This window comes from Litorivicinus lipolyticus, assembly GCF_009650135.1.
Lineage (GTDB): Bacteria > Pseudomonadota > Gammaproteobacteria > Pseudomonadales > Litorivicinaceae > Litorivicinus > Litorivicinus lipolyticus.
Window position 1 is genome coordinate 1,752,645 of record NZ_CP045871.1, and the last position, 115,343, is coordinate 1,867,987.

At 60.0% G+C, this 115,343-nt stretch carries 115 protein-coding genes and 1 riboswitch (2 of these 116 cut by a window edge); of the genes, 40 read left to right on the forward strand and 75 right to left on the reverse strand.

The features are described 5' to 3' along the window. On the reverse strand, positions 1-933 hold the beginning of the coding sequence (gene alaS / locus GH975_RS08880) for an alanine--tRNA ligase (protein WP_153714178.1). Its footprint begins 1,659 nt before the window's first position; the window shows 933 of its 2,592 coding nt (coding positions 1-933); its start codon is at positions 931-933; the stop codon falls past the left edge of the window. 129 nt (positions 934-1,062) lie between these two features. Between alaS and GH975_RS08885 the strand changes: the two genes are divergently transcribed. Next, positions 1,063-1,989, forward strand: a complete 927-nt coding sequence (locus tag GH975_RS08885; protein WP_153714179.1) for an ArsR/SmtB family transcription factor — start codon at positions 1,063-1,065, stop codon at positions 1,987-1,989. On the opposite strand, the gene GH975_RS08890 is transcribed toward GH975_RS08885, so the two are convergent. Then, complete coding sequence (locus GH975_RS08890) at positions 1,986-2,783, reverse strand: hypothetical protein (protein WP_153714180.1); 798 nt, start codon at positions 2,781-2,783, stop codon at positions 1,986-1,988. The two genes, GH975_RS08885 and GH975_RS08890, sit on opposite strands and share 4 nt — an antisense overlap. A 115-nt stretch (positions 2,784-2,898) precedes the next feature. Here GH975_RS08890 and metH point away from each other — a divergent pair, with 115 nt between their 5' ends. Then, positions 2,899-6,522, forward strand: a complete 3,624-nt coding sequence (metH, locus tag GH975_RS08895) for a methionine synthase (RefSeq protein WP_153714181.1) — start codon at positions 2,899-2,901, stop codon at positions 6,520-6,522. 4 nt (positions 6,523-6,526) lie between these two features. Here metH and GH975_RS08900 read toward each other — a convergent pair whose 3' ends face one another. Next, complete coding sequence (locus GH975_RS08900; RefSeq protein ID WP_170272603.1) at positions 6,527-7,639, reverse strand: HupE/UreJ family protein; 1,113 nt, start codon at positions 7,637-7,639, stop codon at positions 6,527-6,529. A gap of 90 nt (positions 7,640-7,729) precedes the next feature. Here GH975_RS08900 and GH975_RS08905 point away from each other — a divergent pair, with 90 nt between their 5' ends. From GH975_RS08905 to GH975_RS08915, 3 genes are all read left to right on the forward strand, one after another. After that, positions 7,730-8,464 carry a DUF4198 domain-containing protein gene (locus tag GH975_RS08905; protein ID WP_170272604.1) on the forward strand — a complete coding sequence of 245 codons (735 nt, stop codon included), beginning with the start codon at positions 7,730-7,732 and terminating at the stop codon, positions 8,462-8,464. Positions 8,465-8,543: 79 nt separating this feature from the next. Further along, the gene (metF, locus tag GH975_RS08910; RefSeq protein WP_153714184.1) at positions 8,544-9,500 is read left to right on the forward strand and encodes a methylenetetrahydrofolate reductase [NAD(P)H]; all 957 of its coding nucleotides are present in this window, start codon (positions 8,544-8,546) and stop codon (positions 9,498-9,500) included. A gap of 188 nt (positions 9,501-9,688) precedes the next feature. Beyond that, a complete protein-coding gene (locus GH975_RS08915; protein ID WP_153714185.1) occupies positions 9,689-9,967 on the forward strand; it encodes a hypothetical protein in 279 nt (92 codons plus the stop codon). Here GH975_RS08915 and GH975_RS08920 read toward each other — a convergent pair. Genes GH975_RS08920 through GH975_RS08930 form a run of 3 tightly spaced genes read right to left on the reverse strand, consistent with a single transcriptional unit; the run spans position 9,964 to position 12,350 of the window. Then, positions 9,964-10,404: a regulatory protein RecX gene (locus GH975_RS08920; RefSeq protein WP_153714186.1), complete on the reverse strand. Its 441-nt coding sequence runs from the start codon at positions 10,402-10,404 to the stop codon at positions 9,964-9,966. The genes GH975_RS08915 and GH975_RS08920 overlap by 4 nt on opposite strands. Further along, a complete protein-coding gene (locus tag GH975_RS08925; RefSeq protein ID WP_153714187.1) occupies positions 10,404-11,267 on the reverse strand; it encodes an NAD(P)-dependent oxidoreductase in 864 nt (287 codons plus the stop codon). Before GH975_RS08925 ends, GH975_RS08920 begins: the two co-directional genes overlap by 1 nt. 15 nt (positions 11,268-11,282) lie before the next feature. Beyond that, positions 11,283-12,350 (reverse strand): 4-phosphoerythronate dehydrogenase, encoded by a 1,068-nt coding sequence (locus tag GH975_RS08930; protein WP_153714188.1) that lies wholly within the window; start codon positions 12,348-12,350, stop codon positions 11,283-11,285. Positions 12,351-12,441: 91 nt separating this feature from the next. Between GH975_RS08930 and mfd the strand changes: the two genes are divergently transcribed. Further along, on the forward strand, positions 12,442-15,852 hold the full coding sequence (gene mfd, locus GH975_RS08935; RefSeq protein ID WP_153714189.1) for a transcription-repair coupling factor: 3,411 nt from the start codon (positions 12,442-12,444) through the stop codon (positions 15,850-15,852). Then, positions 15,849-16,451: a CsiV family protein gene (locus GH975_RS08940; protein ID WP_153714190.1), complete on the forward strand. Its 603-nt coding sequence runs from the start codon at positions 15,849-15,851 to the stop codon at positions 16,449-16,451. The genes mfd and GH975_RS08940 overlap by 4 nt, the downstream gene beginning before the upstream one ends. A gap of 4 nt (positions 16,452-16,455) precedes the next feature. Here the strand turns inward: GH975_RS08940 and GH975_RS12060 are convergent, their stop codons facing one another. Next, complete coding sequence (locus GH975_RS12060) at positions 16,456-17,007, reverse strand: hypoxanthine-guanine phosphoribosyltransferase (RefSeq protein ID WP_153714191.1); 552 nt, start codon at positions 17,005-17,007, stop codon at positions 16,456-16,458. Beyond that, positions 17,008-18,102, reverse strand: a complete 1,095-nt coding sequence (locus GH975_RS12065) for a mechanosensitive ion channel family protein (protein ID WP_246164710.1) — start codon at positions 18,100-18,102, stop codon at positions 17,008-17,010. Positions 18,103-18,226: 124 nt separating this feature from the next. Between GH975_RS12065 and GH975_RS08955 the strand changes: the two genes are divergently transcribed. Continuing rightward, the gene (locus GH975_RS08955) at positions 18,227-19,219 is read left to right on the forward strand and encodes a zinc-binding dehydrogenase (RefSeq protein ID WP_153714192.1); all 993 of its coding nucleotides are present in this window, start codon (positions 18,227-18,229) and stop codon (positions 19,217-19,219) included. A 3-nt stretch (positions 19,220-19,222) separates the two neighbouring features. Here the strand turns inward: GH975_RS08955 and glcF are convergent, their stop codons facing one another. The 7 genes from glcF to thiB form a co-directional block, all read right to left on the reverse strand. Continuing rightward, positions 19,223-20,440, reverse strand: a complete 1,218-nt coding sequence (glcF, locus tag GH975_RS08960) for a glycolate oxidase subunit GlcF (RefSeq protein WP_153714193.1) — start codon at positions 20,438-20,440, stop codon at positions 19,223-19,225. A 2-nt stretch (positions 20,441-20,442) separates the two neighbouring features. Beyond that, positions 20,443-21,489, reverse strand: coding sequence for a glycolate oxidase subunit GlcE (gene glcE, locus GH975_RS08965; protein ID WP_153714194.1), 1,047 nt, complete (start codon positions 21,487-21,489; stop codon positions 20,443-20,445). Further along, positions 21,489-22,988 carry an FAD-linked oxidase C-terminal domain-containing protein gene (locus GH975_RS08970; protein ID WP_153714195.1) on the reverse strand — a complete coding sequence of 500 codons (1,500 nt, stop codon included), beginning with the start codon at positions 22,986-22,988 and terminating at the stop codon, positions 21,489-21,491. Before GH975_RS08970 ends, glcE begins: the two co-directional genes overlap by 1 nt. 95 nt (positions 22,989-23,083) lie before the next feature. Then, on the reverse strand, positions 23,084-23,425 hold the full coding sequence (locus tag GH975_RS08975; RefSeq protein WP_153714196.1) for a DUF805 domain-containing protein: 342 nt from the start codon (positions 23,423-23,425) through the stop codon (positions 23,084-23,086). Between the two features lie 57 nt (positions 23,426-23,482). Further along, positions 23,483-24,097 carry a thiamine ABC transporter ATP-binding protein gene (locus GH975_RS08980; protein WP_153714197.1) on the reverse strand — a complete coding sequence of 205 codons (615 nt, stop codon included), beginning with the start codon at positions 24,095-24,097 and terminating at the stop codon, positions 23,483-23,485. Beyond that, entirely contained in the window at positions 24,084-25,595 is a 1,512-nt protein-coding gene (locus GH975_RS08985) for an ABC transporter permease family protein (RefSeq protein WP_170272605.1), read from the reverse strand. The genes GH975_RS08980 and GH975_RS08985 overlap by 14 nt, the downstream gene beginning before the upstream one ends. 10 nt (positions 25,596-25,605) lie before the next feature. Then, positions 25,606-26,592 carry a thiamine ABC transporter substrate binding subunit gene (gene thiB, locus GH975_RS08990; protein ID WP_153714199.1) on the reverse strand — a complete coding sequence of 329 codons (987 nt, stop codon included), beginning with the start codon at positions 26,590-26,592 and terminating at the stop codon, positions 25,606-25,608. 48 nt (positions 26,593-26,640) lie between these two features. Next, positions 26,641-26,732: riboswitch (TPP riboswitch) on the reverse strand. Positions 26,733-26,759: 27 nt separating this feature from the next. Between thiB and GH975_RS08995 the strand changes: the two genes are divergently transcribed. Continuing rightward, a complete protein-coding gene (locus GH975_RS08995) occupies positions 26,760-27,365 on the forward strand; it encodes a thiamine diphosphokinase (RefSeq protein ID WP_170272606.1) in 606 nt (201 codons plus the stop codon). Here the strand turns inward: GH975_RS08995 and GH975_RS09000 are convergent. From GH975_RS09000 to GH975_RS09015, 4 genes are all read right to left on the reverse strand, one after another. Continuing rightward, on the reverse strand, positions 27,332-27,775 hold the full coding sequence (locus tag GH975_RS09000; RefSeq protein ID WP_153714201.1) for an NUDIX hydrolase: 444 nt from the start codon (positions 27,773-27,775) through the stop codon (positions 27,332-27,334). The genes GH975_RS08995 and GH975_RS09000 overlap by 34 nt on opposite strands. A 33-nt stretch (positions 27,776-27,808) precedes the next feature. Beyond that, on the reverse strand, positions 27,809-28,852 hold the full coding sequence (recA, locus tag GH975_RS09005) for a recombinase RecA (protein WP_153714202.1): 1,044 nt from the start codon (positions 28,850-28,852) through the stop codon (positions 27,809-27,811). 106 nt (positions 28,853-28,958) lie between these two features. Next, a complete protein-coding gene (locus tag GH975_RS09010; protein WP_170272607.1) occupies positions 28,959-29,630 on the reverse strand; it encodes an HdaA/DnaA family protein in 672 nt (223 codons plus the stop codon). Continuing rightward, the gene (locus GH975_RS09015) at positions 29,627-30,574 is read right to left on the reverse strand and encodes a DUF2066 domain-containing protein (RefSeq protein WP_153714204.1); all 948 of its coding nucleotides are present in this window, start codon (positions 30,572-30,574) and stop codon (positions 29,627-29,629) included. Before GH975_RS09015 ends, GH975_RS09010 begins: the two co-directional genes overlap by 4 nt. Positions 30,575-30,659: 85 nt before the next feature. Between GH975_RS09015 and purM the strand changes: the two genes are divergently transcribed. The 11 genes from purM (at position 30,660) to GH975_RS09070 (ending at position 39,220) form a co-directional block, all read left to right on the forward strand. Beyond that, complete coding sequence (purM, locus tag GH975_RS09020) at positions 30,660-31,685, forward strand: phosphoribosylformylglycinamidine cyclo-ligase (RefSeq protein ID WP_153714205.1); 1,026 nt, start codon at positions 30,660-30,662, stop codon at positions 31,683-31,685. Further along, positions 31,682-32,302: a phosphoribosylglycinamide formyltransferase gene (gene purN, locus GH975_RS09025; protein ID WP_153714206.1), complete on the forward strand. Its 621-nt coding sequence runs from the start codon at positions 31,682-31,684 to the stop codon at positions 32,300-32,302. Before purM ends, purN begins: the two co-directional genes overlap by 4 nt. A gap of 41 nt (positions 32,303-32,343) precedes the next feature. Next, positions 32,344-33,033 carry a DUF3108 domain-containing protein gene (locus tag GH975_RS09030; protein ID WP_153714207.1) on the forward strand — a complete coding sequence of 230 codons (690 nt, stop codon included), beginning with the start codon at positions 32,344-32,346 and terminating at the stop codon, positions 33,031-33,033. Further along, positions 33,030-34,151, forward strand: coding sequence for a GNAT family N-acetyltransferase (locus GH975_RS09035; RefSeq protein WP_153714208.1), 1,122 nt, complete (start codon positions 33,030-33,032; stop codon positions 34,149-34,151). Before GH975_RS09030 ends, GH975_RS09035 begins: the two co-directional genes overlap by 4 nt. A 42-nt stretch (positions 34,152-34,193) precedes the next feature. Continuing rightward, entirely contained in the window at positions 34,194-35,894 is a 1,701-nt protein-coding gene (locus tag GH975_RS09040) for a proline--tRNA ligase (protein WP_153714209.1), read from the forward strand. Next, positions 35,860-36,420 (forward strand): lytic transglycosylase domain-containing protein, encoded by a 561-nt coding sequence (locus tag GH975_RS09045; protein WP_153714210.1) that lies wholly within the window; start codon positions 35,860-35,862, stop codon positions 36,418-36,420. The genes GH975_RS09040 and GH975_RS09045 overlap by 35 nt, the downstream gene beginning before the upstream one ends. Positions 36,421-36,422: 2 nt before the next feature. Beyond that, a complete protein-coding gene (locus GH975_RS09050; RefSeq protein WP_153714211.1) occupies positions 36,423-36,974 on the forward strand; it encodes a flavodoxin family protein in 552 nt (183 codons plus the stop codon). Then, positions 36,971-37,324, forward strand: a complete 354-nt coding sequence (locus tag GH975_RS09055; protein WP_153714212.1) for a DUF2069 domain-containing protein — start codon at positions 36,971-36,973, stop codon at positions 37,322-37,324. Before GH975_RS09050 ends, GH975_RS09055 begins: the two co-directional genes overlap by 4 nt. Then, on the forward strand, positions 37,311-37,496 hold the full coding sequence (locus GH975_RS09060) for a CPXCG motif-containing cysteine-rich protein (protein ID WP_153714213.1): 186 nt from the start codon (positions 37,311-37,313) through the stop codon (positions 37,494-37,496). The genes GH975_RS09055 and GH975_RS09060 overlap by 14 nt, the downstream gene beginning before the upstream one ends. 86 nt (positions 37,497-37,582) lie before the next feature. Next, on the forward strand, positions 37,583-38,548 hold the full coding sequence (locus tag GH975_RS09065; protein WP_153714214.1) for a GGDEF domain-containing protein: 966 nt from the start codon (positions 37,583-37,585) through the stop codon (positions 38,546-38,548). Between the two features lie 12 nt (positions 38,549-38,560). Beyond that, entirely contained in the window at positions 38,561-39,220 is a 660-nt protein-coding gene (locus GH975_RS09070) for a response regulator transcription factor (RefSeq protein ID WP_153714215.1), read from the forward strand. Here GH975_RS09070 and GH975_RS09075 read toward each other — a convergent pair. Genes GH975_RS09075 through GH975_RS09085 form a run of 3 tightly spaced genes read right to left on the reverse strand, consistent with a single transcriptional unit; the run spans position 39,217 to position 41,619 of the window. Then, on the reverse strand, positions 39,217-39,762 hold the full coding sequence (locus GH975_RS09075) for a chalcone isomerase family protein (protein WP_170272608.1): 546 nt from the start codon (positions 39,760-39,762) through the stop codon (positions 39,217-39,219). The genes GH975_RS09070 and GH975_RS09075 overlap by 4 nt on opposite strands. After that, positions 39,710-40,999: an adenosylmethionine--8-amino-7-oxononanoate transaminase gene (locus tag GH975_RS09080; RefSeq protein ID WP_153714217.1), complete on the reverse strand. Its 1,290-nt coding sequence runs from the start codon at positions 40,997-40,999 to the stop codon at positions 39,710-39,712. The genes GH975_RS09075 and GH975_RS09080 overlap by 53 nt, the downstream gene beginning before the upstream one ends. Continuing rightward, complete coding sequence (locus GH975_RS09085; protein WP_153714218.1) at positions 40,996-41,619, reverse strand: LysE/ArgO family amino acid transporter; 624 nt, start codon at positions 41,617-41,619, stop codon at positions 40,996-40,998. Before GH975_RS09085 ends, GH975_RS09080 begins: the two co-directional genes overlap by 4 nt. A 233-nt stretch (positions 41,620-41,852) precedes the next feature. On the opposite strand from GH975_RS09085, the gene aceA reads away from it, so the two are divergent. After that, entirely contained in the window at positions 41,853-43,169 is a 1,317-nt protein-coding gene (gene aceA / locus GH975_RS09090) for an isocitrate lyase (RefSeq protein WP_153714219.1), read from the forward strand. 51 nt (positions 43,170-43,220) lie between these two features. Here aceA and GH975_RS09095 read toward each other — a convergent pair whose 3' ends face one another. The 7 genes from GH975_RS09095 to GH975_RS09125 form a co-directional block, all read right to left on the reverse strand. Then, the gene (locus GH975_RS09095; RefSeq protein ID WP_170272609.1) at positions 43,221-44,804 is read right to left on the reverse strand and encodes a potassium channel family protein; all 1,584 of its coding nucleotides are present in this window, start codon (positions 44,802-44,804) and stop codon (positions 43,221-43,223) included. Then, on the reverse strand, positions 44,794-45,735 hold the full coding sequence (locus GH975_RS09100) for a LysR substrate-binding domain-containing protein (RefSeq protein ID WP_153714221.1): 942 nt from the start codon (positions 45,733-45,735) through the stop codon (positions 44,794-44,796). Before GH975_RS09100 ends, GH975_RS09095 begins: the two co-directional genes overlap by 11 nt. Positions 45,736-45,930: 195 nt before the next feature. Continuing rightward, complete coding sequence (locus GH975_RS09105; RefSeq protein ID WP_153714222.1) at positions 45,931-46,281, reverse strand: hypothetical protein; 351 nt, start codon at positions 46,279-46,281, stop codon at positions 45,931-45,933. Between the two features lie 33 nt (positions 46,282-46,314). Further along, entirely contained in the window at positions 46,315-46,689 is a 375-nt protein-coding gene (locus tag GH975_RS09110; RefSeq protein WP_153714223.1) for a hypothetical protein, read from the reverse strand. Next, the gene (locus tag GH975_RS09115) at positions 46,689-47,405 is read right to left on the reverse strand and encodes a hypothetical protein (protein WP_153714224.1); all 717 of its coding nucleotides are present in this window, start codon (positions 47,403-47,405) and stop codon (positions 46,689-46,691) included. The genes GH975_RS09110 and GH975_RS09115 overlap by 1 nt, the downstream gene beginning before the upstream one ends. Before the next feature lie 126 nt (positions 47,406-47,531). Then, positions 47,532-48,554, reverse strand: coding sequence for a malate dehydrogenase (locus GH975_RS09120; protein ID WP_153714225.1), 1,023 nt, complete (start codon positions 48,552-48,554; stop codon positions 47,532-47,534). Positions 48,555-48,683: 129 nt separating this feature from the next. After that, entirely contained in the window at positions 48,684-49,328 is a 645-nt protein-coding gene (locus tag GH975_RS09125; protein WP_153714226.1) for an alpha/beta hydrolase, read from the reverse strand. Between the two features lie 55 nt (positions 49,329-49,383). Here GH975_RS09125 and GH975_RS09130 point away from each other — a divergent pair, with 55 nt between their 5' ends. Then, positions 49,384-50,253: an acetyltransferase gene (locus GH975_RS09130; protein WP_170272610.1), complete on the forward strand. Its 870-nt coding sequence runs from the start codon at positions 49,384-49,386 to the stop codon at positions 50,251-50,253. Positions 50,254-50,308: 55 nt separating this feature from the next. Here the strand turns inward: GH975_RS09130 and glyA are convergent, their stop codons facing one another. Further along, positions 50,309-51,559: a serine hydroxymethyltransferase gene (glyA, locus tag GH975_RS09135; protein WP_153714228.1), complete on the reverse strand. Its 1,251-nt coding sequence runs from the start codon at positions 51,557-51,559 to the stop codon at positions 50,309-50,311. Between the two features lie 159 nt (positions 51,560-51,718). On the opposite strand from glyA, the gene gcvH reads away from it, so the two are divergent. Together gcvH and lipA are read left to right on the forward strand one after the other, a co-directional pair. Further along, entirely contained in the window at positions 51,719-52,096 is a 378-nt protein-coding gene (gene gcvH / locus GH975_RS09140; RefSeq protein ID WP_153714229.1) for a glycine cleavage system protein GcvH, read from the forward strand. Positions 52,097-52,111: 15 nt separating this feature from the next. Beyond that, positions 52,112-53,122: a lipoyl synthase gene (lipA, locus tag GH975_RS09145; protein ID WP_407657223.1), complete on the forward strand. Its 1,011-nt coding sequence runs from the start codon at positions 52,112-52,114 to the stop codon at positions 53,120-53,122. 62 nt (positions 53,123-53,184) lie between these two features. Here the strand turns inward: lipA and GH975_RS09150 are convergent, their stop codons facing one another. The 14 genes from GH975_RS09150 to rpoE form a co-directional block, all read right to left on the reverse strand. Next, positions 53,185-55,329, reverse strand: coding sequence for a malate synthase G (locus tag GH975_RS09150; RefSeq protein WP_153714230.1), 2,145 nt, complete (start codon positions 55,327-55,329; stop codon positions 53,185-53,187). Between the two features lie 80 nt (positions 55,330-55,409). After that, a complete protein-coding gene (acpS, locus tag GH975_RS09155) occupies positions 55,410-55,781 on the reverse strand; it encodes a holo-ACP synthase (protein ID WP_153714231.1) in 372 nt (123 codons plus the stop codon). Further along, positions 55,778-56,500, reverse strand: a complete 723-nt coding sequence (locus GH975_RS09160) for a pyridoxine 5'-phosphate synthase (RefSeq protein WP_153714232.1) — start codon at positions 56,498-56,500, stop codon at positions 55,778-55,780. Before GH975_RS09160 ends, acpS begins: the two co-directional genes overlap by 4 nt. After that, positions 56,497-57,162, reverse strand: a complete 666-nt coding sequence (gene recO, locus GH975_RS09165; protein ID WP_153714233.1) for a DNA repair protein RecO — start codon at positions 57,160-57,162, stop codon at positions 56,497-56,499. Before recO ends, GH975_RS09160 begins: the two co-directional genes overlap by 4 nt. Beyond that, a complete protein-coding gene (era, locus tag GH975_RS09170; protein ID WP_153714234.1) occupies positions 57,163-58,050 on the reverse strand; it encodes a GTPase Era in 888 nt (295 codons plus the stop codon). Next, positions 58,047-58,712 (reverse strand): ribonuclease III, encoded by a 666-nt coding sequence (gene rnc, locus GH975_RS09175; RefSeq protein WP_153714235.1) that lies wholly within the window; start codon positions 58,710-58,712, stop codon positions 58,047-58,049. The genes era and rnc overlap by 4 nt, the downstream gene beginning before the upstream one ends. Further along, on the reverse strand, positions 58,709-59,080 hold the full coding sequence (locus tag GH975_RS09180) for a DUF4845 domain-containing protein (protein WP_153714236.1): 372 nt from the start codon (positions 59,078-59,080) through the stop codon (positions 58,709-58,711). Before GH975_RS09180 ends, rnc begins: the two co-directional genes overlap by 4 nt. A gap of 9 nt (positions 59,081-59,089) precedes the next feature. Next, positions 59,090-59,842 (reverse strand): signal peptidase I, encoded by a 753-nt coding sequence (gene lepB / locus GH975_RS09185; RefSeq protein WP_211365801.1) that lies wholly within the window; start codon positions 59,840-59,842, stop codon positions 59,090-59,092. Then, on the reverse strand, positions 59,843-61,645 hold the full coding sequence (gene lepA / locus GH975_RS09190) for a translation elongation factor 4 (protein ID WP_153714237.1): 1,803 nt from the start codon (positions 61,643-61,645) through the stop codon (positions 59,843-59,845). It abuts the gene before it with no gap. A 103-nt stretch (positions 61,646-61,748) separates the two neighbouring features. Continuing rightward, on the reverse strand, positions 61,749-63,134 hold the full coding sequence (locus GH975_RS09195; RefSeq protein WP_153714238.1) for a DegQ family serine endoprotease: 1,386 nt from the start codon (positions 63,132-63,134) through the stop codon (positions 61,749-61,751). 80 nt (positions 63,135-63,214) lie between these two features. After that, complete coding sequence (locus GH975_RS09200; RefSeq protein WP_153714239.1) at positions 63,215-63,634, reverse strand: SoxR reducing system RseC family protein; 420 nt, start codon at positions 63,632-63,634, stop codon at positions 63,215-63,217. After that, positions 63,631-64,551, reverse strand: coding sequence for a MucB/RseB C-terminal domain-containing protein (locus GH975_RS09205; protein ID WP_153714240.1), 921 nt, complete (start codon positions 64,549-64,551; stop codon positions 63,631-63,633). Before GH975_RS09205 ends, GH975_RS09200 begins: the two co-directional genes overlap by 4 nt. A 59-nt stretch (positions 64,552-64,610) precedes the next feature. Further along, positions 64,611-65,213, reverse strand: coding sequence for a sigma-E factor negative regulatory protein (locus tag GH975_RS09210; RefSeq protein ID WP_170272611.1), 603 nt, complete (start codon positions 65,211-65,213; stop codon positions 64,611-64,613). Positions 65,214-65,254: 41 nt separating this feature from the next. After that, the gene (rpoE, locus tag GH975_RS09215; protein WP_153714825.1) at positions 65,255-65,863 is read right to left on the reverse strand and encodes an RNA polymerase sigma factor RpoE; all 609 of its coding nucleotides are present in this window, start codon (positions 65,861-65,863) and stop codon (positions 65,255-65,257) included. 335 nt (positions 65,864-66,198) lie between these two features. Here rpoE and GH975_RS09220 point away from each other — a divergent pair, with 335 nt between their 5' ends. Together GH975_RS09220 and nadB are read left to right on the forward strand one after the other, a co-directional pair. After that, positions 66,199-66,660: a transporter substrate-binding domain-containing protein gene (locus tag GH975_RS09220; RefSeq protein ID WP_153714242.1), complete on the forward strand. Its 462-nt coding sequence runs from the start codon at positions 66,199-66,201 to the stop codon at positions 66,658-66,660. Between the two features lie 172 nt (positions 66,661-66,832). Continuing rightward, positions 66,833-68,425 (forward strand): L-aspartate oxidase, encoded by a 1,593-nt coding sequence (gene nadB / locus GH975_RS09225; RefSeq protein ID WP_153714243.1) that lies wholly within the window; start codon positions 66,833-66,835, stop codon positions 68,423-68,425. Here nadB and GH975_RS09230 read toward each other — a convergent pair. After that, positions 68,406-68,636: a hypothetical protein gene (locus GH975_RS09230; protein WP_153714244.1), complete on the reverse strand. Its 231-nt coding sequence runs from the start codon at positions 68,634-68,636 to the stop codon at positions 68,406-68,408. The two genes, nadB and GH975_RS09230, sit on opposite strands and share 20 nt — an antisense overlap. Continuing rightward, positions 68,633-68,896, reverse strand: a complete 264-nt coding sequence (locus GH975_RS09235; protein WP_153714245.1) for an FAD assembly factor SdhE — start codon at positions 68,894-68,896, stop codon at positions 68,633-68,635. The genes GH975_RS09230 and GH975_RS09235 overlap by 4 nt, the downstream gene beginning before the upstream one ends. A gap of 71 nt (positions 68,897-68,967) precedes the next feature. On the opposite strand from GH975_RS09235, the gene ygfZ reads away from it, so the two are divergent. Continuing rightward, positions 68,968-69,747, forward strand: coding sequence for a CAF17-like 4Fe-4S cluster assembly/insertion protein YgfZ (gene ygfZ, locus GH975_RS09240; protein WP_153714246.1), 780 nt, complete (start codon positions 68,968-68,970; stop codon positions 69,745-69,747). Here ygfZ and GH975_RS09245 read toward each other — a convergent pair. Then, positions 69,725-70,366, reverse strand: a complete 642-nt coding sequence (locus GH975_RS09245) for a uracil-DNA glycosylase (RefSeq protein WP_153714247.1) — start codon at positions 70,364-70,366, stop codon at positions 69,725-69,727. The two genes, ygfZ and GH975_RS09245, sit on opposite strands and share 23 nt — an antisense overlap. 57 nt (positions 70,367-70,423) lie before the next feature. On the opposite strand from GH975_RS09245, the gene GH975_RS09250 reads away from it, so the two are divergent. After that, positions 70,424-71,539, forward strand: a complete 1,116-nt coding sequence (locus GH975_RS09250; protein WP_153714248.1) for a 1-acyl-sn-glycerol-3-phosphate acyltransferase — start codon at positions 70,424-70,426, stop codon at positions 71,537-71,539. Here GH975_RS09250 and GH975_RS09255 read toward each other — a convergent pair. From GH975_RS09255 to GH975_RS09275, 5 genes are all read right to left on the reverse strand, one after another. Continuing rightward, positions 71,531-72,799, reverse strand: a complete 1,269-nt coding sequence (locus GH975_RS09255) for a TolC family outer membrane protein (RefSeq protein ID WP_153714249.1) — start codon at positions 72,797-72,799, stop codon at positions 71,531-71,533. The two genes, GH975_RS09250 and GH975_RS09255, sit on opposite strands and share 9 nt — an antisense overlap. 25 nt (positions 72,800-72,824) lie before the next feature. Further along, positions 72,825-77,768: a retention module-containing protein gene (locus GH975_RS09260; protein ID WP_170272612.1), complete on the reverse strand. Its 4,944-nt coding sequence runs from the start codon at positions 77,766-77,768 to the stop codon at positions 72,825-72,827. Between the two features lie 128 nt (positions 77,769-77,896). After that, a complete protein-coding gene (locus GH975_RS09265) occupies positions 77,897-78,553 on the reverse strand; it encodes a LuxR C-terminal-related transcriptional regulator (protein ID WP_153714251.1) in 657 nt (218 codons plus the stop codon). A 375-nt stretch (positions 78,554-78,928) separates the two neighbouring features. Next, complete coding sequence (locus GH975_RS09270; RefSeq protein ID WP_153714252.1) at positions 78,929-80,200, reverse strand: HlyD family type I secretion periplasmic adaptor subunit; 1,272 nt, start codon at positions 80,198-80,200, stop codon at positions 78,929-78,931. After that, positions 80,197-81,819, reverse strand: coding sequence for an ATP-binding cassette domain-containing protein (locus GH975_RS09275; protein ID WP_153714253.1), 1,623 nt, complete (start codon positions 81,817-81,819; stop codon positions 80,197-80,199). The genes GH975_RS09270 and GH975_RS09275 overlap by 4 nt, the downstream gene beginning before the upstream one ends. Positions 81,820-81,931: 112 nt before the next feature. Between GH975_RS09275 and GH975_RS09280 the strand changes: the two genes are divergently transcribed. Beyond that, on the forward strand, positions 81,932-82,294 hold the full coding sequence (locus GH975_RS09280) for a hypothetical protein (RefSeq protein WP_153714254.1): 363 nt from the start codon (positions 81,932-81,934) through the stop codon (positions 82,292-82,294). Here GH975_RS09280 and GH975_RS09285 read toward each other — a convergent pair. From GH975_RS09285 to GH975_RS09300, 4 genes are read right to left on the reverse strand one after another with little or no spacing between them, the layout of a single operon-like run. Further along, positions 82,286-82,870: an OmpA family protein gene (locus GH975_RS09285; RefSeq protein WP_170272613.1), complete on the reverse strand. Its 585-nt coding sequence runs from the start codon at positions 82,868-82,870 to the stop codon at positions 82,286-82,288. The genes GH975_RS09280 and GH975_RS09285 overlap by 9 nt on opposite strands. Before the next feature lie 31 nt (positions 82,871-82,901). Further along, entirely contained in the window at positions 82,902-84,785 is a 1,884-nt protein-coding gene (locus GH975_RS09290; RefSeq protein WP_170272614.1) for a bifunctional diguanylate cyclase/phosphodiesterase, read from the reverse strand. Next, positions 84,782-85,432, reverse strand: coding sequence for a transglutaminase-like cysteine peptidase (locus GH975_RS09295; protein ID WP_211365802.1), 651 nt, complete (start codon positions 85,430-85,432; stop codon positions 84,782-84,784). Before GH975_RS09295 ends, GH975_RS09290 begins: the two co-directional genes overlap by 4 nt. Continuing rightward, a complete protein-coding gene (locus tag GH975_RS09300; RefSeq protein ID WP_211365803.1) occupies positions 85,429-87,180 on the reverse strand; it encodes a cation:proton antiporter domain-containing protein in 1,752 nt (583 codons plus the stop codon). Before GH975_RS09300 ends, GH975_RS09295 begins: the two co-directional genes overlap by 4 nt. 60 nt (positions 87,181-87,240) lie before the next feature. On the opposite strand from GH975_RS09300, the gene GH975_RS09305 reads away from it, so the two are divergent. Beyond that, positions 87,241-87,840, forward strand: a complete 600-nt coding sequence (locus GH975_RS09305) for a YfbR-like 5'-deoxynucleotidase (RefSeq protein WP_153714257.1) — start codon at positions 87,241-87,243, stop codon at positions 87,838-87,840. Here GH975_RS09305 and GH975_RS09310 read toward each other — a convergent pair. From GH975_RS09310 to GH975_RS09320, 3 genes are all read right to left on the reverse strand, one after another. After that, positions 87,837-89,318, reverse strand: coding sequence for a methyl-accepting chemotaxis protein (locus GH975_RS09310; RefSeq protein WP_153714258.1), 1,482 nt, complete (start codon positions 89,316-89,318; stop codon positions 87,837-87,839). The two genes, GH975_RS09305 and GH975_RS09310, sit on opposite strands and share 4 nt — an antisense overlap. Before the next feature lie 70 nt (positions 89,319-89,388). Then, positions 89,389-90,069: a fumarylacetoacetate hydrolase family protein gene (locus GH975_RS09315; protein WP_153714259.1), complete on the reverse strand. Its 681-nt coding sequence runs from the start codon at positions 90,067-90,069 to the stop codon at positions 89,389-89,391. A 1-nt stretch (position 90,070) separates the two neighbouring features. Continuing rightward, positions 90,071-91,036, reverse strand: coding sequence for a 2Fe-2S iron-sulfur cluster-binding protein (locus tag GH975_RS09320; protein WP_170272615.1), 966 nt, complete (start codon positions 91,034-91,036; stop codon positions 90,071-90,073). 65 nt (positions 91,037-91,101) lie between these two features. Between GH975_RS09320 and GH975_RS09325 the strand changes: the two genes are divergently transcribed. Next, positions 91,102-91,539, forward strand: coding sequence for a 6-pyruvoyl trahydropterin synthase family protein (locus GH975_RS09325; RefSeq protein WP_211365804.1), 438 nt, complete (start codon positions 91,102-91,104; stop codon positions 91,537-91,539). Here GH975_RS09325 and GH975_RS09330 read toward each other — a convergent pair. Next, the gene (locus GH975_RS09330) at positions 91,527-92,657 is read right to left on the reverse strand and encodes an MFS transporter (RefSeq protein ID WP_153714262.1); all 1,131 of its coding nucleotides are present in this window, start codon (positions 92,655-92,657) and stop codon (positions 91,527-91,529) included. The two genes, GH975_RS09325 and GH975_RS09330, sit on opposite strands and share 13 nt — an antisense overlap. Positions 92,658-92,704: 47 nt before the next feature. Here GH975_RS09330 and GH975_RS09335 point away from each other — a divergent pair, with 47 nt between their 5' ends. Beyond that, positions 92,705-93,616 carry a DMT family transporter gene (locus GH975_RS09335; protein ID WP_153714263.1) on the forward strand — a complete coding sequence of 304 codons (912 nt, stop codon included), beginning with the start codon at positions 92,705-92,707 and terminating at the stop codon, positions 93,614-93,616. Here the strand turns inward: GH975_RS09335 and GH975_RS09340 are convergent. Continuing rightward, positions 93,598-94,719, reverse strand: a complete 1,122-nt coding sequence (locus GH975_RS09340; RefSeq protein WP_170272616.1) for a M14 family zinc carboxypeptidase — start codon at positions 94,717-94,719, stop codon at positions 93,598-93,600. The genes GH975_RS09335 and GH975_RS09340 overlap by 19 nt on opposite strands. 75 nt (positions 94,720-94,794) lie before the next feature. Here GH975_RS09340 and GH975_RS09345 point away from each other — a divergent pair, with 75 nt between their 5' ends. Next, complete coding sequence (locus GH975_RS09345) at positions 94,795-96,210, forward strand: efflux RND transporter periplasmic adaptor subunit (protein WP_170272617.1); 1,416 nt, start codon at positions 94,795-94,797, stop codon at positions 96,208-96,210. Between the two features lie 3 nt (positions 96,211-96,213). Continuing rightward, the gene (locus GH975_RS09350) at positions 96,214-99,354 is read left to right on the forward strand and encodes an efflux RND transporter permease subunit (protein WP_153714266.1); all 3,141 of its coding nucleotides are present in this window, start codon (positions 96,214-96,216) and stop codon (positions 99,352-99,354) included. On the opposite strand, the gene lysS is transcribed toward GH975_RS09350, so the two are convergent. Next, positions 99,351-100,865, reverse strand: a complete 1,515-nt coding sequence (lysS, locus tag GH975_RS09355; protein WP_153714267.1) for a lysine--tRNA ligase — start codon at positions 100,863-100,865, stop codon at positions 99,351-99,353. The two genes, GH975_RS09350 and lysS, sit on opposite strands and share 4 nt — an antisense overlap. Continuing rightward, positions 100,866-101,960, reverse strand: a complete 1,095-nt coding sequence (prfB, locus tag GH975_RS09360; protein ID WP_153714268.1) for a peptide chain release factor 2 — start codon at positions 101,958-101,960, stop codon at positions 100,866-100,868. Positions 101,961-102,071: 111 nt separating this feature from the next. Here prfB and GH975_RS09365 point away from each other — a divergent pair, with 111 nt between their 5' ends. Continuing rightward, complete coding sequence (locus GH975_RS09365; RefSeq protein WP_153714269.1) at positions 102,072-102,521, forward strand: GNAT family N-acetyltransferase; 450 nt, start codon at positions 102,072-102,074, stop codon at positions 102,519-102,521. Between the two features lie 7 nt (positions 102,522-102,528). On the opposite strand, the gene GH975_RS12260 is transcribed toward GH975_RS09365, so the two are convergent. Both GH975_RS12260 and GH975_RS09370 read right to left on the reverse strand, forming a co-directional pair. Next, positions 102,529-102,654: a hypothetical protein gene (locus GH975_RS12260; RefSeq protein WP_272482782.1), complete on the reverse strand. Its 126-nt coding sequence runs from the start codon at positions 102,652-102,654 to the stop codon at positions 102,529-102,531. Between the two features lie 69 nt (positions 102,655-102,723). Next, complete coding sequence (locus GH975_RS09370) at positions 102,724-103,350, reverse strand: DsbA family protein (protein ID WP_153714270.1); 627 nt, start codon at positions 103,348-103,350, stop codon at positions 102,724-102,726. 91 nt (positions 103,351-103,441) lie between these two features. On the opposite strand from GH975_RS09370, the gene GH975_RS12180 reads away from it, so the two are divergent. The 3 genes from GH975_RS12180 (at position 103,442) to GH975_RS09380 (ending at position 105,555) form a co-directional block, all read left to right on the forward strand. Then, positions 103,442-103,861, forward strand: a complete 420-nt coding sequence (locus GH975_RS12180; protein WP_246164712.1) for a sulfatase-like hydrolase/transferase — start codon at positions 103,442-103,444, stop codon at positions 103,859-103,861. A gap of 132 nt (positions 103,862-103,993) precedes the next feature. After that, positions 103,994-105,115, forward strand: a complete 1,122-nt coding sequence (locus GH975_RS09375; RefSeq protein WP_246164713.1) for a sulfatase-like hydrolase/transferase — start codon at positions 103,994-103,996, stop codon at positions 105,113-105,115. Then, on the forward strand, positions 105,112-105,555 hold the full coding sequence (locus tag GH975_RS09380; protein WP_153714271.1) for a VOC family protein: 444 nt from the start codon (positions 105,112-105,114) through the stop codon (positions 105,553-105,555). The genes GH975_RS09375 and GH975_RS09380 overlap by 4 nt, the downstream gene beginning before the upstream one ends. A 2-nt stretch (positions 105,556-105,557) precedes the next feature. Here GH975_RS09380 and pyrC read toward each other — a convergent pair whose 3' ends face one another. Genes pyrC through GH975_RS09405 form a run of 5 tightly spaced genes read right to left on the reverse strand, consistent with a single transcriptional unit; the run spans position 105,558 to position 108,692 of the window. Next, complete coding sequence (gene pyrC, locus GH975_RS09385) at positions 105,558-106,589, reverse strand: dihydroorotase (RefSeq protein ID WP_153714272.1); 1,032 nt, start codon at positions 106,587-106,589, stop codon at positions 105,558-105,560. Between the two features lies 1 nt (position 106,590). Beyond that, positions 106,591-107,304 (reverse strand): LrgB family protein, encoded by a 714-nt coding sequence (locus GH975_RS09390; RefSeq protein WP_153714273.1) that lies wholly within the window; start codon positions 107,302-107,304, stop codon positions 106,591-106,593. Next, a complete protein-coding gene (locus GH975_RS09395) occupies positions 107,297-107,671 on the reverse strand; it encodes a CidA/LrgA family protein (RefSeq protein ID WP_153714274.1) in 375 nt (124 codons plus the stop codon). The genes GH975_RS09390 and GH975_RS09395 overlap by 8 nt, the downstream gene beginning before the upstream one ends. A gap of 3 nt (positions 107,672-107,674) precedes the next feature. After that, on the reverse strand, positions 107,675-108,235 hold the full coding sequence (locus tag GH975_RS09400; RefSeq protein ID WP_153714275.1) for a phosphoribosyltransferase: 561 nt from the start codon (positions 108,233-108,235) through the stop codon (positions 107,675-107,677). A gap of 31 nt (positions 108,236-108,266) precedes the next feature. Continuing rightward, on the reverse strand, positions 108,267-108,692 hold the full coding sequence (locus tag GH975_RS09405) for a hypothetical protein (RefSeq protein ID WP_153714276.1): 426 nt from the start codon (positions 108,690-108,692) through the stop codon (positions 108,267-108,269). A gap of 78 nt (positions 108,693-108,770) precedes the next feature. On the opposite strand from GH975_RS09405, the gene GH975_RS12305 reads away from it, so the two are divergent. Next, on the forward strand, positions 108,771-111,038 hold the full coding sequence (locus GH975_RS12305) for an NADP-dependent malic enzyme (protein WP_153714277.1): 2,268 nt from the start codon (positions 108,771-108,773) through the stop codon (positions 111,036-111,038). A 15-nt stretch (positions 111,039-111,053) separates the two neighbouring features. On the opposite strand, the gene GH975_RS09415 is transcribed toward GH975_RS12305, so the two are convergent. Genes GH975_RS09415 through GH975_RS09425 form a run of 3 tightly spaced genes read right to left on the reverse strand, consistent with a single transcriptional unit; the run spans position 111,054 to position 113,479 of the window. Then, on the reverse strand, positions 111,054-111,464 hold the full coding sequence (locus tag GH975_RS09415; protein WP_153714278.1) for a VOC family protein: 411 nt from the start codon (positions 111,462-111,464) through the stop codon (positions 111,054-111,056). A gap of 17 nt (positions 111,465-111,481) precedes the next feature. Further along, positions 111,482-112,576 carry a tRNA-queuosine alpha-mannosyltransferase domain-containing protein gene (locus tag GH975_RS09420; RefSeq protein WP_153714279.1) on the reverse strand — a complete coding sequence of 365 codons (1,095 nt, stop codon included), beginning with the start codon at positions 112,574-112,576 and terminating at the stop codon, positions 111,482-111,484. A 3-nt stretch (positions 112,577-112,579) separates the two neighbouring features. Beyond that, on the reverse strand, positions 112,580-113,479 hold the full coding sequence (locus GH975_RS09425; RefSeq protein WP_170272618.1) for a LysR family transcriptional regulator: 900 nt from the start codon (positions 113,477-113,479) through the stop codon (positions 112,580-112,582). Between the two features lie 224 nt (positions 113,480-113,703). Here GH975_RS09425 and GH975_RS09430 point away from each other — a divergent pair, with 224 nt between their 5' ends. After that, positions 113,704-114,918, forward strand: a complete 1,215-nt coding sequence (locus GH975_RS09430; RefSeq protein ID WP_153714828.1) for an ammonium transporter — start codon at positions 113,704-113,706, stop codon at positions 114,916-114,918. On the opposite strand, the gene GH975_RS09435 is transcribed toward GH975_RS09430, so the two are convergent. Both GH975_RS09435 and GH975_RS09440 read right to left on the reverse strand, forming a co-directional pair. After that, complete coding sequence (locus GH975_RS09435) at positions 114,915-115,175, reverse strand: GIY-YIG nuclease family protein (RefSeq protein WP_246164714.1); 261 nt, start codon at positions 115,173-115,175, stop codon at positions 114,915-114,917. The two genes, GH975_RS09430 and GH975_RS09435, sit on opposite strands and share 4 nt — an antisense overlap. Then, positions 115,172-115,343, reverse strand: the 3' end of a protein-coding gene (locus tag GH975_RS09440) for an SDR family NAD(P)-dependent oxidoreductase (protein WP_153714282.1). It continues 515 nt past the right edge of the window; the window shows 172 of its 687 coding nt (coding positions 516-687); its start codon lies off the right edge, out of view; the stop codon is at positions 115,172-115,174. The genes GH975_RS09435 and GH975_RS09440 overlap by 4 nt, the downstream gene beginning before the upstream one ends.

Sequence of the window (115,343 nt, forward strand, 5' to 3'; positions counted from 1 at the left end):
ATTACCGTGGCGCACCGCGCGTCGAATGATCCGGCGCAGCACGTACCCGCGCCCTTCGTTGCTGGGCAACACCCCATCGACAATCATGAACGAGCACGACCGGATGTGATCCGCCAGCACTTGCAAACTGTGGCTTTCCTGAACGTCGGTGCCGGTCACGTCACGCGCCGACTTCAACAGCGCCTGGAACAAATCAATCTGATAGTTCGAGTGCACGCCCTGCATCACCGCCGCGATACGCTCCAATCCCATGCCAGTGTCGATGCTGGGGTTGGGCAACGGCGTGCGCGAGCCGTCCGGCTTTTGCTCGAACTGCATAAACACTAGGTTCCAGATCTCGATGTAGCGATCCAAGTCCTCGCCATCCGATCCTGGCGGACCACCGGGCACGTCTTCCCCGTGGTCATAGAAAATTTCAGAGCACGGCCCGCACGGACCGGTGTCGCCCATCATCCAAAAGTTGTCTTTGTCGCCCAGGCGGCTGAAACGTTCGGCGCTGACGCCCATCTCTTTCAGCCAAATATCCTCGGCTTCCTGGTCTTCGTGGTGCACCGTGATCCACAGCTTTTCCGCCGGCAACCCCATGCGCACGGTCAAAAACTCCCACGCAAACTTAATCGCGTCGCGTTTGAAGTAGTCGCCAAAGCTAAAATTGCCCAACATTTCGAAAAACGTGTGGTGGCGCGCGGTGTAACCGACGTTTTCCAAATCGTTGTGCTTGCCGCCGGCACGCACGCAGCGCTGGGACGTGGTCGCGCGGTTGTACGCACGCGTTTCCTGACCGGTAAAGGTGTCCTTGAACTGAACCATGCCGGCATTGGTAAACAGCAGCGTCGGGTCGTTACCCGGCACCAACGGGCTGGACTTCACCACCTCGTGGCCGTGCTCGCGGAAATACTCTAGGAAGGCGCTGCGGATGTCGGCGCTGGTCATGGAAAACCTCATTGGATGATTTTGTGCCGCGCGATAGTACCAGCGACCGCCATCCCTTGCACCCGTCCGGCGCTTGCAATAGCCGCCGCCGCGGCTGAACATAACCCTTTGTTTATAATAAGGCGCTGTATGTACCCGGACCTGATCGAACTGGTTGACGCCCTCAAGGCAATCGCCGAACCCACGCGGCTGCGCCTGACGCGGCTGCTGGCGCAGGGCGAACTGACCGTCAGCGAATTGGTCCGAATTTTGGGCCAAAGTCAGCCGCGCGTATCGCGCCACCTGAAACTGTTGTGCGACGCCGGTGTGCTTGAACGCTTTCGCGAACAACACCACGTCTACTATCGCGTGCCACTTAATGGCAGCGGCCACCGCTTGGCCAGCGCCGTAGCACCCTTTATGCCCAGCGACGACAGCGAATTGAACGCCGACGACACGCGCTTGGCCGAGGTCCGCCAGGCGCGCGCCAAACTGTCGCGCGACTACATCGAAGACGACGCCCCCGAGTGGCGCCACCTGCACGATTTGCACGGCGATGAACGCGCCTTTGCCGACGCCGTGGTCGACGACATGACCGGCGAACCGATTGGCGAATTGTTGGACGTGGCGACCGGAACCGGGCGCATGCTGTCGGTATTGGGGCCGCATTGCACACGCGGGACCGGCATCGATTTGTCACGCAAAATGGTCAGCGTGGCGCGCGCCAAACTGACTGAAATGGGGCTGTCGCACTGCACCATTCGTCAAGACGACATGTACCAAATGCGCTTTGCCGACAACAGCTTTGACACCGTCACCATCGATCAGGTGTTGTATCTGGCCGACCAGCCCGAGGCCGTGGTCGCCGAGGCGGCACGCGTATTGGCCCCCGGCGGACGCTTGATGATCGTGGCCTTCACCGACGGCACCGACCGCCCCGGGGTCAAGCTGGGCATTGAGCCGGCCAGTATCGACGCCTGGTGCCGTGCCGCCAAGTTAACGCCGGATCATCACCGCGAGTTGCCCGGCCAAGACGCGGACATCACCTTGTTGGTGGCGCGAAAACCCAGCCTTTAACGACCCAGCGGGCGGGCCAACCCGCGCGCGATTAATTCCGGCGCGGCCAGCCAAAACATGGCGCGCTGCCCGCGCTCAAACCCATAGCCGATGTATTCCGCCGGAAAGCCACCGGCCAACAACACCGCGTCGGCAATACGGCCGATACGCGCCAACTGCTTGGGGTTATCCTGGGCGCTGTCCAGCGCCGCAATACGGTGCACTCCAATCCGGGCATGCGGCGATACCGCGCGCTGGTCGGCGGCGAAAAATGCCAGCGTACAGGCCGACGCACAGATGCGCTGGACCTCGACGGTTAACCCACGCCCCTTAACCAAATCCGCCAACTCAAAGCCCGGCCCGACGATGCCACCCGGCGAATCGATCAGCAACCGCCGGTCCCCCGGCGCCAACAGTGATTTAACACGGGCGACACCGGCCGGCGAAATCGGCCCGACATAGCGCACGCCATCACCGGCACGTGACACGTCCCACGTTTCAAACCCGGCCAACTCTTTAAAGCGCAGCGACGGCCAGGCACCGGGCACGTTAAAGGTCACAAAGTACAGGCCACTGGAACACAGCAGCGCCAGCGTGCCCACCCAGAACGACGCACTGGCGGCGCCATCTGCGCGCCCACGCGCCAGTGCCGACAGGGTCTGAAAGCCAGCCCAACCCCACACCAGCACACCCAGCGCCGCGGCCGAATCCGTCAGCGCCGACGGCTCCAGCGTGCGCAATTCATAGGGCAGCATGACCCAGTAGCCAAACGCCACCGTCCACGCCCACGCCAGTGCCTGTGATGTCCAAAGCATGCCCACGTTCCACCTGAATAATACGAGCGCATTCGAATTCATATAAAGGAATCTTTATATTTACAAAGAATGCCGCTAATCTGCGTCCCTAACTGCCATCGACGGAACGATTTCCATGAGCCTACGCGACCTGATTCAACAACGTCTTGTCTTTTTGGACGGTGCCATGGGCACCATGATCCAAGCACACCAATTCAGCGAAGCCGACTACCGCGGCACACGCTTTAGCGATTGGCCGAGCGACCTTAAAGGCAACAACGACTTGTTGACGCTGACCCAGCCCGATGCCATCCGCGATATCCACCTGGCGTACCTGCGCGCGGGTGCCGACCTGATCGAGACCAACACCTTTAACGCCAACGACCCGTCCATGGCCGACTACGACATGCAAGCGTTGGTCCAGGAACTCAACCTTGAAGGCGCCCGTCTGGCCCGCCAGGCCGCCGACCAAGTCAGTGCTGAAAGCGGCCGCCCCTGTTACGTCGCCGGGGTCTTGGGACCGACCAACAAAACCGCATCGATCAGCCCGGACGTCAACGACCCAGGGTTCCGTGGCATCAGCTTTGACCAGTTGGCCGAGACCTATGCGCTGGCGACCCACGCCCTATTGGACGGCGGCGCAGATGTGATCTTGGTCGAAACTATTTTCGACACCCTAAACTGCCGTGCCGCGTTGTTTGCCATCGACCAGGTCAGCGCCGAACGCGGCCAGCCCATCGACATCATGATTTCCGGCACTATCACCGACGGCTCGGGTCGCACCCTGTCCGGCCAAACGGTCGAGGCCTTCGTCAACTCGATTCGCCATGCCAACCCGATTTCGGTCGGTTTGAACTGTGCCCTGGGCGCGGCCGAACTGCGCCCGTGGTTGCTGGAATTGCACAAGACCTGTGAATTCCCGATCAGCGCCCACCCCAACGCCGGACTCCCCAACCAGTTCGGTGAATACGATCAAAGCGCCTCGGAAATGGTCGACATCGTCAAAGAGTTCACCGACGCCGGTTGGCTCAACATCGTCGGCGGCTGCTGTGGCACCACACCGCGCCATATCCAAGAGCTGCACCGACGCCTCAGCGACGCCACACCGCGCGGGGCGGTGATTCTGGCGCCGGCACTACGATTGTCGGGACTGGAACCCATGACCCAAGGCGCAGGCGATCTGTTTATCAACGTCGGCGAGCGCACCAACGTCACCGGCTCTGCACGCTTTCGCAAGCTGATCCAAGCCGACGACTACGACACCGCCTTGGAAGTTGCGTTACAGCAAGTCGAAAGCGGCGCCCAAATTTTGGACATCAACATGGACGAGGGCATGTTGGATTCCGAGGCCGCCATGGTCCGCTTTTTGAACCTGATTGCCGCCGAACCTGACATCGCACGTATCCCGGTCATGCTGGACTCGTCAAAGTGGCACGTCATCGAAGCCGGCCTGAAATGCGTTCAGGGCAAAGCTGTGGTCAACAGCATCAGCCTTAAAGAAGGCGAAGCGCCCTTCCTTGAACAAGCACGGCTGTTGCGCCGCTATGGCGCCGCCTGTGTGGTCATGGCGTTTGACGAAACCGGCCAGGCCGACACCCGCGCCCGCAAGGTCGAAATTTGCCAACGCGCCTACGATTTGCTGGTCAACACCGTCGGCATGGACCCCAACGACATTATTTTTGACCCCAACATTTTCGCCGTCGCCACCGGCATTGCCGAGCACGACCGCTACGCGCTGGACTTCATCGAAGCGACCGCTGAAATCAAAGCCAGCTGCCCCGGCGCGCGTATTTCAGGCGGTGTCAGCAACGTCTCGTTCAGTTTTCGCGGCAACAACCCCGTGCGCGAAGCCATGCACAGCGTGTTCCTCTACCACGCCATCCAAAACGGCATGGACATGGGCATCGTCAACGCCGGCATGCTGTCGATCTATGACGACCTGGATGACGAGCTGCGCACCTTAGTCGAAGACGTCATTTTGAACCGTCGCGACGACGCCACCGAGCGGCTGGTCGACGCCGCGCCGCGTTTCGCCGGCACCGGCGAAGTCGCCGAAAAAGCCAGTCAAGCCTGGCGCGACCTGCCGGTCAACGAGCGCCTGGCGTATGCGCTGGTCAAGGGCATCGACGCCCACGTGGTCGAGGACGTTGAGCTGGCCCGGGTCGCCGCCGCCGAACAAGGCGAGCGCCCACTGCGAATTATCGAAGGACCGTTGATGACGGGCATGAACCAAGTCGGCGATCTGTTTGGCGCGGGCAAAATGTTCCTGCCTCAAGTCGTCAAATCGGCCCGGGTTATGAAAAAGGCCGTAGCTCATCTAATTCCCTTTATCGAGGCTGAAAAAGGCGACGGCCAGTCACGCAGCGCCGGCAAAATCATCATGGCCACGGTCAAAGGTGACGTTCACGATATCGGCAAAAACATCGTCGGCGTGGTCCTGCAATGCAATAACTTTGAAGTCATTGACCTCGGCGTCATGGTGTCAAGCGACGCCATTTTGACCGCCGCCCGGGAACACAATGCGGATCTGATCGGGTTGTCGGGGTTGATCACGCCGTCGCTGGATGAAATGGTCCATGTCGCCGCCGAAATGCAGCGCCAAGGCTTCGACACGCCGCTGATGATTGGCGGGGCGACCACCAGCCCGGCCCACACCGCAGTCAAAATCGATCCGGCCTACGCCAACACCGTGGTCTACGTCAAAGACGCCAGCCGTGCGGTCGGGGTCGCCCAGCGCCTGTTAAGCGACGGACGCGCGGACTATGCCGCCGAAATCAGCCAAGCCCACGAAAAAAAGCGCAGTGCCCACGCCGGTCGCGACAAGCAGCGCCTGCTCGAATTTGAAGACGCCCAAAGCAACGCCGGCCAGATAGATTTCAGCCGTAAAGTGGCGCCGGCCTGGCACGGCGTCAAAACCGTCGAGCCGTCCCTGGACGAGCTGGAAGCCTTTATCGATTGGATGCCCTTTTTCAACGCCTGGGAGTTCAGCGGCCGTTTCCCAGACCTACTGAACGACCCGGTCAAGGGTGTCGAAGCCAAAAAACTGTACGTCGATGCCCAGGCCATGCTGGCAAAAATGAAGGCCGAACGTTGGTTAACGCCGCGCGGTGTGGTCGGTATTTGGCCGGCACGACGTGACGGTGAGGCGCTGGACATCAATGGCACGCGGGTCGCGTGCTTGCGTCAACAAAAGCAAATGGCCGATGGCATTGCCAACCTGTCGCTGGTCGATTTTGTCGATACCCAAGACGACTGGGTCGGCGGATTTGCGGTCACCGCCGGTCACGGCATTGACCCCTACATCGCCGCCTTCGAAGCGGACCACGACGACTACTCGTCGATCATGCTGAAAGCCCTGGCGGATCGCTTTGCCGAAGCCTTTGCCGAATACCTGCACCACCAGGTGCGAACCGAATTGTGGGGTTATGCGGCTGATGAGGCGCTGACGAACACCGCCCTGATTCGCGAGGAATACCAGGGCATTCGGCCGGCACCGGGCTACCCGAGTTGTCCGGATCACCGCCAAAAAACCGAGCTGTTTGAGCTGTTGAATGCGACCGCGGCGACCGGCATTACCCTGACTGAAAGCCTGGCCATGTGGCCGACCGCATCGGTCAGCGGCTTTTATTTCGCCCACCCCGAATCGCGTTACTTTCAGTTGGGCAAAATCGGCCCGGACCAGGTCGAGCAGTACGCCGCGTTGCGCGACGAGCCGCTGGCCGAATCGGAGCGATGGTTGGCCCCAGTGCTGGGGTACTGAGGCGTTACGCCAGTAGCGTGCGCTCCAGCACCCAATAGGCGCCGACGGCGGCAATCGCCAACGACGCCGGCACCTGAACCGCGGCGCGGTACCAATCTTGACGCGCCGCCCAGGTTCCCAGCAACAGCGCCAGCGGCGCGATCACCAATAACTGGCCGATTTCGACGCCGACGTTGAAACTGATCAAGCTGAGCCCGAAGGCCCCGGCCTGCAAGCCAAATTCCGACAGCACCGAGGCAAAACCCAGTCCGTGCAACAAGCCAAAGGCGAACACCAACATCAGGCGACGGCTGAGCCCGGTTCGGCCACGCCGCAACAGGTTTTCAACACCGATATACACAATCGAGGCGGCGATCAGCGGCTCGACGATGGCCGGGCTGATACGCACGATCGCTAGGCTGGCCAACGCCAAGGTCAGCGTATGGGCGACCGTAAAGACACTGATTTGAGCGATCAGCGCGCCACGCCCCGCGCCAAAGAAATATAGCCCGGCGACGAACAAAATATGATCCAAACCCATGGGAATAATGTGCGCGACACCACTGACGATATAGGTCGACATCACATCCCACGTCGACAACGCAGCCTGGCCTGAACTGACCATGGCGCTCCACTCGCCGGGAGCCAAAAAGGCGTTATAGCCACCGTCGCGCTCGCGCACGACCAACTCGCCGTAGGACGGCGCCCACGCCAAACGCACCGACGACGCCGGCGACGCCGTTAAGGTCACCGTGGTAAAGCGCGGCAACTCCGGATCCGGCTGCGGCTCGACCGCCACGTCCACTAGGCTTAACGTCAGCGGCCCCGCGGGGCTTTGCAAGCGAACCCCAGTCAACCATGCCGGGTCATTGTTTAAACGCTCCGCCAGCGCTGCATCGGTCAACCCACGCAAGTCACCGTAGCGAGCCGCCGCATCCCCCTCCAGCGCGTCGGTGTCATTAATCTGTGTCACATCAACACCGGCCATAATGACTTCGGCGTTGACGCGAAGCGACAATTGCGTCCGTGCGGCGTCCAGCGCCAGCGTCGCAATACCCGGTTGCACGGTGTGCGCGTTCGCACTTACCGCCATCCACAACAAACAGGCTTTACACAGGACTAACAACGCACGGATCATCACGCCACTCATTACACAGTTAATTAAGGCCCACTAGTGTCCACAGCCCGCCACACAATTTCTAGTTTTTTAGCCCTCATCGCCCTGACCGTGACCACAGCCGGCGCCCACGAGTTTTGGATTGAACCGTCGCGCTATCACCTAACCGGCGGCGACTTCAGCGCTCAATTACGGGTCGGCCAATCCTTTGCAGGCGTCGCCATGCCCTATCTGACCCATGAAATCGCGCGTTCCGAAGTTCACCACAACGGCCAGGTCTCGCCCTTGACCGGCCAATACGGCGACATCCCGGCACTGAACACCCAGTTACGCGGTGACGGGCTGCACCTAATCGTCCACCAAACCCAAGACAACCGCGTCCGCTACCGCGACGACGCTACCTTCAACGCCTTTGCCGACGAAAAAGGCTACCCCGGACTATTGGCCCAGCACCGCGCGCGCTACCCCGACGGCCCGATCATCGAACGCTACTATCGCTACGCCAAATCCCTGGTCACGCTCAACCGCGTCGACGGCGACGACACCCGGGTCGGCTTGCCGATCGAGATCGTGTTGACTGAAAATCCCTACCAAAGTCGGCGTATCAGCGGCCGACTGTTTGGCCCCACGGGCCTCCTTGCCAATCACCGAGTGACTCGGTTTAGCAAACCCGGTGACGGCCTTGAACACACCCAAACCGATGCTAACGGACGCTTTGAATTTGCCTGGTCCGGCAGCACCCAGGTGCTGCTGGACGCCGTCATCATTCGGCCGCTGGCGGACAGCGGACCCAACCAACCGCGCTGGGAAAGCCTTTGGGCGTCGCTGACTTTTGGCGAGCAATAAACCCAAACAACTGGACATATAAAGAAATCCTTATATTATGGATATAACGCTATCTTTATATATCCACGGAGTGACTCATATGCATCTGCCTGCCCACGAACGCCGCAACCGCCTTGAACACCGTTTCGGCGCCCGCAAGCCCCCCAAGGTCAGCTTCGAGTTTTTCCCGCCCAAGTCTGAAAAAGCCGAAGCCAGCCTGTGGAAGACCGTGGACCGCCTGAAAGGCCTGTCACCTGAATTTGTCTCGGTAACCTATGGCGCCGACGGCAGCACGCGTGAACGAACCCACGATGTGGTCAAGCAACTGAGTGATAACAGCGGGCTTGCGACCATGCCGCATTTGACCTGTGTCGGCGCCGACCAAAGCGAAATTGACGACATCGCTGACGGCTACTGGGACATGGGTGTGCGCCGTATTATGGCGCTACGGGGTGACCCGGTCGGTGGCGCCGGCGAAAAATACCAACCGCACGCCGGCGGCTATCCCTATGCCGCTGAATTGGTCAGCGGATTGACCAAGCGCCACGACTTTGAAATCGCCGTCGCCGCCTACCCCGAAGCTCACCCCGAAGCCCCCAGCGCGCGCTTTGATTTGGACAACTTAAAACGCAAATTCGACAACGGCGCGTCGATGGCCGTCACCCAGTACTTCTTTGACACCGACGTGTACCTGCGTTTTCGTGATGCCTGTGTACTGGCTGGAATTGAAAAGCCCATCATTCCGGGCATTTTGCCCGTCACCAACTACGCCACCACCAAGCGGTTTAGCGATGCCTGTGGCACCAAAGTGCCGGACTGGATGGCGGATGCGTTTGACGGACTGGACAACGATGCCGAGACGCGCAACATGATCGCCGCCAACATCGCCATCGAGCAGGTACTGGCATTACAGGCCGAAGGCATTGATGAATTCCACTTCTACACCTTGAATCGCGCGGACCTGTGCTTTGCAGTGTGTCACGCACTCAAAGTTCGACCGGGCAAAACGGCACCGAATGATCCTGAGTCAACCAACTGGCGGCTGGCAGGCTACTAAGCCGCGACGTAACAAACTTCCAATCGCCAAAAATAAGTGTCATACTGCGCGCGAAATTTAGGCGCACCCCCTGACTTAGGACTTTGGTACGCCGTCCAGCAGACGGCGTTAGCCTGTGTTGACTAGACTTAAGGGGCTCAATAAAAATCAAATCGAGCTACCGCCAACTTGCCACAGGACGGTCACCTATGAATGCCACAGACCTGCACACGCACATCCTTCAACGCTACCAAAACCTGCTCCACGAACGGCTGGTATCGCGCCGCGCATCCGAAGACTACCTGTATTGGGTGCGTCGCTTTTTAAATGAACGCCATACACCGGACGCTATGCCCGACACCGGCGAAGTTGCGCGTTTCCTGCGCACCCTGAAAACCGACCGCCTCAGTTCCAGCGCCGAACGCCGCGCCGAGGTGGCATTGGAATTACTACAAGTCGAACTGATGGATCCGTCCGAAGTCGCCTAATCTTTGATCAGCGCATAGGCCATGCTTTGGGGATACCCCAGGGCAGCCAAAAACCGCAACCGGCGGGCCTGCTCTTTGGGCTCATCATCAACCGGTTGGTGACCGAACTTGCGCTCCAGCCTGTGCCGCGCCAACTCGAACCAATCAACGTCGGCTGCGTCCAGCGCGTCCCGAATCACCGGATCACTGATGCCCTTGGACTGTAAGTCCGCGCGAATTTTCAGCGGCCCTTGGCCCTTACGCACCCGCGACCGAATCAGGCTTTCAACGAAACGCTGGTCGCACTGCAAACCGTCGTCCGTCAGTCGCTGAACCACCGCCTCGGACTGCGGCCGCGTCAGTTCCAAGTCACGCATACCGCGCTCGACCAACTCGTCAAATCCGTATTCACGCCGGGCCAACCAGCCCATCATTCGGTCCCGAGGCGGTGCTTTCATTAGGGGCGCAGGGTGTTCAAGCGGGCCAACAAACTGGACGTGTCCCAGCGCGCACCACCAATGTTTTCAACTTCGCCATAAAACTGATCCACCAGCGACGCCACCGGCAAAGCGGCGCCGTTTTGACGGGCTTCACGCAAGCAATGGCCCAGATCTTTGCGCATCCACTCAACCGCGAAGCCAAAGTCATATTCACCGCGCGCCATGGTTTGGTAGCGATTTTCCATCTGCCACGACTGGGCCGCGCCTTTGCTGATAACTCCGATTACCGCCTCGACGTCCAGCCCGGCAGCCTGGGCGAAGTTGACGCCCTCGGCCAAGCCTTCGACCAGGCCGGCAATACAAATCTGGTTGACCATTTTGGTCAGCTGGCCGCACCCGGCCGGCCCCATCAAACGGTGCTGGCGGGCGAAGGCATCGATCGCCGGGGCAACCTGGTCGTAGGCCGCCTGATCGCCGCCGCACATGACCGTCAGCACGCCGTTTTCGGCCCCGGCTTGGCCACCCGATACCGGCGCGTCGATCCAGGACACGCCCTTTTGACGACAGGCCGCATCCATCTCGCGGGCCAGCTCGGCGCTGGTGGTGGTGTGATCGACAATGATCCGCGGGCAGTGTTCGGACGCCAACAACTGGCCGACCAGCGCACGCACATCCGGGTCATCACCGACGCACATAAACACCGCGTCGGCGCCCACACAGGCTTGGACCGGATCGGCGCTCCAGCGGCCGCCGGTGTCCCCGGCCCAGGCCTGTGCCTTAACCGTGGTGCGGTTGTAAACACAGGTCTCGTGGCCGGCGTCGTGTAAATGTTTAGCCATGGGGTAACCCATGACACCCAACCCTAAAAAAGCAACCTGCATAACGTTCCTTATAGTTCAGTCGTGTATTTCGCGGCGCTTGGGATAGCCGTCGCGCAATTGATCAAATGCGGCCGCCAAGGCAGCCCCGGTCAGGCCATCCAGCGCGGCCCGAAAACGCGCATCGTCCGCACGCACATCGTAAATTTGGTGGGCCCGCGTGATCCAGTCCAGCTCGCGGGCCTGGCGCGGTTTGGCCAACATCCCGGCGGCCACCTCGGATACGCTCGGCCCGCTGAACTCGACGCCCCAGTGCGCGGCCAATGACTGTGCCACCATCCAGGTACCGCGCAACTTGCCCTCCAGCGCGTGGCCAGCAATGTGCGGCGTCGCGATCCACGCCAGCGGCCACAGCTCGGGCATAATGTCCGGCTCGCCGTGCCACACATCCAGCGCTGCCCGCGGCGCATTGGGCTGTTGCAAGCGCGCGCGCAGGGCCGAATTATCAACCGCCCCGCCACGTCCGGCGCTGATCAGCAATTGATCCGCGCCCAACAAATCAAGCTCCGTTAGCCCCAGCAAATCGCGGGTCGGCGTCGGGCCTTGGGTAATCAGCGGCACGTGCACACTGATCACGTCGGCCTGGGCCAGGCAATCCGCCAGCGCCACGTGCTCGGGCAAGTCACCGGCGGCATGGCGCGGTGGATCGTTCAGCATCACCGTGCACCCCATGGCCGCAAGCCGCTGTGCGACGATACGGCCAATGCCGCCAACACCGATCACGGCGACGCGCAACGAATCCACCGCGCGGCCTTGGTCAGCGCACCAATGCGCCATCACCGACTCGACATAATCCGCCACCGCCAGCGCGTTACAGCCCGGCGCATTGGTCCAGCGAATGCCACGTTGCGCCATCAAATCGCGATCAATATGGTCAAAGCCAATCGTGGTGGTGCCAACAAAATCCGCCGACGTGTGCGCCATCAGCGCCGTATCGACCCGCGTCACCGAGCGAATCACCAGCGCGTCAACGTCCGCCAGCGCGGCCGGATCGGTGTGACGCCCCATCACCGGGACCAAGGTGCCCAAGGGTGCCAACCAGTGCTGGGCACCGAGTAATTTCGGATCAATCGCTATTCGTTTCATTCTAGGGTCTCGGTAATCAGCGCCCGGACCAGCCCACGGCGCCAAGCCGCTAAGGTATACTGCGCGCCTAAACACATCAAAGGCCGTTTCATTGAAGTTTCCGACTCCCGGTGACCGCCAAGCCTGGCAAGTTGCTGAATTTGCGTGGGCCTACGCCCTAGCCGAAGCCTGGCATCAAGCCCGTGGCCCGATCCTAGTCGTCACCCCAGACAGCGCCACCGCCCAGCGCTTGGAGCGCGAGGTCCCGTTCTTTGCGCCGGATGCGCCGATTATCACGTTGCCGGACTGGGAAACACTGCCGTACGACAGCTTTTCACCGCACGACGACATTGTTTCGGCGCGCTTGGGTGCGCTGGCGGAAATGCCCAACATCACCGAAGGCCTGATCTTTGTCCCCGCCCAGGTACTGGTCCAACGGCTGGTTCCAAAACACTGGTTGGACGGCGCCGCCTTTGCCATGCGCGTCGGCGAGTCGCTGGAAACCGAGAGCTTTAAAATACGCCTAGAACGGGCCGGTTATCGCCGCGTCGACACCGTCTATCAGCACGGCGAATACGCCATCCGTGGCAACTTACTGGATCTGTATCCGATGGGGTCGCCGCTGCCGTATCGGATTGACCTGTTTGATGACGAAATCGAAACCCTGCGCGCCTTTGATCCGGAAACCCAGCGCACGGTTAACCAGGTTGACCAAATCCGCTTGCTGCCCGCGCGCGAGGCGGCCTTGGACGAAGCCGGCATTCGCCGCTTTCGGATGAATTGGCACGACACCTTTGAGGACAACCCGCGCGATTGCCCGGTCTACAACGATGTCTCGGACGGGCTGCCGCCCAGCGGCGTCGAATACTACCTGCCGCTGTTTTTCGACGGACTCAGCACCCTATTTGACTACCTGCCCGCCGGCACCGTCAGCCTCAGCATCGGCGACATCGATTCCTCGGTTGACCGCTTCTGGAAAGACGTCGAGGCGCGCTACAACAACCTGCGCCATGACCGCTACCGTCCGTTACTAGAACCCAGTGCACTGTACGTCCGGGTCGAGGCGATCTACCAAAACCTAAACCAGATCGGCCGGTTGTTTGTCGGCCCGACGCCGCCCGGTAGCTGTGGCGTGTCGAAGTTGCCGGTCAAACCGCTGCCGGACGTGGCCCTGAATCCGCGCGCCCAGACCCCGATGGCGGCGCTGTATCAATTCGTCGACGGCTTCGACGGCCAGGTCCTGTTGGTCGCCGAGTCACCCGGTCGCCGAGCCTCGCTATTGGAACGCTTGGATGGCAACCACAAGCCGACCCAAGTGGATGACCTGGCCGGGGTCGCACGCGCCGCCCTAAATATGACATTGGGGGCGCTGGACCAGGGTTTTATCGTTGACGGTTTGGCGATCATCCCCGAAGCGGCCTTGCTGGGTACCCAAGTCCCCCAGCGCCGCCAGCGCAAAAAAACCGCGGTCAACAGCGACCTGCAACTGCGCGATCTGTCCGAACTCAACGAAGGCGATCCGGTGGTCCACGTCGAACACGGGATTGGCCGCTACAGTGGCCTTCAAACCCTGGACGTCGACAATCAGACCCTGGAATTCGTGACCCTTGAATACCGCGGCGGCAGCAAACTCTACGTGCCCGTGGTCGATTTGGATTTATTGGCCCGTTACTCCGGCGCCGACGTCGACAGCGCGCCGCACGACAAACTGGGCTCGGATCGGTGGAGCAAAGCGCGCAAAAAAGCCGCCGAGTCGGTCCGCGACAAAGCCGCAGAGTTGCTCGACATTTACGCCCGCCGTGCCGCGCGCCCCGGCCGTGCCCACGAGCTACACGAGCTGGAATACCAGCGCTTTGCCGACGAATTCCCGTTCGAAACCACGCCCGATCAACAGACCGCCATTGATGCGGTCATCGGCGATTTGCGGGCGCCGCACCCGATGGACCGATTGGTCTGTGGTGACGTTGGCTTTGGTAAAACCGAGGTCGCACTGCGCGCCGCCTTCGTCGCGGTCCAGGCCGGTTACCAGGTAGGCATCTTGGTGCCGACCACGCTGTTGGCCCAACAGCATTTCGAAAACTTCCGTGACCGCTTCAACGAGTTCCCGGTCAACATCGAACTATTGTCGCGCTTTCGCAGCAGCAAAGAGACCACCGCGGTGCTGGAAAAATCCGCCGCCGGTCAGGTCGACATTTTAGTCGGCACCCACAAGCTGCTGTCCCGGGACATGAAGTTCAAAAACCTGGGCCTGCTGATTATCGACGAAGAGCACCGCTTTGGGGTCAGCCAAAAAGAGGCGATGAAGTCACTGCGCTCCGAGGTCGATGTGTTGGCGATGACCGCCACGCCGATCCCGCGTACGTTGAATATGGCGATGTCTGGGCTGCGCGATTTGTCGATTATTGCGACCCCGCCGGCACGCCGCTTGAGCGTCAAAACCTTTGTCAAAAGCTTCGATTTGGCGCTGGTCAAAGAGGCCATGTTGCGCGAATTGTTGCGCGGCGGTCAGGTCTACTATTTGCACAACGACGTCAAAACCATCGAACGCACGGCCGAACGCCTGCGTGAACTGGTGCCCGAAGCCCGGGTCGTGGTCGGCCATGGCCAGATGCGCGAACGCGAACTGGAAAAAGTCATGAGCGACTTTTACCACAAGCGCTTCAACGTGCTGGTGTGCTCGACCATCATCGAGACCGGCATCGACGTGCCCAATGCCAACACCATTTTGATCGACCGCGCCGATAAATTCGGCCTGGCCCAGTTGCACCAGCTACGCGGCCGAGTCGGGCGCAGCCACCACCAAGCCTATGCGTATTTGCTGACACCTGACCCCAGCGCCCTGTCCGGCGACGCGGTCAAACGACTTGAAGCCATCAGCATGGCGACCGAACTGGGCGCAGGCTTTATGTTGGCCTCGCATGACTTGGAAATTCGCGGCGCCGGCGAGTTGCTAGGCGACCAACAATCCGGCCAGATGCAAACCATCGGCTTCAGTTTGTACATGGAAATGCTCGAGGAAGCCGTCAACGCGATCCGCGAAGGGCGCGAACCGGCCCTTGAAAAACCCCTGCGCAGCGGCGTCGAGGTCGACATTAAGGTGGCCGCCTTGATTCCCAACGACTGGCTGCCGGACGTGCCGGCGCGACTGGAGTTGTACAAGCGCATTGCCGCGGCCAAGTCCGCGGACGCGCTCGAGGACATTCGCATTGAAATGGTCGACCGCTTCGGCACCTTGCCCGACAGCGTGCACAACCTGCTGCGCCAAGGCCATTTGCGGGTCCGCGCCAAGCAGCTCGGCTTAAAACGCATCAGTGCCGGCGAAAAAGGTGGCAAGGTCGAGTTCGCGCCTAACACCCAAGTCCAACCTATGCACCTGATCAAACTGGTCCAAACCCTACCCATGCGGTACCGATTGGACGGTGCCGACGGGCTCAAAGTGGTGCAGGATTGTCCGACACCCGAAAGCCGCTTTGCGCTGCTGGAAGACCTGTTCGAAACCCTGAAACCGGAGTACGCCGCATGACCCCGATCATCCGCATCAGCGCCGCCCTACTCGCCCTGTCCGTGGCGCTAGTGGCCCAGGCCCAGGCGCGCTTTTACGAAGTAGAAATGCTGGTATTCAAACACCAAGACAGCCCGTTCGCGGTCGATGAAACCTTCGCCCGTGGCGACCTGCCCAGCGCACGCGCATCCCAGGTACTGGGCTTGGACGCGAGTTTGGTCGATGGCAACCTGACCTTGGTGCCCTACGGGCCGGGCGAGCGGACACTGTTGGCCGAAGCCGATCGACTTCAGGCCCAGGGCAAATCGGTGCTGTTTCACGAGCGCTGGTTGCATGGGCTGATGCCAAAAGGCCAAGACCGTCCAATCCGGATTACCGGCGGCCGTGATTTGGGGTTTGGGCGGGGCTTTGAATTAGACGGTTACGTCAATTTTTCGATTGCCAAGTTCATCGAATCCGAGGTCGATTTGGCCGTTCAGTACATCGTCGATGGCGCCGCCGAAGGGCCGGTGACGCCGCGCCTGACCGAAACCCGGCGCGCACGCTCCGGTGTCATCCATTACCTGGATCACCCGACCTTTGGGGTCTTGCTGACCTACGCGCGCACCGACATCGAGTAACCCGTTATTCGGGCATTGCGTAGATGCCCGGGGCGTTACGCCAAAAGCCTTTGTAGTCCATGCCGGCACCAAACAAGAAACGATCCGGGGTGTACAGGCCGGTGTAGTCGGCCTTGGTCAAACGGTCACTGCGACGGTCATGGATCTTGTCGACCAGCACCGCCGTTTTAACGCTGGCGGCACCCGCTTCCAGGCAGTGTGCCTTGATCGCAGCCAGTGTATGGCCTTCGTCCAAAATGTCATCAACCAGCAAAATCACCCGGCCTTTCAATTCGAACTGCGGCATCACCGACCATTCCAGTTCACCGCCACGGTCTTTATCACGGTATCGGCTGGCGTGGACGTAATCGACCTGCAGCGGAAAGGTCAATTTCGGCAGCAGACTGCCACAGGTCACAATACCGCCGCGCATCACGCACAAAATCAGCGGCATGGTGTCGCCCAGGCCTTTGGTGATGTTGGTGGCCATGCGATCCAAACAGGCGTCGACCTCGGTTTGGGTGGCCAAACAATCGGCGTCGGCCAATACCTGATTCAGCTCGTTAAGTGATTCCATTTAGTTAGCAGTCTCCATGCTGGCGATGTGCAAAGTTGAAGTGGGGAACGCGCATTGTGCCTCGTGTGCCTCGACGATGCCCAAAATTCTGAACAGAACGTCCTGTTTAACCGAGTGGTAGGTCACCCAGTCAGTGGTCTTGGTGAAGGTGTAGACAAAAAAGTCGAGCGAGCTGGACGCGAACTTGTCGAAGTTCACGATCAGGGTTTGGTTACCATCGATGTCCGCATGGCTGCGCAGCATGGCCTCGACGTCGGCGACAATGGCCGGCAACTTGGCGGCATCGTCGTAACGCACGCCGATGGTTTCGTAAATTCGCCGGTTGGTCATGCGCGACGGGTTTTCGACTGCAATCGACAAAAAGGTCGAGTTCGGAATGTACAGCGGGCGTTTGTCAAAGGTTCGAATACGCGTCAGCCGCCAGCCGATATGCTCGACCGTGCCCTCAATTTCGCGATCTGGCGAACGCACCCAGTCTCCGACCACGAAGGGGCGATCGGTGTAGATGAAAAAGCCACCAAAAAAGTTGGCCAGCAAATCCTTGGCCGCAAAGCCGACCGCAATGCCGCCGACACCACCAAACGCCAGCACCCCAGACAAACTGAATCCGAAGGCCTGCAGCACGACCAAGGATGCGGTGATCATCACCGCGACTCGCAACAACCGCCCGATCGCCTCGGCGGTGGTGCGGTCAATTCGATCGCTGCGGCGCGGATTACTGATCAACGCCGTTTCGTAGGCCTTGACCAGGCGAATCAGGAACCAGGCGATGGCCACGACCACGCCGGTCTCGCGAATCGGATCGACCCAATCACCCAATTCCGTGCCTAGTAATGCCACTTCGGCGGCGCTGCTAAGTCCGATCGTCCAGACACCCAGACGCGCGGGGCCTTTGGCACTGGTAACGGTGGCGTGCTTGAACCCAGGTTTAGTCGCCAACGTCGCTTCGAGCCGCGTGATCGCGCGGCGCACGAAATAACCGACCAACAAGGTGATGAAAATAACGGTAAAGACCCAAATCAAGGTCTCAGCTTGGTCACGCGACAACGACAAGGTGGCCAACAGCGGGTCGAGCCAGGTCCAAAATGCTTGCACAGCTAATCCTTAAATGACGAATGGCGAGGGTACCCAAATCGTCGCGGGCTGTCACACCAAACCCTCGTGTTTCAGCCGCACCGGCGCTACTCTAGGCGCACTAAAAAATCCAAAGGAAGTCCCCATGAAAGCCATGCTATTGCCCGCCTTCGGCGATTCGTTTATCGCCGGCGAAATACCGACCCCAACCCCCGGCGCCGGCCAAGTCCGTATCAAAGTTGAAGCGTCCAGCGTTAATCCCATCGACACCAAAATCCGCATCGGCGCGGTGCCCGCGGTCAGCCCGGCCCTGCCCGGCGTATTGCACGGCGATGTCGCCGGTACCATTGATGCGATCGGCGACGGCGTCACCGGCTTTGCCATCGGTGATCGGGTCTACGGCATTGCCGGCGGCTTCAAAGGCACCCACGGCGCCCTGGCCGAGTACATGGTGGTCAACCCCGCAATGATCGCCCACATGCCCACCAGCCTCGACTTTGCCGAAGCCGCAGCCATGCCGCTGGTGGCCTGCACCGCGTGGATCGCACTCTTTAACAAAGCCGGGCTGCAAGCAGGTGATCGTTTATTGGTTCAGGGCGGCACCGGTGGCGTTGGCCACATCGCGGTACAGCTGGCCGCACTGGCGGGTGCGGACGTGACCGCGACCGTGTCCAGCGATCAAAAAGCCGAGTGGGCGCTGCGCATGGGCGCCAACCATGCCATCCGCTACGACAAATGGGACGACGTCAAAGCCGAGGCCCAGGCGCGCGGTGACCTGGGTTTCGATTTGGTCTTTGACACCCCCGGCGGGATTGGTTTGGATCGCAGCATCGAAGCCTGCGCACGCAACGGCACCGTGGTTGGCATTGCCGGACGCAACGAACACAACTTGGGACTGGTCCACTCGATGGAGTTGACGCTGAAGTTTGCGTTTTTGATTGGTTACTTTGTCGATCCCAGCAAGCGCCAGCAAGACATCGGCGACATGCTGGCGAAGATGGCCGCCTTCGTCGACGCCGGCAAACTGACGCCGGTGATTGGTGAAAGCTACCCCATGTCCGAGGTCAACGAAGCGCACGCACGCTTAGAGCGCGGCGGCTTTATGGGCAAGATCGTGTTGACCCAAGACCTGGCATAACGCCTAGGCGCAGGCTTCGTCGATCAACTCGATCCAGTGTTTGACCGGCGTCGCCGCGCCCGTTTCGATGTGCAAGTGACAGCCGATATTGGCGGTCGCAATCACATCCGGCCGGCCCGCTTCCAGGGCCTCTACTTTGCGACCCAGCAGCTGTTGTGACAACTCGGGCTGGGTAATCGAATAGGTGCCCGCGCTGCCACAGCACAGGTGTGAGTCCGCCACCGTGGTCAGCTCGAACCCGGCCTCACGCAAGTAACGCTCCGCCACCCCGACGATCTTTTGACCGTGTTGCAACGTGCACGGCGCGTGAAATGCCACCTTGGTGTCCTTGGCCGCCAGCTTCAACGACTCAATAGACAAATCCGCAAACACTTCGGTCATGTCTTTGCACAGCGCGGCGACACGCTTGGCTTTGTCGGCATAGGCCGGATCGCCGGCCAACAGATGGCCGTACTCTTTAATCATCACCCCGCAGCCACTGGCGGTAATCACCAGCGCTTCGGCGCCCGCTTCAATCGACGGCCACCAGGCATCAATGTTGGCACGCATGGCATCCAACCCGCCGGCTTGGTCGTTCAGGTGATAAGCCACTGCGCCACAGCACCCGGCTTCGGGCGCGGCACGCAAGCTGATCCCCAGCCGATCCAAAATACGCGCGGCCGAGGCGTTGACGTTCGGGGTGGCGCCGGGTTGGGCGCAGGCATCCAGCACCAGCATGCTGCGTGCATGATCATTGACCGGCCACGGCGTGGCGGTGCGCTTGGGCGGTATTTTCTTGCCCAGTTTGCCCGGCACGACCGGTTTAAAGGCCTGGCCAACTTTAAGTAAGGCGGTGAACAACGGGCGATTGGGCAACACGCTGATCAGGGCCTGACGGGTCAAACGTTCGGTGAACGAACGCGGCACTTCTTTCTCGATGATGTGGCGCCCAATGTCGATCAACTTGCCGTACTCGACTCCCGACGGACAGGTGGTTTCGCACGAGCGACAGGTCAAACAGCGATCCAGGTGGGTACGAGTCTTTTCGGTGACCTCGTGACCTTCAAGCATCTGTTTCATCAGATAAATACGACCGCGCGGGCTGTCCAGCTCGTCACCCAAGACCTGATAAGTCGGGCAGGTGGCGGTGCAAAACCCACAGTGAACGCATTTGCGCAGGATCGACTCGGCGGTCTTGCCCTCGGGCGTATTCGCGTACTTTTTAACAATCGACGTTTGCATAATTAAAACTCGGGGTGGAAACGGCCGCGGTTAAACAGCCCTTTAGGATCGAAACTGGTTTTGATGCGGCTGTGCAGGGCTGCCATGCCGGCATCCAGCGGTTGGAACACCGGCGCGCCCTGACCACGATACAGAGTGGCGTGACCGCCCATCGCCTTAACCTCGGCACGCAGTTGCAGCGGGTCAACGTCGCTGGTGATCCAGCGCTGGGCGCCGCCCCACTCCAGTAGCGACGGTTCACTGCCGGCCATCGCCTGGACCGGTGCCACCTGGGGCACACTGACCCGCCACAGCGTTGGCGCCTCGCTGACTGACTCGTGGGTCAGCTCGCTCATCGCATGCCACGGCGCATCAACCACCGTGCCGCCCAATTCCGTCGCCGCCGCATCGACCGCACTGGCGGCGCCACTAAGGCGAATGTAGGCGACGCCCGCAGCCCAGGCCGTGGCGGTAATCGGCAGCGGCTTGCCAGCCAAGGCATTAAAACGCGCTACCGCGTCGGCCGCTGACATCTGAAACATCAGGGTGGTTTCGGCTTTGGCCACCGGCAGCACTTTCAAGCTGACTTCAGTGATCGCCCCGAGTGTGCCGTGGGACGCGGTCATCACACGGCTGATGTCATAGCCGGCGACGTTTTTCATGACTTCACCGCCAAAGCGCAAGTGCTCACCCTGGCCGTTGATCATGCGCACACCCAGCATGTAGTCACGGGCGCTGCCGGTGTAGGGGCGTGCCGGACCCGAGACACCCGTGGCGATGGTGCCGCCGATGGTCGCGGTCGGACCAAAACCGGGTGGCTCGAATGGCAGCGACTGGCCTTGTTCGGCCAGTGCCGCGTTGACGTCCGACAACAGCGTGCCGGCGCGCACCGTCATCACCAGCTCAACCGGCTGGTAGTTGACGATGCCCTGGTGGCCGCTGAGGTCGAGGGATTGACCGACAAACTCGGCGCCCAAAAAGTCTTTGCTGCGACCGCCATGGATCGCCAGCGTCGTGTCGTTATCGAAGGCCGTTTTAACCTGGTCGACCAGGGCCTGCGTCATGTCCATTAAAAACGCTCCAATTCAGGGTGTGGCAATTCGCCATTGTGCACGTGCATGTGGCCAAACTCGGCGCACCGGTTCAGGGTCGGGATGGCTTTGCCGGGGTTCATCAACCCCTTGTCATCGAAGGCCGCTTTAAAGTCGTGGAACTGCTGCAGTTCCGCACCCGGGAACTGGACGCACATTTCGTGGATCTTTTCGACGCCGACGCCGTGTTCGCCGGTAATAGTGCCACCGTGTTCGACACAGGTGGTCAAAATTTCCGAGCCATACTGGGCGGCGCGTTCCGCTTCGCCGGCATCGTTGCCATCAAACATGATCAGCGGGTGCAAATTACCGTCCCCGGCGTGGAACACGTTGGCACAGCGCAGGCCGTATTTTTGCTGCATGTCTTCGATCTTTTTTAGCACCGCCGGCAGCTCGCCACGCGGGATGGTACCGTCCATGCAGTAGTAGTCCGGGCTCATCTGGCCGACCGCGGGAAAGGCGTTTTTACGGCCCTTCCAAAACAGCTCACGCTCGGCATCATCACGGGCCACTTTGACCTCGACCGCACCGGCCTTGGTCAACACCGCACTGACGTCGGCGATGTGTTCGGCCACTTCCGCTTCGTTACCGTCGACTTCGCACAACAGCAGCGCCTCGGCCCAGGTCGGGTAGCCGGCATTCAAAAAGTTTTCCGCAGCTTGCAGGCTGAACTTGTCCATCATTTCCAAGCCGGCCGGAATGATGCCGGCAGCGACAATTTCACCGACCGCTCGACCGGCCGTGGCTAGGTCATCAAAGGCGGCCATCGCGACCTTGGTCACCGTCGGCGTCGGCAGTAACTTCAACTTGGCCTCGACCACGACCGCCAACATGCCCTCGGATCCGACCAAACCGGCCATCAAATCAAAGCCCTCGGTGTCCAGCGCTTGGCTGCCAAAGCTGAGTTCTTCGCCTTCGATGGTGATGACCGTGGCCTGCATCACGTTGTGAACGGTTAAGCCGTATTTCAAGCAGTGAACGCCACCCGAGTTTTCGGCGATGTTACCGCCGATCGAGCAGGCAATTTGGCTTGAGGGGTCCGGCGCATAGTAAAGCCCGTACGGGGCTGCGGCTTGGGTTACCGCGGCATTGCGAATGCCCGGCTCGACCGTGATCACGCGCGCCACCGGGTCCAGCGCCTTGATCGCGGACATTTTGGTCAACGACAACAGCACCCCGCCCTCGTGCGGCATCGCGCCGCCGGACAAACCGGTTCCGGCCCCGCGCGTCACCACCGGGATGTCCTCGGCATAGCAGGCTTTAAGCACCGCGATCACTTCCGCTTTGGTCGCCGGTAAAGCCACTACCATCGGTAAACGCCGATACGGCGCCAAGCCATCGGTCTCGAACGGACGCAGGTCTTCATCTTTGTGTTTGAGTTGCGAGGGCGTCAGAATCAACTGCAAGCGCGGGACGATGCGCGCGCGGCGCTCGTCAATCGTGGCTTGGTCAAGCAGGTCTTGGGTCATAGCGTTCATGCGGCAATCCTCGTTTGAGCGAGCTTAGTTATACCGCATGGTAAATTGGTCTGACCAATTTATCCAGTCATTGCCAACCCGTCACGCCAAACGTCTTAGTCCAGCGCCGGCGCAGGGCCCCACTCGTTTTCACGCGCGTCACCGGCGCGCAATCCAAAGTACAGTGTGGCGATAAAACCGATACCCGGTACCAACACCACCAGCCCCCACCAGCCGCGGTGCCCGATGTCGTGGATACGCCGCACCAGCAGCGCCACATAGGGCACGAACAACAATAGCCCCAGTAAGTTGGCAAGCCCTGACCACACTGCCCCCAAAATAATATTGGCGGCCACCGAGAACAGCGCCCACCACCAAAACTCGGCGCGAGAAGAGCGCGTATGGAAATCAAAGCACCGGTTGAACCCCATTTTTACTGCGTCGACAAAGCCAATCATATGTTCTCCTGTGTCTATGCCACGGTTATGCGGCCTGCGGACCAATAAAAAAACGGACTAATCGCCAATTCGGTAGCTGGGTGCGCCCAAACGCTCTAAATCGGCGGCGTCATGGGTAATCAGCAAAACCGTTTTGCCCTGACGATTGACCTGGCTCACGGCCGCCAGTGCATCCTCGCGGCTGGCCGGGTCCAATGCCGAAAACGGCTCGTCCAACAGCATCACCGGGCGCGGGCTGACTAAACAACGCGCCAGCGCAACGCGTTGCTGTTGACCGCCGCTGAGTTCCCCCGGCAAACGCTGGGCCAACTCGCCGATGTCCAGGGTCGCCAGTGCCGCCGCACACACCTGGCGCTGGACCGGATCCAGCAAACGCGGGGACAGCCCCAAACCGACGTTATCCAGCACCGACAGGTGCTCGAACAAATTATCGCCTTGAAACAGCACTGCGAACGGGCGATGACTCGGCCCCTGGGCCAGCACCGACTGATCCCCCCAACGGATGTCGCCGCTGTCGGCCACCAAAAAACCAGCCAACAGGTTAAACAGCGTCGATTTGCCCGCCCCGCTGGGGCCGACCACACCGAGCATGGCGCCGGCGGCGACACTGAAGTCAAACACCAAAGGCGGGTATTCGGGGTAGGTATAGGTCAACTGGTCAACGCGTAGCATGTGCACTCCGAGTGCGGTGAGCCCAAATAAACAACAGCCAAACCGGCAGCCACAGCCACAGCGCTAAGGCAAAGGCGTCCTGGGTTCGATAGCTGCCCAGCTTTTGATACAGCAAATACGGTAGCGTCTGGAAGTTTTCGGTGCCAAACAGCGCGATCACGCCAAAATCGCCCAGGCTTAGGCCAAACGCAAACACCCAGCCCCACACCAGCACCGGTTTTAGCACCGCCAAGTCAATCCGCCATACCCGGGTCACCCCGTGAAGCGCCCACTGCAGCGCCAAGCGGTCGCTACGGGTGTGATGGCGATCCATCGCCGGCCACAGCACGGCGCCGACGAAGGGCAGGCACAGCAACACATTGGACAACACCACGGCCGCGCCCGGTGACACCCATCCGCCGCCGCGGGCGAGTAAAAACAAGCCCAGCGCCAGCACCTGGGTCGGCACCATAAAGGCCAGCCAGGCCGACACCGACAACCAGCGATCCAGCCCGGAGCGACTGCGCCGTAATTGTCCCAGCACCCAGGCCATGGCGACCACCAGCGTCGCGCTTAGGCTGCCGACCCACAGCGAGGTCAGCGCCGCCTGTTGAACCGCGCGCTGCGACCACACCGCCAGCCACTGATCACCCAGTCCGCGCCAGAGCAAAGCCGCCATCGGCAGCAGCCAAAAACCCAGCACCAGCCAATACGCAATCGCAAAGCCGACCGTGCGCACCGGCCCAACGGCGCCGGTGCGATCGTTCAAAGCCAGCCACGGCGCGCGCGATCCAACCCAGGCCAAGGGCGCCAGTACCAGCAACTGCACCAGCGCAATCAGCGCCGCCCGGCCCAAATCAAAATCCAGTTTGATGGCCTGAAACAGCGCCACCTCTAGGGTCGCCCAGCGCGGGCCACCGCCCAGCACCAGCACAATCGCAAAACTGGTAAAGCACAGTAAAAACACCAGCCACCACTGGGTCACCAGCAGCCCACGGCTGCGCGGCCACAACAGCAACCCAAAGCTGCGGCGGCGACTCAGCCCCAGTTGCTGAACCAAGCGCTGCTGGTTATCCGGTACGCGCTGCCACTGCAATTCAAGTTGGGCGGCGACCCAAGGCGCGTTCAAAAACACGTGCGCGATCAGAATGCCGGTCAGCCCGTAAAGCCCGCCACTAAGGGGCATTAACCCTTTGCGGCCGTAGGCGGCGAGCACCATCAATACGACCACCAGAGTCGGCATCACCGGGACGGTGCTGAGCAAGGCCGACAGCCCGCGTGGAATCCAGCGGCGCGCCGCATGGTGGTGTAAAAACGCCAGCCCCAGGCCCAACGCCACCGACAAGGTGGCGCTGAGCGCGGCCTGAAAAACCGAACGGCCTAGTTGCTGCTGAAAGCGCGTGTCGAGCAAAAATTCAAACGGCAACCGACCGCCGGCGCTGACGATAGCGGTCAGTAACAGCCCAACCAGCCCCCACAGCAATAGATACAGTGCACGCGGCGGCCAAGCCCCGTGCACTCCGACGGGCCTACTGGCCAATCGCGCTCAAGAACTCGGCAATTACGGCCTCGCGCTGGGCTTCGACGCGCTTAGGGTCGGCCAAGCGGAACGGGGCCGGACGCGGCTGGACTTCAAAGTTGTCCGGCAGCGCCATGTCGATCACCGGGTAGGCCCAGTTACCAGTTGGAATTGCGCTTTGAAAGGCATCCGACAGGATAAAGCTCAAAAACTCGGCCGCCAATTGCGGCTGGTCGCTGGACGCCAAAGCCGCAGCCACTTCGATTTGGCCTTGATGGCCTTCCTCGAACGCGGCCCAGGCAAAGCGCTCATCGCTCTCTGCAATGCGGTGGTACGCCGGCGACGTGGTGTACGACAGCACCATGTCCGCTTCGCCCTGTAAGAACAGGTTGTACGCCTCGCTCCAACCCGGGGTGACGGTCAAAATACTGTCGGCCACGTCAGCCCAAAATTCGCCGGCGCGATCGCCGTAGACGGATTTAACCCACAACAATAGTCCCAATCCAGGCGTCGAGGAGCGCGGATCTTGGATCACTAATTTCACGTCCGCCGGCAGGTTGCGCAGGGATTCGAGGCTGCTGGGCACCTGGGTCAAACGGTCGCTTTGGTAAACAAAGGCAAAGATCGAGTAGTCAAAAGGTACAAAGGTGGCGTCGGTCCAGGGTAGCGGCAACGGCAGGCTCAAACGTTGCATCGGCCAATCGTGGGTTGCAAACAAGCCGGTGGCGCGCGCCAATTCCATGGTGTTGGTGTCCAAGCCCAACACGATATCGGTGTCGGTGCTGTCCCCTTCCAATTGAATTTTGCGCAGCAAGCCAATCGATGATTCACCGGTGACAAAGCGCAGATCGCACTCGCACTGGGCTTCAAAGGCGGCTTCAATCGCCGGCGCCGGACCCCAATCCGCGGCAAAGGCGTCGTAGGTCGACACCGTTAACACGGGTTTGGCCAGCGCCGACATCGGCAGCAATAAGGACAGGACTAGTGTTTTGTTCATGGCTCGCTCCAGTTAATTCACCAGGCGGCATAAGGTAGGACTCGGTCCGTAAAAGGACTGTGGTCTCCCTCCGCCAGCACAATCTGGTTCAGGTTCAATGGGTATTATCTCAGCACCGTGGTGCACCCCAGACGGGCACGATGGTATCGTCCTGACCCATGCAGTCAATGACTTTCGATCGACCGGTTCTTTTACTCGGCAACGCGCCCATTAACGCCGCCCTGGCGCGCTGGGTTGGCGATTGGTCCGGCCCCATTGTGTGCGCCGACGGCGGCGTGCGTCACCTGCCGCCGGGCCGGCACATCATCGTCGTCGGTGACATGGACTCTTACCAAGGGCCGGCGAGCACACGACTCCACGACCCCGACCAAGACAGTACCGACTTTGATAAGTGCTTAGCCTGCGTGCGGGCGCCGGAACTGATCGGCGTTGGCTTTTTGGGCGGGCGCTGGGATCACAGTTTGGCGGCGTTATCGTCGCTGGCCCAGGCACGGGATCCGATTCGATTGATCGACCATGAAAATTCGATTGTGCTGGTTGACGGCGACTATCAGGGCCGCCACCGGATCGGCGACACCCTCGGCGTAATCCCGATGCAGCGCTGTCAGTTCAGCGCCAGCCACGGCCTTGCGTATCCGCTGGACGGCGTGGTTTTGGAGTTGGGGGTGTGGGTCGGATCCAGTAACCGCATTACCGACGCCCACGTCAGCATCCGCGGCCAAGGCCGTTACTGGCTCAGTTATGCGTCGCCGCTAAAGCCCGATTCCGAGTAGATAACACCCTCGGCGGCCGCGCCCATCGCCGGCGCGATGTAGGGCATCCAGTCGGCAAAGGTCGCCAGGTCAACCCAGGCAATTTGATCGCACTTGTGCGGCTCCGCGTTGATGGGTTGGCCAGTGAAGTCGGCCCGATAAAACAGGTCAATCACGCGGCGCTGATCGGTTTTGCGGTGCAGGGTATGGACCAGCGTTAGGCTGGACGGATCAATGTCGACGCCGACTTCTTCGGCGCATTCACGAACCGCACAAACCGAGGCCGATTCACCCTCGTCGACGCCACCGGCCGGCGGGCACCAGTACCCGTCCATGTAACCGGTGTTGGCGCGTTTGAGCGCCAACACTTGACCATCACGTTGCAAAAACACATAGACCGCTACAAACACGCGATCGCGCGGTGCGCTCATAAAAAACGCGCCCGTGGGCGCGTTAAGTCTGACCTAGACAGCACTTTCGTCTTCGGGAACCTCATCGGCCTGGTCGACCTCTGGCGTCGGGCCGCTCAGCAAACGACGGCGTAATTCACCTTCGATTTCCTGGGCCATGCTCTGGTTTTCTTCCAAGAAACGGCAGGCGTTGGCTTTGCCTTGACCAATCCGGTCACCGTTGTAGCTGTACCAAGCGCCCGCCTTGTCGACCAGACCTTCCTTGACACCCCAGTCAATGACTTCGCCCATGCGGTAGATGCCCTTGCCGTAAATGATCTGGAACTCAGCCTGACGGAACGGCGGCGAAACCTTGTTCTTGACCACTTTGACGCGGGTTTCATTACCGACCACTTCGTCGCCATCTTTGATCGCGCCAATGCGGCGGATGTCCAAACGCACCGAGGCGTAAAACTTCAAGGCGTTACCACCGGTGGTGGTTTCAGGGCTGCCGAACATGACACCAATTTTCATTCGAATCTGGTTGATGAAAATCACCATGCAGTTCGAACGTTTAATGTTGCCGGTTATTTTACGCAGCGCTTGGCTCATTAAGCGGGCCTGCAAACCGACGTGGCTGTCGCCCATGTCGCCTTCAATTTCCGCACGCGGCGTCAACGCCGCCACCGAGTCGATGACCAACAGGTCAACACCACCGGAGCGCACCAGCATGTCAGCAATTTCCAGCGCCTGTTCACCGGTATCCGGCTGCGACACCAGCAGTTCTTTGACGTTAACACCCAGTTTTTGGGCGTATTCAGGGTCCAGCGCGTGCTCGGCGTCGATAAAGGCCGCGGTGCCGCCCGCTTTCTGGCATTCGGCGATCGCCTGCAATGTCAGTGTGGTTTTACCTGAGCTTTCAGGGCCGTAAATTTCAACGATACGACCGACCGGCAAACCGCCTATGCCCAGTGCAATATCCAGCCCCAAGGAACCGGTCGAAATGGCCGGAATCGATTCAATGGGCGCATCGCCCATGCGCATAATGGCGCCTTTGCCAAACTGGCGTTCGATTTGTCCAAGGGCGGCGTCTAGGGCTTTGTTGCGGTTATCGCTCATCGTCTTTGCTCTACTGATTTGAGGGGTTACCACGCTAGCGGCTTTGGTGCGCCGTTTCGCGTGGTATATGTGTATTTATACAGTAATATTTTGCCGACGCCAAGTGTCAGTCTTGGGCGTCGGAACGATCGCCCAGCAAGGTTCGGACAAAGGGCACGGTGACGACGCGCTGATCGCGCAGCGACGCCCGCTCGATCTGATTAAGCAAACCAACTAGCTGTTTAGTCGAGCGACCGTGGCGGCGCATCACATAGGCAATCACGTCCTCTCCCAGACGCAAATCCAACACCGCCGCACGCCGGCGCAGCAACCCAATCAGGTCGTCATCGGACAGCGGTCGCAGAGCGTACTGTGGCAACTGGCCCGCACGCGAACGTAAATCCGCAATCGCCCAGTCCAAACCGTCGACCGGCTCGGCGCTGAACACCCACAGCCGATGGCCCTGGTCCAGACAGCCATTCCACAGCGCAAACAACGCGTGCTCCCAGTTGGCATCCCCGACCACGCTGTCGATATCGTCCAGCACGACCGCGGTAAATTGATCCAGCCCCTCCAATACATCCGGGGTCAGCTGATCGTCCGCCAGCGACAGGTAAAACCCGCCGCGCTCGGCCACCCCCGCATGCGCCAAGTGCGACTTACCCGAACCGACAGGACCGTGCACCCACAGGCTATCGCCGGCCGCCACCGCTGCCACCACGGCGCTGTTTGGGCCTGGCTCAAAGGCCTCGAATCGGGTCGCGGGATCCGGCCAGGCGTTGAGCGTTTGCTGCCTCACGGGCGCGCCACAACGGCCAAGTCGACCGGGGTTTGATCCAAGGTGTTTATCGGCAAGCCGAGCCAGTCGGCCAATTGCTCGGGCCGCGCGCCTGTGATGACGCGAAAGCGTACGTATTGGGCGTCCGAATAAACCGGAAAGGCCTGTTCGACCGCGTCCAAACCGCGCAATCGGGCCATGAAGGGGGCAAAGTTGTTGGCCGTTAACCCAGCCACCGACAAACTAAGGTCGCCACTGCCGACTACCGCATAGTCGGCGACCAGCGTTGGCAGCCAGAACCCGTGGATGGCCAGGGCGACTTCGCCGGGTGAGGCAAAGGTTTGGTTCAAGCGGCGGCCATCGGCGCTGCGCAAGTTCAGCTGCCAACGCTCGCCGATACGCGCCAAGCGGCCGGCCACGTAGTCGTCACCGTAACGGCCATTGGCAACCTCGACGCCGTCGAAAAACAGACCCCACAATTCCGCATCCGAGACCAGACTGCGGTCGTCCGCGTCCCAGGCCGGCAAGCTGATCGGCAATGCCATACGCTCTGACTCGATCATCAGCGCCCGTTGAATGTCCAGGTCGGCACCGGCGGTCAATGGCTGGCGCCCGCGGCCCTCGTCCACCATCAGCCACAGCCAAGGGGTGGTGCGCGGGGTCGTCCACACCGGGCGACCAAGGCGCTGGACCGCTTGGCGAATCGATGGGTCGATACGGAATTCGGCGACCCCCGCAACCGGGTCAACCAACCCCCACGACTGGACCCACTCGTCCGGCTCGTCGGCCAGCGCCGACAACTCGGCATCCAGCGTTGAACGACCCGTCAAACGCGCAAGCACGGTCATCACCGCGGCCCCTTTGGCGCTGCGTTCGTCGCCGCTGTAGGCAAGGTCGGTCACTTGATACAGGCTGGCCCCGGCTGAACTGGACAGGACGATCAAACAAAATAAAAAAATTCGCACGAAATTAACGATCCGTTAGTGATTTAACTGCATCTTATCGTTTGTCGAGGGTAATATGCGCGTTTTCAACGGGTTTGAGGTCAGGATGAGCGACGCAAAAGGATTGGATTACCGCGCAGCGGGTGTGGATATTGATGCCGGTAATGAGCTGGTCAAGCGCGTTGGGCCTTTGGCGGCGGCGACACGACGCCCCGAAATGCTGGGATCCATCGGCGGCTTTGGCGCACTGACTCGACTGCCTAAAGGCTATGACGAACCGGTATTGGTCAGCGGCACTGACGGTGTCGGCACTAAGTTACGTTTGGCGCTGGACAGCAATCAACTCGACGGCATCGGCATCGACCTGGTCGCGATGTGCGTCAACGATATTTTAACGCTGGGCGCGGAACCGCTGATCTTTTTGGATTATTACGCGACCGGTCACTTGGATGTAGACCAAGCAACTCGCGTCATCGCAGGCATCGCCGAAGGCTGCAAACAGTCCGGGGCGACCTTGGCGGGCGGCGAAACGGCGGAAATGCCTGGCCTATACCACAACGACGACTTTGACCTGGCTGGGTTTTGCGTAGGCGTGGTCGAAGAAAAACGCATCGTCAACGGCACCACCTGCGCGCCCGGCGACGCGATCATCGCACTGCCCTCCTCCGGCCCGCACTCCAACGGCTACTCGTTGGTGCGTAAAATTCTTGAAGTCTCCGGCGCCGACACCCAGCAAGACCTGGACGGCAAGCCGCTGATTGACCATTTGATGGCGCCGACAACCATTTACGCCAAGCACATTTTGACCTTGATGAAAGACGTGTCGATCAAGGCCATGTCGCACATCACCGGCGGCGGGTTGATTGAAAACTTGCCGCGTGTGTTGCCCGACGGCATCGGTGCGCGGATCGACATGGACAGCTGGGAAACCCCGGCGGTATTTGACTGGCTGCAAAACGCAGGTGGCGTCGACAGCCACGAAATGAACCGGGTCTTTAACATGGGCGTCGGTATGGCGATCATTGTCGACGCGGCGGACGCGGCGGCGGCCTTGGCGGTACTCGGCGCGATGGATGCGGAACCTTGGTTGTTGGGCGAACTCAACGACAGCGGTGAACTGACGCTGGCATGAGCATCGTGGTGCTAGCATCCGGCGGCGGGTCGAACTTTCAAGCCCTACTGGATGACCCCGTAATCGCGGCCAAGCTGTCGGCGCTGGTGTGCAATCGCCCCGGCGCGGGCTGCCTGCAACGTGCCGCCGACGCCGGTTTGGAATGTGCCCTGGTCAACCACCAGGACTACGATGGGCGTGCGAATTTCGAACGCGCGCTGATGCAAGAAATCGATCGCTATCAGCCAACCCTATTGGTGTTGGCGGGTTTCATGCGCATTCTAGAGGCGCCCTTTGTCAATCACTACGCCGGGCGCATGCTCAACATTCACCCGTCGTTGCTGCCCAAATACAAGGGCCTGAATACCCATCAGCGTGCGATTGATGCCGGCGATTGTGCGGCCGGCGTCAGTGTCCACTTGGTCACCGCCGAATTGGACGGTGGCCCGGTCATCGGTCAACGCCAGGTGCCGATTGAACCGGACGACAGCGCCCAAGCGTTGGCGTCGCGAGTACTGGTCGCCGAACACCAGCTTTACCCCGCGGTGATTCGTGCGGTGCTGAGCGGGGACTTGGTATTCGCGGGCGGCGGACCCACCTTTAAAGGCCAACCGATCGCACAACCACTGCCGTTCTAGGGCGCTAGTGATTGTCAAATTGAGGTGCTAGGCTCATCCGCATGAAACGATTTTTGACTGTGCTTTTAATCGCCATCAGCCCTGCGGCGCTTGCGCTGTCGCCCTTCAGTGCCCAATACAAAATGACCTGGGATACGGTGATCACCCTGAACGGTGAGGCAACCCAGATCCTGAGTCGGCAAAATGACACCTGGCGCATGCAGCAAAGCGCCAAGGCCAGCATCGGCTCGATCGAAGAAATCAGTGTCTTCCGCGCGGCCATAGATGGCACCCTGATCCCGCTTGAATTTATGCGAGACACCACCGTGTTTGGACGCACCAAGAGCTACCAATCACGTTTCAACTGGAACCAGAAAACCGCCAACTGGAATGATGACCAAGTCACCCTGGAAGACGGCGTTGTTGACCCGCTGACGCTGCAACTAACGTTGCGCCAAGCGCTCAATGATGGTGGCTCACTGGCGGTCAAGGTGCTGGACCGTGGCCGTATTCGTGAATACACCTTTGAGCACCTGGGCTTGGTCACCTTGGACACACCAGCCGGCGCCCTTGACCTGATTCACCTGCGCTACCAAAAATCGAACGACCGCAGCACCGAGCTGTGGTTTGACCCTAACCGCGACCATTTAATGGTGCGCTTGCTGGCTCAAAACGACCGTGGCTACCTCGAGCTGCTACTGACCGGTGCACAGTCAGGTCCGGATGTGACCCTGACCGCCACCTCCCAGTGAACCTGCGCATTGAGTCACTCACCAGCATCGCCGACATCGACGCTGGGTGCTGGAACGATTGGCTTAACGGCTATCCGTTTTTACGCCACGAATTTCTTAGCGCCCTTGAATCCAGCGGCGCCACCTGTCAAGCCACCGGCTGGGTGCCCATGCACCTGGTGGCGTGGGACGATCAGCGCCCGATCGCCGCCCTGCCGCTATTTGCCAAACACCATTCGCGCGGCGAGTACGTGTTCGATTGGGGCTGGGCGGATGCCTTTGAGCGCGCCGGCGGTGACTACTACCCTAAGCTACTGTCGGCGGCCCCGTTCACACCGGCGACCGGCCCTCGGCTGTTGGGTGATCCGCGTGCACACCCGGCCCTGTTGGCGCACATCGACCAGCTGATCGACCAGGGATTTTCGAGCTGGCACTGTCTGTTCCCGGCGCACCAGATTGAAGGTGACGACACCTTGCGCCGCATCGGTGTTCAATACCATTGGCACAATCAGGGCTATGCTGATTTCGCTGAGTTTTTGGCGCCGATGACCAGCAAGCGCCGCAAAGCCATCCGCCGCGAGCGCCGGATTGTCGCCGACCAGGGCATCACCCTGGAACGCATTGCCGGTGAATGCGCCGCCGACGCCGACATCGAAGCCTTTTACCGGTTTTATCAAAATACCTATGCGGTGCGCGGACAGCGCGGCTACTTAAACGCCGATGCATTCAAACAAATGTTCCACGGCATGGGTGACCAGCTGTGCCTGGTGATGGCACGCATGGATCAGCAAGCGGTTGGCGCTGCGCTGTTGTTCCACGACGCGACGACCCTGTACGGGCGCTACTGGGGCGGGCACCAACTAGACTGCCTGCACTTTGAGGCCTGTTATTATCAGGGCATCGAGTTTGCCATCGAGCGTGGCCTGGAGCGCTTTGACCCCGGCGCCCAGGGCGAGCACAAAATCCCGCGTGGGTTCGCGCCGACCCAGACCCAAAGCTTCCACCGCATCGGACACCCGGGCTTTCGGGCCGCGGTCGCCGAGTTCTTGGGCCGCGAACAAGGCGCGGTTGAGCGCTGGCAATCCGACGCCGCCGCCGCACTGCCATTTAAAATCGCAACCGAAGACGCCGCCACTTAGGCAAATCCGCTATACTACGCGCCTTGCAAATCGAGGTCCCCAATGCGCGCATCCAAACAACTGATCCCCACCCTAAAAGAAACACCCCAAGACGCCGCCATCGTGTCTCATCAGTTGATGCTGCGCGCCGGCTTAATTCGCCAACTCGCATCCGGCCTTTACACCTGGCTACCGATGGGTCTCAAAGTCCTGAAAAAAGTTGAAAACGTGGTCCGCGAAGAAATGGACCGCGCCGGCGCCCTTGAAACCTTGATGCCCAGCGCGCAACCGGCCGAACTGTGGCAGGAATCCGGCCGCTGGGAACAGTTCGGCCCGGAATTGCTACGCTTCCAAGACCGCCATGCACGCGACTTTTGCTTGGGTCCGACCCACGAAGAAGTCATCACCGACATCGCGCGCAACGAAATCAAAAGCTACAAACAGTTGCCGATGAATCTGTATCAAATTCAACAGAAATTCCGCGACGAACGACGCCCACGTTTCGGCATCATGCGCTCGCGCGAATTCTTGATGAAAGACGCCTACAGCTTCAACCGTGACGCCGACTGTCTGGCCGACAGCTACCAAGTGATGTACGACGCCTACGTGCGTGTGTTTGATCGTTTAGGCCTGCGTTACCGCGCGGTCGACGCCGACTCCGGCTCGATCGGTGGCAGCCGCAGCCAAGAGTTCCACGTGCTCGCGGACTCGGGCGAAGACGCGATCGCTGTATCGACCGTGTCACAGTACGCCGCCAACATCGAAGCCGCCGAAGCACTTCCTCGCGAAAGTGAGCGCCCGGCACCGGGTGCGGCCATGACCCGCAAACCCACCCCCAACACCAAGACCATTGACGCCTTGGTTCAGGGCTTTGATGTAGCGATCGAAAAGACGCTTAAGACGTTGATTGTTGAAGGCGCCGAAGACGGCACCCTGGTCGCCCTAGTGGTACGCGGCGATCACAGCCTGAACGAAGTCAAAGCCGAAAAATTACCCGAAGTCGCAAGCCCGCTGCGCATGGCCGATGATGCCCAAGTACGCAGCGTCATCGGCGCCGGTTTTGGCTCGCTGGGCCCGGTCAACATGCCGCTGCTGACCCTGGTTGACCGTAGCGCCGCACTAGTCAGTGATTTCTGTGCCGGTGCCAACGTCGAGGGCGAGCACTACTTTGACATCAACTGGGGCCGCGACCTGCCCGAGCCAGAGGTTCGTGACCTGCGCGAAGTGGTCGCCGGCGACCCCTCGCCTGACGGACAGGGCACCTTAGAAATTACCCGCGGCATCGAGGTGGGCCACATTTTCCAGCTTGGCACCAAGTACAGCGAAGCCATGAACTGCAACATGCTCGATCAAAACGGCAAGGCCAAACCCATGCACATGGGCTGCTATGGCATTGGCGTATCACGCGTGGTGGCCGCGGCGATCGAGCAAAACCACGACGCCCGTGGCATTTTGTGGCCGGCAGCGATCGCGCCTTACCAGGTCTGTATCGTGCCGATCGGTGGCAAAAAGGACCCCGCGGTCAATGACACCGCCGAGGCACTGTATCAAAGCCTAAAAGATCAGGGCGTCGAGGTGTTACTGGACGATCGTGACATGGGGCCCGGACCGCGCTTTGCCGACATGGATTTACTCGGAATCCCACACCGTGTGGTGATCAGTTCGAAAGGCCTGGCCGCCGGTCAACTAGAATACAAACACCGTTCGAACCCCGACAGCGAGATGCTAGATGAGGCGAGCATTATGGATCGTCTGGGCGCTTAGCCTACTTAACGCCGGCGCCGCCGAACCCGGCGTCGACCAAGAGTTGCTGGGTAAATTGCGCAGCGCCGTTGAATCGGCCCAGTCCTTTGACGACGACTATGACGCAACCGTGTGGCTGACCCTGATGGGCCAGCGCATGGCGCGCTACAATCCGGACCCCGACGAGCGCTTGGCGATTTTAATCGCGGTCCACCGCGAGGCCCGGCGGGTCGATATTCCGCCGGAAATGGTGCTCAGCGTGATGCACGTCGAAAGCCGCTTTAAGCGCTTTGCCATTTCCCGCGTCGGCGCCCAAGGGCTGATGCAAATCATGCCGTTTTGGAAAAACGAAATTAACCACAGTGACGCCAACCTGTTTGATGTTGACACTAACATTCGCTTTGGTTGCACCATTTTGAAACACTACCTGGACCGCGAACGCGGCAACTGGGCTCGCGCCTTGGCTCGCTACAACGGCAGCCTTGGCAAAACCTGGTACCCCGAAAAAGTCATGAGCGCATGGGACCGCGTCTGGTTCCCTGGATAACTATGAATCTATTGATCTTGTTCCACTCATCCGGCGGCCATGTCGCCACGCTAGCCGACGCCATCGCCATGGGTTGCGAGGGCCAAGGCGTAGACGCCCGGCTACGTAACCCGCCGGCTCTGGATGGCCGCGAAACCGATTACTTGACCGTGACTAAGGACGAGCTCCGATCATGCGGCGGTCTGGCGCTGGGCTCGCCGACTCGATTCGGTCAAATGGCGACCCCACTCAAGGCGTTTTTCGAGACTACGTCGGATCTGTGGTTGTCCGGCGAATTGATCGACAAGCCCGCCGGGGTGTTTGGCGCGTCGTCGTCGCTTCACGGTGGCAATGAGGCGGTGCTATTGGGCATGACCCTGCCGCTGCTGCACCACGGCATGCTGGTAACCGGCGTGCCCTACACCGACCCGGGGCTAGCTCAGGACCATGGCGGCGTCACACCCTACGGCCCGAGCCTAGTTGAAAACAGCGGCAACCACCCTCACCCACACGAGATTGCGTCGGCCAAGGCCCTGGGCGCACGCTTGGCAAAACTGATTAAGGCACTGGCATGAACAAATTGAACACCGCATTGTTTCTCGCACGCATCAGCTACCTGGCTATCCTGCTGGCACTGGTGGCCGGCGCCATGACCGGATCATGGAAGCTCGCGGTGATCGGCATGATCCCCCTGTTGCTGGTCTACGCAGGGCCGATTAAGGGCGACACCAAAGGCAATCAGTGGGCCGCGTTCGCCGTCACACCCTACTTTATGTACGGCGTCACTGAACAGGTTGAAAACCTGATGGTGCCGGGGGTCGAACCCTCTCTGATGCCTTTGGTTTACTGGCTCGGTGGGGCAACGCTGTTTATCGCCGCGATGATGCACAGCCGCTGGCAGGCCGAGCTCGATGCTGCCGACTGAAAGCGCGACCTGTCCATACTGCTGGGAGCAGGTCGAAATCGGCTACGACCCGGCCGAACAGGACCACGAGTTTTGGGAAGACTGCCACGTGTGTTGTAGGCCGATTTTATTCAGCGTAACGCTTGGATTTGACGGCGCCGCGACCCTGACAGCGCGCTCGGATGATGACTAGCTAGTACCCCAAAAATTACATCGCACCTTGACGGGTCAATTGTAAGTGCTACTACTTAGTACATACGACTTTTCTCGGTGCCCCAAATGCAAATCCTCGTCTTGGACGATAACCCAGATGATCTGCTTCAAATTCAGCGAGTGCTTGAGGGCCATGCTGAATTCACGGTCGACTATCTGACTGATCCTTACGAGGGCATGGCGCGGATCGAGTCTGGCGACTACGACATACTTGTACTGGACATCCACATGCCCGGCTTGTCGGGCTTTGATTTGGTTGGGCGCCTGCGCGCTAACGAACGCTTTCAGTGGATTCCAGTGATCTTTTTGACCGGATCGACATCGTCCGACGAATTGGCCGAATCACTACTGCGCGGCGGTGACGCCGTACTCAGCAAACCGGTCAATGTCAGTCCACTGCTGCAACAACTCCAGGTTTTCAAACGCACTATCCAGCGCCACCGGGCGATGCAAGCCGAAAACCAGTCGCTGATGCGCCAGGCCCACCTTGATCCCCTAACGGGGCTGTTGAACCGGCGCGGCGTTGAGTATCAAACCCAACAGATGCTCAGCGATTGTCGTGAGCATGCCCGCGATCTGAGCGTACTGATGATCGACATCGACCATTTCAAGCGCTTCAACGATCACCATGGCCACCAAGAAGGCGACCATGCCATCCAGACCGTGGCCGCGGCCATTCGTATGGGCGCCGAGCGCGAGACCGACATGCTCGGGCGCTACGGCGGCGAAGAATTCAGCGTCATTTTACCCGACACCAACCCAAGCGGCGCCCGCACCGTAGCCGAAGCGATTCGCAAAAACCTAGCAATGCTAGACCTGAGCACCCGCAGCAACCCGACCGGCCGCGTCACTGTCAGCGTCGGCATAGCCAGTGATTTAGTGCCGGCTCACGAGCCATACGGCGCCAACAGCATGCGACTGATCGGCGAAGCCGACAGCGCCCTTTTTTACGCCAAACGCAACGGCCGCGACGGTGTCCAAAATGCCGCTGATGACGCACCCATTCCCGCCCTCAGCGGTCAAAAATCCTAGTTGGAGTACTCCATGGACAAGGTCTTAAACATTCTAACCATCGGCCGAGACCCGACGGTCCTCGGGCACCTCGCGACGGCGCTGTCGCACCACAAGGTCAGAATAGCGGCACCCTCCGCCCAGTTGGACGCGCAAATCCAGCAACAGCCCTACGACATGCTGATCGCTCACATCACCACCGATCACAACACCGTCGATTTGGCGGTCTCGTTGGCGCTGGTCCACGAAAACATTCCCCTGCTGGTCGTGGACGACCACCCGGATGATGAAATGGGCCGGGTGCTGATCAAAGCAGGAGCGCGCGGCTACGCCCATGCCGGCTTGACCGACGAGCTTATCGCCGGCGCCGTGCGCGACATTATTGACGGCGAGCTGTGGATGCCGCGTTCGGTGATGCTGTCGATGATGAATGAACTGACTACCGAGATGGACAACGAACGTGTCGGCGACGATCCGCGCCTGGGACGGCTGACCAAACGTGAGCGCGAAGTGGTCGAATTGGTCGCCAAAGGCGCATCGAACAAAGACGTCGCCGATCATTTAGGACTGACCGTACGCACCGTCAAAGCACACATGACGTCAGCCTTTCAAAAGACCGGCACCAGTGCGCGCTTGGAAATGTCGCTATTGGTGCGCGGCGAGCTGCCAATGAATCATGGGATGCGCGCCTAGCGCAGCGACAATAGCTGTTCGCGTAGCCCCGGTGCCGGCGTCCCCGGCAGCAACCAAACGCCCAACAAACGTCGCCCAAAGGCGCTGTCAGGGCTGTCGACCAAGACCCGGTCGTTCAACAACAACCGAAACCCCTGCGGACTGACTTCCAAGCGGTAACCGTCGCCGGCGTTGACGTCTTGATAGGCGTCCAGGGTTTGGTTGAGCGGGCCTAGCCATTGCGACAGCGTTTCGCCGGCGGGCAGCACGGCTTCGAACCCGGCACGGGTGGCATCGACAAACCCGCGCGCGGGGATATCGCGCAAATATCGAATATCCAGACGCGCCATTTCAGCCCCATCAATCGAATACAGCGGCGCACCGGGCGCCCGATACAGCGCCGCTTCATAGACTTTAAACAGTCCCTTCCAGCGCAGTAGCCCCTGCCCTTCAAGGCGTAGCGTTTGATTAGCGACCACGGCGGTCGCCGGAAAGTTGGCCCAGGCCAGGCTAGGTAACAGCAGCACCAGCGCCAACAGCGCGTTTAAATTGTTCCGTCTCACACCACCCCCGCATGGTATGGACCACCCGTTCCATCTGGGGCGGCGTAATAATGTACGGCGGCATCGTGTACAACACGCGGTCAAACGGCCGTAGCCACACCCCACGCTCCATGGCGTAGGCCTGGGCGCCTTGAAGCCGCGCCGGATCGTCGACCTCGATGACACCGATGGCGCCCTTGACCCGCGTGCCTACGACACCCTCTACCTGAAAGTCAGACAATGATCGCGTCAATTGGTTCTCGATGCGTCCGACTTCGGTCAAACGCCCCTCGTCAGCGAACAGCGACAGCCCGGCCAATGCGATACGGCACGCCAGTGCGTTGCCCATAAAAGTCGGCCCGTGCATAAAGGCGCGACCGCCATCGGTGCCCTCAAAGCCCGCATACACCGTCCGGCTCGCGAGGGTCGCGGCGTGCGCACTGTAGCCACAGGTCAAGCCCTTGCCCAGCACCAACAAGTCAGGACAAACACCAGCCTGGTCCAGTGCAAACATCGTCCCCGTGCGGCCGAAACCGGTCGCCACCTCATCAAAAATCAACAGCGTCTGGTAGCGCTCAGTCAGTTCTCGTAGACGCTGTAAAAACGCCGGGCTGTGCATTTTAAAGCCGCCCGCGCACTGGACCAGCGGCTCGATGATGACCGCCGCCAATTCATGTGCATGCTGCGCCAGCAGCGCCTCGACCTCGGCTAAATGGCCACAGTTCAGGTCACAGTCACCACACTCGGGCGGCATTGGGGCAAATATCTGTTGCGGCGCCAGGCCACGAAAACGCGAATGCATGCCCTCGTCCGGATCACCGACGCTCATGCAGGCTGTGGTATCGCCATGATAGGCACCACGAAATGCCATAAACCGCGTTTTCGGCTGATCTTGGTTGAACCAGTACTGGACCGCCATCTTCATCGCCACTTCGACGCCCGTGCTGCCGGAATCGCTGAAAAATACGTGCTGCAACGGGTCCGGCGTGATCCGGACCAAGGCCTCGGCCAGAGCCTCGGCAGGGTCGTTGCCCAGGCCGCACATCATGACGTGGGCGAATTGATCGATTTGCTCTTTGGCCGCCTGATTGATGACCGGGTGGGCGTACCCATGAATCACGCTCCACCAACTACTAATGCTGTCGATCAGGCGACGGCCATCGGCTAACTCCAGGTACACACCCTGGGCATTGGCGACCGACAACAAGGCCGGCGCCGTGGCCATTTGCGCGTAAGGCAACCACAGCTTGCGACTCATACGAACTGCTCCCACAACAAAGCGGCGGCGATCGTAAACATGACCGCAGCAATAATGCCATCCAAAACCTGCCAGGCACGTGGGTTTTCAAACCACGGGCGAATCAGGCGGGCCCCGTAGCCCAAGCACACAAACCAAACCCAACTGGCCGTCACTGATCCTGCCGCGAAGGCCATCCGCTCGGCGCCTTGGTAGGCACCGCCGATACTGCCAATCAATACCACCGTGTCCAAATATACGTGCGGATTGAGCAGCGTAAAGGCCGTCACCGTTGTCACCGCGACGATCCAGTTAGTCGCGACCCGCGCCTGAACGCTGACCTCGGCCAACGGCGCACAGGCACTGCGCGCACAGCGCAACCCGTACCACAGCAAAAAGGCCGCTCCACCCAAACGGGCAATTGACTCCAACTGCGGCACAGTCTGTAGTAACCAACCGAAGCCATAGACCCCTGCGGTCATCAGCACCGTATCGAAAAACGCACACAGCGCCACGCTCAGGCCGACGTAATGGCCGGCAATACCTTGGCGCAACACGTGCGCGTTTTGGGCACCAATGGCCATGATCAGGCCCGCGGCCAAGAAAAAAGCTTGGACGAATATCGTTAGGGTTTGGGTCATTAAAAGGTGGCTCCAGCGTCGGCGCGCAGTGTATCGCGAGACACGGCTATGACCAAGTTGTAAATGTGGTCATTATGTAGACCAAAGTAACTTGACTAGTCATATTGTGCGGCGCACACTGCTTGCATGGTTTCACAGGAACACTGATCAGACAGCAACGATCAGCGTCAAAACCACTTTGAGGCGCCGGCACAGTCGGCCACACCCGCACTTCGCTAAAAAGGGAAATGGATATGAGCACATCACGCCAACAACAAATTGATGCTATCAACAAGGACTGGGCCGAAAACCCGCGTTGGAACAACGTCCGTCGCGACTACAGCGCCGAAGACGTAGTACGCCTGCGCGGCAGCGTCCAACCCGAGTACACCTATGCCAAACGCGGCGCTGACAAACTCTGGGACCTGGTCAACGGCAATTCAAAAAAGGGTTACGTTAACTGCATGGGCGCCTTGACTGGCGGCCAAGCCATGCAGCAAGCCAAAGCCGGCATCGAAGCTATCTACCTGTCAGGTTGGCAGGTCGCCGCCGACGCCAACACCTCCGAAACCATGTACCCCGATCAGTCGCTGTATGCCTATGATTCGGTACCCACGGTGGTACGCCGTATCAACAACACGTTTAAGCGTGCCGACGAAATCCAGTGGAAAAGCCTGTGCGACGGCAAGCTGACCGAGAACGACGCGCACGACTACTTTCTACCGATTGTGGCCGACGCCGAAGCCGGTTTCGGTGGCGTTTTGAACGCCTACGAACTGATGAAGAACATGATCGTCAACGGCGCCGCCGGTGTTCACTTCGAAGACCAACTGGCCGCGGTAAAAAAATGTGGTCACATGGGCGGCAAAGTATTGGTACCGACCCAAGAAGCAGTACAGAAGCTAACCGCCGCGCGCTTGGCCGCGGATGTCGCCGGCGTACCGACCATCGTTCTGGCGCGCACCGATGCCAACGCCGCGGACCTGATCACGTCGGACGCGGACGAATACGATCGCCCCTTCCTGACCGGCGAACGCACCGAAGAAGGCTTCTACAAGACCAAGGCCGGCATCGACCAGGCAATCGCTCGTGGCCTAGCCTACGCACCCTACGCCGACTTGCTGTGGTGCGAAACTGCGAAACCTTGCCTTGAGGAAGCCAAGCAATTCGCCGACGCCATCCACGCCGAATTCCCCGACCAGCTACTGGCGTATAACTGCTCGCCCTCGTTCAACTGGAAAAAGAACCTGGACGACGCCACCATCGCGACCTTCCAGCAGGAACTGGCCGACATGGGCTACAAATACCAGTTCATCACCTTGGCGGGCATCCACAACATGTGGTTCAACATGTTCGACCTGGCGTACCACTACGCCCGTGGCGAGGGCATGAAGCACTACGTTGAAAAGGTTCAGGAGCCGGAATTCGCCGCCGCTGAGCGCGGCTACAGCTTTGTCGCCCACCAGCAAGAAGTCGGTGCCGGCTACTTTGACGATGTCACCACCGTGATCCAAGGCGGCAAGTCCAGCGTCACTGCGCTGACCGGCTCAACCGAAGAAGAGCAGTTCTAAAGGACCGTTCAACCGCGCGACCGAAAGCCCAATCATCCTGATTGGGCTTTTTTATTTGAAGCGGGCCAACATCGCCGCGCGTGCCGGCGCAGCCCCCCAAAACAACAGCTCATCGCCCTCGTGCAGCGGCGTATCCCCCGGCGGCAACATGATGCGCTCGCCGGCGCGGCGCATTTTCAGGCACATCACTGGGCCACGGGCCAAATCATCAATACACAGCCCCTCCAACCTACCCATCAGCTTAGGGGTGCGACTGGGCTTAAGCACGGTATCCCAATTTTCCAGATCAACGTCGCCGCACAGGCTATGAATGCGCCCAATCAAGCCGTCGACCCAAACGTCATCTTGTTGCTCAAGGTGAACCAAAAAGCCGCGCAACATGGGCGTGCGCAGCCGCCCGACTAATTCCTCGGCGATAACGTCCGCCGGGTGCATGATCAAGTCCCAACCGGCGCGCGAAAACGCCGGCATGCTGCTGGGGCGATTCAAGCGTCCAATACCCACCAGTTCGGGCCGCGCCAACTTAGCCGTCATCCAGATCGACAGGTTATCGGCGTCGTGATTGGTGCCTGCAATTAGGCCACTAACCGAGGTCAGGTCGGCCTCGCGCAGGGTCCGCTCTTCGGTGCCCAGCCCCGCAACCCAATGCGGCGGCGCGCTACTGACCTGAGGATCAATGACATTGAGCGCCAAACCACGGTGGTTAAACGCGTCCTCGACCGCACGCCCCAGCCGACCAAAGCCACACAAAATCCAGCCATCGCGTCCGATCTCGCGCGGGATTTCGATACGTTTCTGGCCCGGGTCTAACAGCTGGTCGGCGACGGCGAAATGCGCGGGCCTATCAACGCGCAACGCCAGCTTGCGGGCGAACAGGCGAAACGGATCCAAGGCATCATCGACCCCAAAACTGAGCAGGTTGCGCCCGGTGTCGTCGTGTTCGGAGCGCACAAACAAACGCCGCTCGGGCGACAGCAGTTTGATCGCAGTGGCAGCACCGACGTTGGAGCGGTCATTATCGGTTAACACCACCACCGCGGTACACAGACCGCGATTGACACCGGCAGCCAGCAAATGGTCGGGCACACTGCCGTCCGCCACCAGCCCCAGCACCGGCGTGTTGAAGTCGACCGTATCGAGTAATTCGATGCGCGCTGGATTTTTATCGATCACCACACAAGCAATGCCGTAGTCGGTCAAGTAGTCGACCGCGCGGACACCGGTTTGGCCATAGCCGACGACCACGCAAAAGGGTTCACGCAGTCCCCACACCTGGCGCCGAAAACGCCACCCCATAAAGGCGCGCTGAAACGATCGCGACTGAACGGTGGCAATGAAGCCACCGGCAAACAACAGCCAACACACCACCACCAAATGCGCATACAAAATGGTAAAGCCACGCTGGGCTGCCGTGAAGGGATACGGAATTTCGCCAAAGCCGATAGTTGTCGCGGTGATCGCGGCCATATAAAAGGCATCCACCAGCGCCATGTGGAAGCTCTCGCCGCTGGGCAATTGCCCCGGGATGGCCCAAAACAGCAAAGTGCCGATGGCATAAGCCGACACCAGAATTTGTGCAAATGGGCGCATTCGCGCCCAAATAATATGACGCCAATGACGCGGTTCAGGTCGCATAGCCATCCTTACGGGATTGCAAATAAGGTTCCTCGGCAATCGAGCGGTGCAACCATTGAACAAACGACTGGACCCGGCGATTGGCCACCGCATGATCCGAATACACCAACCAATAGGCGTTTTCGCCGGCGACCGGCGCCTCGCCAAGCGTCACCAAGCGATCGCTTTGCAGCTCATTTCGAACCAGCAACGGGTCGGCAAGCGCGATCCCGATGCCCTCCACCGCCGCCTCGATCGCTGGGCTGTTGCTTTGGAACACGATGTGCGCGGGCGCGCGACGGGTGTCGCCGGTGGCGACTTGCAAAAAGTGCTCCCACTCGCCGGGGCGCGTCGCCACGTCCAGCAGCGGCAAGTTGTGCAGATTGTTCAAATCGCCCGCCACTCGCGCTTGCATGCTTGACGACGCAACCGGGTACAACGCTTCCTCGAACAACAACTCGAAATTTTGGGTGTCGGTCGGCTGTAACCCGAGCCGAATCATCAAATCTATTTCCGGGTCCGACGGGTTGCCAAGCTGGGTGGTCGCGATAACTTCCAACTCAACGCCCGGGTGCAGCGCCTCAAACGCGCTCATGCGAGTCATCAGCCAACGCGTGGCCAAAAAAGGTGCCACGGCCACCCGAACCGAGGTGCGCCGAGTCAGCGCCATCATTTCGGTGGTCGCCAAATCAATCGCACGCAACCCATCCATCGCCTTTTCAGCAAAGCGGGCCCCATGCGGCGTCAGCTGAATTTCACGGATACCGCGTTTAAATAGCTCCACGCCGAGGTACTCCTCGAGCGCTTTGACCTGGTGGCTGATAGCCGACGGTGTCACGTTGAGCCATTCCGCCGAGGCTTTGAAGCTGCCTAAGCGGGCGCTCTCGACGAACGCGCGGACGGCTTTAAGGGAGATCCCTTGAACCCTACCGCGTGAGATAAATTCACTCATGGTTCAATTTTTATCCTTTGCCGAACAGTCTGGGAATGATCATCATTACCCCATCGAAGCGGACCACCTGCTTCAACCAGTTTCAGTGATGTTAGTGCTTTAAGCCGCTTACATTACACCCAGTTTCCAGACGCCTCAACTTTGGAAGTTTTCGTTGCCCGCCACGTTGCGGGCATTTTTTTGCCTGAATTTTTCTCAGAAGGTGCCGGAATCGGCCGCCAATTCGCCCATCGACTCGTAGGCCGCAAAGTCCATTTCAATAAAAGGCCGCAACGGAAAGCCCGCAGCTTTTGACTCCGTCAGATTGGCTTGAATCTGGACAATTTGAGTCTCGCTGACCGCCTGTGTCACAAACAACACCGGTGGCGGGGTCTGCAATGATGGACCAACCGCCTCCAACGCTATGCCAAACCGGTCGGCGTAGGCATTGACAAAAAACGGTGCAGTCACACAACCCTGTGCATACCCGGCAACCACACCACGGATGCAAGCGGTGTGACTGACAGCAGCCTGCAAACGGGCCAGGCCCAAAACAGATTGATTCAACACCGCCGGCGCCATAGCCGCCGCCGTCGTCGATCAGGGCGGCGTAAACATCAGCCCATCATGTGCGATGTCGGTACCGACATCCCGGAAAAGCTGGATCGAAAAATTGGCGCGGTAGCGCATGATGGATCGCCACCCCGCATCCACCAGGGCATGAAAAAAGATCGGCGGAAACTCCGCGATCACTGGTGCCTCCGGGTGGCGCGCTAGGATAGCCGCAACATCAGTGAACGGCACCAGGCGGCTGGCGACCGGCGCGCGAACGATTTGTGACAGCCGTTCAGCCGCGGTCAGGGCGCTCTCGGCTGCGACCGGGCGAGATTCGTAAGCGACTTCCCAGTATTCAAGCGCCGACGCCGGTGACGCAATCAACCAAAGGCCGGCCAACAGGCCCGTATAACGCACCATTACTTGGCTGACAACAAAGACGCGACGGCATCGTATCGGTTCCGACCAATCAGGTCGAAATTGACGTAGGTGAAACGACCACCCGCTTCGATGGTTGAGGCGGTCACCGCCGCTCGCTGAGCAGTCGTAACCGTTGCATTGGCAAACAGCACGGGGGGTGGCAAGGGGTACAGCTCACCCACCAAATTCAAGGTAATGCCGAATCGGTCCAGATACTGCTTGACGAAAAACGGTGCGGTCACACAGCCATCGACACGTGCGGTAATCACCGCACGGATACAGCTGGTGTGATCTCGCAGGGGCAAACGCTCGTCCACCTCATCTGGGTACACCGCCTGACTCAGTCGCGCCGCCAAAGATTCCGCAGGCGGAGTCCCAAGGCGCTCAACGGGACCTTCCTCGAGCTGGTAAAGGCCCAGCGCAATGTCGGGCTGGTACCCCATCAGCGGCGCCCAGCCAGCTTCGATCGCGGCGGCAAAAAACACCGGTGGCAAGGTCACCAACGCGGGGTCGCGTGTCTCGGTTAATAGGTCGGCGACCTGGGCGAAGCTGACTAACCGGATTCCGACCTCGGTGCCGAGGCGCTCACCGAGCTGGTCGGATACCGCAATCACCTGGCGCGATACCACTTGGTCGGTCTGGTTTTTGACCTGAATCAGCTCTACGGCCGACGCGGGCAGTATTAGATACGCAAGTGCAAAAACAAGATTTTTCACCCAGCGACTGTAGCCGATCCCGCGGGCTGGCGAAATGTTTCTTAGGGAACTGCGGGCCGGTCCGCAAGCAGCCAAAAAAAACCCCGCGGCACATTGCTGTGGCGGGGTTCAGAGCATCGCTGAGGATTAGGCGACGGGGTGCTTAACGCCCGCTACAGCGGCCTCGGTTTCAGCCAACAGCAAGGTTTCAACCGCGGCTTTTTCCGAACGCAGTTCGTCGTCGGTGTGGGTCATCAGACCCCGGCTGAATTCACTGATTTCAACGCCGTGAACGATTTTGTAATCGCCACCTTCACAGACCACCGGAAACGAATAGATCACACCCGGCGCGATGCCGTAGGCGCCGTCCGAAGGCACAGACATGGAAACGGTTTTGCCGTGGGTACCCAATACCCAATCGTGGATGTGGTTGATCGCAGCCTGGGCAGCGGACGCTGCCGACGAAGCACCGCGTGCGTCGATGATGGCGGCACCACGTTTAGCGACCTGCGGAATGTAGGTCCCTTCGTAGTAGTCGCGATCGATCAGGTCCAGCGCAGGTTTGCCAGCAACGGTGCAACCGTGCAGGTCGGGGTACTGAGTCGGGCTGTGGTTGCCCCAAACAATAGCGCCCTCAACGTCCGACGCTTGTGCGCCGACCTTGTCCGCCAAGATGCCGACCGCACGGTTATGGTCCAACCGTGTCATCGCGGTAAACTGGCGCGGGTCCAAATCAGGCGCGTTACGCGCGGCGATCAGGGCGTTAGTGTTAGCCGGGTTACCGACGACCAACACCTTGACGCCTTTGGCGGCGTTGTCGTTCAACGCTTTGCCCTGACGGCTAAAGATCTGGGCGTTGCCCATCAACAAGTCCGCACGCTCCATGCCCGGTCCACGGGGCTTGGCGCCGATCAAGAACGCGATGTCCGCATCTTTGAAGCCGTCTTCGGGGTTGTCGGCGGTCTGAATGCCAGCCACCAAGGGGTATGCACAGTCGATCAATTCCATGACCACGCCTTCGAGGGCGCCCATTGCCGGGGGAATTTCTACCAATTGCAAAATCACGGGCTGGTCACTACCCAACAATTCGCCGGCGGCGATTTTGAACAGGATGGTATAGCTGATGGCGCCAGCGGCACCGGTGACTGCTACGCGAACAGGTTGCTTCATGCGTCTCTCCTTGGAGGCCGAACGGGTCGTTCTGCCGATCACTGATAACACCGGATACGGTGTTTGTTCGGGGCGCAGATTACCAGAGTGCGGGGCGCGGCCCAAGCCGCTGACACCCCCACATTCGTATCACCTGCTGTGTTCGTTCAACCATTGACCAATGGCCGTCAACTGTTCGGGCAGCACGCTGTGCGCCATCGGCCAGGTTTGGTAACTGACGGCACACCCCAGCGCCGCGACACGGGCCTGGGTGCGCTGCCCTAATACCTCCGGCACTACCGGATCCTGCGTACCGTGGTGAATGCTGACCGCGATCGAGTTGGCCAACGGGCTCGGTGCCGGTTGGTCCAAATTTGGACTGTAGGTCGACAGCGCCAGCACGCCGGCCATCTGGACGCCACTTTCTAACAGGTACAACGCAACCGCCCCACCCTGGCTGAAACCGGCGACAAAGATATTGGCCCGGGCGATGCCGCGCTCGACTTGCTCATCAATCAGCGCAGCAATGGCGTCGGCTGAGGCTTGAATGCCGGCGCGGTCGATTTTGCGTTCGATCTGCATCTCGTAAATGTCGTACCACGACGGCATCGCCATACCCCCGTTGACCGTGACCGGTTGGACCGGGGCATTGGGAAAAATAAAGCGCGTCGGGCAGGTCAACCCCAGCATCGGGATGACCGGTACAAAGTCGGTCGCATCGGCGCCCAAGCCATGCAGCCAAATCACAGCATGGGTGGGGTTTTCGCCGGTCTCGCGGATCAGGGTGTCTAGCATGGTGCTCCTTGGGTGTCAGTCACGTATGATGCGGGCAAATTTTACAGGAAAACCCATGCATCTGTTGTTGGGCGTTGTCAGCGCCGTCATCTTAGTGTTTTTGACCATTGCATGCGGCGGTCCCGCGGCGATTTTGGGCCTGATCAAACTGGCCTTTCCGGCCACGGGTAAGACCTTTGCGCCGGCTTTTGAATGGCTGGTAGTGTGCTGGTCGCGTGGCTTTACCGGCTGGCTGTCACTGTTCAGCCCGGCCATCACAGTTGAACGCGAAGGCCAGTTCTCGCGCACCAAAAACTACCTGATCATCGCCAACCACCAATCCTGGGTCGATATCTTCGTGCTATTAATTGGCACCAATCGAACCATCCCCAGCACGCGCTTTTTTATGAAGCGAGAATTGCTGTGGATTCCGCTGGTCGGCTTTGTCGCTTGGAGCATGGACTTCCCGGTCATGCGCCGCCACAGCCGCGAATACCTAGCCAAGCACCCGGAAAAACGCGGATCGGACCTGGCCACGGTGCGCGCCGCCTGCGCCAAATTTCAACAGATCCCGGTGTCGGTGGTGAATTTCTCGGAAGGCACCCGCTCAACCGTCCAGAAACTGGCCGCCAGCAAAAGCCAATACACACACATACTGCCACCCAAAGCCGGCGGGGTCGCGACCGTGCTGGCTGCGGTTGGCGATCATCTGGATGCCGCCGTCGACGCCACCATTCACTACCCCGACGGCGTACCGACCTTTTGGCAGTGGATGTGCGGACGCGCCGGGCGCATGCACATTCACATGAAAACCGTTGAGCTGCCCGAAGTCGGGGCCCTCAATGACAACGGCCAAATCAGCGCCGAATCGCGCGAGCGGGTGAAGCGTTTTCTGGAGCAACGCTGGACCGAAAAAGATCAGCGTTTAGGCGCCCCGCCGGCCTAAAGCCTGGACAAAAAAAAGGCAGCCAATCGGCTGCCTTTTTCGTTCCCGCTCCGGACTATCCGTAAACCGGGAAGCGCGCACACAAGGCCTGAACCTTGGTTGCCACGGCTGCGATTACGGCCTGGTCGTCGACCGAGTCCATGACGTCACACATCCAGCCGGCCAGCTCGGTGCATTCGGCTTCGCCAAACCCACGGGTGGTGACCGCCGGCGTGCCGACACGAATGCCGCTGGTAACAAATGGGCTTTGCGGGTCATTCGGGACCGAGTTCTTGTTGACCGTAATGTGTGCATGCCCCAGCGCCGCGTCAGCCGCCTTGCCGGTGATGCCTTTGGCCACCAGTGACACCAACATCAGGTGGTTCTCGGTGCCGCCGCTGATGACGTCATAGCCACGCGCCATAAACACCGCCGCCATGGCCTTGGCGTTACGCACGACCTGCTGTTGGTAAGCCTTAAATTCCGGCTCCATGGCCTCTTTGAAGGCCACTGCTTTGGCCGCAATCACATGCATCAACGGGCCACCCTGGTTACCCGGGAATACCGCCGAATTAAGTTTCTTTTCGATGTCGGCGTTGGCACGCGCCAAGATCAAACCGCTGCGCGGCCCACGCAAAGTTTTGTGCGTCGTGGTCGTGACCACGTCCGCGTGCGGCACCGGGTTGGGGTAAACGCCCGCCGCGACCAGGCCGGCAACGTGGGCCATGTCGACCATCAGGTAAGCACCGACTTCGTCCGCTATTTCGCGAAACTTGGCAAAATCCAGAATCTGCGAGTAGGCGCTGAAACCGGCGATGATCATTTTCGGTTGATGCTCAACCGCCAACGCACGGACCTGCTCGTAATCAACAAAGCCCTTGTCATCGATGCCGTACTGCACCGCGTGATAGCTTTTGCCCGAAAAGTTAACGTGCGAGCCGTGGGTCAAGTGACCGCCCGCGTCCAAGCTCATACCCAAAATGGTATCGCCGGCATTCAACAGCGCCAAGAACACCGCCGAGTTGGCCTGTGAACCGGCGTGCGGCTGAACGTTGGCGTAATCCGCGCCAAATAACTGCTTTGCGCGTTCAATGGCCAAGGACTCGGCCACATCCACATGCTCGCAACCGCCGTAATAGCGCTTGCCCGGGTAGCCCTCGGCGTACTTGTTCGTCAGCACACTGCCCTGGGCTTCTAGCACGCGCGGGCTGGTGTAGTTTTCGCTGGCGATCAGCTCAACGTGGTCTTCCTGACGCTGGGCTTCGGCGGCCATGGAGGCGGCCAATTCAGGATCGTAGTGGGCAATCGACGAGGTTTCACGGAACATTGCTATCTCCTAACGGTGCGGGCCATAAACAAGCGCCACAGTATACGTGTTTTTTTGCGATTGTAGGGCCACCGGATCGAATGACTTGCGCAAATGCGGCGACCACTTGAATCAGCCGCCGGCGGTGGCACACTAGCGCCAAATCCAGAGGGTATCCGCATGCACGAATTACGTTTTTCCGAAGAACACCAGTGGGTTCACAACGACCACGGTGTTGCCACCGTTGGCATCAGCGAATTTGCCCAGTCCGAGTTGGGTGACATTGTTCACGTCGAGTTGCCCGAGGAGGGCAGCGAAGTCGAAGCCGGCGAACAAATTGCCACGGTCGAGTCGGTCAAAACCGCCAGCGACATCTTCGCGCCGATCAGCGGCACCATCGTCACCGTCAACCGCGAGCTGGCCGACGCACCCGAGTCGATCAACGAAGACCCCGAATCCAGCGCCTGGTTCGTCAAGATCGAAATGAGCGAGCCTGGCGAATTGGACAGCCTAATGAGTCTGGACGAATACATGGACTTCGTTGGCGACGACGACTGACACGGGCGATATACTGTGGCTATGACCGAATCGAACAAAGTCGCCAGTGGCGCAAAGCACGTCACCCCCGAGGGCATCCGGGCCATTAAAAACGGCCAAAAAGTGACTGAGGGTGCGGACGCACCGCGCGGCGACAAACCCGAATGGCTGCGCTTCCAAGCCCCGGGCGGCGAGCAATACAGCGACGTCAAAAAACTGGTCAAAAAGCACAAACTCAGTACCGTCTGCGAAGAGGCCATGTGCCCCAACATCGGCGAATGCTGGAGCGCTGGCACCGCGACCATCATGTTGATGGGCAGCGTGTGCACCCGGGCCTGTAAGTTCTGCGCGGTCGACACCGGCAACCCCAAGGGTTGGCTGGACCGTGACGAGCCGCATAACACCGCCGAGGCGGTCCGTTTAATGGGCCTGAAATACGTCGTGCTGACCAGCGTTAACCGCGACGATTTGGATGACGGTGGAGCCCGGCACTATGCCGACGCGGTCCGGGCCATCAAAACGGCCACCCCAGAAACCGCGGTCGAGGTGCTGACCCCTGATTTTCAGGGCGTCATGGCGGACGTCGAAATTTTGGTCGATTCGGGGATCGAAGTATTCGCGCAAAACGTCGAAACGGTCGAGCGGCTGACCCATCCAGTGCGCGATCCGCGCGCCGGCTACCAGCAGACCTTAGATGTGCTGAAACACGCCAAGGCCCACCGCCCCACCGTGCTAACCAAGACCTCAGTCATTTTGGGTCTGGGCGAAAGCGACGACGAAATCATGCAGGTGCTCAAAGACCTGCGCGCCCACAACGTCGACATCGTGACCTTTGGCCAGTACCTGCGACCGACCAAAAACCACTTGCCGATCGCCCGTTACGTGACCCCGGGCGAGTTCAATCAGTACCGCCAATGGGGCCTGGACATGGGCTTTTTGGAGGTCGTCAGCGGCCCCATGGTGCGTTCCAGCTACCGCGCCGAACAGGCACTGGCGAAAAACAACGCCGGCATCAACAGCGGCGCAATTCCGGTTATCAATCTGTAAACGCCGCGCATAAAAAAAGCCCCGCACCTGTGTAGGTCCGGGGCTTTTTTATGGCCGCGGGATTAGCCCTTGGCTTTCAGCTCGATCCGACGACGGTGCAGTACCGGTTCGGTGTAGCCGCTGGGCTGGGAGACCCCTTCCATAACCAATTCCTTGGCCGCTTGGAAGGCGACCGAATCGGCGAAGTTACCCGCCATTGGAATGTACAGCGCGTCACCCGCGTTTTGCCCATCAACCACCGCCGCCATGCGTTCCAGCGTTTCGGTGATTTCAGCTGCGCTGACAATACCGTGCAACATCCAGTTGGCCATGTGCTGGGCACTGATACGCAAGGTCGCGCGGTCTTCCATCAAACCGACGTTGTTGATGTCCGGTACTTTTGAGCAACCCACACCCTGGTCGACCCAGCGCACGACATAGCCCAGGATACCCTGCGCATTGTTGTCCAGTTCCGCTTGAATGTCCGATGCACTCCAGCCGGTGTCCGCCGCCAGCGGTATGGTCAAGATGTCGTCAACCGATGCGCGGGTACGGTTCTTTAGCTCGTTCTGGACGTCAAACACGTTGATCGCGTGGTAGTGCATCGCGTGCAGCGTCGCCGCGGTCGGCGACGGCACCCACGCGCAGTTAGCGCCGGCCAGGGGGTGTGCTTTTTTCTGTTCGATCATGGCCGCCATCAAATCCGGCATGGCCCACATGCCCTTACCAATTTGGGCACGCCCTTGCAGGCCGCATTCCAAGCCAATATCGACGTTCCAGTTTTCGTACGCCGCAATCCAGGTGGCGCCTTTCATTTCGCCCTTGCGGATCATCGGACCGGCCTGCATCGAGGTGTGAATTTCGTCACCCGTGCGATCCAAGAACCCGGTGTTAATAAAGACCACGCGGTTAACCGCTTCATTAATACAGGCCTTGAGGTTGACCGTGGTCCGGCGTTCCTCATCCATGATGCCCATTTTAATGGTGTTGACCGGCAAGCCCAGCAGGCTTTCGACCTGACCGAAGATACGGTTAGCGAAGGCGACTTCTTTGGGCCCATGCATTTTCGGCTTAACGATGTAGACGCTGCCGGCGCGGCTGTTGGTGTCGGTGTCGCGTTTCAGGTCGTGCATCGCGCACAGCACGGTAAAGATACCGTCCAAGATCCCTTCCGGGGCTTCGTTGCCGTCTTTGTCCAAGATCGCTTCGTTGGTCATCAGGTGGCCAACGTTCCTTACGAACAACAGGCTACGACCGGGCAAGCTGAGCGTATCGCCATCGGCTGCGATGTATTGACGATCCGGGTTCAGGGCGCGGGTAAAGGTCTTGCCGCCTTTGCTGACCTGTTCGGTCAAATCGCCGGCCATCAATCCCAACCAGTTTTTGTAAACCGCGACTTTGTCCTCGGCATCGACCGCTGCGATTGAATCTTCGCAGTCCATGATCGCGGTCAACGCGCTTTCCATCAGCAGGTCTTTGACGCCGGCTTTGTCAGCGCTGCCAATTTGATCGGCACGATCAATTTGAATTTCAACGTGCAAGCCGTTGTTAACCAGCAGTACCGAGGTCGGATTAGCCGCGTCACCCAGGTAGCCTGCGAATTGAGCCGCATCGGCCAAGGCCGGAACCAGCGCCCCATCAACCACTTGATAGCCTTCAACGTCCGCATGGCTGCCGCTAGCCAGCGCAAAGTTGTCGTTTAAAAATGCCTTGGCATAGTCGATGACTTTTTGGCCACGCACCGCGTTGTATTGACCGCCGGCAGCCGCGCCGCCTTCGTCCGAGATCGCATCGGTGCCGTACAGCGCATTGTAGAGGCTGCCCCAGCGCGCATTGGCTGCGTTCAGCGCGAAGCGCGCGTTCATAACCGGGACCACCAACTGCGGACCGGCAATGCGTGCGACTTCGGCGTCAACGTTTTCAGTCACGACGGCAACGCTTTGCGGCTCCGGCAACAGGTAGCCGATTTCCTGCAGGAAGGCTTTGTAGCCGGCAGCGTCATGCGCCTGGCCCTGGCGTTCAATGTGGTAGCCGTCAATTTTGCCTTGCAGGTCGTCGCGCTCTGCCAACAATGCACGGTTGACCGGCGCTAACTCGTGAATCATGGCGTCGACGCCGGCCCAAAATGCGGCCTGATCCAAACCCGTGCCAGGCAAGGCTTGGTCGTTAACGAAGTTATACAGTGAGGTGGCAATTTGCAGGTTGCCGCTGGTAACGCGCTCGGTCATTTGAGACTCCGGTAGGTAAGCTATCGGGGCAGTCTAATCAAAAATGGAATGTGATTCCAAAAAAATCTGCGCGAAAGTTATCAGTCTGTCAAAACCACATAGGCCAGGGCCATGCCAGCATCGTCGCTGAGCGATAAGTGCCAGCATGCACCGGCGCCCGCGGACTCGGCGGCCGCCCCGGTGACGACCAAAAACGGTGCGCCGGCGGCGGTTTTCATCACCGCAAAATCGGTCAACGCGGCGTGCGCCCCAATACCCGTACCCAGCGCCTTCGCAGCGGCTTCTTTGGCCGCCCAGCGCTTGGCCAGCCAGGCCGCTTGATTGGCGCCGTCGGGCATCAGCGCACGCTCGTCCGGGTGCAGCACGCGCGCAATGAACCGGTCCCCCGTGCGCGCCAGCGCCGCGGAGATGCGCTCGACCGCGACGATGTCGGTGCCGATCCCTCGAATCACCCAGCCAACCCGCAGGCTCGGTCAATCGCGGCCTTCATTTCAGCGACCGCCGGGCCCAACCCAATGGTCAAGGCGCGCCCGACAATGGCGAAACCAATATTCAGTTCGTGCATGCCATCCAGCCGCGCGACCGGCCCGACATTGGCCAAATCCAAACCGTGACCGGCGTTCATGACCAACCCCATGTCACGTCCCGTGCGCATGGCATCGGCCAGCACTTGAATGCCCTCATGGCCCTCGGCGTAACTGCCGGTGTGCAACTCGACGGTGCTGGCACCCGCATCACGACTGGCGGCCAGCTGATCGGCATTCGGGTCAATAAATAACGACACCTCGATGCCGGCGTCATTCAGCCGTGCCGTCGCAGCTTGGATGCGGGCAAACTGGCCGACCACGTCCAATCCACCCTCGGTGGTCAGCTCTTCGCGCTTTTCCGGAACCAAGCAGACATACGCAGGCTGCACCTGACAGGCCAGGTCGACCATCTCGTCAGTGACCGCCATCTCGAAGTTCAGACGCGTCGCAATCTCGGCTTTGAGGCGCCGGATATCGCCGTCTTTGATGTGGCGACGGTCCTCGCGCAGGTGCGCCGTGATGCCGTCCGCGCCATGCGCTTCGGCCACCAAGGCCGCTTCGACTGGGCATGGGAAACGACCGCCGCGGGCGTTACGGACGGTTGCGATATGGTCAATGTTGACACCCAATAAGACGCGGCTCATTGGCTTACTCCTTGAATCAGTAATCGGGATTGCAGCGGTTTGTCTCCCAATAGTGCGTTCAATCGGGCACGGTTCAAGCGCTTGGCCAAATTCAAGGTAGTCGGATCTTCAAACGCTTGCTGCTGGACGCGTTTCAGGTCGCGTCCAAACGGCGCATCACGTGCCCCAGGCGGGGCCAGTCGAGGGCCGGACTCGGGATGAACCCAATAACGCAGTTCGTCCTCAACAGGCGCGCCATCACTGGTATGCGCGACCGAGAAATCGAACCCTAACTGGTTTAACAATGACGCCTCAAAGCGCCGCAAAATAGGCTGAGGATCACCACTAGCTAGCGCCAGCAGCGTACGGCCATAGTCGGCCATCAGCCCCGGACAGGCCTCGTCCTGGGGCAACAAGCGCACGCACAGCTCGTTAATGTAAAGCCCACACAGCAATGCATTGCCCGTCAGCGTGATCGAGGGTCCAAGCGGTTCCAAGCGGTTGATTGCGCGCAGATCTCGGACTGGCCCCCACTCGATCAGCAGTGGCATGAAAGCCACCAGTTGGGCGGTTTTAGCCTGACCGCGGACGACGCCCCGCTGACGGCCCTCGGCCGTCAATACGTCGACCAAGGCGCCGGTTTCACGATACGGGCGGCGGTGCAAAACCCACCCGGGCGTCACCTACGGGTCCTTATATCCAAGCTGGGCCAGGGCCGCTTCGTCATCGCTCCAGCGATCGCGAACCTTAACCCACAGCTCCAAGTGAACCGGCAAGCCGATTAATTCGGCCGCGTCCATGCGCGCATCGGTGCCGATTTGCTTGAGGCGTGAGCCTTGATGACCGATCAGAATCGGTTTTTGGCTCTTGCGCTCAACAAAGATCACCGCGTTGATGTAGACACGGTCGGGCTGTTCATCGAACTTTTCGATTTCAACCGTGGTCCGGTACGGCAATTCATCGCCGCACTGGCGAACCAGCTTTTCACGCACAATTTCAGCGACCAAAAAGCGCAGGCTTTTATCCGTCAGCTGATCGGGGTCAAACATGAAGGGCCCCTCGGGGATCCGCTTACCCACCAGCGCCATCAGGGTGTCCTGGTTGTGCCCTTTGAGCGCGGACAGCGGCACCACCTCGGCATCCGGAAAACGCATTTGCATCTTTTGTGCAACCGGCATCAATTTGGCCTTGTCGTGCACCTGATCGACTTTATTCAACGCAATAATTAGCGGTTTGCCGGATTCACGAATCTGTTTTTCGACGAACGCGTCCTCGCCGGTAAAGCGATCACGCTCCAACAGCCAGACCACCAAATCAACGTCCTGCAAAGCGTTCGAAGCGGCTTTGTTCAGGTAGCGATTGAGTGCCCGTTTACCGCCGATATGGATGCCCGGCGTATCGACGAACACCACCTGCATGTCGCCCTCGGTCCAAATGCCCATCACCTGGTGACGGGTGGTCTGGGCCTTGCGGCTGGTGATCGACAGTTTTTGGCCGATCAAATGGTTCATTAAGGTCGACTTGCCGACATTCGGCCGCCCTACAATGGCAACAGTCCCACAATGGGTCATTTAACGGCCTCCAGTGCCAATTGTGCGGCGGCTTGTTCGGCCCGCCGGCGCCCGGTTCCCTCGCCCGCAAAGGGCACGTCGAACCCGGCGATCACGCAATGAACGACGTAAAAGCGCTCGTGCGGTTCGCCGGACTCTTCGATCACTTGGTAACTCGGCAGCGGCCGTGAGCGGGCTTGCAGGTACTCTTGCAGTTGGGTCTTGGGGTCTTTCTCAAGTTTTTGCGGATTCATCTCATCCAAACGCGTGGCGTACCAACTGAGCACCACATCACGCACATGCATGAAATCTGAATCCAAGTATATCGCGCCGATCAGCGCTTCGACCGCGTCCGACAGGATGCTGTCACGCTGGCGACCGCCGCTTTTCATTTCGCCGCTGCCGAGCGCCAACTGGGAACCGACGTCTAGGTCGCGTGCCAATTCCGCCAAGGTCGGTTCTTTAACCAAACGCGCCCGCGCCCGGGTCAAATCGCCCTCCTTGGCGCCGGGAAAACGTTCGAATAGGGCCTGACCAATGATCAAGCCCAGCACCGCGTCGCCCAAAAATTCCAGGCGTTCGTTGTTGGCCGGACCAATCGAGCGATGCGACAAGGCCAGTGTCAACAACTCCTCGTCCGCAAAGCTGTGACCTAAACGGCGACTCAGTTGCAGTGCGCTCAAGGCTCACCCACCGCAGCCACGGCTGCGAAGCTGACCACCAGGTCGACCTCGGCCACGAACGGCGTGCGCCGTTCGTAATCCAGCGACAGCAACCACTGGTTGCCGTTGCGCTCGATACCCAAAGCATCGCGAGCGACGAATTTGGACAAATTATTAACGCGAAGTTTAGTGTCGATATCGCGGCGAATTTGGCGACTGGATTGCCCTTCTAGGGCCTCGGGCGCGGCTTCCAAATCGGCAAAGACCTCTTGGATGACCCAATGATCGAAATACAACGGGCCGACGCGCAACGCGAACAAGCCTGCAAACCCCAGCAGCCCAACCAGGACTGCGACCAACACTAACGAAAAACCAGATTGCTGACGCATTATCGCCCCCTACGGAATCGAGCGAACATCTGCAAAACTCGGCAGGCTGAAAAACTCGTCCCAGTGCATCCAAACCGAGACCGCCTGACCAATAATCAGGTGATCCGGCACAAAGCCCCAAAAGCGCGAGTCATTGGAGTTATCCCGGTTGTCACCCATCATGAAGTACTCGCCTTCGGGGACAACCCAGCGTCCATCGCGCGCCGGGCGTAGTTTGTCGCGCCAGGTCGGGAACTGGTGCATCCCCATCGTCTCGGTGAACTGGTCAACACGAACCGGGATTTCAGGTCCCGTTACGCCTTGCAACTCAACCGCCTGGCCGTTGACCGTCAGACGCTTGTTGTTCAGCTCGATGACGTCACCTGGCAACCCCACCACTCTTTTAATGTAGGCCACGTTGGTCTGTTTGGGGAAACGGAAGACCATCACGTCGCCACGCTCGGGCTCGCTGATGGGAATCATGACGTCGCCCGACAACGGCGCCCGCAGGCCATAAGTCCAGCGGTTGACCAAAATAAAGTCGCCCACTTTCAAGGTCGGCATCATCGATTCGGACGGTATTTGGTAGGGCTCGTAGGCAAAGCTGCGGACCGCAAACACCACGAACAAGACCGGGAAAAAGCCCGCCCCGTATTCAACCCACCAAGGATCCGAGTCTTGGGGCACGCGTTTTTTCGCGGTCACCAATTTGTCGAAAATCCACAGCACCCCGGTGGCCACCACAGCCCAAAATAGGGCCGCTGCAAAATCAAAATTTTCCACTTAATTGTCCACTTTCAGTACCGCCAGGAAGGCATCCTGCGGAATCTCGACACTGCCGACTTGCTTCATGCGTTTTTTGCCGGCTTTTTGTTTTTCAAGCAGCTTTTTCTTACGCGACACGTCGCCGCCATAGCACTTGGCCGTGACGTTCTTACGCAGCGCCTTAACCGTCGAGCGCGAAATGATATGCCCACCGATGGCGGCCTGAATGGCCACGTCGAACATCTGACGCGGAATCAGTTCTTTCATTTTTTCGCACAGGTTACGACCACGATTGGTGCTGTGGTCACGGTGCACGATGGCCGCCAACGCGTCGACGCGTTCACCGTTGATCAACACATCCAAGCGCACCAGTTTGGCTTCTTGGAACCGTACAAAATGGTAATCCAATGAGGCAAAACCTCGGCTAACGCTTTTCAGGCGGTCAAAGAAGTCCATGACCACTTCGGCCATTGGCAGCTCCCAACTGATCTGCACCTGGTTGCCCAAAAAGCGCATGTCTTTTTGCGTGCCACGCTTTTCAACGCACAGGCTGATGACGTTGCCCAGGTAGGCCTGGGGCACCAGAATATTGGCCTGGACGATTGGCTCACGCATTTCGTTGATGCGCCCAAGGTCAGGCAAGCGTGACGGGTTGTCGACCTGAACCACCGAGCCGTCGTTCATTTCCACTTCGTAAATTACGGTCGGCGCCGTAGTGATCAAATCCAGGTTGTACTCGCGCTCCAAGCGTTCCTGGATGATTTCCATGTGCAACATGCCCAGGAATCCACAGCGGAAACCAAAGCCCAGCGCATCCGACACTTCCGGCTCGTAGTGCAACGAGGCGTCGTTCAAGGTCAGCTTTTCGAGCGCCTCGCGGAAGTCTTCGAAATCATCCGAACTGACCGGGAACAAGCCCGCAAACACGCGCGCCTGAACCTTTTGAAAGCCTGACAGGGCTGGGGTATCCGGCTTCGCCACGCTGATCAGGGTGTCACCGACCGGGGCGCCGTGAATGTCTTTAATGCCGGCGACCAAAAATCCAACTTCGCCAGCCTTGAGGCTATCGGTGATCGTACGTTTCGGCGTGAAAATGCCGATTTGATCCGCCTGGTGCGTGACCCCGGTGCTTTTGATCACGAACTTGTCTTTCTTGCGGATTTGGCCTTCAGTGACGCGAATCAGCGACACCACGCCGAGGTAGTTATCGAACCAAGAATCGATAATCAGCGCCTGCAGCGGCCCATCAACGTCCCCCACAGGGGCCGGAATCACCTCGACCAAGCGCTCGAGCACCTCTTCGATGCCAAGGCCAGATTTAGCACTGCACTGGACCGCGTCGGTTGCGTCGATGCCAATAATGTCTTCAATTTCTTGCTTGACGCGATCGGGCTCGGCCTGGGGCAAATCCATTTTATTCAGGACCGGCATGACCTCCAAGCCCTGTTCGATGGCGGTATAACAGTTAGCCACGGACTGTGCTTCGACGCCTTGACCGGCATCAACGACCAATAATGCGCCTTCGCAGGCCGCCAACGAACGCGAAACCTCGTAACTAAAATCAACATGCCCGGGCGTATCAATGAAGTTCAATTGATAGACTTGGCCGTCGCCGGCGGTGTAGTTCAGGGTTACGGATTGGGATTTAATTGTGATCCCACGCTCGCGCTCAATATCCATAGAATCAAGGACTTGCGAAGCCATTTCACGCTGAGTCAAACCACCACAGTGCTGAATAAAGCGATCAGCCAGTGTGCTTTTGCCGTGGTCAATGTGGGCGATGATGGAGAAGTTACGGATGTGCGAAAGGTCGCTGCTCAAGCTGAAGTCCTCATGAATTCGGGCGAAAGTATAAAGAGGAACGGGCCTGAACGCACCCGATAAAGGTGCGGCCAAGCCCGCGAATGGCTTGAGTGGGGTGCGTTTACAGGCGCAGCGACACGAAGGTCGGGTTACCGTCACGCACCAGCAGCACCGGCACGCGACCACGCCCTTCTAGATCTTTCATCAGTTGCCGGAAGCCCGCGACGTCGGCGATCTCGGTACCGGCCATCTGTAAAATCACGTCACCGACGCGAATGCCCGCGGCTTGGGCGCGCCGCGAGGTAATGCCTTTAATCAGTACGCCACCGGCGATATCCCATTCTTGCTTCAGGGTGTCCGGCACACTTTCGACGGACAAGCCGGCGACCGATGCACTGGTATTGCCGCGCCCAAAGGCCTGTGCAATGCCGCGTTCATCCGGCAGTTCGCCGACGGTCACACTGATGGTCTGGCGTGACCCATCGCGCCAGACTTCAACGGGGACACTGGCACCGGCACGAACACGACCAACCAGGGGCGGCAACTCGCTGGAGCGCATCACGTCGTTGCCATTAAACGTCAGCACCACGTCACCGGCTTTGAGCTCCGAGTTTGCCGCAGGACCGTCGGCAATGACCTGGGCAATCAGCGCGCCCTGGGGTTTAGGCAAGCCAAAGGATTCCGCCAAGTCGCGGTTAACTTCCTGGATCAACACGCCCAACCAACCGCGCTTGACCTCGCCGGTGTCGCGTAACTGGGCCACGACGTCCATCGCCATGTCGACCGGAATCGCAAAGGACACACCCATGAAGCCCCCAGAGCGGGTATAGATTTGACTGTTGATACCGACCACTTCACCGTCCAAGTTAAACAGCGGTCCGCCCGAGTTACCCGGGTTGATGGCGACGTCGGTCTGGATGAAGGGAACATAGTTTTCACGCGGCAGTGAACGGCCAATGGCGCTGACAATGCCCGCCGTCACCGAATAATCGAAGCCAAACGGGGAGCCAATCGCCAACACCCACTCGCCTTGTTCGAGTTTGCTGGCCTGGCCCATTTCAACCGCCGGGAAATTGTCGCCGTCGATTTTCAACAGCGCCAAGTCCGAACGCGGATCCGTTCCGACCACTGTCGCGACCAGCTCGCTGCGATCATTCAAGCGCACGATAATTTCTTCGGCGTTTTCGATCACATGGTTGTTGGTCAGCACATAGCCGTCTTCGCTGATAATAAAGCCCGACCCGAGCGAGCGCGGCTCCGGGCGGTTGCCACCGGGCGCGTCAAAGCCCCGAGGTCCCTGGGGGTTACCGAAAAACTCGCGAAAAATATCGGGCAGCTGATCCATACGCGGATCGTCGGCACTGGTCTGTTCGATGACGTTGGTGGTCGAGATATTAACCACGGACGGGGATACCCGCTTTACCAGTTCAGTGAATTCAGGCAGTGCGGCCTGGACCGCGCCCACCCAAAGCGACAGCGGAACCAGCAGAGTTAAAATGCGTTGCATGCGTCTTCCTTTTGTTTGCAGGGTTGCCCCAGTAGATTCTAATTTGGGGCTAGGGTTCCGGCAGTCCAAGGATCCGGCGGTTACGATTTGTTAACCGGGGTGATCCACATCTGTGGCGCCAATCGATGCGAGCGCAAACGAACATACCCCAGCCCCAACCACAGACCCGCCAATCCCAGCGCAACCGACACCGCATCGCCAAAGGCGACCCCAAGCCCGCCGCCGACGATTAAACCGGCCAAGGGAATCCCGTAGGCGCTCCAGGCGGCTTTTTCCAGGGCCGGTGTTGCCACATTCAATTCGACCGCATCACCGACCTCAAAGCCGGCCTCGTTGTCGATCCAGGTCGTGGTCGGGCGTTCGTCCATCGGACGGCCACAACCTCCGGGCTGGCGGCAACGGCCGCAGCCGCCACGGGCGTGGGTCATCACCGCGACCTGCCCTGGGCGCTCGGCGATAATTTTACCCGGTTGGGTGTCGCAGTGGTTGACTGGAGTCATGAAGCGTCCTGTTTAAAAAGTAGCGGGATGCGGGTCACATCAATAGCACCCAAAAGGGCTTCCAAGGTCCGCATGGGCACCTCGCCGACCGCGGTAACCTTGATCCATCCGAGCGCAGTTTCGACGGACTGACTCAGCGCATGGGTCGGGCCGTCTTCGGCACGCACGCGCATCGAGGCGTTGCTGACCGGCTCGTAAAATATCGACACCAAGGACACTCCGTCACTGACCAGCTGGCTAACACCGGTATCCGGGTCCGTGCTCTGACTGATCGGCATAAAGCCCTTAGGGAGTTGATCGATGTTGCTCAGCAGGTCCGAGGCACTGGGGACCAAGGGGTGGCGAAACACCTCCATTCCCTGCGCGTCGACCACCAAACGGTCGTCGGCCAGCGGCTCGCTCATAGTCACATCCAAAAACTCGAACTGCTCCAAAATACGCTCGCCGTCCAAGGTCTGACTGCGCAGCATCAACCCCGTTTCGGCATCACACCAATAAATGCGATCAAAGCGCAGGTCATCGGTGGCGGTCAACTTGACCGGCACCGCGGTGCGATTGGCCACCCGCGCATCCGCCAGTATCGATAAGGTGTAATGACCTTTGATGTGAGTTAGCCGCTGTCCCAGCGGCGGTAGCGCAGCGCTCGGAACCGGGTAGCCTTGACGCAAAACTTCTTTGCCCGGGTACAGCCCGAGCAACCAATTACCACGGCGCATCATTTGCACCGGCTCGCCACTCAGCCGCTCCAGCCGCTCGACCGGTTGGCCGGCGACAATGTCCCGATACACCCGCAACGACACCATCTGCTGGCCCTTGGTGTAGACCAGGCTACCGGTCCAGGCACGGCTATTGAAGGCGCTGCTCATTTGCGCCATGACTTTGTCGGCCATGGGGTCGGTGGCCATCGGTGCTGCCATGACGGCAGGCACAAAAAGGGCGGCTAATGCCGCCCTTTGGATCCATTGGGTCAAACGCCTCAATTGGTGTCCTCGGGTTTGGTTTGCATCACACGCGCTAAGGGTAACAAACCTTGGCCACCACTGGCCGCGGCATTTTCAGCGTGGCGTACCAGATATCCATCGATTTGGGATTTAAGCTGCGCTTGTAGATTTTCGTTAATCGGCGCCACCGGTGCGCTTTGGCGCACAAAGGTCGTCGCAGGCAGTGCCAACGGGTTTTGGTTCGGCGCTACATAAATCGGTGCCTGCGACTGGTTGGCCAGCACATCGTGCGTCGCCACCGGGCTGGTCACGTTAACACCGACCAGCACGGCCGCCGCCACACCCGCCGCGACCGCAACCTGACCGGTCCAACGCTGGATCCAGCGCGTCTGCACCGGCGTTTGAGGCGATACGTCGTCGCTCACTACCTGGCCGCTGATCTGGGCCATAATGCCGGCGCTCAAATCGATTTCCGCGTCAGCGCTGGCGCGCATTACCCGGCCGATTCGTTGGTACGAATCCCAGGCCGTATCAACCGACGCGTCTTTGTCAGCTTCCTGCAGCACACGGCGCGTTTGGAAGGCATCCAATTCGCCGTCGACCAGTGCCGACAAAGATTCTTTAATTTTATCGTTCATTCGGGCGACTTCCCTAGCTGGCAAAATAATCGTTTCACGGCTCATTGACCCTGACCCTCACGGAAAGTTCCCTCCATGTAGGGTTCTATTTTCGCAGACACCGTGTCGCGTGCCCGAAAGATGCGTGAACGGACGGTGCCAACGGGGCACGCCATGATCGCCGAAATTTCATCGTAGCTTTTGCCTTCCAGTTCGCGCAGGGTCAATGCAACCCGCAGGTCTTCAGGCAATTCGGCGATCGCCTTGCGCACCGCCAACTCTAGACGGTCACGGCGATCATTCGCTTCCGGCGAATCATGGCTGCGCAAGGCATCGGCAGAGTCAAACTGTTCAGCGTCGGCAATGTCGATGTCGGTGGTCGGCGCGCGCCGACCGCGCGAGACCAGGTGATTTTTCGCAGTGTTGACCGCGATTCGATACAACCAGGTGTAGAACTGCGCATCACCACGAAAATTAGGCAGCGCCTTAAAGGCCCGAACAAAGGCGTCCTGAGCGACATCCTGGGCCTCGTGTGAGTCACGAATGTAGCGCCCAATTAACGCCAGCACGCGGTGCTGGTATTTTTTGACCAGGTATTCGAACGCGCGCGCATTGCCCTTGCCGGCTTGGCTGACCAGCACGTCATCGGGATCTTCGGGGCTAACTTTCATTAGGGGCAAAACAGTCGCCGTGGCCGTCATAAGGATTCCTTATCGCTTACCCCCATAGACCGGGGCGGCGCAGGAAAGTTCCGACAAAGCATAGGCCCAAATTGGACAAAAGTCCGGTACCGGTTAGTTAGTCGACTGGTTCGCAACCCCAATGCCGCGGCTGTGGCATAACCTGCGCATGAAACGACAGCTTCCCCTCCTAGTGCTGCCGCTACTGTGCTCGTGGGCCACGGCCGACACACTGACATTCGTAGGCAACGCACACCTGGAACCGATGATTTACGTCGATCGACAGCCGCGCGGACTCGTGGTTGACCTGACCTAGGCCATCACCGATGGCCGCCGATTTAGACGTTAAAATTGACGCCATGGACTGGGCCGAGGCGCAAAATCGACTGCTTGCCGGCAACGTCGACGCGCTGATGCAAATCAACCCAAACCCTGAACGCCTCGAACGCATGGCATTTTCCGATCCGCTGCTGGCCACCGATTTCACCCTGTTCCGGCGCACCGAACGGCTGGATTTGATTGGGGCCGACAGCCTCAACGGCCAACGCATCGGCGCTGAACGCGCCAGTTTTCCTGCCGAACTGGTGGCCCGCATTGACGGCGCCATCCCGGTCGATATCGATCATCTACGCGACGGTTTGCGCGCGGTCAGCGTCGGGACGCTGGACGGTATCCTCGTCGACAACTGGGTCGGGCTGCACCTGATCCAGCAACTCGGCATTGAAAACCTAACCCCCCCCCCCCCGGCCAACCGCTGGCGACCAGCACATCACGTATCGCGGTGTTAAAAGACCGCACTGCCCTGTTGACCGACATCAACCGCGGGCTGCGGCTGATCGACGAAAGTGGCGAGCGCCAGCGCGGGACCTGTTTCAACCTAAGCTTGCCGATCATCACAACCGACTAAAGATTTGATAGTGACTGGGGTAGACTCCGGCGACTTACTCGCGAGCCGGATCGATGCCTAAACCAACCAACCGCCCGTTCACCTTTGACGTCGTCATATTAGGGTCTGGCGCCGCCGGCCTTGCCGCTGCGATCGACCTGCCCGCCCACTTGAGTGTCGCGATACTGTCGAAAAACGCGGTTGGCGGCAGCACCCCGTGGGCTCAGGGCGGCATTGCCGCGGTCGTCGAATCGACCGATTCGCTCGAAGAACACGTTCAAGACACCATGATTGCCGGCGCCGGCTTGTGCGACGAGGCCGCGGTCCGCCATACCGTCAACGCCGGTGAGGACAGCATTCAATGGCTGCTTGAGCAGGGCACCCATTTCGACGAAAGCGATGGCAAATTCCACCTGACCCGCGAGGGTGGCCACAGCCATCGCCGGGTACTGCATGCGGCCGATGCCACCGGCGCGGAAATCCATCGCGCCCTGCTGGCCCAGGCACACAGCCGCTCCAACCTGCGCTTTTTTGATCAGCGCGTGGCCGTTGATTTGATTGTTGACCGCAGCCTGGCCCGCGATCAACGTCGCATTCAGGGTGTCTACGCCTTTCACTTGGGTAAAAACCAAGTCCAGACCTTTGCCGCCAAAGCGGTCATTTTGGCCACCGGCGGCGCCAGCAAGGTGTATTTTTATACCTCGAACCCGGCTGGCGCTTCGGGTGACGGCATTGCCATGGCCTACCGCGCCGGTTGCCGGGTCGCCAACATGGAATTCAACCAGTTCCACCCGACCTGTTTGCACCACCCCGACGCCAAATCTTTTTTGATCAGCGAAGCACTGCGCGGCGAAGGCGGACGTTTGACCTTGCCGGACGGCGAACCCTTTATGCACCGGCACGATTCGCGGGGTGAACTGGCACCGCGTGATGTGGTAGCACGCGCAATTGATTTTGAAATGAAGCGCTTGGGCGCCCAGCACCTGTACCTGGACATCAGCCACAAGCCGGCGGGTTTCATTCGCAAACATTTCCCGACCATTGCCGTCAAATGCGCCGAACACGGCATCGACATCACCCGCGAACCCATTCCCGTGGTCCCGGCGGCGCACTACACCTGTGGCGGGGTCATGGTTGACCGTAACGGCGCCACCGACATCGCCGGGTTGTATGCCGCCGGCGAAGTCAGCTACACCGGTTTGCACGGGGCCAACCGCATGGCCAGCAACTCGCTGCTTGAGTGCATTGTATGGGGACGCGCGGCGGCTCACGACATCGGTCGGGCGTCGCTGCCGGCGATCAACCTCGGGGCGATCAAGCCCTGGGATGACAGCCAAGTCAAAGACTCGGATGAGGACGTCGTGGTCAGCCATAATTGGGATGAAGCACGCCGCTTTATGTGGGACTACGTCGGCATCGTGCGGACCGATAAACGCCTATTACGCGCGCTGCACCGGGTCAATTTGCTGCAATCGGAAATCGATGAGTTTTATTCGAACTACCACGTCACCGGCAATTTGTTGGAGCTGCGCAACCTAGTCCAGGTGGCCGAGTTGATGGTGCGCTGTGCGTTGCAGCGCAAAGAATCACGCGGGCTGCATTACAGCCTGGACTACCCTGAGAACACCGGCGCCGGCGCCCCAACCATCATCGATCCAGCAGCCTAAGCGCCCGTGCCCAGGCCGCATCCACCGGGCAGGCGTGGCGACGCACGCGGATAACCGCACCGTCCGCAAACAGGGCAATGATTAAGCCGGCACTGACAAAGGCCCCCAGCACCGGGCGCCGTTCGCGCCCGTGCCGATCAATTAACGAGTCGCCACGCCAATGCAGGGTGCGGACATGCCCCCGCCAGCTGCGATAGCACAACGCGTTCAACGCACCAGGCCGGCCCCGACCTTTTCGTTGATCATCGCGACAATGCGGCCGATGTCCGCATCCGCAGGTGCCAATGTGCCCTGTAACCAGCCCCAGATATCCGCGTCCTCGCCCTCGATCAACCGCAAGTAGTGGGCCTGGTCAGTGTCGTCCAAAGTTTTGAAGTGCAACTGTGTAAACGGGCCCAGCAGCACGTCCAGCTCGAGCATGCCGCGGCGGCTATGCCAAATCAGGCGGCGAAATTCGACATCAGAAATCATGGCCTACTCCTTGTAAGTGGCCGCATTGTACCGATATAGATCAAGACGAAAACCACCTTAGGAAGCTGACCTTGTACGCATTGCACAACTGGCAACTGGTCCGAATACACGGCCGCGATCCGCTCGCTTTACTGCAAGGCCAGATCACCGCTGACGTACGCGCGCTGGATGATGGCACCGGCGTCAATGGCGCACTGTGCACGCCCAAAGGCCGTATGGTCGCCAGTTTCGGGGTCGCGCGCCGCGGCGACGACGTCCTCCTGAGTGTGCCCAAAGACCGCGTCCAGGCGCTGTCCGGCGCGTTGGCCAAGTACCTGCCATTCTTCGGTTGCTCGATCGAGGCGCTGGACTGGCATGGGGTCGGCCTGACCGAGCCTGGGAGCGAAGCTATCAGCATCGCCCTCGGCAACGGCTTGTTTGAGAGCTGGTCCGAAAGCCCCGCCGCTGACGCTGCGGACGGCTGGGAGGCGCTGCGAATTGAACACAACCTGCCGTGGGTCGACACCCTAACCGACCAGGCCTTCACCCCGCAGCAGCTCAACCTGCAGTCCACCGGGGGCATCAGCTTTACCAAAGGTTGCTACACCGGCCAAGAAGTGGTCGCCCGCACCGAACACTTGGGCAAGGTCAAAAAATTTGCACATCGGGTCACGCTCAGCGGTGACTGCAGGCCCGGTGATTTGAGCCTGGAAGGCCGCAAAGTCGGCACCCTATGTCACGTTGCCGGCGACCATGGCATTGCCGTGATGGACCCGAGCATCAGCGCCTGCGAGTGCCCCGGCGGGCGCGTTACCGAGCCGTCGCTGCCCTACCCCATCACGTCGCCGATTAAACGTCGCTCCAACGGATAGGCGTCAGGCCATGGGCCTGCAAATACGCATTGGTTTGGGAGAACGGTTTTGAACCAAAAAAACCACGGTAACTGGACAGCGGCGATGGGTGCGGCGCGCACAGTGCCAACTGATGCGCCGGGATCAACGATGCCAAGCCTTGGGCTGCCTTGCCCCACAGCCAATACACGCGTGGTTGCGGCTGCGCCGCCAAATACTCGATGGTCGCCTGGGTCAGCTGCTCCCAGCCCAGCCCTTGATGACTATTTGCTCGGCCGGGCGACACGCTCAACACCCGATTCAACAGCAGCACACCCTGCTCAGCCCAGCCCACCAACGACCCGCTGAACGGGGGCTGACAGCCGAGGTCATCACACATTTCTTTGAATATATTGGTCAAACTCGGTGGCCACTTCCCCGACGCCACCGAAAACGACAGGCCCTCGGCCTGCCCAGGACCGTGGTACGGATCTTGGCCGATGATCACAACTTTAGTCGCCCCCGCAGGGCACAGCTGATAGGCCCGCAACCACTGCGACTCGGGCGGAAAGCTGGGTGTCGGTAGGCGTGCCGCCAATTGCGCAAGGTAGTCAGGCGGCAGCCGATTCGCCACCGGATGCCATGATGTTGGTAAAAACATAGTCGGACGGGTACCAGATGCGTAGAATCGCGCCATCATAAAACAACGGACGGAACCGTGACTCACGATTTCTCGAATATCGCCCCCTACTCCGATGCCGACGTTAAACCCGCGCTAGCGCGTTTGCTCGACAGTCCTCCGTTTTTAGCCGGCGTCGCGCGCCTGGGGATGCCACGCCTGTCGATGATCGCACCCGGGGTCGCCCGGTTTTTGACGCGCAACCGACTGCGCAGCCAATTCAGCCGCATTAACACCATCGAGGACCTACAGAACCGGGTCGCACCCTTTATGACACGCGTGGTCAAGACCACCATCGACGATCTGGTGGTCGAAGGCTTGGATGCACTGCCACAGCACCCCTGCCTATTCATTTCCAACCACCGCGACATCGTCATGGATCCGGCCTTGGTCAATTGGTCGCTGCACAGCGCAGGCCGCGACACCGTGCGCATTGCCATTGGCGACAACCTGATCAAGCAACCCTTTGTCGAAGACCTGATGCGCTTGAATAAGAGCTTTATCGTTCGGCGCAACGTCGCCGGGCCGCGTGAGCTGGCGAAAGTCGTCGGCCAACTGTCGGCTTACATCGGCCACTCGATCACCCACGAAAACCAATCCGTGTGGTTGGCGCAAAAAGAAGGCCGGGCCAAAGACGGCATTGACCGGACCGATCCGGCGATTTTGAAAATGGTCTCGATGGCCGGCCGAAAGCACGCCGACGGCGTCGCCGGCTACCTGGCGACACTGCACATCGTGCCAGTTTACATCAGTTACGAAATTGACCCCTGTGACAGCGCCAAGGCCGTCGAGCTTTGGAAGACTGCCCTGGAGGGCGGTTACGACAAAGCCGACTCGGAAGACTTGGAAAATATCGTGCTCGGGATCAAGGGTCACAAAGGCCGCGTAAAAGTCGCTTTTGGCACGCCAATTACCGATCCGGCGACGCTGGCCGACCCAAGCGTGTTAGCGGCGGCCATCGACAATCAGATGCGCGACCTTTACGAACCCTGGGAAACCAACCAAGCCGCCGCGTCACGCCTGCGCGGGCACACCAGCCCATCGTCAAAATTGGACGAACGCTTGGCCCACTGTCCAGAAGCGGCCCGGGCGCAGCTGATCAAGAACTACGCTGCACCCGAGCTATCCGCCGACGAACTGGCGCATTTAGCGTAGTTCGAGCACCGCAACCAAGTCGCCTTGCGAGGCGGCCAGTTGATGATCGGCAACGATATTGTCGGCCTGCGCATTCACCAGCGCAGCACGCGCATCAAACAGCTCGACCTCGGCATCCAGCACTTCCAACAACGAACGCCGGTTAATCGTGAACTGCTGTGCATAGGCCTCGCGGCTTTGCGCGGCAGCATCCACGTAACGACCCAAGTAGTTCAATTGCTGAGTGGTCGAGGTGTACGCATGCCAAGACTGGTGCGTGGCATCGACCACTTCTCGCTGGGCATCGTTGAGCAAATGTTGCGCCTGGGCCAAGCGATCTTCACCGGCGCGCGCGCCGGCGCCATTGGCGCCACCCGCGTATAGATTCCAATTCATCCGCAGCATCGCGAGTTGATTGCGATTACCGCCTTCGACCCCGGCAATATTCTCGTTGCGGTTAGTCCCCAACTCAACGGTGAACTGGGGCAGGTTAGCCGCATCCGCGACTTTTAACTGGCCCATCGCTTCGCGAATGTCCGCTTGACCCTCGGCAATCACCGGGTGGTTTTCAAATGCACGATCGACCGCCGCATTTAGCGTCGCCGGCCGCGTCCACTGCATCACCGGCATGTTGATGTTTTGTTCAGGAATGACGCCGATGACGCGATGATAGTTGGAACGCGCATCCTGCAGATTTGCCATCGACGCAGTCTGATTGGACAGGGCCAAGGCCAGTCGACCCTGGGCCTGAACCAATTCAGAGCCCGTGCTGACGCCATTTTCGACACGTCTCCCGATTTGGTCGACCAAGGTTTCGTGGGCGCTGCGTGATTGACTGGCGATCGCCAGCTGCTGCTCGGCGCGCCACAGATTGGTATAGGCCTCGGCGGCCGACAACACGACCTGTTGCTCAACGTCGGCCAATGCGGCCGCGACGGACTCACTAATGCCCATGCGGCGCGCAACTTCACCGCGCTCGACCGGCGAGTAAATTGCCCAGATTAGATTCAACCCCAACTCTTTACGGGGCAGGCTGACATTGTCAAAACCAGTGCCGCGTGAGTTGGTTCGCTCGCGGCCGACGCCGGCGTTTAAGTCCAAGCGCGGACGCAAGCCACCCTTGGCCACGTTGATGTCTTGCTCGCTGGCGCGGCTACCCGCGCGGGCCGCCTGCAGGTCCGGATGCGAGGCCAGGGCCTCGCTCACCGCGTCGGTTAAGGTTGTCGCCATGGCGCCACCGGACAGGGTGATCGAGATTGCGATGGCTAACAGCTTTTTCATGTTGTTTCCTAGATAACCGTCTCAATTAAACGATTTTGATTATGTTCTCGTCCACGAGCTGTTGGAACGACGTACTTCCGTCCAAGTCGAGCCCCTCAAGGGTAACGGATGCCAGCAACTCACCACCAACACCGGCATTGACCGTTACCACGGTGTCGGTTCCCGATGCATCAACCGAGCCGACGGCGGTGTCGTCGGTGAACAATGACGACAAGTCGAGGCTATCGTCACCCACCGCCGAATCGTCCCCCAATAGTGCTTCGAAGTCGTCGATCACCGCCTTGATGGGGTTGCCACCAAGATCCCGATCAATCGCCACAAACAGATCGTCGCCACCGTTGCCGCTCAGCAACAGGCTGTCGTTTTCATACGCCCCGCCGTTGGCATCCCCGGCGATTGCCGCATCGGTCATGTCGCTAAACACGATCATCTCGGTGGCGCTGGTGCCCCCGTGGTCGCCGTCGGCTAGGTTGCCGGCGCCGCTATGAATATTGTCCTGTCCGCTGTCGACCAATTGAGTGCCGACCCAAACATCCGAGGTTAGGTCATCAAAGGCGCGTGCCGTGGTATGCGCGATGTCGCCGGCACTACCGGTATCGGACATGCTGTCAATGGTGATGCTGCGCAAACCGATGGTCTGAGCGCCGGCGTCGGTGTGGACGTAGCACAGGTTGCCGATGAAGTCCTCGACATCTGAGACCAGCCATCCCGACGACGCCGTCGGCTTCAGCGTTACAGTCAACAGGCCGTCAGCACTCGCTTCAACGTTGAAGCCATACCCGACGGATTTGTAAACGATCGATCCCGCCGCGCCATCGAGCAACGGAATCTTGCCGTACGCCTGCAGCACTTCGGCGGCGCCATCGACCACGCCTTCGACGCTCAACACCAGCTGGTTAATGCTTTGGCCACCCTCGACCGTGTTGATACTGATGCTATTTTCCCACAGCGCGACGCCACCCGTGGACGCCTGCGGCGCATCGTAGCCGGCATTGCGCGCGACCGGATCGACTTCGAACACTGGACCGTCATTGGTGCCGGCAACATTGATCACAATGTCCTGGGTCACCGTTCGCACGCCATCCGACAGGGTCACCGTGAAGGTTGCCTCAGCCGACTCGCCGACATCCAGGTCGTCAAAGGTTTCGTCGCCCGAGTCATAGCGGTAGCTGACACTGCCGTCGCCCGCCACATCCACGCTCAGGTTATCCGCATAAAAGGTAAAGCCACCGGCCTGGCTGACATCGGTCAATTCGATGCCAATGCCATCACCGTCAATCAACGCACCCGGGGCCGCCAACAGCGAGCTGGTAACGATCTCACCGTTGTCGACGACTAGGGCTTCATCACCCTCGATCAAGGACTCGACGATGGGGTCGTTCGAGTGGGTTGCGATCACCAACCCGCCCTCGACCCCGTCGATAGAGACGGTCGCGGTATTGCCCGCGAGCCCGCCGGAATCCACCGGCGCATAATCAAAGCTGTCACTCAGATCCAAGTCCGCATCAAGGTAGCGCAACTCCCAGTTGCTGCCGTTATAGATGCCACTGGTATCGGTACCAAATTCGACCTTGTCGATCAGCAATCCGCCGGTGTTGATAAACGCGGATGCGGAGTTGCCGACCACAACCTCGTGGAACAGATCGACCGAGGCCGCCGGCTTTTGGTAGCTGGCGCTGTCGGACGTGCCATCGGTATAGGTCACCGTGACCACGACCCACGAGCCGGTTGGAACAAAGTGATTGCCCATGCCGTCCAAACCGGCACTGAAGCCGGTGGCCATGGCACCAACAAAATCGACGGTGATCACTTCACCCGAGTTCAAGCCGGAGCCAGTGGCGTCGGCCACACCAAACCCGATGTGGCCCGACCCCGTCGAGTACTGCGCCAAATCCAGCGCACCGTCGCCGTTGGCAACCGAGGTCACGACTTTGACGCCGGCCCCTAAGTCGAGTTCGCGTGCTTGGCCAACTGCCATGCCCCAGCTGTCTAGCCCCGCATTGACGAGCGCGGTCGCGCCCAGCATGACGCTGCCATCCGTGATCAACTGTGGGTCCACCGCGTAGGTCAGTTCGGATAACGAGACGGTATCACCGACGCCAACCAGGTTGCCCTGCCCGTCAATTAAAACGCCCAAACTCGGGTCGCTTTGTATCACCACGGTCGGCGTATCAGCCGGGTTGCTGTCGTCTTCGGCATCGGTGACACGTTGATCGATGGCAAAATCGACCGCCGCGTTGTCCGCACTGCCCAGCGCCACACTAAAGTCCTGAGCTACCGGCGCGTCATTGGTGCCGGTAATGCTGACCACGATGTCGTGCTCGGTGCCGTCAATCGACGTCACCGTGAAGGTTTCGCTTAACACCTCGCCGGCCGCCAGACCGTCAAAGGCACTGGCCGCTGTATAGGTCCAGGCTCCGCCGTCCGTTATGGTCAGGCTGCCGTTGGCACCGACCAGGGTTTCAGCGCTGAAACTGTCGTCTAGGTTGTCAACATCCGTCGCGGTCAGGGTGCCGCTAATCACAACCGGCACGTCCCCTTCAATGGCCGAACCACTCGAATCACCACCAATGATCGCCGCCTCGTTGGTGCCGACAATCGTAATCACCACGTTTTGGGTCACGGTCGCGGTCCCATCGGTGATGCTGACGGGGTAAGTCAGGGTCAGCATTGCGCCCTCAGGCAAGAAATCAAATGCTTCATTGACGCTGTCAAATTCGAAGTCGACCCGACCCTCGGTGGCGTCATCACTGACCACCGGTGACGATCCGGTCAGGCTCAGCATGGCTGAAACATCCAGTGCACCAATATCAAAGCCCGAGGTGGTGACTTGAGTCGTATCAATCGTCGCGCTGACTTGGTTCGTCAAATCGACATCGCACACCTCAAAGCTACCAACGGTGGTCAGCCCAGTGTCGCTCTCGGTCAAGACAATGTCCGAGCTCATGGCGAAGTTATCCGTAGTGAAGGCGACAAACTCACCGCCGTCTTTGGACACGCCGACTTCCAGCACATAGCGCCCGCCCTGGTCCCACCAAAACAGCTCAACAGGCACATAGCCCGCTTCGGCAATCACCACCGGCGTGGCGTCAATTGTGGTGCCCGGCGCACGATTGCCCGCATAGGTGCCGGCGTTTTCGCCATTGATCGTCAGCTCGAGGCCATCATCGGTATAGGACTTAAAGGTGTAGCTGCCGGCCTCTAGGTAGACCTGGCCGTGCATATAAAGTCCGCCATCGCTGGTGGATGCTGGGTCGTTACTCAACGACGCCGCATCACCACCCATCCAATTTTGCAGGTGGTTGCCGCTACTAACCGTGCCGGAGCCCACTGCGTAGTTGGGGCCGGACGATGTGAAGGTGGCATCCGCAGGATTGCCACTGACGATAGATTTAAACTCGCTCAAATTGTTGATTTGACTGTCAACGCCATAGTACTCAACGGCTAATCCCGTGGTGCTCAGCGCGGTTTTGATGATCGGCGCATCATGGGTGCCGGTCACGGTGACGCTGACGGTCTGGGTTGCGCCCGCGTTGGCCGCACCACTGTCGTCGGTCACGCTGACGTCAAAGGTCACGATGCGGGTTTCGCCCGCGGCCAAATCTTGGAAACCCGTGCCGGCGGCAAAGGTGTATTCGCCGGTTTCGGTATCGATGGTGACGGTGCCCTCGGCCGGCTGGGTGACGGTGAAGCTGTGTTCGTCGCTGACATCCACATCGGCAAAGGTCGGCGTGCCGCTGACGCCGGCGCCGTCTTCACTCGCGGCCAGGTCAGTGATCACCAAAGTCGGCGCATCATTGGTGCCGGTCACGGTAACGCTAACGGTCTCGGTTGCGCCCGCGTTGGCCGCACCACTGTCGTCGGTCACGGTAACGTCAAAGGTCACCACACGGGTTTCGCCCGCGGCCAAATCTTGGAAACCCGTGCCGGGCACAAAAGTGTATTCGCCGGTCTCGGCATCGATGGTGACGGTGCCCTCGGCCGGCTGGGTGACGGTGAAGCTGTGTTCGTCGCTGACATCCACATCGGCAAAGGTCGGCGTGCCGCTGACGCTGACGCCGTCCTCGCTGGCGGACAGGTCAGTGACCGCCAAAATCGGTGCATCATTGACAGGCGACACGTTAATCGTCACAGACCCCGTATCACTGGCACCGCTGGGATCTTCGACGCTGTATGCCAACACGATCGGGCCGCCCGTCTGCTCATTATTCGAGTCCGGCGATGGCGTAAACAGCAATCCATTAAAATCGTTGCCGCTGACTGACGCGGTCGAGCCCGGTGTCAGCGGCGTGCCATCCGGCAACGAGAACTGACCGACGTCAGCGCCCGGGACCTCAAAGGTCACAAGCAGATCCCCGGTCACGTTATCCGGATCCGAAACCACGGTCGCGCCGCCAAACAAGGCCAGCGCGACGCCCTCACCCGCACCTTCCAGCAAGCCCAAGGTGATGTTGGCACCCACCGGTGCCAGGTTGCCGCCCTCAAGGGTGCCAGCGCCGAACCGCAAACCCGCGCCATCCGCGCCAAAGGTTTCGAAGTCGGTGCCCGGTTGGGTCGTCGGCCCGGTGCGGTCAACCGAATTGGTGTCCGTGCCGCCCGCATTGTTAATCGAGCCTGCCGCAGGACCGGCCGCCGTCGCATCCAACAAGTCGAATGGGTCGGCCCCAGCCGCGATCAAGGCCTGGATTAGCTCAACATTGTCCAGCTCATCCTCGGCGGCCACCTGAAGCAACAAGGCTTCGTTGGCGCCGGTTTCTTCGAGCACAAATTCAGAGTTTCGGCCGACGTCGAATCGCAGCCCGTTCGCCATCACCACGGTGACGGACGACAGATTGTCGGTTTGAATCGTCGCACCCAATGGCACTGCGTCGCCCGGCCGCAAAATACTCTGCTGGCCGTTGACGTCGATCAAAATGGGTTGGCTGACGAGCTGCTCGGCAATACCGATTTCGCTGCTGCTTATGGCCACGGTCAATCCTCTATCAAACGGTAAAAGTAGTACCGTCCTACAATACGAAAAAGGCGCCTATCGACGTTCGTACCTAAGTACTGTCAATGGCGCCTTTGTGGACCTAGGTCACGGTTTTTGGTCGCGAACTACATTACGAAGCGACCGGCTGATTGCTGCCGTGGCAACTGGCCTTTGATCAACAGTGCCAACTCCAAGCGGTCACGAGTTCCGGTCTTCTGAAACGCCGACGTCAAATGCGCCTTAACCGTTCGCTCCGTCACATTCAGACGCGCTGCAATGACCTTATTGGACGCGCCTTCGGCGACGATCTCTGCGATCTCTCGCTCGCGCGGGGTCAAACTATCCAGACGCGGATCATCAGCCGCTTCACGCTCGTTGCCGTCGATCAGGTCTTCGACCAATCGCTGCATCAAACGGCGCGAAACCCAAACGTCGCCGCGGGTTATGGCTTGAACGGCAGCTTGTAACAAGCGCGGCTCGATGCCCGAATTGGCATACCCACGAACGCCCGCTTTCAGGAGGACCAACCCATCTTCGTCGTTCGGGTTGTCGTCGATCACAAAAACGTGGAGGGGGTCTTTTTCCAGGATCAGCGACACCGCCGCATCAATGTTGCATTCGCGGCCATCCATATGAAGCACAACCAGGTCCGGGCTCGCCGCGGCCAGATAGGCACCCAAGGCAGCCAGCGAAGGCGTTCGAAATACGTCCGTCACTGGTTGCAGTGATTGGATCCACTTGTTGCACAATCGATCGTCAGTACTGCACGCGACTACTTTCATTACTACACCTACTTGCGCAATCAAGCGCTAAATTACCAGGCGTTGGCTGCCCCACCCAATTGCGCCCGTTGAGGGCTACAAAGACTCGCTGGGTGTCACGAAACGCGCCAACCTTGGCTCAAAATCGCAGCGTGGTTACACCAAAACTGGCGGCACCATATAGTCCCTATCTCTGTGAGCACGGTACCAGAGTTACGACCACTGGGAAGGAAATGAATTAAGTACTTTCACCTACGCGTCTTTAATATACACATACGTACTACTGCGCACTCGCAACCAATGGACGCAGTCTGTTGTTTCATATCAATTAATTTAAAAAAAATAACACCAAATTTAGGCCCTGCACCCTGGTACAAGATGGACTATATTTTCGCACTATCGCTCAGTGAACGCTTCGTAGCGAATTTTACTGAGCGGGGTCAGAAAATAACCCAATACCGTACGCTGGCCGGTAATAATATCCGCGGTCCCGCGCATACCCACCTTGATCGGCAACGGATTATCAGCGCCGCCTAAAAAGTCCGAATCCATCAGGATAATTGTTGGGTAGTAAGGCTCCGAATCGCGTTCCCCAACCGTATTTGCACCTAATTTTGAGACGCGTCCGGGCATCACACCGTAGCGACTAAAATCGTAAGTGCTGATGCGCAAGTTGACCGGCTGGTCCGGCGACACGAAGCCAATATCCGCCGGCAGTACCTTGGCGCGCGCCTGCAATCTGGTGTCGCTTGGAATAATTTCCATCAACACGTCGCCGGGCTGAATGACCTGGCCAATGGTGTTGACCCGCACTTCGCCCAGGGTGCCCGAGGTCGGCGCAAGTACCTCGGTGGCCTTGACCAAATCCGAAATCCCCGTGCTCAGGTTACGCAGTGAGCTGAGTTCGGTCTGGGCCCGGATCAGATCCTGCTGGGCCCCGGATCGAAATTCTGCGCCCAGTGAATTAATTTGCTCACTCAGTGCTTGGCGTTCGGACTGCAATCGTGGCCGTTCAGCCGTCAGCTGGGTCAGGCTAGATCGACGCTCGCGCAGCTCGCGCTCCAATCGCAGCACCTCGACCTTGGACACAGCGCCACTCGCCTGTAGGCGCTGGAACTGTTCCAGCTCTTCACGCGCCGATGACACGCCATCACGTGCGGCGGCGACCGCTGATTGATTAGCGAGGAGCTGTGCCTGGACGGAGCGAGCTCGCTCCGTCAGCACGTCCTGCTCACTGGCCAAGGCCTGGCGACGGGCGCGATGGGCCTCGAGTTGGTCGGCCATCCAGGGGTCGTCCGACACAAAGGCCTCACCGGCAGACTCGGCTCGCAGGCGTGCGATTTGCATGGCTAAGCTGCTCTGGCGCGCAAGGTTCTCGTCCAGATTGGATTCGGCCCGAGTGCGGTCAATGCGCAACAGCACCTGCCCTTTGACCACTTGATCTCCCGCCCGCACCATCAATTCCGACAACCGCCCGCCATCGGGGTGCTGCACGCGCTGCACTTCACCGACCGGTTCGATAATGATGGTCGCGCGGACCACACGTGGCAGCACGGTAAAATGGGCCCAACCTAAGCCCACCACGATCGCGGCCAAAATCAACCACAGTCCGAACCGCAGCCGATGTGATGGGCGCTCGGTCAGTAACGCGTCAATGGTTAAGCTCATGCTTGAGCCTGCTTCATCATCAACATGGTTAACACTTCATCCTTGGGTCCGTCCGCCACGATACGCCCACCGTCGACGACGATAATACGGTCCACCCAGCTCAGCATGGCGCTGCGATGGGTCACCAGAATCAATCCTTTAATGTCCAACCAAGGTTTGAGTTGGCCGCGCAACTCGACTTCACTGCGGGCGTCTAAATTTGAGGTCGGCTCGTCCATCACCACCACGGGCGTATCGCGCATGATCAACCGGGCCAAGGCGACCGCGGTGCGTTGCGAGCCCGACAAGGCACCACCGCCCTCGCCCACATTCTGGTCCCAACCGGCTGCCCAATCGGCTAGAAAGCGACTCAACCCACTCAGTTCGGCGGCCTGCTGCAAGCGCGCTTCGTCAATACCCTGCAATCCCCACAGCACATTATCGCGCACAGAACCGGCGAAGAAACCGGGCTGTTGAGGCAGGTAACCGATACCCTCGGCACGAGCCTGATTCGACCATTGTTTCATTTCGACCTGGTCTAACTTAACCAATCCGCGTTCCGGCACGATCAACCCTGCTAGCACCCGGGCCAATGTCGTTTTGCCACTGCCTCCGCGCCCCAACACAGCGATGCGCTCGCCCGGCTGAATGGTCAGCGAGATCGCGTGAAGCGAGGGTTTCGCGCTGTCCGGGTAACTGACTTCCACTCCATCCAGCTGCCACTGACCGGCGATTGTGCCCTGATGAGTGCCCAATTCGATCTCGCCGCTGAGCATATCTGAGACGCTGGCGAAGGCTTGCCGCGCCCGGTGCCAACCGTTGATTAGTCCGGCCAGGCCCGCAGCCGGCGCGACCGCACGGCCGGTTAATATCATCGCCGCAATGAGCGCACCCATGGTCGCCGCTTGATCCGCGACTAAATAAGCCCCTATGACCACCACAGCCACACTGGCGACCATCGACACCGCGCTGGCAAAGTAGCTGGGCATGGCGTTGTAGTGACGGGTCCGGTCCTGGGCCACGGAGCGCTCAGCGGTCGCCGATTCCCAGCGCGCTTGGACGCGCGGTTCTAGGGCCAAACTTTTGATGGTTTCGTACTGCGCAAAGCCCTCGACCAAGGCCGCGGATTGTTCGCGTCCGGCGTCCATCGCCGCCGGCTGATGCGCCGCGGCCAGTCGCCCAGCGATCATTGCGATCAAAACCAATACCGGCAGCGCAACCAGCGCAGGCAGTGCCAACCAGGGCGAGATCAGCGCAATGATGACAATAAACAAAGCCGCGAAGGGCAAGTCCACCAGCACCGTCAAGGTCGTGTTGCTGAGCAACCCGCGCAGACTTTCAAGCTCACGAAAACCGGCACTGACTTCGCCTAGCTGTTTCGGTCGCATGACATACGGCAAGCTGAGCATACGGCTGAGTAAGCGACGACCCAGCCGCAAATCGACACGCGTTCCCAAGGCCTCCAATAGCTTGGCGCGGCCGCGGCGGGCAATCACATCAATCGACGCCGCCAGCAGCACCCCAAGCGCCAGCGCCCACAGCGAGCTGTAAGCAAGGTTTGGCACCACCTTGTCATACGCCGTCATCACAAACAGCGGCAACACCAAGGCGGTTAAATTGCTCAGGATTCCTGCCAGCACGGCTTCGCGTAAAAACCCACGCTCAGCCCAAATCTCACGACCGATGCCTGCCTGACGCTTTGTCTGCGGTGTGCCTATACTGCTAGGACTGGATTCGGACTGAGCCACTTTAATGCCTTATATACAACGTAATACCCGCGACAAAATACTCGCGCTTTATGCCACCCCTAACTACGCCGGCCAGGAATTCCTGGACACCGACAGCGCAGAAGTCGCTGCGTTCCTTGGTACGAAGCATAGTCCAAACTTAGACCAAGCCCACGATCGGCTGGATTTGATTGATGAGTTGACGCGTTCGGACATGGAATCGATCCGAATTATTGACGATTTGGTCGAGCTACTGGTCAAGACGAATTCGATCCGACTGACCGACTTGCCGGAAGCGGCGCGCGCCAAACTGCTGGAGCGTAAACGCGCGCGCGCCGGGCTGACAGTGTTGCCGGATCTGTTGGACGACGAAGAGCCGCTACTCTGAGTGGGTCTTGACGGTTTCGAACTGGGCTCCTTGACTCAGTTCAACAATGTCCGCTTGGACTCGGCGGTTCAGCGCCAGCTCGCTAGACGTTTGACCGGCAGCTAAGGGCAGACTTTCAGAGTAGCCGACCATTTTGAGCTGCTCTGGATTCACGCCGTACTGACCAACCAGCACGTCAAATACCGCCTGCGCACGACGCTCCGACAGCCCTTGATTGTAATCCGCCGAGCCGCGAGCGTCGGTATGCCCGCTCAGTTCGATTATCCGCGCCTCACCGTTGATCCGCGCTGCAAAGGCCTGCAAGCGCTTCATGTAACGCGGTTTGACCGCGGACTCGTCGCTGTCGAATTGAACGTTGAGCTGCTGACCCTGGGCTCGTTGGACCCACAACGCACAGCCGTTGCTGGCGACAATCGCACCGAGCGTGCTGTGTGGGCAACGGTCGTCGTGGTCAACGATGGTGTCGCCGTCAGTGTCGGCCAACAACAGGTCCGCAATCACCCAGCTGGCCTCACGCTCAACCGCCAGCGCCAAAAACGGCGCCAACAGCCATCCCATCATTGCTAACTTTTTCATGGCCAATCCCTCGTGTCTCAGAGGGGCGTTGCTACTCGTCGGTGTTGACGAAGCGGCCTTGGCCACCATCGAACTGGTGTTTTACCGCCCATTCCCAGGTGGCCATATCACCCACGCCCTCAACCCAAACTTTGCAGTCAAGGCTGCGAAGTAGATGAGACGTGGTTCGCACAAATTCGGCGGTCGCCCTTCGGTGCATGGCACCTTGGATCAGACTGGGTGCGAGTTTTACCCCGCGTGGTTTGAAGCGCCGCACGGCCTCAACCGTGCCATTGGCCAAACCGGCATGTTTGAGCACCCAGTTGCCATGGCGCGTCAGCAAGGGTTCCAACATTCCCCAGCTATCGCGCGCCGCCAACAAGTCCTGCTCGGTGATTTCAAACACGATCCGGGCCCGTTGCAACGCGGTGGCGTCGAAATGAGCCTGCAATAGGCTCGGGTTATCGATCGCAGCCCGAGTCAGCGTCACCCCGATACGCCGGCGCGACTGGGCAACTCGGCGCAAAGCTTCGGCAACCGCGGCGCGGTCCAACTCGGCCAACCGATCGGTCGCCGCCAACGCCGGCATGAAGCTCAATGCCGACAGCAGCGCGCCGCCGTCCTGGGCCAGCTTGCCCAACAGCAGGTGATATTCGGGCTGCAAATTGACGTCGACCAAAGGCAGGCTTTGAAACACCAGCCGCCCCTGATCCCAAAGTGCATTGATCTGTTGGCTCCAAGCCTGGCGTCCGCCGGGCATGGCCATTTCATCGCCGACCACGGCGCCGTGGTCCGACTCATCCAACGCCCGGTCCAGTCGGCTCAGCACGTCCGCGCGCCGATCCGCCGGACGCACCTGTGTGGCGACCACCTTGAACATACCATCGCGCGCCACGCTCAGCGGCAGGGTACGCGCCAGCATGGCATCCAGCCCATCACACGCCGCCAGCAGGTGAGCGTGATCGGCACCGGGGGTAAAGCCGACTAGGTCGCTGCCGTTTAAGCGAGCGACCAACGCGCCGTCCCCTAGCACCTGATCCAGGACGCTGACGATCGCCCGAATAACGCCATCCGTCGTGGCCCGGCCCAGGTCATGGTTCAGGGCGTCCAGGCCGTTCAAGCGCAACATCACCGCCCCACCGGCGACGTCGTCATCGCTTAGCTGAGCATCCAATCGCTCGCAAAAGGCATCGCGGTTAAGCGCGCCGCTGACGGCATCGGTGTCAGCGGCTTCGCGCGCCAGGTCCAGGTCGCCCTCAAGGCTTTGAAACAGCTTGGCCAAGGCCGCATTAGAGCGGTTCAAACTGTCGACCAGCGGCGTCACCTCGGCAATACCCGGTGGCGGAATCACCGAAAAGCTGCCCAGTGCCCAGTGCTTGGACTGAGCGCAAATACGTTCCAACGGCCGAAATAAACGCGCCATCAACAGATAAACCAATCCGGTTGCCGCCAACGCACCAAGCAGCACCGAAACACAGGCGCGGATGAACCGCTCCCACAAATTGATATAGGCAAGACCCGGGTGCGGCTCAATTTCCAGCCGCGCCATGGTCCGCCATCCATCCGATACTTCGGCCAACCCCGCCGCCGGTGCCAATGGCAACCACTGCTGAAACCAAACCGGTACGCTCTGAATCGGCTGTCGATCAACGCGCTGCACCAGCACCACGCCGTCGGACTGGGTCAGCACCAAGCTGCGATACAGACCACGATCAAACAAGGCATCGCCCAAGCTGCGCAGCACCGGCACGTCTGGCTGATCACGCCAGCCGGCTTGCATCGACAACGCCAACGACGTCGCCGCGCCCTGCGCGTTGCGCGATAACTGCTCGTCCAAATAGCGCCGGGACTGCTGTGCATCGAACGCCGCAATCACTGCCAGCACGGCCAGCAACACGGCCCCAAAGGCGAGCGACAACTGATTTCTCAGGTTCACAATATAATCTCCTTGGCCATGCGCCGACGCAGGTCCTGCCAGTGGCCGACATTGGAGGCATCTGACACACGTTTCTCGCTGCCGACTTTGCTGATCCACAAACTGTCGGCGTTGAAGCTGTAAACCGGAATCAGGTCCGTGCGCGCGGACGCAGGCCGGATGTCGGCTATTAAATTATCCAAAACTAAAGGCATATCACCGCTCTTTGGGGCCCAGGTTAGGACCATGTGGGCCTGGCGTGGGCGCAGGGCTTTGACGTAGGTGATGCGTAACTGTGCGGTCGGCACGTCGGATTTGACTAAGGTCACGTACTTGGCGATCGCAAACTCTTCACAATCGCCGGCGCCGCGGCCTAAAAATTCGAGCGGCGTGGCCCAGTAGTCCCGGGAGCCCCATTGCTCACCGTCACTCAAGAACCGCAGCTGGTTAAAAAACTGGTTGGTCTGGGTCAAGCGCTCGGCCAACGGCAGGCCACTCAAACGCCCTGGCAAGGCTTCCCAGGCGGCCAACCGGCGCTGGGCCATGGCTGGGTATAGTGTCGAATACGCGGCGCGTGCTTCGGGACGTACCAGGCCCACCGCCAAGTCGGCCATGACCCAGCCGCCGACCGACGCGGCCGCACCCAGTGCCAGCGTGCGTCGCTTCAACGCTTGGCGCTCGCATCGGCTTCGAACAGCTTTTCCAGGTCCCGTGCCGCCTGTTGTGCCGACGCCACCAAGGACGATTCATCCGTGTGGAATTGGCTTTGCTCACGCAATAGCGACTCATCATACCGGCGCCACTGGCGAATGATCCCCTCCGCCTGGCCGACCGGGTAGCCTTCGTGCTCCAACACATGGCGCGCCAATTCAGTGCTCGACAACATGGTTTCCCGGGTCAGTTCCGTCACCCCTAAATCTAGTAGACGAAACGAGTGATTGCGATTGCGGGCACGCGCATAAATTGGCAAGTCCGGGTAGTGATGGCGAATCAGTTCGGCGCAGGCCACCGAGGTGTCGACATCATCAACCGCCAAAATAAACAGCCGAGCATTATCGATCCCCGCCGCTTTAAGCGTGTCCAACCGAGTCACATCGCCAAAAAACACCTTGTGGCCAAACCGGCGCACGAAAGCGACCTGTTCGAAGCTTGATTCAATGGCGGTGAAATTGATCCGTAACGAGCCCAGCACGCGCCCGACCATTTGGCCGAATCGACCGAAACCGGCAATGATGATCGGGCGTGCCTCGCCGGGCTGAATCGGTTCGTTGTCCATTGACGGCGGCCGTATGACGGCGCCAGCCGCCCACACCAATAGTGGCGTCAGCGCCATCGACAGGGTCACGGTAGCGACCAATACGCCGGCCATGCCGGGGGCCAACAACCCCAGGGCGCCGGCCTCGGCAAAGATGACAAAGGCAAATTCACCGCCCTGGGCCAGCAAACCGCCCAGCAGTAACGCATTCGCCAAGGGAATCCCGTTGGCACGCGCCACCGCCACCAAGACTGCCCCTTTAATCGCCACCAGCGCGACCGCGCCGGCCACAATCGTTAGCGGGTTGGCCGCCACCACCCCCAGGTCCAGGCCCAACCCAACGGCCATAAAAAAGGTTCCCAGCAACAGCCCCTTAAACGGTTCGATGTCGGATTCGAGCTGGTGTTTGAATTCGCTGTCGGCCAACGCAATACCGACCAAAAAGGCGCCCAATGCCATGCTGACGCCTGCCTCGGACATCGCCAGCGCGGCGCCCATAACCACGAACAAAGTCGCCGCGGTGAACAGCTCGGGCACCGCCGAGCGTGCCACGTAGCCCAGCAGCGGGCGCAGCCCGAAGCGCGCCACCACGACTAACCCGACCACCGCCGCGGCACTGATCCAGACCGGTGTATCGGGCGCCCCGCCACCCAAAAACGGCAGCAACGCGAGGATCGGGATGACTGCGATGTCTTGGGTCAACAGCACCGCAAAGCCGGCTTGGCCGTGGGCCGTCGAAAACTCGCGGCGCTCACCCATCAGCTGCAGCGCAAACGCCGTCGACGACAGCGCCAGCGCCAAGCCAATGACCAAGGCAAGATTGGCACTGACGCCCAACAGGTAAACCGCCCCACCAATCAGTGCCACCGTCACCAGCAGTTGCGGCAACCCAAAGCGCAGCATCGCGGTGCGGGTCTGACTGAGCCGCGGCCCTTCCAATTCCAGGCCAATTAAGAACAGCAGCAGCACCACGCCCAATTCAGCAAAGTGCAAAATACCCTCGGCTTCGGTAAATACACCGATCCCGTAGGGGCCCAAACACAGGCCGGCAATCAGATAGCCCAGCACCGTACCCAGTTTCAGTAAACGCGACAGCGGCACCACGACAACGGCGGCGCCCAGAAACAATAGGGTGTTAATTAACAGACTGTGGGTATCCACCACGCCCTCACTGGCTCAAAAATTAGATAAGATCGTGCCACATTCAGCGACGAGCCGACCATGGAACCTCTCAAGTTTGACATCCGCAACCTGCCCTTTGCCGGCACCGTGACGCGCTGGCACAGCGTTAATTGCCACCGCTACCCGTCGATCGCCGAGCACTCCTGCTTGGTGGCCTTGTACGCCCGTGAAATCGCCGCCCGTGTAGTGCCCCAGTTAAAGGCCGAGCAACAGGTGCTGCTTTACGAGCTGGCACTGTTGCATGATTTAAGCGAGATCGTCACCGGGGACATGCCGTCGCCGATTAAACGCGCCCTGCGCGAGCACTTTGAAGGCCAGGCGTCGCCAATCGACCAGCTGGAGCGGGCAATTTGCCCGGACGCGGCACAACGCGAAGACCTGGCCCAAGTGCCCGAGCAATCCTATCTGTGGCGGATATTAAAACTGGCAGACATATTGGATGCCCTTGTGGTTATTCGCCAGGAAGGCAAGGGGCCGGCGCGCGAGGTCATCAGTCAAGAACGCAGCGAAGCGTTCGAATCGCTGCTGATCAAAGCCCAGGCTGAGCACCCTGACCTGAATTGGGAGGGTGCACGCTGGGTGCGCGATAGGGTGTGTGAATTAAAGCACGTTCAGTTGGACGAGTTCGGGCGCGCCTAAGCGGCCCGGTAGCCCAGCCGCATACCGCCCCAGTGCTGGCCGGCGACCATAATCGGCACCGACAGGTCGTGCATGATTTCGCCGGTGTCGCGCATGTAGGTTTGAACCAGCATCCGTTCGGTGTGGGCGCCACAACGGCCCCCAGTCGGGTCATCAAATACCCGCTTGGTGCGATTGTGAACCAGGTCGTGATCCGGGTCGCCGGTCAAGGCCTGGCAGAACACATCATTGTGTTTGGCGACGTAGCCTACAGGGTCGGTGCAAATGGCATATACCAGCGCAGCGCGGCTGGCCAACACGGGTTCCTGTAGCGGCCCGATCACGCGGTCAAAAAAGCCGTCGTACTGGGTGGTGTAGCGAGCTGGATTGGTCCCCGGCGTGACCTGGTGGTTGCGGTCAAACAGCTGGCCCTCGGTCAACTCGCCCGTACGCAGGGCCTTTTCCAGTCGTGCTTGAACCTGATCGGCGGCGGCGCGCGCGACGTCAAAAATGTCGCCATGGGTGCTGTGCGGCGCGATCTGAGCGGCCACCGCATTACAGGTCTCGGCCTGGCTTGTCAGCTTGCCGCATTGTGCGGTCAGTGCACCAATCGCCTGCTGACTGCGGTGCATATCGCCGCCCATTTCACCCAGCGAGTTGGCCAGCCCGGCGACCATGTTCGAACTCGACCCCAGTGCGTCGGCGATGTCCGATACGCCATGCTGGATACTGTCCGCGCGCGCCGCCACATCCGTCAACACCAGGTTGATGCTCTCGACCTGCTCGGTGCCGTGTTCGACCGAAGCGGCCACCTGTTCTATGTCACCGGCGACTTGTTCCGTGCTGGATTGAATTTGCTGGACCATGGCGCCGACCTCGGTGGTCGCATCCGCCGTGCGCCGGGCCAGCGAGCGAACTTCGTCCGCCACCACGGCAAAACCACGCCCCTGCTCACCGGCCCGCGCCGCCTCAATCGCGGCATTCAGGGCCAACAAGTTGGTTTGTTCAGCAATTTTCTGGATGACCTTGGCGATGTCAGCGATGCGCGCACTCTGTTGACTGAGTTGCTGAACCTTCTCAACCGTGAGCCGGCTCAGGGAGCGCGCCTTGTGCATGTCCTTGACGGTGGTCACGACGGACTGTTTGCCGCGATCCGAACTTTGTTTACTTTCAATCGCACTGACGCGGACATGCTCCGCGGACACACTGATTTGTTGAACCCCGCTGGCGAGTGCGCCGGAGTGCTCGGAAATACGATCAATCGAGTGGACCTTGCGGCCAAAGCTAGCGTCCAAGGACTGGACTTCATTCCAGACCTGGGCGGTTGCGATGGCGCTGGCACCGGCAGCACTCGCCAGACGTTCCAGCGTCGCATCGTCTAAAGCCGGAGCGCTAGTAACCGGATCACTCGGCGGCGCTGACACAGCGCGCCGGGAGCCCAACCACCCGCCACCCACTAAACCCACGGCCAACGCCACGCCTATCCAAAATAGGGTCATCAATTCGCTCCAAAGCAAGGTCTTTTCTTTGAAGCTGTATCGACCGGTAAACGGTATTCTTTACGGCCGTCTAAACCACCGTGACCGACAGCGGGGTCAAGCCTTCAATGCGCCCTTCGAGGACGTCACCACGGGCCAAATCCGAGACCCCTGCCGGCGTCCCAGTAAAGATCAAATCGCCGGCTTGCAGCATTTGCAAGGTCGATAGATAGGCGATTAACTCGGCCGCCGAATGAATCATGTCGCCCAGGTCACCGGCCTGACGGACCTGACCGTTAATCAGCAACTCGATTCGGCCCTGTGTCAGGTCGTTGACTTCACTGCGCAGGTGCAGCGGACCAATCGGTGCGGAGCCATCAAAGACCTTGCCGATTTCCCACGGGCGGCCCTGGTCGCGATTGCGAATTTGCAAATCACGGCGGGTCAGATCCAAGCCGACCGCGTACCCGGCAATGCACTCCAGGGCCTGTTCGCAGGTCAGATCGCGACCGCCCAATTCCAGTGCCACCACCAGTTCGATTTCATGCTGCAATTTTTGCGTCTTAGGCGGGTAGCGGACGTCACTGGATTCGCTCAAATTCGAGGCCGGCTTCATAAAGTAGAACGGCGCTTCGCGGTCCACCTCAAAGCCCATTTCAATCGCGTGGTCACCGTAGTTTCGACCGATGCAGTAAATGTTGTGCACCGGGAATCGGCGTTCGTCGTTCAGGATGGTTAGGTCGATCAGGTCGTGCGCTTGAAACAGGTGCATTTTAATCCTCTGCGTGGGTGAATGGATCTGCGTGGAAATCATGCGGCGCCAGGCCCATCAGTGCAAGCTGCTGGGCGACGTCACGTACCATCTGGGGGTTGCCGGCACAAAACACTGTCCAGCCGAGCAAACTGGGGGCCAATGCGCGCAGGTGATCGGTCACCCGAGTGCCACCGGCGCCGGCGCTGAAGACCGGCAAAAACTGGGCGTCCTCGAACCCCTCGACCAGGGCCTCAAACGCAGCCATGTCATAGCAATCGTCCGGGCTTCGGTTGCCCCACAACACGCGCACCGGCGACCGATGCTCGCGCTGGCGCAAATACGCCAACACCGACTTCATCGGCGCCATCCCGGTGCCGGTCGCAATCAGTGCAATCGGACGATTCAAATCCGGGGCATAGGCGTCCCCCATCGGGGCCGTCAACTCAACCCGGTCGCCGCGTTTGGCCTGGGCGTATATTTGCGGTCCGGCCTTGCCGCCGGTGACCGCACGGATATGGAATTCAACTACGCCTTGGCCGGGCGGATTGGCCAGCGAATAGGGCCGCGCGGGCCCGTAATGGGTGCGCAGCAACCCGTACTGACCGGGGTGGAAGTCAAGCACACCTTCGAGGCGAACGCGCAGCTTGACCAGGTCCGGGGTCGGCCGCTCAACGCGCGTAATCGTACCGTTGTAGGTCTCGGCATCGCCGGCGGTTGGGGTCACGCTTTGGACACGAACATTTGAGCGCGGGCGTGCCTGACAGCTTAGAATCTCGCCCGCCGCGCGTTGCGCAGGCGACAAGGTCTGGGTGGCTGGGGCGTCGACCTCGCCCTCAATTAAACGCAAGCGGCAGGCGCCACATTGGCCTGATCCACAGCCGTAACTGACCGGTTTGCCGGCGCGCAGCAGTGATTTTAATAGCGAAGTGTCGGCATCGGCAGTCACCGATTGGCCGTCCCATTGGAGGGTGTAAGTACGAGTCATGGCGCGTGTTATCCCATCGACCATGAATAAACTCAAGCCGCATGCGTTTGGGTATACTGCGCGCCATGAGTGTATTCGTAACCCGAAAAGTATTTGCTGACTACCCCTGTGCCCACCGCCAATGGCGCCACGCCGGGCATTGTAAGTTCGTGCACGGCTACAGCCGTTCCTTTACCTTGGAGTTTGGCTGCGAGTCGCTGTCACCCGAAGGCTTTGGCGTCGACTTTGGTGGATTTAAACCACTCAAAACCTGGCTCGAAGACCAGTTTGACCACACCTGCTTAATCAACGCGGACGACCCTGAACTGGCGACCTTTGAAGACCTGCATGCGCGCCAAATTGTAAAGCTTCGGGTGCTGCCCAACGTCAGCATGGAAAACACCGCCAAGTACGTTTACGACTACGTCGCACCTTGGATCACCGAGAACACCCAAGGGCGCGCCTGGTTAATCAGCGTTGAGTGCCGTGAAAACCAAAAGAACTCAGGCGTCTACCGCCCCTGAGCGCGCACTAAACAGTACAACCCGGCGCCGCCAATCACCGCAAATGTGAGCATCAGCGCCGTCCAGCCGTAACCGTCATAGACATACCCAGGCAACCAGGTCCCGACCACCCCGCCGGCGTAGTAGTGCGCGACGTACAAGCCATTGACCACGCCGCGTAACTCAGGCTCGGCCTGGTTGACCTCGCCGACCGCCAAGGTGTGGACCAAAAACATGGCCAAACAAAACACCCACATCATCGCGAACAGCCCGTATACCGTCAGCCAAATACTGGCCACGATCGACAGGCTGACCAGCAGCATGGCGCCCTGCATGGTGCGATCAACGCCGCCCATGCGCCGGGCAATACGGCGTCCACCCAACGAGGTTGCAATGCCGCCGAGGTAGCCGACATACGCCAATCCAATCAATGCAGGCCCAATGGCACTGTCCAAGGTGCTGAGGCGCAGGGGCAAGAAATTCAAAAAGCCGGCAAACACCGCAAACAGGCAACTGACAGCCAAAAAACGCCATAGGTTGCCATTGATGCGCCAGGCCCGCAGCAACCCGGCGCGCGTCGGCAACGCCGCGTTCATAGCCCGGCGCGGGGCACGCTGCCACGGCAACGCCGCCGCCATCACCAGCGCCGCCGCCAGCCCCCAATAGGTCAGATGGTAGTCATACCACTGGCTGACAACGCCACTGATCAATCGCCCCATCAGGCCGCCGATGATGGTCGCGGCCACGTACTTGGCCATGATCGATTTCAGCCCATCGCCGTCTTGCTGGGCGCTCAGGTAGGCCATCAACGCCGTCAAAATCGCCGGTATAATCAGGCCCTGAAGCCCACGCAACAGCAAAAATGGCCGATAGGCATCGATCAACGCCAAAGCCACGCACGACGCGGCCAAGGCCAGCAACGCCCAGCGCAACACCACCAGCGCGCTCAGGCGCTTCAAAAAATACCCATAGGTCAAGGGCGCAATCGCCATCGGCACCAGCGTGATTGAAACCAGCAGGCCAACCGCGGCCGCATCCACCGCAAAGCGTGCCGACAACACCGACACCAGCGGCTGGGGTACGTACATCACGCAAAACACCAACACCGTGACCGCGAGCAGGACGCGAGAATGATTCACAAACAAAAGGCTGATCCGGCAAAAGCGGCAGTGTACGCTGGCGCACTTTGAACCACTACCGAGAGAATGCCATGGCCTGGGGCGCACTGATTATCGCAATGCTGATTTGGAGCTCGTCCTTTGTCGCGTCCAAGTTTGTGTTGGTCGATTTTACCCCCGAACAGGCGGTCGGAATTCGACTGTTATTGGCGGCCGCCGCGACCTTGCCGTGGCTGCTGATATGGGGCCGTGAACCGATCAAGCGCATGCGCGCTGAGCACTGGAAGTGGCTGATCATCATGTCGCTGTTCGAGCCTTGCCTGTACTTTTTGGCCGAAATGAACGGCTTGCTTTATACCAGCGCCAGCGCCGCCGGGTTGGTCACCTCAACGCTGCCCATTTGGATTGCGATCGGCGCCTGGCTGCTGCTGAAAGAACGCCTGAGCCGCAACCTGATCATCGGCTTGGGCTTGGCTTTGTCTGGGACCCTGACCATGACTGCGTTGGGCGAGGCCAATGTGGCCGCTCCCAATCCATTATTGGGCAACGCACTGATGGTGGTGGCAACGCTGATGGCGGCTGGGTACGTGCTGGTAGCCAAGCGTTTAACCGCCGAATTGTCGCCGTGGCTGGTGACGGTCTTGCAAATTTGGGTCGGCGCGGTGTTTTTCGTGCCGTTCTTGCTGCTCAATCCGCCGGACTTGAGCACGCCCAGCACCACCGCCTGGCAAGCCATGGTGTGGCTCGGTTTGGTCGTCAGCATTGGCGCCTACGGGCTGTATAATTTGGGCATCAGCCAGGTACCGGCGCAAGTCGCCGGGTTGTCGGTCAACCTGCTGCCGCTGTTTACCCTGGTGCTGGCCGCGGTCATTTTGGGCGAGCGCCTCAACGTCGGGGAAATGGCCGGCGCCATGCTGATTTTAATCGGCATATTGGTCGCCGTGTGGCCCACCCGCGTGGCTCAGTCGCCGAGCAAGTAACCACTGCGCCAGGTCAGTGGTTCGGACCCGGCAATCTTGCACACCGATTGGCCGGCGCGCACGTAACGCCGGGTAATCGTGGTCATGACCAAGCCGGAGTTGCGTGCGACGATCGGCACCGGGGCCCGTTCCACCGGGTCCAGCGGCGTGACCTGCGCGACTATGTCGCCTGCCTTTACGGTGTCACCGAGCGCCACTGACCATTCGATCAACCCGGCACTGGATGTCGGCACCAAATCGACCGCCTCCAAGTCCACCTCGATGACATCAAACGGATCAATTTCGGCGGTACCGCGCAGCACACCGATCTGACCTAAATAACGCACAATACCCTCGGCATCGGCATTGGCGTAGGCATCACTAACGTCCAGCTCACCACGGCACTCGACCGTACACCCACGGCAACCAACCGGGATCGGCAGGTCTGGGAAATCAGCGGCCAAACGCGACCACAGCCCCGGCCCAGCCTCGTCAAAACTGGCGCCGCCACTGTCGTCCGCCAACATCGCCACACGCACACCCAGCGCGTGGGCCAGCGGGCGTAACTGTGGGTACGCGCGTTTGGACGCGTACAGGTGCATCAGCGCCTGCTCGTCACAGTGCAGGTCGATCAGGTAGTCGGCGTCCAAGGCCCAGGCAAACAGTTGGTGCTTGTGCTGCTGACTCAGTGTCTCGGCACTTAGCTCACTGGCGATTGCGGTTAACGCGCCGCGAATCACGGTTTCGTTGCGATCCACATCGCCCCCCAGCTCGGACTCAACGCGCGACTTAAGGGAGGCGTATACCGAGGGGTAGCCGCGGTTGAAATTGACCCCGGTGTCGGCGTCATAGCGGCCCTGGTGATGGGCCTGGACAAACTGACCCAGGCCGATCGGGTTGGCGACCGGCACCAGACGCACGGTGCCGGCAATACGCCCTTCACTTTCGAATGCCGCAAGACGGTCACGCAAGGCCGCGGCACAGGCCATAGCGGGGTACTCGTTAGCATGAATGCCGGCTTGGATATAGACAACCGGAGCCCCATTACCGTATACGAGCTGGGTAAGGTTGAGTTGCACGTCAGGGATCGACAGCGACAACGGGTGGCGAATAATTTTTGGCACGGGTAACACCTTGTAAACTTGGTTGGGCGCATGATCGCGCGTTGCTACTCTAGTGTCATTATTGAGAGGTCGTTAATGAGTTTTTTGGCACGTGCGGGCACAGGCTTCGCGATGATTGCGGTTTCCGTGACCGCCCTAGGGTTTGGCGCCTGGCGCATGAACAATGCCAGCGGCGACAGCGCCGGTGGCCCACCCCAGCGCGGCGGCAACACACCGACGGTTGAGTTAATTCAACTCGAACCGACCCGCGTGTCCCCGACGCTGACCGCCCAGGGCCGCGTTCAAGCCAGCCAACAATTCCGCATCAACTTCCCCATCGCCGGCAGACTAGAAGATGTCAGTACGCAGCTAACCACCGGACTGCGCGTACGCAAGGGCGACGAGTTAGCACGCCTCAATGCGACCCCTTTCGAAGACGCCCTGCGCCGGGCTGAACTAGACCTGGCTGCGGCCGACAACCAACTTAAAGAATCCCGCCAACGCCAGCGCCTGGCCGACCAGGAACTGGCTGCGGCACAGGAGCAAACGGGCTTGCGACAGGGCCAATTGGCGCGCATCGAACAACTGATCGAACGCGGCCTGGCCTCGACCGCTGAGCGCGAAGCCGCAGCGCTGGCGTTGTCGGGCGCGCGCCAAACCGAATTGACACGCGCCGGCGCCCGGATCAATGCCAGCGCCAGCACTGACCGTGCCGAACTGGACGTCAAGCGGGCTCAACTGGTGCTTGCCCAGGCCACCCGCGACTTAGCCGACACCGTGGTCCGCGCCCCGTTTAACGGCGTGCTAGAAGGCGTCACCGCTAAGGTCGGCGACCGCATCAATGCCGGTCAGACCCTCGGCACCTTGACCGACCTGAGCCAGCTGGAGGTGTCGTTCTCGACCCAAAATCCGCGTGTGGTTCGGTTGATGCAAACCGATGCCCAAGCCCCCTTGCCGCTGGAAACCACGGTTAACCTGACGATCGGATCGATCAACTACCAGCAAACCGGGGTGCTCAATCGCGTCGCCGCAACGGGTGATCTGGCCAGCGGCGGCCGCCAACTGTTCGCGCGGCTAAATCCGGACCCGGCGTCGTTGCTACGCCCGGGTGACTGGGTCAGCGTCAGCGTGCGCGAACCGGTGCGCGATGACATCGCCTGGATTCCACTGTCGGCGTTAAGCGACGATGACCAGGTATTTAACGTCCAAGACGGTCGTCTGCGGGCGCAGCCGACGGTGGTATTGCAGCGCGACGAACGCCGTGCCTTGATTGAACTGCCGCCGAACCGTGCCATCGCCGCAACCTTGGCGCCGCGCTTCAGCGACGGCTTGCCCGTCCAAGTCGCCACCAGCGAGCCGCAAGCGGACCCGAGCATTGACGAGCTAATCGCATTCGTTGAAAGCAACACGCGCATGCCCAAAGACCGCAAAGCCGACATTCTTAACCAGCTACGCGACGATCCGCCGCCGGCGCTGGTGACTCGCCTCACCGAACGTTTGCGGCAGCAATAAGCGATGCTGCGCTACTTTATTCACCACCGCACCCTGGCCAACCTGACCTTGGTGCTGTTGGTTGCGATTGGCCTGATCAGCCTGGATCGTATTCGGACCCAGTTTTTTCCTGACTTTGTCATCGAGAGTGTTCGCATCACCCTGCCCTGGCCCGGTGCCGGAGCCGAGGACGTCGATCAGCGCGTCGTGTCTCAGTTGGAGCCGGCCCTGCGTGCGGTGGACGGCGTCTCCGAATCGACCGCCAGCGCGTCCGAGGGCAACGCTCAGTTTCGGTTAGAGTTCGCTCCCGGCTACGACATGACGGTGGCGCTGAACGAAGTTGAAAGCGTCATTAACGACGCCCGCGACCTGCCATCGGATCTGGAGCCGGCGACGATCAGCTTGGGCTGGTTTCGCGACCGCGTCACCAACGTCGTGATCTACGGCGACTTGTCACTGGATGCGCTTGAACGGCGTGCCGAAACACTGACCGCCGCGCTGTTCGCCGCCGGCATCACCAAAACGTCGATCCAAGGCATCAGCGAGCCGCGGGTGACATTAAAGTTCGACCCGCAAACGCTGGAAAAGTATGGCGTCACATTAAACGACGCCGCGACTAAATTGGCCGGCTCATTTGGCGACCAACCCGCCGGCACCATGGCCGGGGATCGCGTGCGTTTGCGTACCGCGGGGCAACCGCTGGATGAACTGCAAGACTTCGCCCTGATTGCGCTGGACAATGGCACACGACTTACGGTGCGCGAACTGGCGAGCGTCGAGTACGAGGGGTTGGATAGAGGCCTCGCGCTTTACTACCAAGGCCTGAACGCGGTCCAGATTCAGGTTGACCGTGGCGAAGGTGGCGACGCCATCAGCATCCAAGACAGCGTCCAGTCGGTGGTCGATCAATTCAACGCCGAGGCCGTCGACGGCGTTCAAGCGCGCTTGGTCCGGGCCCGCGCACAGGCGATCAAAGACCGGCTGGATATCTTGATCGAAAACGGCATTACCGGGCTCATTATTGTCGTATGTTTGCTGTTTTTATTCCTCAGCGTGCGGACCGCGTTTTGGGTCACGGTGGGTATTCCCACGGCCATGCTGGCGACCATCGCAATGATGCTGGCGTTTGGGCTGTCGCTGAACATGATTTCACTGTTCGCGCTGATTATCTGTTTGGGCATCGTGGTCGACGACGCCATCGTGATTGGCGAACACGCCGACCACCTGCACCGCCAAGGCCACAGCCCGTCCGAAGCCGCCTATTTAGGCGCCAAGCGCATGTTCTTGCCGGTGCTGTCGTCCAGCATCACCACCATCATTGCCTTCAGCGGCATGTTTTTGATCACCGGTACATTTGGACGCCTGGTCGGTGACATTCCGATCACCGTGGCGTTGGTCATTACGGCCAGCCTGGCCGAGGTATTTTTGCTGCTGCCGGCGCACATGTTCCATGCCCTTAAAGGCGCCGAACGCGGCGGTCCCGCCTGGTATGACCAACCCAGCCTGTGGGTGAATAAACACTTCGACCGATTCCGCGAGGCGGTGTTCAAACCCTTGGTCGGCCGAGTCGTGACCTGGCGCTACCCGACACTGGCCATCGGCCTTGGCTTGATCATGTTCAGCGCCGCCGCGCTGATGGACAAAACCGTTGGCTGGCGTTTCTTCAACGCCCCCGAACGCGGCACGTTGACCGGTAACCTGATGATGGTCGAGGGCAGTGACCGTGCTGACACCCGTGCCTATCTGGACCAGATGGCCAGCGCCTTGTTAACGGTCAATGCCGACTACCAACGCGAGTACGGTCGCGAAGCGGTCCAAAGTTGGCTATTCCAGGTTGGCGACAATTCGGGCCGCCCGATCTCCGGCGCCAATCGCGTCAATGCCGATCGCCTGGGTGGCTTTGACGTCGAGCTGATCGACCCGGACTTGCGCCCCTACAGCGCCTTCGAGTTTATCCGCAAATGGCAAGACGCCATCCCAGCCTCCGACACCGTCGATACCCTGCAGTTCCGGGGTGACCGCCGCGGACCCGGTGGTGATGGCGTCAGCGTACGCCTCAGCGGTGCCGACTTCCGGGTCCTCAAACAAGCCTCGTTAGCCCTGCAAAATGAGCTTAACCGCATCGCCGGTGTGTCCGCGGTCGAGGACGACTTACCGTTTGACAAAACCGAGCAAATTTTAAGCCTGACCCCGGAAGCTCAAGCCCTGGGCTTGACCGCCGCGGGCTTGGCCAAACAGCTGCGTGACCAACTCGACGGCATCAGCGCGCTGACGCTGCCAACGGATGGGCAGTCGTTCGAGATCCGCGTCGCCATCAGCGACGCCCTGCGCGACCAGGACTACCTGCAGCGCGCACGTATCCCACTGCCCAACGGCGACTATGCCGACCTCGCCAGCCTGGCGACCTGGCGCAGCGATCGAGGCTTTGCCAGTTTGCAGGTCGAAAACGGCCAACGCGTCATTCGCGTCAGCGGCGAGTTGGCGGACGACCCGGTCCAGCAGGCAGCGATCCAAACACAGATCCGTGAGCAACTATTGCCGGCACTGGCGCTGCGCTACGGGGTCAACACCGAAATGAGCGGGCTGGCCCAGCAGGAACGCGAATTCCTCAGCGAAGCCGTGGTCAGCTTCATGGTCTGCGTGCTGGCCATTTACCTGACGCTGACCTGGATATTTTCATCCTGGACACGCCCACTGGCGCCGATTCTGACCATTCCGTTGGGGTTGGTCGGCGTGATCTGGGGGCACTACGCCCACGGCATACCGCTGTCGATGTTTAGCGTGGTCGGCTTTATTGGCATGGCCGGTATTATTTTGAACGACACCATCGTGCTGATGGTGCGCATTCAAGAGCTAAGCGGTCACCAGAGCTTCCACGCCGCGATTGTCCAGGGCGCATCGGATCGTCTGCGTGCGGTGTTCCTGACCTCGCTGACGACGGTCGGCGGGCTGACTCCCTTGTTGTTCGAAACCTCGCGCCAGGCACAGTTCCTGAAACCGACGGTGGTAACGCTGGCGTATGGACTGGGGCTGGGCATGGTGTTGGTGCTGCTGATGACGCCGGCGATGCTGGCGATTGGGCATGATATTCGACGCGCCTTGGTCAGCGCACGACGGGCACCGGGCGTGATCGCCCGGGCTCGCCGTATTCAGGCGCTGCGCTAGGCCTGGGGACGCATCGCCGGGAACAGGATGACATCGCGGATGCTGTCCTGGTCCAGCAACCACATGACCAAACGGTCGATGCCAATGCCGCAGCCGCCGGTCGGCGGTAACCCGACTTCCAACGCGGTCACGTAGTCCTCGTCGAAGTACATGGCTTCGTCGTCGCCGCCGTCTTTTTGCGCGACCTGTTCTTGGAAGCGCTGGGCTTGGTCTTCGGCGTCATTCAACTCGCTAAAGCCATTCGCCAATTCGCGCCCACCAACAAAAAACTCAAACCGATCGGTCAAGAAGGGGTCGTTGTTATTACGCCGCGCCAACGGACTGACTTCGGCCGGGTACAGGGTAATAAAGGTCGGCTCGATCAAGGTGTCTTCGACGGTTTTCTCAAAGATCTCGATCTGGACTTTGCCCAAGCCGTAGCTGGGCTTGAGATGAATACCCAGGTCACGGGCAAAGGCAGTGGCGCCATCCAAGTCGCCCAAGGTCGCGGCATCCAAGCTCGGGTTCTTTTCCAAGATCGAGTCGAACACGCTGATCCGCCGGAACGGCGCACTCAGGTCATAGTCATGCCCGGCGGATTGGAAGGTCAGGCTGTTATGGGCCTTCATTGAGGCCGCACGGATCAACGCCTCGACGTGATCGATCATGCCGTTGACGTCTGTGTAGGCCTCGTAGAACTCGAGCATAGTGAATTCAGGGTTGTGACGGGTCGACAGTCCTTCGTTGCGGAAGTTGCGATTGATTTCAAAGACCCGCTCAAAGCCACCGACGACCAGGCGCTTCAAGTACAGTTCCGGCGCAATCCGCAGGTACATCTCGATGTCCAAGGCATTGTGATGGGTGGCAAAGGGTCGCGCCGTGGCGCCGCCCGGGATCACCTGCAACATGGGCGTCTCGACTTCCAAATAATCATGCCCCAAGAAGTACCCGCGCACCGCGCTAACAATTTGGCTGCGCTGGACGAAGGTGTTTTTGACTTCCGGGTTGGCGATCAAGTCTAGGTAGCGCTGGCGGTAACGCTGCTCGGTGTCGGTCAAGCCTTTGTGCTTGTCCGGCAACGGCCGCAGGGATTTGGTCAGCAACACCGCGTCGGTGGCGTGCACCGACAACTCTCCGGTGTTGGTTTTAAAGATGTGGCCTTCGACACCGACGATGTCGCCCAAATCCCAGGTCTTGAACTGGTCGTACAGCCCTTCAGGCAGGTCGTTCTTGCGCAGGTAAGCCTGAATACGACCGCTGGTGTCTTGGATGGTGATGAACGAGGCCTTGCCCATGATGCGACGCAATACCACGCGCCCGGCGATCTTGGTGCGGACCTGTTCGACTTCTAATGCGGGTTTGTCCTTGTCACCGTGGGCGGCAACCAATTCGCTGGCCAGTGCATCGCGGCGGTAGCTGTTGGGAAAGGCAATGCCGGCCTCGCGCATGGCGGCTAGCTTGGCGCGGCGCTCGGCGATCAACTGGTTCTCATCAACTTCGACGGCGGCGTCCTGCGGTGTTTTATCGCTCATTTATAACCCTTTCTTTAAGCTGGCTTCGATAAATGCATCCAGAGCCCCGTCCAGCACGGCTCCGGTGTTGCTGCTTTCGACCCCGGTACGCAGGTCTTTAATTCGGCTTTGATCCAGCACGTAACTGCGGATCTGGCTGCCCCAGCCAATGTCTGACTTGGTCGCTTCCAAGGCGTCGGACGCGGCACGGCGCTTTTGCATTTCCAGCTCGTACAACTTGGCCTTCAGCATCTTCATGGCGTTGTCTTTGTTTTGGTGCTGCGACCGCTCGGACTGGCACTGAGCCACCGCATTGGTTGGCAAGTGCGTGATACGCACCGCCGAGTCGGTGGTGTTGACGTGCTGGCCACCGGCGCCGGACGAGCGATAGGTATCGATACGCAAATCCGCCGGGTTGATCTCGATATCAATGTTGTCGTCGATTTCAGGGGAAATAAACACCGACACAAACGAGGTGTGCCGGCGCGCCCCGGAATCAAAGGGTGACTTGCGCACCAGGCGGTGGACGCCGGTTTCGGTGCGCAGCCAGCCAAAGGCATATTCGCCCTCGATGTGAATCGCCGCCGACTTGATGCCGGCGACATCGCCTTCGGACAATTCAGTGATGGTTGCTTTGAATTTTTTGTCTTCGGCCCAGCGCAAGTACATGCGCAAAATCATGTTGGCCCAATCCTGCGCTTCGGTGCCGCCGGCGCCCGCTTGGATTTCCAAATAGGCGTTATTGGGGTCCGCTTCTCCGCTGAACATGCGCCGGAATTCAAGCTTGGCCAGGTGCGCATCGAGGGCATTGCACTCGGCTTGCACTTCGTCCGCGGTGTCCTGATCGTCTTCCTCGACCGCCATCTCTAGCAGTTCTCGGCTGTCGGCAATGCCGCGCTCCAAGGTTTCCAGCGTCTCGACGACGGCCTCTAAGCTGGCGCGCTCGCGGCCCAGGGTTTGGGCTAAGTCCGGCTCGTCCCACACGCGCGGGTCTTCAAGCTCGCGGCTGACTTCCTCGAGGCGTTCTTTTTTGACAGGGTAATCAAGATAGGCGACCAGCACCGTGCGGCGCTCGTCCAAGTCCTTGAGTTGATTAAGAATCGGTGCGATTTCCATCGGGCTGGTACTGTCCAAAATTTGAGGCGCGCAAGAATACCACAGCGCCCAATCCCTTTGCGTTTAATCAGGGCAGGATCGATACTGCTGACCCAATCCAAGGAGCAGCGCATGGCCTCAAACCTTAAAATTCGCCCCCTCCGGGCCGCGGACGAACCGCAGTGGCGCGATCTATTCGAGCGCTACATGCGCTTTTACAACACCGCCCCGGATGACCAAGCCATTGAGAGTGCGTTCCACGGCATGCTCAGCGCCGACCAAGCCTTGCGCTGTTGGGTTGCCGACATCAACGGCAATGCGGTCGGATTGGTCCACGTGATTTTGCACCCCAACACCTGGAGTCTGATGCCGGACGCTTACTTGGAAGATTTGTTTACGCACCCAGATTACCGACGCCATGGCGTCGGTCGTGCGCTGCTGCAAGAAGTCATCAACACCGGCCACGAAGAAGGTTGGCGCAAGCTATATTGGAACACCGCGGCTGACAACGAAACGGCCCAGTCGCTGTATCGAAAAGTCGCCCAACAAACCAGCTGGGTGCGCTTCGAAGTCGCCTATTAGGGCGCGTCTACTGGACCCAAACGCGGTTCATGGCGACCCGGCAGTGCTCGATCGCGTCGTCACCGCGGGCATTTAAAACACCGCTCAGGCGAATCACCTCGGCATAGTTTTTGTGCTCGGCTGCCTGCTTCAAGTGAACCGCAACAACTCAGGCGATAGCCGCTCCAGCTCGGCCGGCGTCAGCCCTAGGCTGACCAGCGGCTCAGGCATTGTCGGCCGCCATCAGCGAGCGAATCACATCGAGGGTCACCGCCGGCGTGCCATATTCGACCGGCAGCCGACCGCTTTGACGGTCGTCCTGCCAAACCAAGGTTGGGTAGCCCTGAACGCCCATGGCCGCGGCTTGGCGCTGTTGATCGGTATGCGCGGCGCGCGTGGCGACCGAGTCCAAGGCGTGGGCGAATGCCGCTCCATCCAGCCCAAGTTCGACCGCCAATTCGGTCAATACCGCCGGTTGCCATACGTTGCGGCGCTGTTGGTAGTAGGCGCGCTGAATCGCGCGCAGCATATCCAGATCCGACGCACCCAAGGTCTGGGCGGCAATCACCGCGCGGCACGCCACAAAAGTCGTGCGCGGCGGTGGCGGCGATTGATCCCAATAGCCGTGATCAAAGGTGACGGCGCATTGGGCCTCGATTCGGTGCCAGGTCGCGGCGAGCATATCCGCCATGCCCGAGTCCATCGGGGTGTCGCTATCCGGCGCCAAGCCACCCAACAACCGCGCCGAGGTGACCTGCGCCGGCAGGTCCGCACAAATGGCGTTGTAGGTGTCGGCAAAGCCGAAACACCAGGAACACATGGGGTCATATACGTAGGTTAGTCGTTGCATAAAATGAGCCTACCACAGCCCGTACAGCGCGATTGCTTTTCGAGTGAACCGGCGCCAATGTTAACGCGAACGCCATCACACTGAGACCATTATGCCGACCCAAAACATCCTCTTTATTATGTTTGACCAGTTGCGCTGGGACTATTTGAGCTGCGCCGGTCACCCCAGCCTAAAAACCCCCAACATCGACCGCTTAGCCGAGCGCGGGGTCCGCTTTACCCAGGCCTACGCCCAATCGACCATCTGCGGCAGCTCGCGCATGAGCTTCTATACCGGACGCTACACCCAGTCCCACGGCGCCCATCGCAACAACTACCCGCTCAAGGTCGGCGAACAGACGCTGGGCGATCACCTACGGGCGGTCGGTTATGATGCCGTACTGATCGGCAAAACCCACATGGTCCCAGATCCGCAGGGCATGCAACGCTTGGATCTGGATGCGCACAGCGTGATCGGCGCCCGCGTCGCCCAGGCCGGCTTTGATGTGCATGTCCGCGATGACGGCTTATGACCGCAAGGCGTCGACGGCATTTACGATCAAAGCTACTCGCCGTACAACGCGTACTTAACGTCACGCGGTTATAAATCCGACAATCCATGGCACGATTACGCCAACTCGGCGATTGGCCCCAACGGCGAGATTTTGTCGGGCTGGCTGATGGAAAACGCGGACAAACCGGCCAATATCCTCAACCAAGATTCCGAAACGCCGTGGCTGACGCGCGAGTGCATTGACTGGATCGACAGTCGCCGCGACAACCCAACGCCGTGGCTGTGCCACCTGTCCTATATCAAACCGCACTGGCCGTACATCGTGCCGGCGCCCTACCACGATCGCTACAGCGCCGATGATGTTATGGCGCTGAACCGCAGTGATGACGAACACATCGACACCCACCCGGTCTTTGCGGCCTACCAAAATAGCCTGATCGGCCGCGGGTTTAGCCGCCAAGACGTCCGCGACAAGGCCATTCCTGCCTACATGGGCTTAATCGCCCAATGCGACGATGAATTAGGTCGGTTGTTTGATTACCTAGATCGCAGCGGCCAGCGTGACAACACCTTGATCGTGGTGACCTCGGATCACGGCGACTACCTGGGCGATCATTGGATGGGCGAGAAGGACCTGTTTCATGACTGTTCGGTGAAAATCCCCATGATCATCGTCGATCCTAACCCGGCGGCCGATGCCACCCGCGCCAGCACCTGTGACGCCCTGGTCGAGGCCATCGATTTGGCCAGCACCTTTATCGACTGGACCGGCCACCCCATACCGGACCATGTGCTGGAGGGGCGCTCGCTATTGCCGTGGTTGCATGGCTGCACGCCCGATACCTGGCGCACCTATGCGATCAGTGAATACGACTACGGGCCGACGCCGATGGCCCGCGATCTGGGCATCAGTCCGCGCGATGCCCGCATTTTCATGGTGGTTGACCACGCCTGGAAGCTGGTCCATTTTGAGGGCGGACTGCGGCCTATGCTGTTCGATCGTGAGCGCGACCCACACGAGCTCAACGACCTCGGCGCCAGTGATGACCATGACGGCGTGCGCGCCACCATGTACCAGCACCTGGCGCAATGGGGGCTGCGTATGTCCGGGCGCACCGCGCTGTCGGACGCACGCATCAACGCCATGAGTGGCCAGCCGGCGCGCAAAGGCGTCTTACGCGGGCTGTATGATGGACGCGAGTTGGACGACGAACTGATTGAGCCGATCCGCGGCCACGCATTGCACATCAACACGAAGGAAACTGCACAATGAGATACCTGCACACCATGGTACGCGTCCACGATCTGGACGCGTCCATGCACTTTTACTGCGAGCTATTGGGATTGGTCGAGGTCAACCGGTATGACAGCACCGGCGGCCGCTTTACCCTGGTCTATTTAGCTAGCGCGAGCGACAGCGATCGGGCCCGCGCTGACAAAACACCGGTGCTGGAGCTGACCTATAACTGGGACCCCGAGGACTACCCCTTGCCAGGGCGGGCGTTTGGCCACTTGGCCTACGGCGTGGATGATATCTATGCCACCTGCCGACGACTTGAAGACGGCGGCGTCACCATTTTGCGGCCACCGCGCGACGGTCACATGGCCTTTATCCGAAGCCCCGATGGCATCAGCATTGAACTGTTGCAAGATGGCGAGTCGCTGGCACCGGCCGAGCCCTGGGCCTCGCGGCCCAACGTCGGCGACTGGTAGGACTAAGCCACTGACCAGGGCAGGGTTTCGCCCATCCGGTAAGGCCGGATGGCGGCGTCACCCTCGCCTAAGTCACCACCAACTTTGGTCGGCGTGCGGGTCAAGGTCAGCGTCCCCGTGTTGACCGGCAAACCGTAAAACGCCGGCCCATTGAAGGACGCGAAGGCCTCGAATTTGTCCAGCGCGTTTTCCTCATCAAACACCTGTACATAACTTTCCAGCGCACAGGGTGCCGTGAACACCCCGGCACAGCCGCACGCGCTGTGCTTGCCCGTGATCGGATGCGGCGCCGTGTCGGTGCCCAAGAAAAAGCGCGTATCACCGCCGGTTGCGGCGTCACGCAGGGCTTGTTGGTGGCTGGCGCGCTTAACGATCGGTAAACAGTAGTAGTGCGGGCGAATGCCGCCGACCAACATGTGGTTGCGGTTGACCTGCAGGTGGTGCGCGGTAATGGTCGCCGCCAGTGGCGTCGTCGATGCCATGATGAAGTCGACCGAATCGGCCGTGGTGATGTGTTCCAGCACTACTTTCAGCGCCGGAAAATCAGCAATCATCGGCGCCAGCACGCGCTCCAAAAAAACCGCTTCACGGTCAAAAATATCAATCGCCGGGTCGACCACCTCGCCGTGAACCAGCAAAGGCATGCCAATCCGCTGCATCACTTCGAGGCAGCCACGCACGGCGTCGACACTGCTGACGCCGGCGGCGCTGTTGGTGGTCGCGTTAGCGGGGTACAACTTAACCGCGGTCAAAACGCCCGCCGCGAACCCGCGTTCCAGCTCTGCGGGATCGGTGGTATCGGTTAAATACGCGGTCATCAAGGGCGTAAAATCGTACTGCTCAGGGCAGGCCGCCAAGATCCGGTCACGGTACGCAATCGCCCGCTCGATATTAATCACCGGCGGCTTCAAGTTCGGCATCACAATGGCGCGGGCGAACTGGCGCGCGGTGAACTCAACCACCTGTTCAAGCATGTCATCGTCACGCAGGTGCACGTGCCAATCATCAGGGCGGGCGATGGTAATGCTATTCATACTAGGTTCCTGTTCCGGCCAGTAAACTGGCAACTAAAGCGGTCACCAAGGCGTTTAACACCATGGCGGTCGCGGCGAATACACCGGCGACTGGATTCACTTGAAAGGCCCGGGCGGTGCCAATACCGTGCGCGGCGACACCCACGGCCATGCCGCGCGCGCGCCAATCGCGAATACCCATAGCGTCCATCAACGGCGTTACCATGATCGCGCCGATAATGCCGGTACTGACAACCAAGCCGGCGGTTAAGGCCGGCAGTCCGCCAATTTTTTCGGCGACACCCATGGCGATCGGGCTGGTGACTGATTTAGGCGCCAGCGACAGCCACACCTCCGACGGCGCGCCCAGGGCGTACGCAATGGCGACGGCACTGCCAACAGAGATCAATGAGCCGGCGATCAAGGCGCAAAACAAGGGCACCAACAGGCGCGACACGCTGGCCCAGTTTTTGTGCAGTGGCCATGCCAACGCCACAGTCGCCGGTCCCAACAAAAAGTGGACGAACTGCGCGCCCTCAAAATACTCGCTGTAAGGCGTGCCGGTAACGACCAAGATCGCCGCCAACGACAGCCCAGCAATGGCCACCGGATTAACCCACGCGCGGTGCCCCGAGCGCACAAACAGCGCATGCCCGCCCATGTAGGCCAGCAGCGTCACCGTCAACCACATCAGTGGCTGCTCGGCCAGGTAAACCCACAACTGGGCCCTATCCATGTTTAATCTCGTCGCCCTCGGGCGGACGATTCATGGCCCGGGCAACGCAGGCGAAAACCCAGGCGCCCGTGGCAATCGACAACGGCGTCGAAATCAATAACGCCAGACCGACCGGCAACCAGTGATCCCACAATAGATCCGCGTAGGTCATCAAACCGACCGCCGCCGGCACGAACAATAGCGACAGGTGCGACAGCAATCCGGTGCACATGGCGTCCAGCGCCGCCGGCGTCGGCAAACCAAAGCGCACCCAGGCAAACAGCAACACCAGGCCGATCACCGGTTCCGGAATAGCCAGCGACAGCGCCGTGACCAACACCATTCCCGCCAGTTGGAAACTTAGCAGAAAGGTGATCGCCGCCGGCATCGGCTAGTGGCTACCGTAGGGCATTTCGACGTCGACCAAGCCCTGAGCCGTTTCCTCATGGCCGTAGATGTCCAGCGCGTCCCAGGGGTATTCGACCCAGTAGTCTTCGATGCGCTGACCGACAAAGACGCGGTCTACGTAGTCAGGGTACTCGGCATTTTTGCGCTTGTTTTTATCGTGCAGCACCAGCACCGACAGCGCGCTGGGGGACTCGTGATTGAGCTCGTTCAGGCACCATGCCAAGGTCGTGCGTTGGTCGTCGACTTCGTCCACCACCAGCAAACGCTTGCCACGTATGGCTTCGGCGAAGCCCTCGGTCCACTGTAACTTGAGCGGCGTGTCGCTCGGCGGCGCGTCATCGCTGTAGCGGCTAAGCGCCACCGACAGTATCGGGCGATTCAAGTAGGTGCGCAGGATACGTGCGGGAATGTAACCACCGCCGCCGATCGCCAATATGTAGTCGAACTCGAGGCCCGATTCGATCACTTCTTGGGCCGCAAGCCCCAGCGTGTGATGGATGTCGGCGTAGCTGAAGCGGTATCGTTGTTGAGCTGGTTGTGGCATTCGTGCGTCCCTATTGCGAGGCGCAATGATACTAGCTTGCGCCCGGATCGCCCAGTAGCACACGGCCTTTTCTGTCTAACGCGCGGACCGCAGTCAACAGGCTGCGCACGGCGTCGCGCTGGCCCAGCAACCACTCGGTCCGGCCATCAGCCGGCGGTGCGGCGAATTGGACGACCCAATCGGCGACCTCGGACAACTGGCGATCGATATCCCCGACCAAGGCGTCGGCCTCGCCCTGCAGGACCGGCTGGTCGGCCAGGGACCCTTCGCCGCGCAACAAACGCAATCGCGTCGCAATCAAGCGCTCGCTGGACAGGCGCAGGTCCTGTGATTCGAAGTTGACTTCATTAAACACTTTTTCCGCAGCTTTGCTCGGATCGTCTGGCAACGCCAGACTGATCAGTGCCCCAACCACCAGCGCGAAGCCGGCGATAAATCCCATTTTTCGTAGTTTCATCAGTGTTTCGATAAGTTTTTGAAATGCTATTCCATTACACTCAATCTTACTCAACATCTCTATAAGGCGTTAGGCGCAATGTCAGAAAATTTTAAAGAAGCCGCTCTCCGATACCACAGCATGGAACCCGCTGGAAAACTCGAGATTACCGCGACCAAACCCATGACCAGCCAGCGCGACCTGGCACTGGCCTACAGCCCAGGCGTCGCCTATGCCTGCGAAGCCATCGTCGAAGACGAAGCCGCCGCCGCCCAAATGACCGGCCGCGGCAACCTGGTCGGTGTGATTACCAACGGCACCGCCGTCTTGGGCCTGGGGCCGATCGGCCCGCTCGCGTCCAAGCCGGTCATGGAAGGCAAGGCGGTGCTGTTTAAAAAGTTCGCCGGTATTAACTGCTTTGACATCGAAGTCGACACCACCGACGTTGACGAATTCGTTAATGCCGTGGCCCTGCTAGAGCCGACCTTTGGCGGCATTAACCTCGAAGACATCAAAGCGCCTGAATGCTTCGAGATCGAAAAGCGCCTGCGCGCGCGCATGAACATTCCGGTGTTCCACGACGACCAGCACGGCACCGCGATTGTGGTGTCCGCGGCCTTTTTGAACGCCTTCCGCGTCGCCAACAAGCCGATCGAAGACGTCAAACTGGTATGCGCCGGCGCCGGCGCCGCCGCCCTGGCCTGCCTGAACATGCTGGTCAGCCTGGGTATGCGCCGCGAGAACATCACTGTGTGCGACATCGAAGGCGTGGTCTACGAGGGTCGCACGACCTTTATGGACCCCTACAAGTCGATTTTCGCCCAAGCCACCGATGACCGCACCCTGGTCGACGCGATCAAGGGCAAGGATGCATTTTTAGGCTGCTCGGCGCCGGGCATCGTGACCCAAGACATGCTCAAAACCATGGCGGATTCGCCGATCATTTTCGCACTCGCCAACCCGACACCGGAAATCATGCCGGACCTGGCCCGCGAAGCACGCCCGGACGCCATCGTCGCGACCGGACGCAGTGACTTCCCCAACCAGGTCAACAACGTGCTGTGTTTCCCATTCTTGTTCCGCGGCGCACTGGATGTCGGTGCGACTACGGTCAATGAAGAAATGAAAAAGGCCTGTGCACACGCCATCGCCGACCTGGCCATGGCACCGCCCAGCCCCGAAGTCGCCAGCGCCTATGGCAACGAGGCCCAAACCTTCGGTCCCGACAACCTGATCCCCAAGCCGTTCGACCCGCGCCTGATCGTCGAGATCGCCACCGCCGTGGCCAAAGCGGCGATTGACTCCGGCGTGGCGACCCGTCCGATCACGGATTTCGAAGCCTACCGTGAACGCCTAAACCGCTTCGTGTTCCGTTCCGGCATCTTGATGAAACCGGTATTTGAGCGTGCCAAAGCCGCCCAACAGCGGCTGATTTACGCCGAGGGCGAATCGGGCAAGGTGCTGCAAGCGGTCCAGCGTGTGGTCTCGGAAAAGCTGGCGCGGCCGATTTTGGTCGGACGCCCCCCGGTCATCCAAGAAAAGATCGACAGCATGAGCCTGAACATCACCGCGGGCGTCGACTTTGACATCATCGATTACTTGGATGATGAGCAAATGACCACCATGGGTCAGGAATACTACAAGCTGATGGCGCGCCGCGGGGTCACGCCAAAAGCGGCCCAGGCCCGTATTCGCGCCAACTTCACCTTGGTGGCGTGCATGGCCCTGCGCATGGGCATGGGCGACTCGATGGTGTGCGGCTCGTTCGGCAGCTACCGCAAGCACCTAGAAGTGGTCAAGGACGTGATCGGCAAACGCCCCGGGGTGGATGACCTAAGCGCCCTGTCGGTGCTGATTTTGCCACGCGGCACCTTCTTTATTGCCGACACGCATGTCACCTACGAGCCGACCCCGCAACAGATCTGCGAATCGACCTTGCTGGCGGCCGAGGAAATGCGTCAATTCGGTATCACCCCGAAGGCCGCCCTGGTCAGCCACTCAAACTTCGGCTCGAGCCCATATAAATCCGCCGTCAACATGCAACAAGCCCTGTCGATGATTCGCGAATTGGCGCCGGACTTGGAAATTGAAGGCGAAATGCACGCGGATGCTGCATTGGATGAAAATATCCGTGCTGACATGATGCCGGAGTCGCTGCTAACCGGCGAAGCGAACTTGCTGATCATGCCCAACTTGGATGCCGCCAACATCGCCCGCAACCTGTTGAAGGTATTGGGCGGTGGTGTGTCGGTCGGGCCGCTGTTGTTGGGCGCCGACATGCCGGTCCACATCATGACCAGCGCGGTCACCGTGCGCGGCATCGTCAACATCAGCGCCATGGCTGCGGTTGACAGTATCGGCCGCTAACGGCGGGTTGCGAGCCTAAACGGCAAACAACTGCGACGGGTCTTTGAATGCCTTGAATTCCAGGGCATTCGAGGCCGGGTCGTACAAAAAGAACGTGGCCTGTTCGCCGGCCAACCCCTGAAACCGGATCCCCGGCTCAATCACGAACTCGCAGCCAGCGGCGGTCAGCTTATCCGCCAAGGCATGCCAGTCATCCCACGCCAAGACCACACCAAAGTGCGGCACCGGCACGGCTTTGCCGTCGACGTCATTGCGGTGTTCACCCGATTTGGGCGCAACATGGGTGACCAGTTGGTGGCCAAAAAAATCGTAATCGATCCATTGATCGCTGCTGCGCCCCTCGGCACAGCCCATCAGATCACCATAAAAGGCACGGGCTGCGGACAGGTCATCGACCGGAATGGCTAGGTGAAACGGCTGCAACATGGCGGAGCTCCTTATCATTAGAGCGCCATTATCGCCTGCGTGTACTGTTGTTCAAGCACCGAAACGCGGAATCGACTGACATCCGGCACCGGCGGCAACCCGTTGTCGCGCCACATCCGAAGCAGTGCCACCGCATTGGTCGCTTCGGCGTCGGCATCTGGGCTTGAGCGGTAGCGCGGCGTGTCTTGGAAAAACTCAGGGTAACTAAGGCGATCCGGCACCAACGGCACACAGCCCAAGGCCACCGCTTCCATGATGCAGAGCCCCTGAAAGTCATGCCGTGCGGTCGATAACACCACGTCAGCCATAGCCAATCGGGCGCAGTACATTTCACGATCGTCTTCAAAACCATTGAAGCTGACCAGGTGCCCGTAGTGGTCGAGCAACTCGCGCAGGCTACCGGGGGCAACGTCCGAGCGGTGCCCGAGCAGCATCAATTGGGCGTCCACGTCCGAGCGATCCAGAGCCTTGGCGAAGGCCAGCAAACGCTCCGGCCCTTTGTCAAAGCCCCAGCGGTGATTCCATGCGATTCGAATGCCAGGACGATCGCGCTCCGCGATCTCGCGCCCAAACAGATCCCCGGCCAGCGGCACCGGCGTTTCCTGACTTTTTGCCAATAACGACTGAACGACACCGGGCGGAACTTCGTCCGGGCATTTGTCCAACAGCGCCGCCACCCCCGACAAAAACGAGCTCAGGTTATGGCGTGAATTGAACACACAGCGGTCCGCCGCCATCGCCGTGTATAGGCTGGTCAGCTGGGCGTCGAGGGCATGCCCGGGTCGCGACGCGTCCGGATAGGCAAACGGGTTTTCGTGGAAGTACACCAGCGTCGGCAGGTTAGCTAGGCACGGCACCAGTCCGCGCAGGGTTGCCAAATCGACCGCCGAGGTTACCCATAGCATGTCGTAATCGCCGCTGAGTTGGGTTTCAAACTCACCTGCCAGCCGCAACGCGTTGCCACGCTGACGCCAGGCATAGTTAACCGGTGGCAGTGCAATCCGCGTAAACGCCGCATCGGGGTACATTTCCGTTAATCGATTGAACCAATACTGATGGCTGTCGGCGTCATACGCTGACACCACCAAAACGCGCGCGTGGCTGGGATTCATACTTCATCCTAATTCGGCATTGCGGTCAAACCAGCCCACCAAGTGATCGATCAAAGTACGGGTGCGAATGGGCAGGTGCTGCCTATGAGGATAGACCGCCCAAATGCTACGCTCAGGCTGTAACGTCCAGTCTGCCAACAGGCGCACAAGTTGCCCGGACTTGACCGCCGATTGAGCGGCGAATGCCGGCACGATGCAAAAGCCCAGGTGATGGCGCGCCGCCGTCAACAAAAACGCATCGCTGTCACCCTGCAAGCGCCCTTGGAAACGCACATCCGCGGCCCCGTCCGGCCCCTCGAATCGAAACGCTTGGCGGCCATGGCCGGCGTAAGTGACCATAGGCGCACCGATCCACTGCTCGGGGTGGATCGGCGTGCCGTGCACCGCAACAAAGTCCGGTGACGCTACCAACCACATGGGCGCCGGCGCCAGACGCCGCGCCACCAAGGACGAATCCTCGAGCGCAGCGATCCGAATCGCCATGTCAAAATGGTCTTGTAACAAATCGACCAGACGCTCGCTGGCCTCGACCTGCAATTCCAACGCCGGATGCTGCAACGCGAATTCAGCGAAGGCGTCTGACATGCCGTGGTTAAGTAGAGCCCCCGGGACCGAGACTCGCAACTTGCCTACCAGCGCCAACTGGCGCTCCTTTAACTGGTCGGAGGCCTCGAGTAAGCCCTCGACCAACGGCGACGACTGCTCATAAAACCGCTGCCCCTCATCGGTTAGTGCCAACTGACGCGTGGTGCGCTGAAATAGTCGCACCCCCAGCTCGCTCTCCAGGCGCTGAATTTGCTTGCTAACCGCGGACGGTGTCATGTCCACCTCGCGCGCAACCGCCGCGAAGCTGCCGAGGCGCACCACACGAACAAACAGGGGCAAACGGGCGAGATATTCCATAACGGATCCAATGACTGAAGTTTGTCTAGTTATTGGTGCCATTGCGGCTCAGCGCAAGGGTGGTCATAGCTGGCACAGAAATCGCTTAGTTTTGGTGCACACGCGGCGTTTAGCTGGCTGCGCGTTTGGTAACGACCTAAAAGCGCACAATTTTAGTGCAACGAACCGAAAATCGAATAAAAACGCACCTCTGCAGTGCGCAAGGAATGACAATGACCGACAACATGGCCTCCTTAGCTACCCGCCTGGACCTGATCGCCAGTAGCGCCGATACCTTCTTTATTTTGATGGGGGCGATACTCGTGCTGTTCATGCATGCCGGCTTCGCCTTTTTAGAAGTCGGGACCGTGCGCCACAAAAACCAAGTCAACGCCCTGGTTAAAATCCTGACCGACTTTGGCGCCTCGGCTATTGCCTACTTTGCGGTCGGTTACAGCCTCGCCTACGGCAGCAACTTTTTTGGCTCCGCCGACAGCCTAATTGCTAATAACGGCTACGAGCTGACCAAGTTCTTCTTTTTGCTGACCTTTGCCGCTGCCATTCCAGCCATTATCAGTGGCGGCATCGCCGAACGCGCTGCGTTTTGGCCGATGATGATGGCCAACGTCACCGTGGTTGCGCTGGTGTATCCCTTCTTTGAAGGCTTGATCTGGAACGGCAACCTTGGCTTCCAAGCCTGGCTGGAAGCTCGCTTCGGCGCGCCCTTCCATGATTTTGCGGGCTCGGTTGTGGTCCACGCCATGGGCGGCTGGCTGGCGCTGGTGGCGGTATTATTTTTGGGCAGCCGGCGCGGTCGTTTCCGTGACGGCCGCTTGGTCAGCTTCGCACCGTCCAGCATCCCGTTCTTGGCCCTTGGCGCCTGGATCCTGATCGTCGGCTGGTTTGGTTTCAACGTCATGAGTGCCCAGGCCATGGACGGCATTTCAGGCTTAGTGGCGGTCAACAGCTTAATGGCCATGGTCGGCGGCACCCTCGCAGCCTTGATCGTTGGCAAAAACGACCCGGGGTTCATCCATAACGGACCGCTTGCAGGCTTGGTCGCGATTTGTGCGGGATCGGACATTATGCACCCCATCGGCGCACTGGCGACCGGCCTGGTCGCCGGCGGCCTGTTTGTGTTTCTGTTTACCTGGGGCCAAAGCCGCAAGGCGCTCGACGACGTTTTGGGCGTCTGGCCGTTGCACGGTTTGTGCGGCGTTTGGGGCGGTATCGCCGCCGGGATTTTCGGCCTGGAGGCTCTAGGTGGGCTGGGTGGAGTCACCCTAGGCGCGCAAATTGTTGGCACACTAAGCGGCGTTGCAGTGGCCTTAATCGGCGGCACGGTGGTCTACGGCACGCTGTATAAAACCGTCGGCCTGCGACTGGACCAAGAGCAAGAATTCAACGGCGCGGATTTATCGATCCACAAGATTAAGGCCAACCCCGACCAGCGCGACTAGGTCGCGTTCCACTGCCGAATCAAGTCCAGTTTCTGCGCCCGCGGCAACTGCTTGATTCGGTACTCTTCTTTCAGCGCAGCCGAGCGCCCGTCCAACCACTGATAGGCCAACAGCGCCACCGGCGGATCGGCTTTGGTGAAGCGCGCACCCTTACCGGCCTGATGCAGCGCAAAGCGCGCCTGCACGTCGACCGCAACGCCGGTGTACAACCGCCCGGAACGGCACTGCAACAGGTAGACCGCCCAGGGTTTGCTCAAAACGGGATCGGCTGGTGGTTCCAGTCAATAAAGGCGCCTGTTTGCGCCGGGGTCAGCCCCTGAACCACCGATTCCAGCTGGGCCGCGGCCTGGGCCGGCGTAAACAGTTTGCCGGCGGGCACCGCGGCCTGAAACGGCTTGGACAAGCCGGTATCCACCGTGCCCGGG

Excerpts from the sequence above, each read along its gene's own strand:
- gcvH (WP_153714229.1), top strand. The coding sequence starts at position 51,719 with ATGCACGAATTACGTTTTTCCGAAGAACACCAGTGGGTTCACAACGAC.
- GH975_RS09095 (WP_170272609.1), bottom strand. The coding sequence starts at position 44,804 with ATGCGACCTGAACCGCGTCATTGGCGTCATATTATTTGGGCGCGAATG.
- GH975_RS09280 (WP_153714254.1), top strand. The coding sequence starts at position 81,932 with ATGCCTTATATACAACGTAATACCCGCGACAAAATACTCGCGCTTTAT.
- GH975_RS09130 (WP_170272610.1), top strand. The coding sequence starts at position 49,384 with ATGCATCTGTTGTTGGGCGTTGTCAGCGCCGTCATCTTAGTGTTTTTG.
- recA (WP_153714202.1), bottom strand. The coding sequence starts at position 28,852 with ATGAGCGATAACCGCAACAAAGCCCTAGACGCCGCCCTTGGACAAATC.
- GH975_RS08900 (WP_170272603.1), bottom strand. The coding sequence starts at position 7,639 with ATGATCCGTGCGTTGTTAGTCCTGTGTAAAGCCTGTTTGTTGTGGATG.
- metF (WP_153714184.1), top strand. The coding sequence starts at position 8,544 with ATGCATCTGCCTGCCCACGAACGCCGCAACCGCCTTGAACACCGTTTC.
- GH975_RS09285 (WP_170272613.1), bottom strand. The coding sequence starts at position 82,870 with ATGAAAAAGTTAGCAATGATGGGATGGCTGTTGGCGCCGTTTTTGGCG.
- GH975_RS09245 (WP_153714247.1), bottom strand. The coding sequence starts at position 70,366 with ATGTTTTTACCAACATCATGGCATCCGGTGGCGAATCGGCTGCCGCCT.
- GH975_RS09415 (WP_153714278.1), bottom strand. The coding sequence starts at position 111,464 with ATGTTGCAGCCGTTTCACCTAGCCATTCCGGTCGATGACCTGTCCGCA.
- glcF (WP_153714193.1), bottom strand. The coding sequence starts at position 20,440 with ATGCAAACGTCGATTGTTAAAAAGTACGCGAATACGCCCGAGGGCAAG.
- glyA (WP_153714228.1), bottom strand. The coding sequence starts at position 51,559 with ATGTTCCGTGAAACCTCGTCGATTGCCCACTACGATCCTGAATTGGCC.
- GH975_RS09265 (WP_153714251.1), bottom strand. The coding sequence starts at position 78,553 with ATGAAAGTAGTCGCGTGCAGTACTGACGATCGATTGTGCAACAAGTGG.
- aceA (WP_153714219.1), top strand. The coding sequence starts at position 41,853 with ATGAGCACATCACGCCAACAACAAATTGATGCTATCAACAAGGACTGG.
- GH975_RS09430 (WP_153714828.1), top strand. The coding sequence starts at position 113,704 with ATGGCCTCCTTAGCTACCCGCCTGGACCTGATCGCCAGTAGCGCCGAT.
- GH975_RS09370 (WP_153714270.1), bottom strand. The coding sequence starts at position 103,350 with ATGCAACGACTAACCTACGTATATGACCCCATGTGTTCCTGGTGTTTC.
- GH975_RS09210 (WP_170272611.1), bottom strand. The coding sequence starts at position 65,213 with ATGAACGATAAAATTAAAGAATCTTTGTCGGCACTGGTCGACGGCGAA.
- GH975_RS08890 (WP_153714180.1), bottom strand. The coding sequence starts at position 2,783 with ATGCTTTGGACATCACAGGCACTGGCGTGGGCGTGGACGGTGGCGTTT.
- metH (WP_153714181.1), top strand. The coding sequence starts at position 2,899 with ATGAGCCTACGCGACCTGATTCAACAACGTCTTGTCTTTTTGGACGGT.
- prfB (WP_153714268.1), bottom strand. The coding sequence starts at position 101,960 with ATGGAAATCGCACCGATTCTTAATCAACTCAAGGACTTGGACGAGCGC.
- GH975_RS09395 (WP_153714274.1), bottom strand. The coding sequence starts at position 107,671 with ATGCCGGCGGCGATCACCTTTCTGCTAAGTTTCCAACTGGCGGGAATG.
- GH975_RS09055 (WP_153714212.1), top strand. The coding sequence starts at position 36,971 with ATGAACAAATTGAACACCGCATTGTTTCTCGCACGCATCAGCTACCTG.
- GH975_RS09220 (WP_153714242.1), top strand. The coding sequence starts at position 66,199 with ATGGCCGCCGATTTAGACGTTAAAATTGACGCCATGGACTGGGCCGAG.
- GH975_RS09345 (WP_170272617.1), top strand. The coding sequence starts at position 94,795 with ATGAGTTTTTTGGCACGTGCGGGCACAGGCTTCGCGATGATTGCGGTT.
- era (WP_153714234.1), bottom strand. The coding sequence starts at position 58,050 with ATGACCCATTGTGGGACTGTTGCCATTGTAGGGCGGCCGAATGTCGGC.
- GH975_RS08920 (WP_153714186.1), bottom strand. The coding sequence starts at position 10,404 with ATGAAAGCACCGCCTCGGGACCGAATGATGGGCTGGTTGGCCCGGCGT.
- GH975_RS09180 (WP_153714236.1), bottom strand. The coding sequence starts at position 59,080 with ATGCGTCAGCAATCTGGTTTTTCGTTAGTGTTGGTCGCAGTCCTGGTT.
- GH975_RS09030 (WP_153714207.1), top strand. The coding sequence starts at position 32,344 with ATGAAACGATTTTTGACTGTGCTTTTAATCGCCATCAGCCCTGCGGCG.
- GH975_RS09150 (WP_153714230.1), bottom strand. The coding sequence starts at position 55,329 with ATGACCGAGCGCGTTACCAGCGGCAACCTGCAAATTGCCACCTCACTG.
- GH975_RS08915 (WP_153714185.1), top strand. The coding sequence starts at position 9,689 with ATGAATGCCACAGACCTGCACACGCACATCCTTCAACGCTACCAAAAC.
- purM (WP_153714205.1), top strand. The coding sequence starts at position 30,660 with ATGAGCGACGCAAAAGGATTGGATTACCGCGCAGCGGGTGTGGATATT.
- GH975_RS09255 (WP_153714249.1), bottom strand. The coding sequence starts at position 72,799 with ATGAAAAAGCTGTTAGCCATCGCAATCTCGATCACCCTGTCCGGTGGC.
- GH975_RS09070 (WP_153714215.1), top strand. The coding sequence starts at position 38,561 with ATGGACAAGGTCTTAAACATTCTAACCATCGGCCGAGACCCGACGGTC.
- GH975_RS09365 (WP_153714269.1), top strand. The coding sequence starts at position 102,072 with ATGGCCTCAAACCTTAAAATTCGCCCCCTCCGGGCCGCGGACGAACCG.
- GH975_RS09390 (WP_153714273.1), bottom strand. The coding sequence starts at position 107,304 with ATGGATAGGGCCCAGTTGTGGGTTTACCTGGCCGAGCAGCCACTGATG.
- GH975_RS09120 (WP_153714225.1), bottom strand. The coding sequence starts at position 48,554 with ATGAAGCAACCTGTTCGCGTAGCAGTCACCGGTGCCGCTGGCGCCATC.
- pyrC (WP_153714272.1), bottom strand. The coding sequence starts at position 106,589 with ATGAATAGCATTACCATCGCCCGCCCTGATGATTGGCACGTGCACCTG.
- thiB (WP_153714199.1), bottom strand. The coding sequence starts at position 26,592 with ATGAACAAAACACTAGTCCTGTCCTTATTGCTGCCGATGTCGGCGCTG.
- GH975_RS12305 (WP_153714277.1), top strand. The coding sequence starts at position 108,771 with ATGTCAGAAAATTTTAAAGAAGCCGCTCTCCGATACCACAGCATGGAA.
- GH975_RS09050 (WP_153714211.1), top strand. The coding sequence starts at position 36,423 with ATGAATCTATTGATCTTGTTCCACTCATCCGGCGGCCATGTCGCCACG.
- GH975_RS09085 (WP_153714218.1), bottom strand. The coding sequence starts at position 41,619 with ATGACCCAAACCCTAACGATATTCGTCCAAGCTTTTTTCTTGGCCGCG.
- GH975_RS09320 (WP_170272615.1), bottom strand. The coding sequence starts at position 91,036 with ATGACTCGTACTTACACCCTCCAATGGGACGGCCAATCGGTGACTGCC.
- GH975_RS09205 (WP_153714240.1), bottom strand. The coding sequence starts at position 64,551 with ATGGCAGCACCGATGGCCACCGACCCCATGGCCGACAAAGTCATGGCG.
- GH975_RS12180 (WP_246164712.1), top strand. The coding sequence starts at position 103,442 with ATGCCGACCCAAAACATCCTCTTTATTATGTTTGACCAGTTGCGCTGG.
- GH975_RS08955 (WP_153714192.1), top strand. The coding sequence starts at position 18,227 with ATGAAAGCCATGCTATTGCCCGCCTTCGGCGATTCGTTTATCGCCGGC.
- GH975_RS09100 (WP_153714221.1), bottom strand. The coding sequence starts at position 45,735 with ATGAGTGAATTTATCTCACGCGGTAGGGTTCAAGGGATCTCCCTTAAA.
- GH975_RS09315 (WP_153714259.1), bottom strand. The coding sequence starts at position 90,069 with ATGCACCTGTTTCAAGCGCACGACCTGATCGACCTAACCATCCTGAAC.
- GH975_RS09305 (WP_153714257.1), top strand. The coding sequence starts at position 87,241 with ATGGAACCTCTCAAGTTTGACATCCGCAACCTGCCCTTTGCCGGCACC.
- lysS (WP_153714267.1), bottom strand. The coding sequence starts at position 100,865 with ATGAGCGATAAAACACCGCAGGACGCCGCCGTCGAAGTTGATGAGAAC.
- GH975_RS08980 (WP_153714197.1), bottom strand. The coding sequence starts at position 24,097 with ATGCTACGCGTTGACCAGTTGACCTATACCTACCCCGAATACCCGCCT.
- GH975_RS08925 (WP_153714187.1), bottom strand. The coding sequence starts at position 11,267 with ATGCAGGTTGCTTTTTTAGGGTTGGGTGTCATGGGTTACCCCATGGCT.
- GH975_RS08995 (WP_170272606.1), top strand. The coding sequence starts at position 26,760 with ATGACTTTCGATCGACCGGTTCTTTTACTCGGCAACGCGCCCATTAAC.
- GH975_RS12060 (WP_153714191.1), bottom strand. The coding sequence starts at position 17,007 with ATGGAATCACTTAACGAGCTGAATCAGGTATTGGCCGACGCCGATTGT.
- GH975_RS09235 (WP_153714245.1), bottom strand. The coding sequence starts at position 68,896 with ATGATTTCTGATGTCGAATTTCGCCGCCTGATTTGGCATAGCCGCCGC.
- GH975_RS08885 (WP_153714179.1), top strand. The coding sequence starts at position 1,063 with ATGTACCCGGACCTGATCGAACTGGTTGACGCCCTCAAGGCAATCGCC.
- GH975_RS09110 (WP_153714223.1), bottom strand. The coding sequence starts at position 46,689 with ATGGTGCGTTATACGGGCCTGTTGGCCGGCCTTTGGTTGATTGCGTCA.
- GH975_RS09200 (WP_153714239.1), bottom strand. The coding sequence starts at position 63,634 with ATGACTCCAGTCAACCACTGCGACACCCAACCGGGTAAAATTATCGCC.
- GH975_RS09405 (WP_153714276.1), bottom strand. The coding sequence starts at position 108,692 with ATGAAACTACGAAAAATGGGATTTATCGCCGGCTTCGCGCTGGTGGTT.
- GH975_RS08970 (WP_153714195.1), bottom strand. The coding sequence starts at position 22,988 with ATGAACGCTATGACCCAAGACCTGCTTGACCAAGCCACGATTGACGAG.
- GH975_RS09040 (WP_153714209.1), top strand. The coding sequence starts at position 34,194 with ATGCGCGCATCCAAACAACTGATCCCCACCCTAAAAGAAACACCCCAA.
- GH975_RS09160 (WP_153714232.1), bottom strand. The coding sequence starts at position 56,500 with ATGAGCCGCGTCTTATTGGGTGTCAACATTGACCATATCGCAACCGTC.
- GH975_RS09350 (WP_153714266.1), top strand. The coding sequence starts at position 96,214 with ATGCTGCGCTACTTTATTCACCACCGCACCCTGGCCAACCTGACCTTG.
- GH975_RS09125 (WP_153714226.1), bottom strand. The coding sequence starts at position 49,328 with ATGCTAGACACCCTGATCCGCGAGACCGGCGAAAACCCCACCCATGCT.
- GH975_RS09060 (WP_153714213.1), top strand. The coding sequence starts at position 37,311 with ATGCTGCCGACTGAAAGCGCGACCTGTCCATACTGCTGGGAGCAGGTC.
- GH975_RS09270 (WP_153714252.1), bottom strand. The coding sequence starts at position 80,200 with ATGAGCTTAACCATTGACGCGTTACTGACCGAGCGCCCATCACATCGG.
- GH975_RS09325 (WP_211365804.1), top strand. The coding sequence starts at position 91,102 with ATGAGTGTATTCGTAACCCGAAAAGTATTTGCTGACTACCCCTGTGCC.
- rpoE (WP_153714825.1), bottom strand. The coding sequence starts at position 65,863 with ATGAAAGTTAGCCCCGAAGATCCCGATGACGTGCTGGTCAGCCAAGCC.
- glcE (WP_153714194.1), bottom strand. The coding sequence starts at position 21,489 with ATGGACATGACGCAGGCCCTGGTCGACCAGGTTAAAACGGCCTTCGAT.
- GH975_RS09425 (WP_170272618.1), bottom strand. The coding sequence starts at position 113,479 with ATGGAATATCTCGCCCGTTTGCCCCTGTTTGTTCGTGTGGTGCGCCTC.
- GH975_RS09380 (WP_153714271.1), top strand. The coding sequence starts at position 105,112 with ATGAGATACCTGCACACCATGGTACGCGTCCACGATCTGGACGCGTCC.
- GH975_RS09000 (WP_153714201.1), bottom strand. The coding sequence starts at position 27,775 with ATGAGCGCACCGCGCGATCGCGTGTTTGTAGCGGTCTATGTGTTTTTG.
- GH975_RS08940 (WP_153714190.1), top strand. The coding sequence starts at position 15,849 with ATGACCCCGATCATCCGCATCAGCGCCGCCCTACTCGCCCTGTCCGTG.
- GH975_RS08930 (WP_153714188.1), bottom strand. The coding sequence starts at position 12,350 with ATGAAACGAATAGCGATTGATCCGAAATTACTCGGTGCCCAGCACTGG.
- purN (WP_153714206.1), top strand. The coding sequence starts at position 31,682 with ATGAGCATCGTGGTGCTAGCATCCGGCGGCGGGTCGAACTTTCAAGCC.
- GH975_RS09195 (WP_153714238.1), bottom strand. The coding sequence starts at position 63,134 with ATGCAACGCATTTTAACTCTGCTGGTTCCGCTGTCGCTTTGGGTGGGC.
- nadB (WP_153714243.1), top strand. The coding sequence starts at position 66,833 with ATGCCTAAACCAACCAACCGCCCGTTCACCTTTGACGTCGTCATATTA.
- GH975_RS09420 (WP_153714279.1), bottom strand. The coding sequence starts at position 112,576 with ATGAATCCCAGCCACGCGCGCGTTTTGGTGGTGTCAGCGTATGACGCC.
- GH975_RS09045 (WP_153714210.1), top strand. The coding sequence starts at position 35,860 with ATGAGGCGAGCATTATGGATCGTCTGGGCGCTTAGCCTACTTAACGCC.
- GH975_RS09400 (WP_153714275.1), bottom strand. The coding sequence starts at position 108,235 with ATGCCACAACCAGCTCAACAACGATACCGCTTCAGCTACGCCGACATC.
- GH975_RS09080 (WP_153714217.1), bottom strand. The coding sequence starts at position 40,999 with ATGAGTCGCAAGCTGTGGTTGCCTTACGCGCAAATGGCCACGGCGCCG.
- GH975_RS09310 (WP_153714258.1), bottom strand. The coding sequence starts at position 89,318 with ATGACCCTATTTTGGATAGGCGTGGCGTTGGCCGTGGGTTTAGTGGGT.
- GH975_RS08975 (WP_153714196.1), bottom strand. The coding sequence starts at position 23,425 with ATGATTGGCTTTGTCGACGCAGTAAAAATGGGGTTCAACCGGTGCTTT.
- GH975_RS09065 (WP_153714214.1), top strand. The coding sequence starts at position 37,583 with ATGCAAATCCTCGTCTTGGACGATAACCCAGATGATCTGCTTCAAATT.